We start from the raw sequence: 110,467 nt of genomic DNA, 5'->3' as shown, positions 1-110,467 counted from the left end.
TGCAGCCATTCTGTTCAGCGACATCCTGACCGTGCCCGATGCCATGGGCCTGGGTCTCTCCTTTGCCATCGGCGAGGGGCCGAAGTTCGCCCAGGTCGTGCGTGACGAGGCCGCCGTGGCCGCCCTGGCCGTGCCCGACATGGACAAGCTGCGCTATGTCTTCGACGCGGTCAGCTCCATCCGCAAGGCCTTGAACGGCCGCGTGCCCCTGATCGGCTTCTCCGGCAGCCCCTGGACCCTGGCCTGCTATATGGTCGAAGGCGGCGGTTCGGACGACTACCGCCAGGTCAAGAGCCTGATGTACGCCCGCCCCGACCTGATGCACCGCATCCTGCAGGTCAATGCCGACGCCGTGGCTCAGTACCTGAACGCCCAGATCGAAGCCGGCGCCCAGGCCGTGATGCTGTTCGACAGCTGGGGCGGCGTGCTGGCCGACGGCATGTTCCAGCGCTTCAGCCTGGAGTACTCGCGCCGGGTGCTGGCCCAGGTCAAGACCGAGCATGAAGGCCAGCGCATCCCGCGCATCCTGTTCACCAAGGGCGGCGCGCTCTGGCTGGACGAAATCGCCGATGCCGGCGCCGATGTGGTGGGCCTGGACTGGACGGCCAACCTCGGCCGTGCTCGCGCCCAGGTCGGTGGCCGGGTTGCCCTGCAGGGCAATCTGGACCCGAACGTGCTGTTCGCGCCGCCGGACGCTATCCGCGAGCAGGTCCGTTCGGTGCTGGACAGCTTCGGCAATCCGCTGCGTGCCGATGGCGGCTGGGACGGCCATGTGTTCAATCTGGGACATGGCATCAGCCAGCACACCCCCCCCGAGCATGTCACCGCCCTGGTGGACGAGGTGCATGCCCATTCGCGTCGCCTGCGCCAAGGCGCCTGAGTGACCGCAAGGCCCGGCCGCCCTGCGTGCCGGGCCAAAAAACACGGCCACAAAACGTGAAGTAAGCACTCAGGGTAGAGACTTATCCCCACAAATCCCGAAGCGGGACAAGCCTAGCTTTCATGCTGCGCTGCAGCTCCGTGTTTTCCCGGTTGAAGGCTAAGTGCTTGATTCATAACAAGTCCGGGACCCAAGCACGAGAATGGTCTGTGATCGGTACGCTGGGTGACAAAGCGGCTGCGGCCGGCTTCTTCGAACGTTCCCCACAAAGTTATCCACAGTTTTGGTGCATTGTTTTCCGAGCCCTTTCAAATCATGCACTTAGGCCCCAAAGCTCATTCAAACTCGCAGGAGCAACCGCTTCGGCACCGGCGCCATGGCTGAATTGCCGGCGCAGCGCATTCGCGTCGCCGTGGAGGCGCCGCAGCACAGCGGCCTCAGCGGCCCGCTGGACTATCTGAGTGAGCGTGTGCTCGCACCGGGCAGCCTGGTGCGGGTGCCGCTGGGGCGGCGCGAGCTCATGGGCATCGTCTGGCCCGGTGAGCCCGACGGGGGCGCCGAGGCGGCCGCCCTGCGCCCCATCCTGGCCGAGCTGGACGGCGTGCCGCCGCTGAGCGCCAGCTGGTGCCAGCTGGTCGAGTTTGCCGCCAGCTATTACCAGCGCAGCATCGGTGAGCTGGCCCTGGCCGTGCTGCCGCCCCAGCTGCGCGAGCTGGACAACACCCAGCTGCGGGCGCGGCTGAAGAAGCTGGGCAAGTTCCTTGCAACCCCTGCCGAGGCGCAGGGCAGCGCGCCGGAGGCGGGCGAAACCCCGGCCGGCCGACCGACCCTGAGCCCGGCCCAGCAGCAGGTGCTGGATGAACTCGACGCGCTGCTCGATGCCGCGCGCAACAGCGCCCCTGCGCCCGTGCTGCTCTACGGCATCACCGGCAGCGGCAAGACCGAGGTGTACCTGCGCGCCGCCGAGCATGCGCTGGCGCAAGGTCGCCAGGTGCTGGTGCTGGTGCCCGAGATCAATCTGACGCCTCAGCTGGAAGCCCGCTTTACCGAGCGTTTTGGCGGCTCACCTGCCAGCGGCGGCACGGCGCATCGCATCGTCTCCCTGCACAGCGCTCTGACCCCGGCCCAGCGCCTGCGCAACTGGCTGGCCGCTCATCTGGGTGAAGCCGATCTGGTGCTGGGCACGCGCTTGGCGGTGTTCGCCTCCATGCCGCGCCTGGGCCTGATCGTGGTGGACGAGGAGCATGACCCGTCCTACAAACAGCAGGACGGCGCGCGCTACTCGGCCCGTGACCTGGCCATCTACCGCGCCCATCAGGAAAAGATCCCGGTCATCCTGGGCTCGGCCACGCCCTCGCTGGAGAGCTGGCAACGCGCCAACGAAGGGCGCTACAAGCGACTCCTGTTGCCAGGCCGCATCGGCGGCGGCGCCTTGCCGCGCGTGCGCCTCTTTGACATGAAGCGCATGCCGCTGAGCAAGGGCGTCACGACGGCGCTGACCACGCCCCTGCTGGACGCTCTGCGCCTGCGCCTGGAGCGCGGCGAGCAAAGCCTGATCTTCCTGAACCGGCGCGGCTACGCCCCGGTGCTGCACTGCGCCGAATGCAATTGGAAAAGCGATTGCCCGCACTGCAGCGCCTGGCGCGTGTTCCACAAGGGCGACCGCACCCTGCGCTGCCACCACTGCGGCTTCACCGAGCGGGTGCCCAGCGCCTGCCCGAGCTGCGGCAACCAGGACATTGCCCCGCTGGGCCGCGGCACCGAGCGACTGGAAGAGCAGTTGCAGGAACAGCTGCCCGGCGCCCGCGTGCTGCGCATCGATGCCGACAGCACCAAGCACAAGGGCGAGCTGGAGGCGCAGCTGGCCGCCGTGCACAGCGGCGAGGTGGACATCTTGGTCGGCACACAGATGGTGACCAAGGGGCATGACTTCCGCCGCATCACCCTGGTGGCCGCGGTCAACCCCGATGGCGCCTTGTTCAGCAGCGATTTCCGCGCGCCCGAGCGCCTGTTCGCCCTGCTGATGCAGGCCGGCGGCCGGGCCGGGCGTGATGCCGAGGCGGCCGCGCGCAGCGAGATGTGGGTGCAGACCTGGCACCCCGAGCATGCGCTCTACCAGGCGCTCAAGCAGCATGACTTTGAAGCCTTCGCCAAGAGCCAGCTGGCCGAGCGCGAATCGGCCGGCCTGCCGCCCTTTGCCCACCTGGCCCTGCTGCGCGCCGAGGGGCGCACGGTCGAGGCCGCGCAAGGCTTTTTGAAGGCCGCCGCAGCCTTTGCCCAGGCCATGCCCGAGGCGCAGGGCTGCCTGGTCTATCCGGCCATTCCCATGAGCGTGGCTCGGGTGGCCAATGTCGAGCGCATGCAGATGCTGGTCGAGGCCGGCAGCCGTGGCGCCTTGCAGCGCCTGCTCTGGCACTGGATGCCCGAGCTGCACGCCCTCAAGCGCGAGCACAAAGGCTTGCTGCGCTGGGCGCTGGACGTGGACCCGCTGGCGATCTGAGCCGCACCCCCGTGCGGCCTCAGAAGCTCTCCCACTGTTCGTCGTGGGTGCCGGTGGCGGCCGATTTGCTGGCCTGAGCCCGGGGCGCTGCCATCGGGGCAGCCGAGGAGGCCTTGAACTCGGGCCGGACCACGTTCTGCGCGCGCTCGGCGCTGCGGCGCTCCTGGCCGGCCCAGCCGGCGTTGGCGGCCGCCGCGGGCTGGAAGGTGCGCTTGTGGGCCACGGCTTTGAATTCGGCCGCCGCAGGCTGTTGCGCCTGCTCGCTCAGGCGGAACACCGCCACCGATTGCACCAGACCGGCCGCTTGCGAGCGCAGGCTGTCGGCCGCGGCCGCACTTTCCTCCACCAGGGCGGCGTTCTGCTGGGTGGTGTGGTCCATCTGGGTGACCGCGTCGCTGATCTGGCTCATGCCGGCGTTCTGCTCAACGCTGGCGGCGCTGATCTCGCCCATGATGTCGGTGACACGCTGGATGGCGCGCACCACCTCGTCCATCGTGGCGCCGGCCTCGTCCACCAGCAGCGTGCCTTTTTCCACCCGCTCGACGCTGGCGGTGATCAGGCTTTTGATCTCCTTGGCCGCCTCGGCGCTGCGCTGCGCCAGATGACGCACCTCGCTGGCCACCACGGCGAAGCCGCGGCCCTGCTCGCCAGCCCGGGCCGATTCGACGGCGGCGTTCAGCGCCAGGATGTTGGTCTGGAAGGCAATGCCGTCGATCACGCTGATGATGTCGGCGATGCGCTGTGAGGCCTCGTTGATCTCCTTCATGGTGCTGACCACCTGGCCGACGACGTGGCCGCCCTTGGTCGCCACCAGGCTGGCGCCCTGGGCCAGCTGATTGGCCTGCTGGGCGTTCTCGCTGTTCTGGCGCACGGTGGCGCCCAGCTGTTCCATCGAGGCCGCGGTTTGCTGCAGGGCGCTGGCTTGCTCCTCGGTGCGGCTGGACAGTTCCAGATTGCCTTGCGCAATCTCGTTGCTGGCCGTGGCCACGCTCTCCGAGCTGCCGCGCACCTGCGTGACCAGCTCGGACAGGCCGGATTGCATCTGCTGCAGCGCTTGCAACAAGGGGCTGAACTCATCGCGCCGTTCGTCGGTTGGAACGGGGTTCAGGTCACCGTCGCGCACACGCTCGGCCACCTGGCGGGCCAGGCCCACGCGCTGGCGCAAGCCCCGGCCGATCAGAAAGGTGGAGCTCAGCAGCAGGACGATGCAGCCGATGACCAGGGCTTCCAGTCCGCGCTCAATCTGGGCGGTGCGGGTCTCGACGTTTTGCAGGTCATGGACCAGCAGCTCGGTCTGGTACTCAACCAAGGGTTCCAGCACGGCCAACACCTCGTTGCGTTTGGGCACGGTCTGCTCTGCCAGATGGGCGAAGGCCTCGGCCTTCTGGCCCGCTTCGAGCAGGCGGATGTCCTGCTCCGCGGTTTGCCAGAAGCTCTGCAGCTTGGCGGGCAGGCTGGCGAACATCTGCCGACCCTGGTTGGTACTCAGGTGTTTTTCAAAGCCATCGAGCTCTTCCTGGATCAGTTGGCGGCGGGTGCTGATGTCGGCCAGGGCCTTGGCCTGCTCCTCGGGGCTGCGCGCCAGGATGGCATGGCGCAGCTGCAAGGAGGCGCGCGTCATATTGAGCTCCATCTGGCTCATGCGCGAGAGTTGCGGAACGCGCACGGTTTCGGTCTGCCGGGCAGTGGCAGTGACCGAGCCCAGATTGGACCAGGCATAGACCGTCACGGCAGCCAGGCTGCTGCACACCAGCGCGGAGACGAGGTAGAGGCGCTGGGTGATGCCCAGCGAGGCGATCAGCTTCATTGCGGGACTCCGGTGTGAAAAGGCGAACTCAGGGCGTGTTGTGGAGCACGGTGCACATCAGTTCAAGACCAGCATTTCGGCCGGCAGCAGGCCCATGGCCGCACCGCCAAGCAGGCGCTCGATGTCGAGCAGGATCAGCATGCGCCGGGTGTCCTCGGCATCTGGTGTGCCGATGCCGGCGATGTAGCCGGCATCCAGCGCTTGGCTGAAGCTCGGTGCGGGCTTGATCTGGGGGCCGCTCAGGGCCAGCACATCGCTGACCGAATCGACCACCACGCCGATCACGCGCTCCCGCAAGTGCAGCACCACAGTCACGGTCAGCGCGTCATAGTTCACCTGGGGCAGGCCGAAGCTCATGCGCAGGTCGACGATGGGCACGATCACGCCGCGCAGATCGACGATGCCCTTGACCCAGGCGGGCGCGTTGGCGATCTGGGTGGGCGCTTCGTAGGAACGGATCTCCTGCACGCAGCGCAGCGGAATGCCGTAGGACACGCCACCCAGCTGGCAGCTCAAGAACTCCTGGCTGCGACCACGGTCCAGATGCTCTTGCATCACGGACAGCGTGTGGCTGCTGGTCTCAGGGATCACTTGAAGCGCGCTCATGTCGGAGTCCTCGGTGGGTCGGTACAGGCCTCCACTTTAAATAATCAAAATGATAAAAACCAGCTTTGCCAAATGATAAGACCGCCTGCCGTGCGCTTGTTCACGCAGGTTCAGGCGGCCTTCAAGCGCCGCGGTTTGGCGGGCCGGCGCTGGCCCGGCCGCTTGGGCGGGCTTGTCAGATTTGCGGTGTTCTCGGCGTGCAGCCGGGCTGCGTGCGACGCCGGAGCCCCCAGCCCAACAGGCCCAAGCCTCCCAGCAGCAGGGCCGCGCTGCTCGGCTCGGGCACGGCAGCCACCTGGCCCAAGACCAGGTCATTGGCCGCCACCCAGGTCAGGCCATCGCTGGGCTGCACGGCGCTGATCTCGAAGTAGCGGATCTGGCTGGTCGAGGCAAAGCCGTAGAACGTGCCCGGTTGGGCGTTCTCGATGATCACCACCTGCTCGATGCCGTCGGCATCGAGGGCATTGAGCTTGATGCTCTGGCCCGGCAGAAAGGCGCCGAGTGCATCGGTGCCGAAGAAGAAGCCGCCAACGCCGTAGACCTTGTCCGTGTAGTTGAAGTCGAAGCTGATGACATCGGTGGCCTGGTCGGTGGACAGCCAGACATCGCTGTCGCTGCCGGCGTTGTAGAAGCTCGAGTAGTCGCTGCCGTCGAATTTCAGCGCATTGACCACATAGCTGTAGCCGCCACCGGGTTCGCGGTACAGCGAGCTCGGGCCCTGGGCCCAGAAGAGGTCGTTGAAGCTGTCCGTGACCGGCGCCGAGATGGCGGCGTTGAAGGCGGCTTGGGAGCTGTAGAAGCGCATGTCCGCCTGGGCGGGTAGGGCGCTGCCCAGCAGGGCGGCGCAGGCCAGGGCCGGAACGGCGAGGCGTGTGGAAGCAAAGAGATTCATGCGTAGATCTGCCTGTTTGGTTTCATGTGAAGAGGGAAGGGCGGCGTGCGGGATCCAAGCGGCTCACAGCTTGTCGCAGCGGCCCATGCGGGCGCCGGCCTTGACCTGGTCGCGGAACTCATCGGGGAAGCGGGTCGGCAGTGACTGGCCGGCGCGGCAGACGTAGGCCGTGCTCAGGTCGATGCGCCAGGTGGCTTGCACGCCGGTCATGCCGCCCATCAAGACCTGACCCTTGCCGCTCAGGGCGATGGGGTTCTCCAGGCCGTACTTCTCGGCCTCGACCACGCCCTGCTTCTTGAGGAAGTCGTTCAGGCCGATCCAGCCGATGTCTTCCACCCACATGAAGCCGGCGAACATGGTGAAGAAATCCCCGGCCCGGGCCAGCACCACGCGGCCGTCATCGCTGATGGCGCTGATGTTGATGGGCGGGCGGCCGGCATTGGCTTCCACCCAGTCGGCGCCTTCCACGGCGCAGTGGTCGATGCCGTCCCAGCTGATGAAGGGCATGTCGATGCAGTAGCGCGGGCTGCTGCGCGGGGTGAAGGCGTCGGGTCCGGTGCCCTTGAGGGCATTCCACATCACCATGCCTTGCGCGGTGGCCAGGGGCACGCGGCTGCCGTCGTAGTTCACCACCTCGGCGCTGGCTGCGCCGGTCAGGGCGGTCAGGTCCACGGGATTGGCGTCACCGACCCAGGCGATGGCGCGGTCGAAATTGGCCGTGCCCACCACCACGCGGCCGTCACCGGAGATGCCATCGGCACGCATCCAGGGCAGGCCGCGCAGGTCCAGGCCGTCGAGCTTGAGGGCCTGGCCGCCGCCTTCGGCGGTCCAGCGGTAGGGCACGACTTGCAGGCCGAGGTCGGTGCTCCAGTCGTGCACGACGCAGCTGCCATCGGGGTTCTGGTGGCCGCTGTAGCCCACGGCGGCCGTGCCGGTGGCATTCATGCTGAAGCCGTAGCTGCTGGTCACGCCGGCCGCGCCGCCCAGGCCGCATTCATCGCTGAGCGCGCCCATGGGGCTGGCCTGGCCGGTGTCGAAGTCCCACAGCGCCATCTGCTTGATGGTGTAGCTGTAGCCATCGGGGTCGGTGTGGACGATGCCGTCGAAATTGGCTTCCACCAGCATCTTGCGGCCATCGGCCGTCAGGTTGCTGCGCGAGGAGGCAAGCAGGTCCAGGCTGTCGGGGAAGAGCTGGATGCCGTCCTTGGCGTCCCAGTACAGCGGGTAGCCGAAGCCATAGCCGCCGCCGGCGCGCTGGCCGTCCAGCGACAGGCTGCTCAGGAACACGCCGCCGATGAAGTCGTACTGCACGCCGTCGCGATGGCCGTTGAAGATGATGTCGGCCTGGGCCACCTGGCCGGCCTGCACCTCGATGGCGCTGGCCTTGCAGGGCGAATCCAGCGTCGGGTCGTGGCTTTCGCCGGCGTTCCAGTACTCGGCCTGCGAGAGCAGCATGGCCGGCCGGGTCGGGTAGCCGCCGCCGCTGATTTCCTCGATGTAGAGCTGGTAGCGCTCGCCCGGCTTTAGGTTGTTGATGCGGAAGCGCCCGTCCGGGCCCAGCTTGCCCTGGCTCTGGTCACCCGACATGGCCGAGACCGCGTCGCCCAGCGGGTCGCGCACATTGCGCGCCACCACATTGATGCCGCTGTAGCCGGTCTTGCCGTCCTTGAGCAGCAGGCTGCCGGCAATGGAAGCGCTGCGTGCCAGGTAGTCGGCCGTGGGGTAGAGGTTGGAGATGCCGGCGATGTCGTCGGGCCGGTCCACCGTGCTCATCTCCTGGCCGATCGAGCGGCCCTTGGCCACGTTCTGCGGGTCGATGAAGGGGAACATGGTCTCGACCTGCTTGGGGTCGATGTGGCTGGCGGCCGGGCCGTAGAGCCAGTGGTGCACCGGCGCCACGCAGCCGGGCACGCCGGGGTAGAGGTCGCGGTTGTAGGTCGGCTGGCTCATGAAGGCGAGCTGGCCATTGACCTGCGAATGCGAGAGGTTGATGGCGTGGCCGAACTCGTGGGTGAAGACGCCGGCATAACGCGTGCCCTTGACGTCGGCCGGCGGCGCCGAGCGCTGACCGATGGGCGGGTTCTCGTGGCTGACCATCCAGCCGTTCATCAAGGCCGTGGCCTTGACGATGGTCTCGGGGTAGCCGTCGCCGTCGCGGTCTTCGGCGATCTCGGGCAGGGCGATGCCCAGCACCTGGTCGCGCGGCACGCCGAAGAAGTCTTCCAGCACCCGGCCGTCTTCGTCGTAGATGACGTAGAAGCCGCCCTGGTTGTACTGGCCATAGACCAACTGGGCGCTGGCCGCGTCATTGACATCGCGGCCGATGCTGGGCACGGCGGTGAAGGGGGTGAACTGGGCCGGGTCGGTCTGGGCGCGCCAGGTCGAGGTGGCCACCGAACTCCACTGTTGCAGCGCAAAGGCGGTGATGGCATTGGCCTGCTCGGCGCTCAGGAAGACGCTGCCGTCGTTCTTGCGCGTGAACACGCCGACATCGGTGTAGACCTTGATCGGGACCTGCGTCGTGTCCCAGCGCAGGGGCTGCGGGTCACCAGGTTTGTCGGTCAGGTAGAGCGGGCCGGCGGCCTGGCTGCCGGCAGCCAGCAGCATCAGGGCCGCGAGCACCGTGCGGCGCAGGGGTTTGCGAATCGGGTGGGTGAAGAAGGTGTTCATCAGCGCATCGCTCCCGTGGCCAGCCAGTTGTTCTTGACGGTGCGTTGCACCAGACCTTGCAAGGTGTTCAGGTCCACGCCGCCGGCGCGGTTTTCCAGCATGCGGGCCTCGTTGCGGCGCAGCAGACCCGGCGTCACTTCCAGGCCCTCGAACAGGCCGACGTTGTTGAAGCCGTTGGTGGCCTTGTTGCCGGTGATGGTCAGCTTGCCCTGGGCCAGGCCCACGGGGGTGCTGAAGCCCGAGCGGGCGGCCGGCTTGTTCATGAAGGCCATGACCTTCTCGCCCACCTGCCAGTTCGGCATGCCTTCGATCTTGGCCGGCAGCAGGTAGCGGCCATCGTCCATCTTGCGGGCGCGCAGCAGGCCGTACTGGCGGAAGGTGTAGGCGCTTTGCGGCGCCAGGGTCTTCTTGGCGCTGCTGCTGACCTTGAGCGTGATCTCGGTGTAGGGCAGGCCGTCCTGGATGCCGTCCTTCACGGCCGTGACCTGGCCGTTGACGATCAGGTCGGCACGGCCGATCAGCTGGGCCAGGTTCTGATTCGGCAGCTGGGTGGCCTGGGCTACTTGCGGCTGCAGCAGGGTCAGGCCTGCAATCAGGGCCAGGCCGGCGCCAAGGCGCGCGCTCCCGGCCAGGGGGCTGTGGTTCATGGGGGATTCCTCCGTTGCGGTTCGGTGCTTGCGAGGGTGGGCCGGGCCGGCCCAGTGCAAGCCCGCACCTTAGCCAGCCGGGTCGGGCACCACCCCCCCCGCCGCGGGTGGTGGGGTGGCCGCGGCCCACCCGGGAAAACCTGAGCCCTCGTGGGCGTGCCGGGCACCGGCCTGGTGCAAAGTGGTGCAACCCGGTGCGGACTGGGGTGGACCCCAAGGGTTTTGGAGGCCCGGCCGGACCCCATGGGTGGGGGCTTTGCCTGAGGCGGTGGCCCCGGGGCTGCCCCTAGACTTTGGCCATGAAGTTCGAGCTGTGCGATGAGGAGTTGGCCGGGCTGGAGCAGGAGCTGGAGGACGCCGGCGGCCTGGCCCGTTTGCAAGCCTTGGCCGAGATGGCCTGGCATCTGCGCCAGCGCGACAGCCTGCGCGCCCTCAAGCTGATCGCCGAGAGCGAGCGCCGCCTGGCCATTGCCCAGGCCGCCGGCAAGCCCCTGCCGCCGCCCTTGGCCGCGCGCCTGGGCCTGCGTCTGGCCCTGGCGGCCAGCGAGATCGCCGTGCATTTCTGTCGTTTGGACGAGGCCCACACCCAGCTGCGCCGGGCGCGCGCCTGCCTGCTCGGGCTGAGCGAGGTCGATTACGCCTGGGCCGTGGGTGATTGCTGGCTGGTCGAGGCGGCCCTGGCCAAGGCGAGCGGCGAGCGCAGCCGCGAGCTGCAGGCCTTGCGCCAGGCCGAGGCGGTCTGTGTCGCCAGCGGCGATGCCCAGCGCGCCGGCATTGCCCGCGGCGTGGCCTGCAGCGAGTTCAGCATCAGCCAGTCGGCCGATGAACACGCGCCCGCCGCCAGCGGTGCCTCGGTCGCCGGTGGCCCGGCGGCCGAAGCCTGGCAGCTGGCGGCCCAGGCCTTCCCCTTGTGCCTGCGTGAGCCGGCCACGGCGGCCGGTCTGTTCCTGCGCGCGGCCGAGCTGGCGCGCGGCATGGGCATGCGCCGCTTTGTCTGCATCGTCACCATGAATGCCGGCAATGCCTGGCTGGAGCTCGGTGACCTGAACAATGCCGCCAGCTGCTTCGAGCAGGCGGCCGAGCTGGCTGCGCGCACCGGCTGGCCGGTGCTGATGGGCACCAGCCAGACGCAGATCGGCCGGGTGCTGCGCCATCTGGGCCGCTTCGAGGAAAGCCAGACCGTGCTGCACGAAGCCCTGGCCCTGCTGCGGGTGGCGCCGCCCGGTACCATCAAGGCCTTTGCCTGCAGCGAGCTGGCCCTGACCCTGCTGGCTCTGGGCCAGGCGCCGGCCTCGGTGGCGGTGATGGACGAGGCCATCGCCCTCTACCGCGCCGCCCAGTCGAATGTGAACCTGGCGCTGAACCTGGTGCGCCAGGCCCGCGCCCAGGCCCAGCTGGGCGCCACCGAGGCGGCCCTGGCCGCGGCTGGCGAGGCGCAGGCGCTGATCGAACGCTTTGGCTACACGGCCCTGGCCGTCGAGCTGGACGAGGCCCTGGCCGAGGTGCACCGCCACGGCGGCGCCAAGCTGCCGCCGCCGCCCGGCATGACCGCGCCCAGCGCCACCATCCATTTCGCCCAGACCGCCTTGCACCGCGGCATGAGCATCCCGGGCTGGAAGCCGCCGCCGGCCCTGCTGGCCTATCTGGCCGATGCCTGGGCCGAGGCCGACGAGATGGCCCAGGCCTACTCCTACGCCCGCCTGGCCCGTCTGGCTCACGAGCAGGGCGACGCCCTCAAGCTCAAGGACCCGCGCACCATGCTGCACCTGCTGGGTTACCGCAGCCTGCTGGCCGCGCGGGCCAGCGAGCCGGTGGCGCCCTCGCCCTTGCGGCCCGCCGCGGAACCCACCCTGCCGGCGCCGGGGCCGCTCAGCGCCGGCGCCGAGTCCCTCACTCCCAAGGAGGGCGAGATCTTGCAACTGCTGGCGCGCAACTACTCCAACAAGGAAATTGCGCAGGCCCTGGGCGTCAGCGCCGAGACGGTGAAGTGGCACCTCAAAGGCCTGTACGGCAAGCTGGCCGCGGGCTCGCGCCGCCATGCGGTGACCAAAGCCCGCACGCTGGGCATGTTGCACAGCAGCGCCTGATCGCCCCCCCTAATTCATGGACGCCGGCATGTCCGGTTCGGCCGCTGTGCTGCCGTTGGCTTTCCCTGAGTGCGCAAGGTGCGCCCTTCAAGACTCAAGGAGCCATGACCATGAAAAACCGCCTGTCCAGCCTCGGGCTGAGCATTGTCCTTGCCAGCACCCTTGTGCTGGCTGCGCCCGCCCGGGCGCAGAACTACCAGATCACCGGCAACGTCAACACCCTCGCCGCCTTGTTCTCGCCCGGCCCGCGTGAGGACCAGCAGCATGCCGCTGATTTCAACTGGTACGACCGGCCAGAGGCACGGGTGCTGCAGACCCTGGACCAGTTCTCCCAGGTCAGCAACGGCGGCTTTGGCCGGGCCACGCTCTCGGCCGGCATGGGTGAGCTGCGCGCCTTTGCGCATGCGGCCTACCCGAGCGGCATCCCGGAGCCGCACTACTACGGCTACTCCTTCGGCACCGCCCAGGCGAGCTTTGCCGACACGGTGCGCGTGCAGGGCGCGGGTCTGGCCGTGGGCACGCCGGTGCGCTACGAGCTGAGCCTGTGGATCGACGGCCAGCTGAGCAGCCCGAACTTCGAGATCGGCGGCGTCCTCAATGCCAACGGCCTGGCCCAGATGCAGCTGATCGACCGCAGCAGCAATCTGCGCGAGAGCTTGAGTTGGGACGCCAAACGCGACGCCACCGGCTGGTATCGCATCGGCCTCAACACCGTGGTCGGGCATGAGCTGATGATCACCGGCATGCTCTACGCCGGGGCCGACATCTCTTCCAGCGCCACCCTGGCGCGCGAGGTCGTGGCCGACTTTGGTCACACCGCGCGCTACTACCTGCAGACCTCGGAGCCCGGTCTCAACACCACCGGGATGAGCGGCCATGACTTCAACATCAGCGCCGTGCCCGAGCCGGGCTCGGGCCTGCTGCTGGGCGCCGGGCTGCTGAGCTTGCTGGGCTGGCTGCAAGGGCGTCGCCGCTGAGCAAGGATCAGCGAAAGAAGGGCGGCAGGCCCGGCCCTGGCATGATGGCCCGCCATGACACGCCTGCCCTGCGCGCCCGAGCACTGGACCGAGTTCTCGGCCCTGCTCGATGCCGCCCTGGAGCTGCCGGCCGGCGAGCGGGCCGCCTGGCTGCAGGGCTTGCCGCCGGAGTCCGCGCACCTGCGGTCGGCGCTGAGCCGGGTGCTGCGTCAGGACGAGCCGGGTGCGCCGCAGCTGGAGCTGCCGCATCTGGCCGGGATGGGGGAAGACAAGGGGCGTGGCTTCGAATTGCAGCCCCAGCAGGTTCTCGGCCCCTGGCGCCTTCTGCGCCGGCTGGGCCTGGGCGGCATGGGCGAGGTCTGGCTGGCCGAGCGCTGCGACGGCGCCTACCAGCGCCAGGTGGCGCTCAAGCTGCCCCATGCCCAGGCCCTGGCCGGCCCCGGGCGGCAACGCTTTGCCCGCGAGCGCGACATCCTGGCCGCGCTCCAGCACCCCCACATCGCCCAGTTCTTCGATGCCGGCACGGCTGAGGACGCCGCGGGCCAGGACCAGCCCTGGCTGGCGCTGGAGTATGTCGAGGGCCAGTCCATCGCCGAGGATTGCAAGGCCCGACGCCTGCCGCTGCGCGAGCGCCTGCTGCTGATGCTGCAGGTGATGGAGGCGGTGCAGCATGCCCATGGCCGGCTGCTGGTTCACCGCGATCTGAAGCCGTCGAACGTGATGGTCACGGCCCAGGGCCAGGTCAAGCTGCTGGACTTCGGCATCGCCAAGCTGCTCGGTGCCGAGGGCGAGGCGTCGGGCGGTGCCGAGGCCACCCGCCTGCTGATGGCCACGCCCGCCTATGCCGCCCCCGAGCAGCTGAACGGCAGCCCCATCACCGTGGCCACCGATGTTTTTGCCCTCGGCGCCTTGTCGCACACCCTGCTGTGCGGCCAGCCGCCAGTGCGCGGCGGCGACGATCGTTTGGCCTCGCAGAGCGTGAGCGAGGGGCAGGCCGAAGGCTGCGGCCTGAGCCGGCGCCGGCTGCAGCGGGCTTTGCGCGGTGATCTCGATGCCTGGCTGGCCAAGGCTCTGGCCGAGAACCCCTCAGACCGCTACGGCAGCGTGCAAGCCATGAGCGAGGATCTGCGCCGCCACCTTGCCGGGCGGCCGCTGCAGGCGCGCCGCATCGGCGCCTGGTCGCGGCTGCGCCTGGCCTGGCGGCGCCACTGGCTGATGGCCACCCTGCTCACTGCCCTGATCCTGAGCCTGGCGCTGGGTCTGGCGGGCACGGCCTGGCAGGCCCAGCAAGCGCAGCGGCAGGCCCAGCGTGCCGAGGCGATTCAGGGATATTTGCTGGGTCTTTTCCGCACCCTGGACCCGCGTGAGAGCGATGCCCAGGATCCGGCCGCCGCCATGCGCCGCCTTCTGCAGCAGCAGATGGCGCAGATCGAGCAGCAGCTGCCGCAGGACCCCGAAACGGCCGATGCCTTGCTGCGCCTGAGCAGCACGGTGGCCACCTACCTCAGTGACGAGGCCCGCAGCCTGGAACTGGCCGGCCTGCGCTGGCGCCTGTTGCAGCAAAGGCTGGGACCCGGCCACCCACGCAGCGGCGAAGCCGGCCTCAGCTGGTTCTGGGCCCTGTGGTCGGGCGGGCAGCGCGCGCAGGCCGCCGAGGTCTTGGCACTGCTCGACACGCAGCTGCCGGTGCACGGCCTGTTGCGCGCGGAATGGTGGCTGGCGCGGCGCGATGTGCTGGACGAACAGGGTGCCGCGCCGGCTGCGCGTCACGATGCCCTGCTGCAGGCACTGCAGCGCTACCAGGGCGAGGCGCCGCAGGACAGTGGCCATGTGGTGGTGCTGGGGCATCTGGCGCGCTGGCATCTGGCGCAGGGTGAGCGTGCCGAGGCCAAGGCCTGGTTGGACCGGGCCCTGGCCCTGGCGCCACGTGCCGAGCCGCCGATAGCCCTCGACCAAGCGCGGCTGCTGGGCTTGCGCGCCGAGCTCTGGGCGGCCGAGGGCCAGCCTGAGGCACAGGCACGCGATCTGGCCGAGGCCGTGCGCTTGCTGCGCGGCAGCCTGGGGCTGGCCAATCCGCTGGGCTGGGCCTTGCTTGGGCAGCAGCTGGGGTTTTTCTGCAAGGGCGGGGCGGCGATGCAGGCCCAGGCCGAGGCCTTGTGGCAGGAGTTGCAGCCCCTGGTCGTGGCCAGCCGTGATGCGCGCGCTCGCCCGCTGCTGGCCCAGGCCGAAGCCTGCGGGCTCAAGCGCTGAGCATGCTCAGCAGCAGGGCGCGGGCCTTGAGCCAGTCGCGCCGCACTGTGCGTTCGGTCAGGCCCAGGGCTGCGGCGATCTCGCTTTCGCTGAGGCCGCCGAAGTAACGCATCTCCACCACCTGGGCCAGGCGCGGCTCGACCGCCTGCAGGGCGAGCAAGGCCTCGTGCACGGCCAGGGCCTCGGGTTCGGGCGCGGGGCCGGGCAGGGCGGCCAGGCTCTCGGTGTCGAGGCTGAGTGCGCCCTGGCCACCGCCGCGGCGTTCGGCAGCCTGCTCGCGCGCCAGGTCCACCACCACCGAGCGCATCACCCGCGCGGCATAGGCGAGGAAATGGCCGGGGCTGGCGAACTCGGGCGCCGCGGATGCCGGGGCGGCCTCGCTGCGCAGCAGGCGCAGATAGCTCTCGTGCACCAGGGCCGTGGTGTTGAGTTGCAGCTGGGCGGCGCCGGCCCGGCGCAGGCGGGCTCGGGCGATCAGCTTGAGTTCGCTGTACAGCGCGGCGAAGCGTTGCGAGCTCGGGAGCTCGTCGTCGCGCGTGGCGGGCGCCTCGCCGGCGCTCATGGCGTGGCGGTTTCCGCGCTCAAGGTTTGCAACTGGGCGCTCAGCTCGGCCCACAGGCTTTCTGCCCCGGCAGGCCAGGGCTGGCCGGCGGCCAGGGCGGCTTCCAGCTGGCGCTCCAGGCGGCCGGCCAGATCGCTGCTGGCCTCCAGGCCCAGGATCAGCAGCACGCTCTTGAGGCTGTGGGCCAGGCGGCGCACCGTGGCCAGCTCGCGGGCGGCACAGGCGCGCTCGCCCTCGGCGCGGTCCATGGCGAACTGCTGCAGGCTGGCGGTGCGAAAGCCGCGGTAGAGCGTCATATCGCCGCCGAAATTGCGTTGGATGGCTTCCAGGTCGGGCGTGGGGGCGGCGCCAAGCTCGGGCGCAGCTGTCGGCAAGGTCTGTGCGGCCGCCGCGGGCGGCTGGTCCAAGGGCACCGGGCCCAGGGCTTCTTCCACGCAGGCTTCCAGCTCGCTGACCGAGCAGGGCTTGAACAGCATGCGCTCCACGCCCAGGGTCTGAAGCTGGCTGCGCACCTGGGGTTGCAGGCCGGCGCTGAAGGCCACCAGATGGGCCTGGCCGCGCAGGGCGGGGCGGGCCTGCAGCTCGGCCAGCAGCTCCTGGCCCGAGCGGTCGGGCAGCATCAGGTCGGTGATCAGGAGATCCACCGGCTGCTCGGCCAGGGCTTGCAGGGCGCTGCCGACATTGCCGCAGACCCGCAATTGCACCGCCAGGTCTTCCAGCACCATGGCGACAAAGCGCTGCAGCGAGGGGTCGTCTTCGACCAGCAGGACCCGGCGCGAACTCATGCCGCCTGCTCCGGCGCGCCCAGGGCCTCGCGCAGAGCCTGGGGCAGGTCCAGCACCAGGCGCGGCTTGTGCACCAGGGGCACGCCGGCCAGGGCGAAGGCATAGGGCTGGCGCTGGTCTTCATCCAGCGAGGTGACGACAACCAAGCGGCTGTGCGCGAACTGCACATGCGAGCGCAGGCTGGTGATCAGGGTGGCGCCGTCGATGCCGGGCAGCAGGATGTCGACGATCAGCACCTCGGGCTGCAACTGGCCCACCATGGCCAGGCCGACGATGCCGTCGTGCGCGGTGTGCAGCTCCACATCGGGGAACTGCTGCTTGAGCAGCATGGCGATCAGGTTCTGGTAGTGCACCGAGTCTTCGATCACCAGCACGCGCCGCGGCCGGCCGGCGTTGCTCTCCGGCGCGGCCGTGGCCTGCAGGCGACCGGCGGCCCGGGCCAGGGCGCCCGGCCCCTGGCGTTGCAGCTGCCAGGCCTCGACCGATTCACGCGAGATGCGCCGGTGGCCGCCGGGGGTTTTCCAGGCGGTCAGTTCGCCGCGGTCCACCATCAGCTGCACCGAGCGCACCGCCAGGCCCAGCATGCGGGCCACCTCCATGGTGCTGTAGTCGGGGCTGTCCATGTCTTTGCTGTGTTTGGATTCAGGCATTGTGTGATTTTGCCGAATTTGCCCGACGGGCATGCGTTTTTTTATCGCACTTCAATTGATACAAATGATAAATTGAACGCACTGAAGTTCAGTTTGCAGGAGCCCGCCATGAAAAAGATCTTGATCGTCGATGACCACGCGGACATTCGCCGCCTGATCCGCATGACGCTGGAGTTCGAGGACTACGAGATCCACGAGGCCGCCAACGGTGACAGCGCCTTGGAGCGAGCCCTGATCCTGCAGCCGGATTTTGTACTGATGGATGTGATGATGCCTGGCGGCATGGATGGCCTCGAAGCCTGCCGCCGCATCCGCGCCGAGCCCAGCCTGCGCAACACCCATGTGATCCTGCTCAGCGCCCGCGGCCAGGCGCAGGACAAGGAGGCCGGTCTCAAGGCCGGCGCGCATGACTATCTGGTCAAGCCCTTCAGCCCGCTGCGTCTGATCGACGCGCTGGCCTCGCTCTGGTTGGTGGACTGAAGCCATGGCAACTCTGGACCGGTCTGGCTTCCACCAGAATTCCAACTTCGCGGATCTGATGGCCATGAAACCCAACGACACTCCTGTCGATCTGCTGGCCGAGCCCGAGCGTCTGGCCGCCGGCGCGCGCCAGTTCGATGCCATGGCCTCGGCGCAAATGGAATGCATTCTTTCCGACCTGGGGCGCATGTACCAGGAGCGCAACGAGGCCTTGCGCGAGGTGGCGCAAGCCCATCACGAGGCCTTGCTGCGTCTGGCCCGGGCCGCCGATTTCCGCGATGACGACACCGGTGTGCACATCGTGCGCATCGGCTTCCTGGCCGAGGCCCTGGCCCTGCTGGCCGGGCAGACGCCTCAGGCCGCCCAGATGCTGCGCTGGGCCGCGCCCATGCACGACATCGGCAAGATCGGTGTGCCCGACCATGTGCTGAAGAAACCGGGTGCCTACACGCCCGAAGAGCGCCAGATCATGAACCGCCATCCGCTGATCGGCGCGCAGATCCTGGGTCGCTCGCGCATCCCTTTGTTCCAGCTGGCGGCCGAGGTGGCCATGAACCACCACGAGCGTTGGGACGGCAGCGGCTACCCCATGGGCCTGGCTGGTGCGGCGATTCCGCTGTCGGGGCGTATCGTGGCGGTTGTGGATTTCTTCGACGCCCTGACCATGGACCGCTGTTACCGCCCGGCGCTGGACGACGCCACAGCCCTCGAGATGCTGACCGCGCAGCGCGGCCTGGCCTTTGACCCGCATCTGGTGGATTTGGTGCTGGCCCATGCCGGCGAGTTGATCGAACTGCGCGAGCGCATCAACAGCGACCCGCCCAGCTTCGAGTCCATGATCGACGCGAGCTGAGGCCATGAAGCTCGACGCCCTTGTGCTCCAGGAACACCGGCCCACCGTGGATCGGCAGCGCCTGGCGGTCTATCTGGCGGCGGTGTTGCTGAGCTTGGCCTTGCTGGTGTCCCTGGCCGGCCTGGCCTGGTACGAGCGCGGCGAGGCGGTGGATGCGGCCCAGGACCGCAGCCGGCTGATGAGTCGGGTGTTGGAAGACCAGATCACCCGCGCGGTGGAGAGTGCCGCGCAAGGCCTGCGCAGCCTGGGTGACAGCCCGGCCCTGGCGGCCGCCCTGGCCGGCGGCGAGGGCCACGCGGCCGGTGAAGCGCTGAGCCAGCAACTGAGCCAGACCCTGCAAGGCCAGCCGGTCTTGCGCAATGTGGCGGTGCTCAGTCTGCAAGGCCAGGTGCTGGCCAGCTCGGAAGCGGGCGAAGCCGGCCTGCAGCTGAGCCTGCCTTTGCTGGGCGCCCTGCCGCCAGAGGGAGGCGACCGTCTGGCTGCCTTGTTGCCGGGACGAGGCTTGCGCGATCTGCGCCTCGGAGCTCCGGCCTCGCCGGTGTTCATGCTGCCCCTGCTGCGCCAGCATCGACTGCCAGGAGGTCGCCATGTGCTCTTGCTGGCCTTGATCAACCCGGATGCACTGGCCAACTACCAAAGCCAGGCCTTTGCGGACGCCAAAGGCTCGGCCCTGCTGAGCAGCTTCGATGGCCAGCTGCTGGCCGCCAGTGAGTCGGTCAGCCAGGACCCCGGCACGCGCCTCAGCCACCATCCGGTGTTTGCCCAGTGGCTGCCGTCCCGTGAGCACGGCAGCTATGTCGGCGTGGGCGCCCAGCCGGGCACCCAGGTTGTGGCCTTCCGCGTTTCCCGCACCCGACCCCTGGTGGTGCTGGTGGAGGAGCGCCTGGACCTGGCCCTGCAGGGCTGGCGCGAGCTGATGCATGTGCTGCTGGCGGTGGCTGGCGCCGGCCTGGTGCTGGTGTCGGGCGCGGCCTGGGTGGCCTTGCGCAGCCTCAGCAACGGGGCGCGCGCCCGCGCGGCGCTGGACCGCGCCCACCAGCGCGTGGCCGCCCGTGAGCATGATTTGCGCGTGTTGCTCAAGAGCCTGCAGGAGTTTGTCTTCCGCACCGATGCACAGGGCGGCATCACCTTCGTCAATGCGCGCTGGTCCGCCCTCAGTGCCTTGCCCATCCGTGAGGCCCAGGGATTGCGCCTGCCCGATCTGGTAGCGCCACAGCACCGCCAGCGCATGGAGGCCTTGTTTGCGCCCGAAGGTCAGCCAGGCGAGTCGCGCAGCACGCAGTTCGCCTTGCAGGCGCCCGATGGGCAGATGCGTCGATTTGAAATCTCGGTGCTGCCCCTTCGCGACGAACAGACCCAGGCCCTGAGCGGCTTTGCCGGCAGCGCGGTCGATGTGACCGAGCGCTGGGTGGCCCAGCAAAGCCTGCAGCACCAGCTCGCCTTCAGCGCCTTGCTCCAGGAGATGAGTCCGCTGCCGGTGTCCATGTTCGATGCCGAGGGCCGCTACGTCACCGTCAACCAGGCCTGGGAAGAGTTCACCGGGCGCAGCCGGCAGGTGACGCTGGGTCAGCCGGTCGGCAATTTCATGCCCAAGGCCGAGCGCCTGGTGCACGACGAGCAGGATGCGCGTCTGTTGCGCGAGGGTGGCCGCATCCGCTACGAGACTCAGATCCAGCACCGCGACGGCAGCCTGCGCGACATGCTGATCACCAAGGTGCGCGTGCCCGACCAGAACGGCGGTGTGGCCGGCATCTTGTGCACGCTGGAGGATGTCAGTGAGTTCCGCGCCGCCGAGCGCGCCACCCGCGAGGCGCGCGATGTGGCCCAGGAGGCCTCGCGCGCCAAGAGCGAGTTCGTGGCCAATATCAGCCATGAGCTGCGCACGCCGCTGCAGTCCATCCTGGGCTTCTCCGAGCTGGGCATGGCACGCGGCCGTGATGCGCCCAAGCTGGCCAGCATGTTCAGTGACATCCAGCAGGCCGGTCAGCGCATGCTGGCCTTGGTCAACGATCTGCTTGATGTCTCGAAGATCGAAAGCTCGGTCGGCACCTTCGACCTGGAGCGCTGCGATTTGCGCGGCTTGATCCAGGGCGTGATGCGCGAGCTGGAGCCGCTGATGGCGCGCCGCCATCTGCGTTTGTCGCTGCGCCAGCCGGCCACGCCGCTGGCGGCCAAGGTCGACCCGCTGCGCTTCCAGCAGGTGGTGCGCAATGTCATGGCCAATGCCATCAAGTTCTCGCCCGAGGGCGGGGCGCTCGATGTGCGGGCTCAGCTGTCGCCGCAAGGCGAGGTCCACATCCGTGTGGCCGATCAGGGGCCGGGCATCCCGCCGGCGGAGCTGGAGAAGATCTTCGATGCCTTTGTTCAATCGAGCCAGACCAAGGATGGCTCCGGCGGCACCGGCCTGGGTCTGGCCATCTGCCGCAAGATCATCGAGATCCACGGTGGCCGCATCTATGCCGAGAACCTGGGCGAACCCGGCAGCGAGGGCTCGGGCGCGGCCTTCCACATCCTGCTGCCGCTGCGCCAGCAGGGCGATTCGCAGGTCATGAGCACCTTGGACTGAGGCCTTGCGCCCGATGCGCCGGGCATACTGCGCCGGTCCTTGGCTCTCGCACATGGCTTGATGCACGCTCCAACCCTAGCCCCACCGCAGTTTCCGCCCACGGATGCCGCCACCGTGTGCGCGGTCAGCCTCAGCGCGGTGCATGGCTTTTCCAAACAGACCGCGCCGGCCATCGAGCTGGAAGCCGGTTTGGGTGTGCGCGGTGATGCCCACCGCGGCGTGACCGTGCAGCACCGTTCGCGCGTGGCCCAGGACCCCAGCCAGCCGAATCTGCGCCAGGTCCATCTGATCCAGCGCGAGCTGTTCGAGGCGCTGGCGCCGCGTGGCCTGGTGCTGGCGCCCGGGCAGCTGGGCGAAAACATCTGCACGGCCGGCCTGGACCTGCTGGCCCTGCCCACCGACACGGAGCTGCAGATCGGCGAGCAGGTTCGCTTGCGCATCACCGGCCTGCGCAACCCCTGCGCCCAGATCGAGAACTTCATGCCGGGCCTGTTGGCCGCCGTGCTGGACCGCGGACCCGAGGGGCAGCTGATCCGCAAGGCCGGCATCATGGCCGTGGTGCTGCAGGGTGGCTGGGTGCGCCCCGGCGATGCCATCCGGGTGCAACTGCCGGCGCCGCCGCACCGGCCCTTGGAGCGGGTGTGAGCTTGGTGCTTCAGCCGCTGCGGCCTTCGCCGCGTTCGTAGACCACATTGGCCCGGCCCACCAGCAGCGGGTCCAGCGGGCCGATCTTGCTGACATCCTTGTTGGTGTAGGGCAGCTGGTGCAGCACATGGCGCAGGGCGTTGAGGCGCGCGCGCTTCTTGCAGTCGGACTTGACCACGGTCCAGGGCGCCTCGGCGATGTCGGTGTGGAAGAACATCGCCTCCTTGGCCTTGGTGTAGCTGTCCCATTTGTCCAGCGAGGCCAGATCGATGGGCGAGAGCTTCCACTGCTTGAGCGGGTGGGCCTCGCGCTCCTTGAAGCGGCGGCGCTGTTCCTCGCGGCTGACCGAGAACCAGAGCTTGACCAGATGGGTGCCGCTGCGCACCAGATTGCGCTCGAACTCGGGCGCCTGGCGCATGAACTCCGTGTACTCGTCCTGGCTGCAAAAGCCCATCACCCGTTCGACACCGGCGCGGTTGTACCAGCTGCGGTCGAAGAGCACGATCTCGCCCGCCGTGGGCAGGTGCTGGACATAGCGCTGGAAGTACCACTGGCCGCGCTCGACCTCGCTGGGTTTTTCCAGCGCCACGACGCGCGCGCCGCGCGGGTTCACATGCTCCATGAAACGCTTGATGGTGCCGCCCTTGCCGGCCGCATCGCGGCCTTCGAACAGGATCACCAGGCGCTGACCGCTGGATTTGACCCAGGCCTGCAGCTTGAGCAGCTCCACCTGCAGCGCGTACTTCTGCTTTTCGTAGCTCTTGCGCGAGAGCAGGTTCTTGTAGGGGTAGGCGCCGCTGCGCCAGTGGCTGGACAGCACCTGGTCGGGGTCGGGGCCTGCTGCGCCATCCTCGGGCGCTTGCAGCTCTTGCAGCAGGGCCTGGCGCAGCGCTTGCGCATCGTCCGGCGCGCAGCCGGCGACGATGGCCCGCACCGAGGACGCCAGGGCCGCCGGACCCTGGGTGGCGACGATATCCTTCAGCGCCTCCAGCTCGCGGGCCTGGGCGGCATCCACGGCTTTCTGGACCACCTGGCGGGCGATGCCCTGGCTGCTGTGGCCACTGGTGGTGTCGCCGCTGCGGCTGGGGCGGGGCGCGCTTTTCTTGCGCGCGACGCGTGGGGCCGGGGTGTTCGAAGTCTTGGCTGCGCTGGTGCTCATGGCGGGTGGGGGTGCTGTCATGAATCCGTCACATTCTCATCCCTGTGGCTGCTTTGTCTTGATGCAACTCAAGAAGCGGTGCTTGTGGGGGCGCAGCCGGCGACCGGCTGCGCAGTGCGTCACGCCGCCGGGCCCAGCGGATGGGTCTGCAGCCACCAGGCCAGGCTGCTGAAGCTGAGGAAGGCCAGGCTGGTGCTGGCCAGGATGATGCGAGCGATGCGGCCGTTGTCGGCGCCATAACGCTCGGCCAGCAGGGAGACATTGCTGGCGCTGGGCAGGGCGGCGGCCAGGGTCAGCACCGTCAGTTCGAAGGAACCCAGCCCCGCCCCGAGGCGCTGCGCGGCGAGGCCCAGGCCCAGCACCAGGGCCGGATGCAGCAGCAGCTTGAGCGCAGCCACCGGCAGGTAAAGCGCCGGCGGCGTGCGGCTGTGGGCATGCTGCCCAGCGCGCCAGAGCACGGCGCCGATGGTGAAGAGTGCCACCGGCGAGGCCGCATCGGCCAGCATCTGGATGACGCGGTCCAGCGGTCCGGGCGGCCGCAAGCCCGTGGCGCTGGCCAGCGCGCCCAGCGCAATCGCCCAGGGCAGGGGGTTGGAGAGGGCGCCGCGCAAGGCCTGCGCCGCGGCCAGGCGAGCGGCGCTGCGGCCGGTGGCGCCGGCCACCGCGTCGTGGGCGCGCGCCAGTGCAATGCACAGCGAGCTGGTCACAAACAGATCGGCCAGGATGGTGCAGATCACCGGCCCGGCCGCCGCCGGCCCGAGCAGGGCCACCAGCAGGGGCACGCCCATGAAGCCGGTGTTGGGAAAGGCGGCGACCAGGGCGCCGAAGGCTGCATCTTTGAGTTGCACCCGCGGCGACAGGGTCCAGGCGATGCACAGGCCGACGATCAGCAAGGCCGCGGCCAGGTAGACCCCCAGCACGGTCGGGTTCAGCAGCTGCAGCACCGGCGTGTTCATGCCGAAGCGGAACAGCAGGCAGGGCAGGGCGAAGAAAAGCACAAAGCCATTCAGCCCTGGAATCGCCGTCTCGGCCAGCAGGCCTTGCCGGGCAGCGACATAACCGCACAGGACCAGGGCGAAAAAGGGCAGCGTGACGGCGAGAATGGCGCTCATATGAGGCTTCAGTATCGCAAGGGTCAGGTTCTCACTTCGCAGCGCGTTTGGCCCGCTGGGCAGGCTGGTGGGCGCCTGGCGTGGGCCGACCACCGCTTTGGGGGGCGTGAATAAGCCCTAAATCGCGTGAGCAAATGCGCATCGCCCCCCGGTTCAAGGGCTGATGCGCTTCCCCAAGCGGGGCGCTATCCCCTAGCATGTCAGCACAAACCCTATGCGAATGCCCGAACTTGCCCTTCCCCCCCCGGCAGCTCCGACCACGTTGAGCGAAGGCACTGCCCTGGGCGTCTGGCGCCTGACCACCGCGCTGCATGGCGCCGATGGCGGCCCCAGCGGCCAGTGGTACCGCGCCCAGCATGCCTTGGCCGCTGACCAGGCTGCGGCCGTGCTGGTGCTGCCGCGCAGCGAGCGCGCCGCCGGCGTGATGCTGCGCTTCGCCGACCAGGCGCTGGACATGGGCCAGCTTTCGCACCCCAGCATTTCCGTGCCCAGCGACAGCGGCGTCACGCCCCTGGGTCAGCCCTACATGATCCTGCGCTGGGCCGAAGGCCAGCCCATCGTGCGGGCTTGCTCTCACCTGCCGCTGCGCGCGCGCCTGAACCTGATCGTCAAGCTCTGCGAGGTGCTGCGCTACGCCCACCAGCAAAGCTGGCTGCTGGCCGAGGTGGATCCCGGCATGATCTGGGTGACGCCCGACCAGCGCCTGACCCTGATGGGCATGGGCCTGATGCGCATGCCCGACCCGGAGGATCCGTTCGAGCGCGGCATGGGCCTGGGCTCGGTGCCTGGCTACGCCAGCCCGGAAGCCCTGGCCGGCGAGCCACCGAGCCTGGGCAGCGAAGTCTTCGGCCTCGGCGCCTTGCTCTACATGCTGGTCGATGGCCGCCTGCCCTCGGCTTTTGGCGGCGATGTGGACGAGGCCTCGCCCTCGGCCAGCTGGTCCAACCTCAGCGGCGCCGAGCAGTTCAGCCTGGATGCCTTGTTGCACAAGGCCGTGGCGCCGCGCGCCGACCGCCGCCATGTCAGCGCCGAAGCGCTGGCCGATGATTTGCGCGCCTGGCTGGCCGGTGAAAACCACTCGGCCCTGACCCTGAACCCCATGCCGGTCGCCGGAATCGGTGCTGACGCGGTGGACGGGCCCGACACCCTGTCGGCCTTGCCCGAGACGGCCACGGCCGGCAGCGAGCCGCGCTGGAGCCGCCGCCTGGCCCTGGCCAGTGTGATCACCGCCACCTTGCTGGTGGGCGGTTGGTTGGGCAAGCAGTACCTGCAGGGCCCGGCCACGGCGCAGGGCGCGCCGACCAACACCTCGCTGGCGCGCACCTGAGCGCGGCGCCTGCGCAGGCGGCTCAACTGCCCTGAATCGCCCCGACCCGCCCGCTTTCCACCGTGAAACGGGCCGAGGTTTCGAGCGGGCTGTCGGCCTTCCACAGCTCCTGCACCGAGCGCAGCTCGGCCTCCAGGCGGTCCGGGCGCAGCAGGAATTGCACATAGCCATGCTGATCGGCGTGCCCGTAGCGCAGATGCGGGTTGTGCGGCAGGGCGCGCTCGATGCGGCTCTGGTCCAGGCCCTGGCTGCTGATCGAGGTGCCGCAGAACTCGGTGGCCAGCAGCGGGTTGGCGGCGCTCACCGGCGCATCGAAATCGGCGCGCAGATCGGCCACATAGTTGGCGTGCACATCCCCGCCCAGCACGACGGTGTTGCGCAGCTTGCGCGCCGCCATATCGCGCAGCAGGCGCTGGCGCGCCAGCGGATAGCCATCCCAGCCATCAGTCCAGTAGACACCCGGCTCGCCGGCCTGGGTCTGCCAGTTCATGCGAGCCATCAGGGTCTGCTGGGCCAGCAGGTTCCAGGGCCGTGAGGCGTCCCAGCTTTGCGCCAGCCATTGCTCCTGGGCGGCGCCCAGCAGGCTGCGGCGCGGGTCGAGAAAGTCCGGGCAGTCTTTGAGCGACAAGGTGTTGGAGCCGCCGCGACCGGGTTTGGGGCAGACCTGCGGATCGCGCCATTGCCGGCCGTCCACGCTGATCAGCCGCGCCAGCTGGCCCCAGTCGTAGTGCTCGTGGATGCGGATGTCCTTGCCGCTCGGGCGCAGGGCCTTGGGGAAGGGCATGTGCTCCCAGTAGGCCTTGGCGGCGGCGATGCGGCGCTGCGGGAAGTCAGCCTCCAGGCCTTGTGAGTGGTCGCCGGCCCAGTCGTTGTCGACCTCGTGGTCGTCCCAGGTGACGATCCAGGGCGCGCGCGCATGCATGGCCTGCAAGGACGGGTCGCTTTTGTACTGGGTGTAGCGCTGGCGGTAGTCGTCCAGGCTGCGGCACAGGCCGCCTACATGCACGCGCGGCGCCGGGCCGCTGGCCGAGGCGTTGGAGATGGCCGCGCTCTCGTAGATGTAGTCGCCAAGGAAGAGCACCAGATCGAGGTCCTGGCGCGCCATATCGGCCCAGGCGGCGTAGCGGCCATGGTCCCAGCGTTGGCAGGAGGCGATGGCGAAGCGCAGCGAGTTGACCTTGGCATCAGGCGCTGGCGCCGTGCGCGTGCGCCCGACTGGGCTGCGCGCGCCCAGGGCGGTGAAGCGGTACCAGTACCAGCGGTCGGGCTTGAGCCCGGCTGGCTCGGCATGCACGCTGTGCGCATCGGCCGCCAGCGCCATCTCCTGGCCCTTGGCCACCACGGTCTTGAAGGCCTCGTCCTCGGCCAGTTCCCAGTCCACCGCCACCTGGGCCGGCAGCGCCGGCCCGCTCAGCCGGGTCCACAGCACCAGGCTGCTGGGCCTCGGGCAGCCCGAGGCGATGCCGAGGGCGAAGCGCTCGACCGTGTCCGCCGCATGGACGTGGCGGATCCACAGCGGGGCGCTGCCGGCGGCCAGGGCCGCTTGCAGCAGTTGACGTCGTTGCAGGGCAGGGTGGGGCGGTCTCGTGCTCATTGCGAGCAGGATAGCGAAAGAAAATGGCGCAAACTGCCTTCACAAGCAGTGCCTCAATCCGTCAATCCGGAATCCGCACAGCCCATTGCCGCGCGAGCTCGCGCAGCGTGCCGTTGCTGCGCAGCGCCTCCAGGCTGCGATCGAGGTTGACGCGGAGCTCCTCGCCACTGGCGTTGCGGCTGTAGGCGAAGTGGCCGGCCTGGACCGCGATCGGCGGCTTCAGCACCAGAAACTGGGTGCTCAGGCCCATGGCCTCGAGCACCGGCGTGGTGTTGCGTTCATTGCTGGCGAGCAGGTCGATGCGGCCGCGCTGCAGCATGCGCAGGCCGGTGGCCACATCGCCAGGGTGGCTGATCAGCAAGCTGCTGCGCGCCTGCTCCATCGCGTCGCCGTAGGCCCAACCCAGAACCAGGCCGACCGAGCGTCCGCTCAAGCGGCTCCAGTCGCCCTGCCACAGCTCCGCCTTGGCGGGGCTGGCGTAGAACACCAGGGCGTCCTCGTAGAACGCCAGCTGTGAAAACAAGAAGCGTTGCAAACGCTCAGGGCTGCGGTAGGGGCCCACCAGCACATCGGCCAGCCCCTGCTCCACCACCAGCTGGGCCCGCGCCCAGGGCAGGCTTTCGAAACGAACCGTGTGGCCCTGTTGGGCAGCCGCGCGGGTCAAGAGGTCCACGGCCAGACCGCGGGCGATGCCCTTGGCATCAAATTCCAGGATGCGCGGGAACTGCGTGCCCACGGCCAGCAGTTCTCTCGCCTGCGCCGCGCCGCCGAACAGCAGGGCGCACAGCAGCATCAGGGCCCAGCTTGGAGTCAAGGCGTTGTTCCGCATGCGGGGCCGATTATGCGGGGCGAAGCCCGCGCCGCGGGTGATTGGCTATCATCGCCCGTTCTCCCTCGCGCCCATCATGTCTGACACCCTCAATCCCGCCCAGCTCGAAGCCGTTCACCACCTGAATGGCCCCTGTCTGGTGATCGCCGGGGCGGGCTCGGGCAAGACGCGGGTGATCACCATGAAGATCGCGCGCCTGTTGCAGGCCGGCTATGCGCCTAAGCAGATTGGCGCCATCACCTTCACCAACAAGGCCTCGCAGGAAATGCGCGAGCGCGCCCGCCATCTGGTGGGGGCGCGGGCGGCCAAGGATCTGGTGATCTCGACCTTTCACAGCCTGGGCGTGCGCATCTTGCGCCAGGAGGGCACGCGGGTCGGTTTGAAGGAGCAGTTCTCCATCCTCGACAGCGACGATGTGCTGGGCCTGCTGCGCGATGCCGGCGGCACGGCCGATGCCAACCAGGCCAAGTCCTGGCAATGGACCATCTCGATGTGGAAGAACCAGGGGCTGACCGCCAAGCAAGCCCTGGCCATGGCGCGAGACGACAACGAGCGCGCCGCCGCCATCGTCATGGAGCGCTACCAGGATCGCCTGGCGGCCTACCAGGCGGTGGACTTCGATGACCTGATCAGCCTGCCTTTGCGCCTGCTGACCGAGGACGCCGAGGCGCGTGGCCGCTGGCAAGACCAGCTGCGCTATGTGCTGGTCGACGAGTACCAGGACACCAATGCGGTGCAGTACGACCTGCTCAAGGCCCTGGTCGGGCCGCGGGCCATGTTCACCGCCGTGGGTGATGACGACCAGAGCATTTACGGCTGGCGCGGCGCCACCATCGAGAACCTCAAGCGCCTGCCAGTCGACTTCCCTCACCTCAAGGTGATCCCGCTGGAGCAGAACTACCGCTCCACCGGCGCGATCTTGCGGGCGGCCAACAATGTGATCGCCACCAACCCCAAGCTGTTCGAGAAAAAGCTCTGGAGCGATTTTGGTGACGGCGACCCGGTCGTGCTGGTCGAGGCCGATGGCGAGGACCACGAGGCCGAGCGCGCGGTCGCGCGCATCCAGGCCTTGCGTGGTGACGGCAAGGCCAAGGATTTCAAGGAATTCGCCATCCTCTACCGCGCCAACCACCAAGCGCGGGTGTTCGAGCAGGCCTTGCGCCGCGCCAACATTCCCTACAAGGTCTCGGGCGGCCAGAGCTTCTTCGACAAAAGCGAGATCAAGGACTTGTGCGCCTGGCTGCGCCTTCTGGTCAACCAGGACGACGACCCGGCCTTTCTGCGCGCCATCACCACGCCCAAGCGCGGCATCGGCCACCAAACCCTGGGTGCGCTGAGCCAGTTTGCCGGGCAGTGGAAGTGCAGCATGTACGAGGCCTTGTTCGCCGAGAGCCTGGGCACGGTGCTGAGCAAGAAGGCTATCGGCTCGCTCCACGAGTTTGGCCGTTATGTCAACGAGCTGGAGTACCGCGCCCGTCACACCGAGGGCGCCGAGCCGGCCAAGGCCTTGCTGCTGGAATGGCTCAAGGACATCGGCTACGAGCAGCACCTGATCGAGAGCGAAGAGAACGAAAAAGTGGGCATGGCCCGCTGGAACAATGTGCTCGATTTCGTCGACTGGGTGGCCAAACGCTGCGGCGGCCAGGTCACCAACGATGGCGGAGTCACCATGGAGGCGCAGAAGGAATCGGTGCTGCAGGTGGCGCAGACCATCAGCGTCATCATCTCGCTGTCCGAGCGCAATGAAGAGCAGGACCAGGTCACCCTGACCACGCTCCATGCCTCCAAAGGCCTGGAGTGGCCGCATGTCTTTCTTGCCAGTGTCAACGAGGGCTTGCTGCCCTTCAAGGCCGACGACGAGGAGATGACGGCCCAGCGCCTCGAGGAAGAGCGGCGCCTGATGTATGTGGGCATCACCCGCGCGCGCAAGACCCTGGCCGTGAGCACCCTGCGCCGTCGCAAGAAGAGCCGCGAGCTGGTGATGGGCATCCCCAGCCGCTTCATCACCGAGATGCGCTTGAACGAGAGCGAGGTCAAGGAAGACCCGCGTGAAAAGCTCAAGCGCCTGCGCGAGACCTTTGCGGCCAAGGGCGCCGCTTCGGCGGCCGCTCAGGCTCAGGCGCAAAAAGACCAGGGTTGAGGACGTTTGCCTGCTGAGGCAGGCTCAGCCCTCGCTGGATTCCGCTGCCTCGCTACCCGGCTCAGCGCCGCTGCCTTCCTTGGGTGGCCGGCCGCGCGGGCTGCGGTTCACGGCGGGCTTGATGCCGCGCCGCGCCAGGGCTTCGCGCAGCAGGTATTCGATCTGGGCATTGGCCGAGCGCAGCTCCTGCGCAGCCAGGCGCTCAACCTCGGCCCAGAGCGCCGGGTCCAGGCGCAGGGCGAAGCTTTTTTTGTCGGGGCTGGCCATGGTGGATCAGGGCTGCGGCTGGGCGGGCCTCAGTTGTACAGCGTGCCGGTGTTGACGATGGGCTGCGTCTCCTTGTCCGAGCACAGCACCACCAGCAGGTTGGACACCATGGCGGCCTTGCGTTCGTCGTCCAGCTCGACGATGGAGCGCTCGCTCAGACCCTTGAGCGCTTCTTCCACCATGCTGACCGCACCGAGCACGATCTTCTTGCGGGCGCTGATGATGGCCTCGGCCTGCTGGCGGCGCAGCATCACCTGAGCGATCTCGGGCGCATAGGCCAGGTGGGTGATCTTGGCGTCCTGCACTTCCACGCCGGCGTCACCGAAACGCTCCTGCAACTGCTTGACCAGGGCCGCGGCCACTTCGTCCTGGCCGGCGCGCAGGGTGATTTCGCCCGAATGGATGTCGTCACCCTCGTCGTAGGCGAATTGCGCCGCCAGATGGCGGATGGCCGCCTCGGCCTGGATGCGCACATAGACCTCGAAATCGTCGACCTCGAACACCGCACGCGCCGTGTCCTGCACCCGCCAGACCACGGCGGCGCTGATCTCCACCGGGTTGCCGCGCTTGTCGTTGACCTTGAGCGTGGGCGCATTGAAGTTGCGCGAGCGCAGCGAGATCTTGCGCTTGAGCATCAGCGGGTTGGCCCAGCGCAGGCCTTCGCGCCGATCACTGCCGCAATAGCGCCCGAACAGGGTCAGGATGCGCGCCTCATTGGGCTGCTGCATGTACAGCCCGGCCAGGGCCAGGATGCCGACCAGCACCAGGCCCAAGCCCGGCAGCAAAGCCCAGGGGCCCAGGGCCACGGTGCTGATCACCAAGGCCGTTCCTCCGGCCAGGCCGATCAGGGCCAGGCCCACGGCCAGGGCGCCGCTGTGGGTGCTGGCGGCAGTTTCGGTGCGAAATTCTTGCTGGGTTCTCATCGCGTCCTCCGATTAAAGGTGATATCACTTTAATCTCAATTTGCGCGCTGTCAACTGGGCTGGGATGAACTGCGGAAATCGGCGGTGAATGGTGGTGAATCGCGGCTGGCGGCACGAATCAGCCTGTGGTTTTGCTCGTGAGGCCCTGTAGCCCGTGCCGCTACCGGGCTCATGGTTCCGGGGTCGGCCCTGACGGGCCGACTTCCCTGCGCTGCTCGCGCCTCGGGGCTGGCGCATAACTCACTTCGCTCCCTGCGTTCGCTTCGTTCAAACAGAAGCGCCAAGTCAGAACTTGAAGCGCGCGGGTACGCGCGCGCCCCGAGGCGCTGTGCTGCTCGGCCCTGCACAAATCGCCCGGCAGCGGCACAGGCTGCAGGGCGCTTGCATCGCGATCGATCTGCCCCGCGACGGTGGAGAACGCGCAATTCGAAGGTGGCTCGGCCCGCCGACGGGCGATTTGTGCGCGGCCGAGGGCGCAGCGGAGCGGCTCAGGCGCGCGTACCCGCGCGCTTCAAGCTCTGACTCGGCGCCACTGTTTGACCACAGTGAGCGCAGCGAACGGAGGGAGTTTGGCGCCGCTGAGCCGCGCAGTGAGCACCGAGGGAAGTCGGCTCGCAGAGCCGACCCGCGAACCATGAGCCCGGCGGCGGGACGAGACACCGTAGCGAGGAGAACCAGCATTACAGCGGTCCGCAGCCCCTGCTCGGGGCCTACAGACTCACATGCCCTTGAACAGATGCGTGTAGCTGCGGCTGACTTCAAGCTTTTCGCTCAGGCCTTTGACGCCCACCATCTGGCGGCCGCGGAAATCGCGGGTGATGCCGTCGATGGCGCGGGCATTGACCAGGGTGGAGCGGTGGATCTGCCAGAACAGGCTGGGGTCGAGCTCGTCCACCAGTTCCTTGATCGGCTTGCGAATCAGGGCTTCGATGCGGGCGGTCTGCACGCGGGTGTACTTTTCATCGCTGATGAAGAACAGCACGTCCTCGACCGGGATCATCTGGATGGCCTGGCCGACCGTGGCCTGGATCCATTGCAGGTAGTTGGGCTTGGCGCCCGGGTTGAGCTGGCTGGAGAGCTTGTGCAAGAGCTGCTGCAACGGCGCGCCCGCGGGCTCGGCCGCATCGGGCACGCTGGCTCCGTCCTGGCGCTGGGCCAGGCGCTTCTTGATGCGCTGCACCGTCACCAGCAGGCGCTCGCGCTCGGCGGGCTTGAGCACATAGTCGGCCACGCCCTGCTCGAAGGCTTCGACCGCGTACTGGTCGTAGGCGGTGATGAAGACGATCTCGGGCACCAGCCAGGAGTCATCCTCGGGCAGCTGGGCGATCTGGCGGGCGGCATCGACACCGGTCAGGCCCGGCATGCGGATGTCCAGAAACACCAGGTCGGGCCGGTGCTCGCGCACCAGCTCCACCGCCTCCAGGCCGTTCTTGGCCTCGGCGACGATGTCGAGATCGGGCCAGACCTCGGTCAGGCGGCTGCGCAGCTGTTCGCGCATCAGGCGTTCGTCGTCGGCCAGGACGGCGCGCACGCGGGTGGGGGCGGGGGTGTTTGGCTGGTTCATGCGCGGATGTTAAGTCGGCTTCGGAGGTGGTCAGGCTTGCGCGCTGCGCTTGGGGCGGCGGTCGCGCAGCAGCAGCCAGAGCACCAGGCCCAGCAGGATCAGCGGTGAACCCAGCACCGCGCCGACGCTGAACAGCGCCGCCAGTACCGTGGCCACCACGCAGACCAGCACGCCGCCGACGATCAGCAGGGGCAGGCCCACACCCAGCAGCAAGACCAGGGGCAGCACAAACAGCAGCACCACGCCCGTGATCAGTCCGCCGACCAGCAGCTCGGCCCACTGGCCTGAGGCCATCTCACCGAGGTACAGGTCTTCGCCATTGATGCTGATGCTGACGCCCGGGTGGCTGAGCATTTCCTGCCAGAGCCAGACGCCGGACACGGCGGCCACCAGGGCCAAAACCAGGCTCAGGGCCAGGGTGAACTTGGCAAAGCTTTTCATGCGGAGGCTCCTTCGTGCTCGTCGGCGCGGCTGCGGTAAGGCACGGTGATGGTCACCACGGTGCCGCTGGGTTGGTTCTCGGTGACGGTGACGCTGGCGCGTGAGCCATAGAGGATCATCAAGCGCTCGCGGATATTGGCCAGTCCCACGCCGGTTCCGGCGGTGGCGGCGCGGCCGAAGCCCAGGCCGGTGTCGGCCACGGTCACGGCCAGCTTGCCGTGCAGCACCTCGGCCTTGACGCGCAGCAGGCCGCCTTCGGCCTTGGGCTCCAGGCCATGCTTGATGGCGTTCTCGACCAGGCTCTGGATCATCATGGGCGGGAATTCGGCCGAGAGCAGGCCCTCGGGCACATCGATCTCGGTCTGCAGCCGCTCTTCCATGCGCATCTGCAGGATTTCGAGGTAAGGCTTGATGACCGCCAGCTCGCGGCCCAGGTCACGCACGCCGCTGGCATTGGCCTCGCGCATGGTGGGCATGGAGGCGCGCAGCAGGGCAATCAGGTTCTTCTGCATCTGCGAGGCACGCGGCGGGTCGGTTTCGATCAGGTGGTCGATGGAGGCCAAGGTGTTGAACAGGAAATGCGGCTCCACCTGGGCCTGCATGGCGGCCATGCGGGCTTCGATGACCTGGCGTTTGAGCGATTCGGCCTCTGCCGTCTCGGTCGCCTTGGCGGCTTTCACCTCGGCCTGGATGCGACCTTTGTAGGTGATCTTGATCAAAAGGGAGGCCGCAACCCAGAACACCGCCCATTCAACCAAGAAGTCTCCGGCATGGATGACGCGCACGCGGGATCTCGGCCCGCCGCTTCGGGCCTCTTCGATCAGTCGCTCGGTCTCGGCGCGTGCTTCTTCGATGGCCTGCTTGGTTTCCTCGGCCTGCTGAGCGTCTTGTTCGGCCTTCTCCTGGGCTTCGCGCGCTTCCTCGGCGATTTTTTCCAGGGCTGTCCGCGCGTCTTCGACGGCGCGCCGGATGTCCTCGCGCTCGGCCGACTCAGGGAAGCGGATGTTCACGCCCGGCCCTGCGCCCTCGCTGCCGGCTTCCGACGCGGCCTTGTCGCCCGAGGCCGCGCGCGGCTGCACGCGCACGCCACGCTCGTCGATGCTGATCTCGTAGTGGATGCCCTTGCCGCTCTTGTCGGTCTTCTCGGCTTTCTCGGCCCTCTCTCGCTTCTCCGGCTTCTCAGCCGGCGGCAGACGCGGCAGCTTGTTGTAGGGCACCGATCCGCTTTCGACTTCCTCGGTGATGCGCCAGGTGAAGAAGGGCAGATTGGAAATCAGATTGGCGCCGATGATCAGCGCTGCCGAGAAGATGATGAAGTTCTTCCAGCTGATGCTGACCAGCCAACCCGCGTAGATATGGAACCAACGCAGCAGCTGGGCGTAGAAATGCTGCAGGCGCTGCAACAAGGTAGGAGGGAGCGAGGGCGAGGGGGGCATGGCGGAGGAAACCTTGGGTCTTTGCACGCACTGTACGCAAGCTGCACGAGCCGAGCGACGGCAGCGCGACGCGCCGTGCTGGCAAGGGGCTGAATTGCAGGAACGAGCGACAGTCCGGCGGCCGGGTTACAGCCGGGCTCGCCACGAGGGCGCGGCGGTTGCATGGCGGGCGTGAACTGCATCACGAAGCGCCCGTGCCCATGAAAAAGCCCGCGGGCCTGGTGAGGCCTGGCGGGCGGGTGATCAGCCCGGCCGGAGGCAGGGCAGGTGCAGGGCCGAGGGGGCTTACTGCTTGACGGCTTCGACCTGGATCACCAGCTTCACTGCCTTGGGGAAGCCCCAGGCCAGGCCGTAGTCCACGCCCCACTGGGTGCGGTCGAGGGTGGCTTCGAAGTCGCCGCCGCAGACTTCGCGCTTGAGCATGGGGCTTTGGTAGCAGCCGAAGTTGACGGCCTTGAGCGTGACCGGGGCGGTCTTGCCCTTGAGGGTCAGCTCGCCGGCCACTTCGGTGACCTTGTCACCGCTGAAGCTGAACTTGTCGCCCACGAACTTGGCGGTGGCGAACTTGCCGGCGTCGAAGATGTCTTCACTTTGCAGATGCTTGTCGAAGGCGGCCGAACCGGTGTTGATGCTGGCCATCTGCAGGGTCAGCTCGACGCGGCCGGTCTTGGCGGCGCGGTCCAGGGTGACCGTGCCTTCCTTCTTGTCGAAGCGGCCGCGGTTGGTGGACACGCCGAAGTGCGAGATCTCGAAGGTGGCGTAGGTGTGGGTCGGCTCGATGGCGTAGGTGGCCGATTCCGCTTGCGCGAAGCTGGAGGCGGCCAGGGCCAGGGCTGCGATCAGGGTCTTGTTCATCTCAGGGCTTCCTTGCTGGGTCAAAAAAAGTTGGAAAAAGGGTCGGGGGAAATCGGGGGCGGGCAGCGATCTGCTTTGCCGCAAAGGCTCAGAGTGGGGCCACGCCGCTGAACAGCAGCTTGAACTTCACTTGCACTTCGTTGGCGACCATGGAGGTGTCGGCCCACTCGCCGTCACCGATCTTGAACTCCAGGCGCTTGAGCACAAAGCTGCCGTTCGCGGTGGTGATGCCGCCGGCCTGGCTCAGGCTGATGGGCACGCTCAGGTCGCGGGTCTGGCCCTTCAGGCTCAGCTTGCCGCTGACTTCGAACTTGCCGCCGCCCAAGGCCTTGATGGCGCTGCTCTGAAAACTGGCCTGCGGCAGGCGCTTGCTGTCGAACCAGGCGGCCTTGCCCAGCTCGGCGTCGAACTCGGGGGCACCCAGGCTGGCGCTGGCCAGGTCGATGGTGAAGGCGACACGGCCGGCCTCGGGCTTCTTGGGGTCAAAGCTCAGCTGGGCGTCGAATTTCTTGAAGCGGCCTTCCACCGGCACGCCCATCTGGCGGCTGACGAAAAGCAGCTCGCTGCCAGCCGCCTGCAACTGCGGCGCGGCGGCGGGCGCCGGTGCGGCCGCTGCGGGCTTGGCTGCAGCGCTGGGTTTGGTTTGCGCCCAGCTGGTGCTCAAGCTGGCCAGCAGGGCGGTCATCACCATCAAACGGATCGGTTTCATCGCAAAGCCTTTCGCTTCGGTTTCGAAAAAGGGGTGGGGCAGGCAGGGGCCGAGGGCTTCAGCGCCGTGCCGGCATCATGCGCAGCAGCAGGCCGTCACGGTCCAGCAGCTGGTGCTTCAGCGCAGCGGCGATGTGCATCAGCACCAGGCCGGCCATGGCAAAGGCCAGCAGCTTGTGGGCTTCCTTGAGGGTGTCGGCCAGGGCCTTGTCCACCGGCACGAAGTCGGGCAGCGGCAGCACGCCAAACCAGACGATGGGGAAGCCGGCCGCCGAGCTGTAGGCCCAGCCGGCCAGGGGCACGGCGAAGAACAGCACGTAGAGCAGCAGATGGGTGGCGTGGGCCGCACGGGCCTGCCAGGCGGGCATGGGGGCATCGGCCGGCGGGCGGTGGCCCAGGCGCCAGAGCAGGCGCAGGGTGGACAGCAGCAGGATGGTCACGCCCGCCCATTTGTGCCAGCTGTAGAGCTTGATGCGGCTGGGCGAGAAGGGCAGGTCGGCCATGTACACGCCGAAGGCAAAGGTGGCGATGATCAGCAGGGCCAGCAGCCAGTGCAGCGCCATGGCCACCGGGCTGTAGCGCGGCACGGCGGCGCTGGGTGCGGGCTCAGGTGTGGACTCGGGGGCGGAGGCTGGGGCTGAAACGGTCATGGCGGTCTGGCGCGGGGCGCCGGTGTGTCGCAATGTCGGCAGTGTGCGCCGTCGCCGCGGTGTGGCGGTTCATGGCGCTTGATGCCTGGGTTCAGGGAATTTGAATGGCTGCCCGGGGCATTCTTCACCTTCACGGGGTGCACATGCGGGCGTCATGTGCGGGTCACGGTCGCCAGCACAAGATGCCGGGGGCGATGGATCGCATCGTCCGTTTCTCTGGAGCCCCGCCATGGATATCGTCAGCAAGATCGAAGCTCTGTTTCAGCGCCGCGGCGCCCTGGTCTACACCGGCCAGCGCCTGGAGCGGCGCGAGGCCGTCAGCGCGCTCGAGCATGCCTTGCAATGCGCCCAGCTGGCCGAATGGGCCCATGCCGACAACGCCCTGGTGGCGGCCGCCTTTCTGCACGACCTGGGACAACTGATGGATGCGCCGGCCGAGGCCGAGCTGCAGGACGACCAGCACGAGACCCGCGCCCTGGTCTTTCTGGCCAGCGGTGGCTTCGCGGCCGATGTGCTGGAGCCCATCCGTCTGCATGTGCAGGCCAAGCGTTTTCTGGTCGGCAGCGACCCGGCTTATGCCGAGAGCCTGTCGGCAGCCTCCCTGCATTCCCTGTCCCTGCAAGGCGGCCGCATGAATGCCGAAGAGCGCCTGCTCTTCCTGGCCCAACCGCAGGCCGCGCGGGCGCTGCAGCTGCGTCGCTGGGATGACCTGGCCAAGCACCCGGGCAAGCGCACGCCGCCGCTGGGCTACTACCTGGACTTGCTGGACGGCGTCTTGCAGGACGCGCGCCAGCCCAGCCGGGTGGCCCTGGCCTGAAGCGCCCAGCACACATCGACCGGGGCGAAACGCGCGACAAGTGCACAGCGGGGCGGGCCTCGCCTGCCTCGGCATGGGCTAGCATCGCAGCATGATCGAACACCATCGCGGCCCACGTGTGGCCCTGTGCATCTTGGCCAGCCTGGCGGTCCTGAGCGGCTGCGCCAGCATGAGCGAATCGCAATGCCGTCAGGCCGACTGGCAGGCCCGTGGCCTGGCTGACGGCCGCGAGGGTCGCAGCGCCCAGCGCATCGAAGACCATGTCGAAGCCTGCGGCAAGATCGGCATCAGCCCCGACAGCAAGGCCTGGACCGAGGGTTGGGAGCGCGGCATCCGCAGCTATTGCACCGCCAGCAATGGTTGGCGAGAGGGCATGCGCAACCAAATCTACTGGGAAGGTTGCCGCGGCCAGGCAGGTGAGGACGAGTTCCTGCGTTACTACCAGATCGGCCAGCAGCTCTATGGCTTGCAGCAGCAAATCATTCGCAACGATGCCGAGCTGCAGCGCCTCGAGCGCCTTCTGCGCGACTCCAAGAACGATGAAGAGCGGGCGCGCCTGCGCGAGCAGATGCGCCGCCTTGACATGGATCAGCTGCGATTGCGTGCGCTGATCGCGGGCTTGCATCTGGCCGCGCCGCGCTGACACAGGGCATCCGGCCGGGGGATACTGGCCCCGGTTCTTCACCCACCTCCATGACACGAGCGATCTCGGCCGAACAGGCCAGTGTTGACGAAGAGCTGCTGCGCCTGCTGGCCCAGCAGGGCCGGCGCATGCCGTACCCGGTCGGATTCAGCGCCGCCGTGATCGCCATCATGGCTTGGCAGGGCACCCAGCACTGGCTCGCCATGCTCTGGTTGGCCCTGGTGGTGGGCGTGCTGGCGCTGCGCTGGTGGGGCTTGGGCAAGTTGGCCGTCTGGCGCCATCTCTCGTTGCGCCGACGCCTGCGCGCGGCCACCGGCTTGAGCCTGCTCAATGGCCTGGTGTTCAGCGCCTCGCTGATGTTTGTGCCCTATTTCGACGACTACCAGCGCATGGTGCAGACCATGCTGCTGCTGGGTTTGTGTGCTGGTTCGGTGGCCACCACGGCCGGCTCGGCGCCGGTGCTGCTGAGTTTCTTGCTGCCGGTCAGCCTCAGCAACAGCCTGGCCTGGCTGGGTTGGCATGCCGGCGGTCGCGAAAGCACCTGGCTGGAGGTGGCCCTGGGGGCCTTGATCCTGGGCTTTGCCTGGATTCTGGCCAGCCTCGGGCGCGATGCCTACCGTGTGTTTGTGGAGTCGGTGCTGATCCGCCAGCAACAGACCCAGACCAACCAGCAACTGCGCCTGGCCCTGCAGAAGGCCGAGCAGGCCATGGAGGCCAAGACGCGCTTTCTGGCGTCCGCCAGCCACGATCTGCGTCAGCCCATGCACACGCTGTCCTTGCTCGGTTCAGCCCTGGTGCGGCGGCCTCTGGATCCTGAGAGCGCCGAGATCGGCCGCCACATGAATCTGGCCCTGCAGTCCCTGGCCTCGCAGATGGACGGGCTGCTGGACATCTCCAAGCTCGATGCCCAGGTGGTGCCGGTGGCCAACCAGGTGTTCTGCCTGAGCAGCTGGCTGCGCCGCATCTGCCTCGAGATGCAGGCCACGGCCCAGGGCAAGGGTCTGAGCCTGGTCTTCGAGTGCCCGGATTCGGTGTTCGTGGAGAGCGACCCGCTGCTGCTCGAACGGGTGATGCGCAATCTGATCGACAACGCCATCAAATACACCGAGCGTGGCGGCGTGCGGGTCGTCGTGTCGCCGGAATTCGGCGATGACGATGAGGACGGTGATGACGAGCCCATGTGGACCATCCGCGTCATCGACACCGGCCGCGGCATCGCGCCGGCCGAACAGGCCCGCATCTTTGAAGAGTTCTACCAGATCGGCAATGCCGAGCGCGACCGGGCCAAGGGCCTGGGCCTGGGCCTGTCCATCGTCAGCCGCATGGTCGACCTGCTGGACCTGCCGCTGCAGCTGCAATCCGAGCTGGGCCAGGGCAGCACCTTCAGCCTGAGCATCGCCGGCGCCCCGGCCTCGGCCGCGCCGGTGAGTGATGGTGCGGCAGCCTCAGCCGCCGCCCAGCCGCGCCTGCCCCGCCTGCATGTGCTGGTGCTGGACGACGAGGCGCCGGTGCGCGAGGCCATGCGTGCCCTGCTGAGCAGCCATGGCTGCGAGGTCACCACCACCGGCAGCACGCGCGAAGCCTTGCTCAAGTGCATGATGCGCCGCCCCGACATCGTGCTGACCGACTTCCGCCTGCGCGATGGCGACGACGGCATCTCCGCGCTCCACACCTTGCGCAATGCCCTGCCGGGCCTGCCCGCGGTACTGATCACCGGCGACACGGCGCCCGAGCGCCTGCGCGAAGCCCATGCCGCCGGTCTGGTGCTGCTGCACAAGCCCGTGTTGGAGGAGCAGCTGATCGCGGCCATCCACCAGGCCCTGGTCGAGGCTGGCGGCATCAGCCCGATCAGCCGGGTGCTGGCCGGTACGGCCTGACCGCTCAACTGGCGTGCGCATGGCGGATGCCATGCGCTGAATCTCGGCGTTTGCACCGGCGCGGGGCCTGGGCTTCGACGATTCCTGTGGTGACACTGGCTGCCGAGAGCTGGCACTACGCTCCAGCGTTTTCTTGGAATCGCGCGGCGGTGGTGGCTGGCTCTGCCCTGGCGTGATCGATCCCTCATCGCTGCCACCCTATGCCGATCCCCTCAACTTTGACTGCAGCTTCGCCCCCTTCGACCGCTTTGACCGCTTCGGCCCCGCCGGCCGTGCGCCTGACCGCGCTGGATGGCCTGCGCGGGCTCAGCATGCTGGGCATGGTGTTGGTGAACTTTCGCCTGGCCATGGGCGTCGAGGCCTCGGCCGACGCGGGCTTGGGCTCGCTGTTCCTGGCCCTGGAGGGTCGCACGGCCGCCATTTTTGTCACCCTGGCCGGCATGGGCCCGGTGATGGGGGCGGCCCGCCAGCCCTTGGCCCAGGCGCGTTCGCAAGCGTTGCGCCGTGCTTTCTGGCTGGCTGTGATGGGCCTGTTGAATCTGCTGATCTTCCCGGCCGACATCCTGCATTTCTACGCCTGCTACTTCGCCCTGGGTGTCCTTTTCCTGGGGCGCTCGGGTCGCTTGTGCATGGCACTGGCCCTGCTCTTGCCGCTGTTGTATGTGGCGGCCTTGTTCCGCTGGAGTTATGACAGCGGCTGGGACTGGCAGACGCTCAGCTACATCGATCTGTGGCAGCCCCAGGGCTTTGTCCGTCACCTGCTGTTCAACGGCTTCCATCCGGTGCTGCCCTGGATGGCGTTTTTCCTCTGGGGCATGGGCCTGGCCCGCTTGCCTTTGCAGCAGCGGCCCGTGCAGTGGCGACTGATGCTGGGCGGTGCGTCGGTGTTTCTGGTCTGCTTGGGCGTGCGTGAGGGTGTGGCCCTGTGGCTGCCCGCTTGGGCCCCACTGTGGGGCACGACGCCCTTACCGCCGGGGCCTTTGTACATGTTCAGCGCCGGGGCGCTGGCCACGGCGCTGGTCGGGGCGGCCTTGCTGGCCTTGCCCGACTGGGCGGCCCTGCGGGCCCTGGGCCGCAGCACCCTGTCGGTCTATCTGGCCCACATTCTGCTCGGCATGGGCTTGCTGGAATCAGCCGGGCTCTTGTCCGGGCGCAGCCTGGCCGAGGTGCTGGCCTTGGGCCTGGGCTTCGGTGTGTTGGCCTTGCTGGGCTGTTGGGTCTGGCTTCGCCGCTTTCCACAGGGTCCGGTTGAAATGTTGATGCGACGACTGATCCGAAAACCCGGGCAGTTCTCGCGCCTTGAAGCCGGGGGCAGCCCGTAAGATGCGACCACGTTGACCAAGGCCTGATCCAGGCCCCGCACGCGCATGTGGAATCGTCGCAGCCTGCGTTTGAAGACTCTGGGCATTCTGGGCCTCTTGCTGTGCGCCGTCGGGGCGCTCAGTTTCGCGGCCAGCGCCTGGATGCTGGACAGCAGTCTCGGTGATTTCGAGCAAAGAGTGGCTCAGGAGCGCGTGGCGCGCGTGGCCGCAGCCATCCAGCAAGACGTCAGCGCACGCATCCGTGTGGCCAGCGATTACGGATTCTGGGACGATGCCGCCGCTTTCATGAGCGAGCCGGACGAGAAGTTCCTGACGGTCAACTTCACCGCCGAGTCCCTGCGCAATGCCCAGGTCAGCGCGGTTGCCTTCTTTGCCCTGGACGGCCATTTCCACGCCGGTGTGGAGATGCGCGATGGCCAGCGTGAAACCCTCGATGAAACCCGTCCTCTGGTGCAGCGCATGCGCGCCCTGGCCATGGACCAGGCCCTGGTGAGCCGCAGCATTGGTGGCGATGTCAAGCGCTGGGTCGATGGGCGGCCCATGCTGATGGTGTTCAGCCCGGTGCGGCGCACCGAGCGCCTGTCGCCGCAGCTAGGCTGGCTGGTCATGGTGCAGGTGATGGACGAAGCCAATTTGCGCGAGCTGTCGCTGAGCACAGGGTCAACGTTTCGTATGTTGCCGGCGGCCGTCGGCGAGTTGACGCCTGCTTCCCCGGCCATGACCACGGCTGCGGCCCAGATCACCCAGCCCCTGCGCGATGCCCTGGGCGAAAGCGAGCTGCTGCTGCAAGTGGACCTGCCCCCGGCCCTGGAGCGGCAGCGCCAGACCGGCTTGCTGGTGCTGCTGCTGAACAGCTTTGTGCTGGTGCTGCTCGCCGGTGCGGCGGCGGTCCTGCTGCTCGACCGGCTGATCCTGCGTCGCCTGGCCGAGTTCGCCCGCCTGGCCCGGCGCCACCGCGGCGCGGGCCGCGCTCGCCCCGGGCAGGCCCAGGCTCAGCGCTGGCCGGTGCAAGGGCAGGATGAGCTGGATGAACTGGCCCTGGCCCTGAACGGCATGGTGGGCAGCCTGGACCAGGCGCGCGCCGAGCTGGAGCGGGATGTCCGCACCGATGCCCTGACCGGCCTGGGCAACCGCCGCCAGCTCTACGAGCAGATCGACCAGCTGCTGGGTCAGAAGGCCCGCCACCGCGAGCTGACCCTGGCCCTGCTCTTGATCGACCTCGATGATTTCAAGCTGCTCAACGACTCGCTCGGCCACGAGCTGGGCAACCACCTGCTGGTGCAGACCGGGCAGACGCTGAAGAAGCTGGTGCGCGCCTCCGATGTCGTGACCCGGCTCGGTGGCGACGAGTTCGCCCTGATCTATGTGGCCGAGAAGGGCGAGCTGGGCGTGCTGAGCTTTGTGCGCCGGCTCCAGCAGGCCCTGGCCCAGCCGGTCAGCTACCAGGACATGGAGGTCACGGTCACCGGCTCCATCGGCATCGCCTACCTCCATGCCAAGCCCGGCCAGACGATCAACAAGGACGATCTGCTGCGCAATGCCGAGCTGGCCATGTATGCCGCCAAGCGTGCCGGCAAGGGCCGCTACAGCCTCTTCAACGATGCCCTGCTCGGCGATGTGCAAGAGCGCATGCTGCTGGAGCAGCAGCTGCGCGAGTGCCTGCGTCAGGATCAGCTCGAGGTCTGGTTCCAGCCCATCCTCGATGTGCGCACCGGCGAGGTGGCCTTGTTCGAGGCGCTGGCCCGCTGGCCGCTGGAGGGCGGCTACTGCTCACCGGCCCGCTTCATCCCAGTGGCCGAGGAGACCGGCCTGATCAACGAACTGGGCGCAGCGGTGGCGCGCAAGGTGATCGCTGCCTTGCCTGCCTTGCTGGCCCTCGATGCCCGGCATGTGGTCAACGTCAACCTGTCGCCGCGTCAGCTGATGAGCCGGCATCTGGTCGAGCAGATGTGCAGTCTGGTCGACGGCGCCGGCCTGTCGCGCGACAGCATCCACTTCGAGCTGACCGAATCAGCCCTGGCCAGCAATGCCGACTTTGCCAAGCAACAGCTCGACGCCCTGGCCGCCGCCGGCTTCCACCTGCATCTCGACGATTTCGGCACCGGCTACTCCTCGCTGCACCGCCTGCAGAGCCTGCCCTTCTCGACCCTCAAGCTGGACCGCTCCTTCGTCGTCATGCTGGGCCAGGGCGATGCCCGCATCGCCCGATCCATCATCTCCCTGGCCGAGCAGCTGGGCCTGCAGGTGATCGCCGAAGGCATCGAAACCCTCGAGCAGCAAGAGCGCCTGCTCGACCTCGGCTGCCACCTGATCCAGGGCTATCTGCACGCCAAGCCCATGCCGCTGCCGGATTTGTTGGCGTGGTTGGCCCGGCGCGGTTGAAGGGCTGCTTGGCCCGCGCGGCCCCGCTCAGTTGGCGAGTTGGGTCGGCGTGGTCGATCCGGGCTGCAGCAGGCCAGCCAGATTGTGGGCAATGCCGGTGATGCCCTCGTTGCTGAGGCCGGCGTCCTTCATCACCGCGTCGACGATGGGCTTGGCGATCTGGTACTGCAGGGCCGAGTTCATCACCTGCTCGGGGAAGGTGCCGTTCGTCTGCGTGCCGCCGGTGGCGCCACCAATCGTGCTGCCCGTGTCCCCGGCCGCACCGGGCATGCCATTGACCTGGAAGATGCGGATCGAATCGATCTTCTCCATCGGTCGCACCGCCTGCTCGATGATCTGCGGCAGTTGCTGCAGCAGCAGGGTGCGCACCTGCAGGTCGATCTGCGCAGCCGACAAGGTGTTCAGCGCTTCGTTGATGGCGCGTTTACCTTCGGCTTCGGCCAGGGCGGCGGCCTGCTTGGCGCGTGCTTCGATGGTGATGGCCTCGGCGCGGTCCAGCGCGGCTTCTTTCTCAGCCGAGGCTGAGACTTTGACCGCAATCGCCAGCTGTTCGGCTTCCTTGCTGGCTTCGATCAGCTGGATGTTTTTCTCCCGCTCGGCCACCGCCACCTGACGGGCGGTGTTCACACCTTCCTCGGCCTTGACAGCATCGGCACGCGCCTGGTTGGCCAGGGCATCGGCCACTGATTGTTCCTTGCTCTTGTTGGCAATCGCGATCTGCATGTCCTGGCGCGCGATTTCCACCTGCTTGCGCTGCTCGGCGCGTTGCATCTCGGTCTTGCGCTCGAGCTCGATCTCGCGGGTCTGCACGACCAGGTTCTTGTCGATCTCGGCCGACTTGATCTCGCGCTCGGCCTCGATCTTCTTCTGGCTGACCTGGCGCTCGGCCTCGATCTTGGCGGCCTCGGCTTCGCGGCTGCGCTCGGCTTGCTGGGTGGCGATCTGCGCGGCCTGTTCGGCGCGCGCGGTTTCCACCTGGCGCTGTTGGGCCAGGGTGGCGAATTCCTGATCCTGCTCGATGGTCAGCTTCTGGCGCTGCGCTTCCAGGTTCTTGGTGCGCACCTGCATCTCGGTTTCCTGCTCGACATCGTTGCGCTGCTTGCGGCGCGCCTCGGTCTGTTCGGTCAAGCGGGTCAGGCCCTCGGCGTCGAAGGCGTTGTTGGGGTTGAAGAACTGCTTGTCGGTCTGGTCCAGGCTGGTCAGCGAGACCGACTCCAGCTCCAGGCCGTTCTTCTCCAGGTCTTCGGCCACCGCGTTCTGCACCGCTTGCACGAAATCACGGCGCTTGTCTTGCAGCTCCTGGATGGTCATGGTGGCGGCGGTGGCGCGCAGGGCGTCAACGAACTTGTCTTCCACCAGGGTTTTCAGCGCTTCCGGTGCCAGGGTGCGCGTGCCCAGGGTCTGGGCCGCGGTGCTGACGGCCTCGGCCGTTTGCTGCACGCGCACGAAGAATGCGGCGGTCACGTCCACGCGCATTCGGTCCTTGGTGATCAGGCTTTCGCGCTCGCGGCGCATGACCTCGAGCTTCAGCGTGTTCATATTGACCAACACGCGCTCATGAAACACCGGCAGCACGATGGCGCCGCCGTCCATGATGACCTTTTGCCCGCCCAGGCCGGTGCGCACGAATGCGGTTTCCTTGGTCGAGCGCTTGTACAGGCGCGCGAACACCAGGCCGATGGCCAGAAGGCCCAGCAGGGCGATGCCGGCGATGCTGCCGAGTTCAATCAGATTGTTGTCCATGGCTTTCCTCTTCCTCCTTGAATCAGTGGGGCGCCTCAGCGCTCGACCAGGCCCGGGTGCGGGTTGCGGATGGCGCGGTAGATGGCGCCGTTCTTGCGCACCAGCAGCAGCTCGCTGCCCTCTTCGAAGACCTCGTCCGCCAGGTCGGGCTCGACCAGCAGGTGGTGCACGCGGCCATGCTCGTCGCGCACCCGCGCCTGGGCGGCCAGGCCCTGGCGGGCGTGGCCGGCATAGACCGTGGCAACCCGACCCAGCAGGGTTTGGGCGCTGACCGCAGAGCTTTCATCGCGCGGCACGATATGGGCCACCAGGGCGCCGAGCGCGCGCACCGTGGTCAGGCCTGCGGGCACGGCCACCAGGCCGGCGATCCATGCCGGCAGGTAGTGGCCGACCAGACCTCGGCTGACCAATTGCAGGCTGTAGCCAAACAAGGCGTAGCCGGTCAGGAACAGCAGCAGCAAGACCAGGGCCGGCACCCGGCCCAGATGCAGCCAGCCCAGCACCCGGTCGAGCGCGCCGTCGTGGCCGGCTTCGGGCAGCCAGTCGTCCAGCCAGTTGCTGGGGCTCATCGAGATCATCATGCCCAGGCCTTCCAGCAGGGCGATGCCGACGATCAGGGCGAAGGCGATGCCGAAGGGCAGGTTCTCCGGGGTGGTGAACAGGCTCATGCTTGACCGTCAGCGCCGGACTGTTTCAGCTGGGCCAGGCGCGCGTCGATCTGCGTCTGCCGCACCAGCTCCTCCAGGGTCTGCAGCTTGCTGGCGTCGTCCAGTTGGCCGGCGCGGGCCACGCCCGAGAGGCCGGTCTGGCGCTCGTAGATGCGGTCAAAGGCGCCGGTGGCGCCCGCCATGCGCTGTTCAATCTGGGCCGCGCTGCTGCCGGGGTGGGCCGCTGTGCCGGCGCTGCTGGCCCGGCTTTGCCGGAACTGGCTTAGCGCCGCTTCCATCTCGCGCCGCTTGGCCAGCAAGGCATCGACGTAGCCGCGGTGCTCGCCTTCCTGCTGGGCCAGCTCGGCCAGGCTGGCCTCCAGCAAGGGCAGCTGGGTTTCGATGTCCAGTTGGCGGCCCACGGCGGCGCGCGCCAGGTCTTCGCGGCCCTGGCCCAGGGCGGTGTCGATTTGCGCTTTCAGCGTGTCGTGCTGGCGGTTCAGCTCGGCATGGCGCTGCTGGGCCAGATGGCGGTTGGCGGTGACCGTGCCCAGCTCATGGCGCACCTCGTCCACCACCTGGTCGAGTTCGCGCAAGGCTTGCTCCATCATGGCCTCGGGCGCACGGTCTTCGATGCGGTCCAGCAAGGCGTGCACGCCGCCAGCCATGGCACGGGTGACGCGGGATCTCAGGGTTTCGGCCATTTCACGCTCCTTGTTGACGGGCTTGTTGCAGACATTGGATGGCTTGCGCCAGTTGCAGCGTGGCGCCGATATGGCGTTGCACGCCGTCGGGGTCGAAGGCCGCAGCTTGCGGGATGGTGGCCTGGCGCAGCAAGGATTCGGTGTGGGCAAAGCTGCGCCGCAGCAGCTTGTCTTCCAGCTGCTTGGCCTGTTCCAGATTGCCAACCTCGGCGCTGATCAGCAGCGCCATGGCATGGCTGATGTGCTCCAGCGCCTGGCTGAGCACCTCGGAATGTTGGCCGGTGCTGGCCTCCAGCTGGGCCAGGGCGGCACGCGGCCGGGCGGCCAGATCGCGGCACCAGGCCAGAGCGGTGACGAAGTCAAAAGCGCCGTCATGCTGGCGCTTGAGCTGCCCGAGCAGCACGCGCAGCTTGTCGCTGTTGGTGCTGGCGCCCTCGACCTTCAGCTGCGCCAGCCAAAGGTAGAGGTCGCTAGGGATGCGCGCCGACAGCGGCTCCATCGTCGTGCTCGTCGCTTGCGTCATGGTCCTGCTCCTGCGGGCCTGAAACGACCCGATGCGAGGCAGTGTATGCGTTTGAATTCAAACGACAACACCCCCAGAAGGGGGTGAAAGGACCGAGGCCTACAGATAGCGCGCCCAGAGCTGGTTGCTCAGCTTGCCGGCCGGATCGTGCGCTTGCTTCAGCCGGCGCAGCTCGCTCACCTCCGGGTAGGCGCGCTCGAACTGCGCGCGGCTGGCGTGCAGTTGGTAGGGCAGGTAGTAGCGCCCCTCGTGTTCCAGGGCCAGGGCGATCAGTTCGCGCGTCCAGCCGGCCACCAGGGCTTGGGCGTTTTCGTCCGTGCCTTGCTTGTAGTACAGCACGAAGCAGAAGACCTCCTCTTTGGCCCAGGGCAGAAGGCTGTCGGTGTCGGGCGGGGCGTGGCGGATGGACACATTCAGCGCCATCACCTGGCGTTGGCGCAGCAGGGCCGCCATGGCTCGGGTGAAGCTCAGGAAATGGCGTGGCGGAATGAAGTACTCCTGCAGCACATAGCTGGAGTGCGTGCGCTGGCGCGGCTCCAGCTGGGCCACATCAAGGCTGGCCTCGTGGTTCAGCCATTGCACCGCCTTGCCAGCGCTGAGCAAGGGGTGCACGACCTGGCTGCGCAACAGCGCCCCACCCGGCAACTCGCTCATGGCCCAGATCAGGCTCTGCTCCAGCCGGTAGCTGGCGCCGCGGGGCACCAGGCGGGCGGTCTCGGTCAGCGCCGTGCCATCCGGGCAGCGGCGCCAGCTCACAGCGACCGGCTGGTCGAAGCGTGGCGGCAGCAGATCGGCGTTGTGCAGCACGCAGTCCCCGCGGGCCAGCACTTCGCGCTGGAAGTAGGCCGGGTAGTCGGCCAGCGCCAGGCTTTTCACCTCGCGGCGGATTTTGCAGTTGCGCGCGAGATCCAGCTCCACCTCGCTGATCACCGCCAGCGCCCCGTAGCCACCCAGCGCAGCGCGAAACAGCTCGGCGTTCTCGCTGCGGCTGGCTTCGACGATGCGGCCATCGGCCAGCACCAGCTGCAGTGCCTGCACGGTGCGGCCCACAGGCCCATGGCCGACATAACGGCCATGGCAGTTGACCGAGACCGAACCGCCGATGCTGAAATTGGAATAGCTCTGCATGGTCTTGACGGCCAGGCCCAGCGGGTCGAGATGGTCTTGCAGATCCCGCCAGCTCATGCCCGCCTGCACCCGCACCCGCATCTGCTCCGGCCGCAGCCAGACCAGGGCCCTCATGCCGCGCAAATCCAGCTGCAGGCCGCCGGCAATCGCCACCTGCCCGCCCATGCTGAAATGCCCGCCGCCCACAGCGACTTGCCCGGGCCAGGCGCGCAAAGCGGCCGCGATCTCGGCGGCCGAGCGCGGGTGCTCGATCCCGGCGACCGGCACGCTGTACAGACGGGTGACGTTGTGCACCCACAGCTCCGGCGCGCAATGCACCGCCGTGGGCAGCAGGCTGAGCAGACCGGCTTGGGCCAGGCCCAGAACCAGGCGGCGCCGGCCCAGCGCCGGCAGCGCGGCAAGATCGCTTAATCTCTGATCGCTGCTAACTTTTGGAGTCCCTGCCATGTTTTGCATCTTTTCGCGCTCCCTGGTTTTCGCGCAGCGTAGCGCAATCCGCATGCGGCCCGGCCTGTTCGGCCTGCTCTTGGCCCTGCTCGGCGGCGCCGCACCCGCGCTGCAGGCGGCGCCTGGTCCGGCCTTCGACTGCGCCAAGGTCCAGCCCGGCAGCATCGCCGCCTTGGTCTGCGCGGATGCGGGCCTCGTGCAGCTGGACCGCCAGCTGGCCCAGGTCTACGGCCAGGCTCTGAAGAAGGCCGCCAAGGAGCGCCCGCCCCTGCTCAAGGCCGAGCAGCGCGGCTGGGTCAAGGGCCGGGACGAGTGCTGGAAGAGCGAGGACAAACCGGCCTGCGTGAAAGACAGTTATGTCCGCCGCATCGCCGAGCTGCAGGCTCGCTACCGACTGCTGCCGGCGCAGGGCCCGATACGCTGGGCCTGTGATGGCAATGCCGCCAAGGAGGTGGTGGTGAACTTCTTCGCCACCGAGCCGCCGACCCTGGTGGCCGAGTTCGGCGACAGCAGCTCGCTGATGTTTGCCGAGCGCAGCGCCAGCGGCAGCCGCTATGTCGGCCGCAATCAGAGCTTTTGGGAGCACCAGGGCGAAGCCCGCATCGTCTGGGGCTACCAGGCGCCGGAGATGGTCTGCCGCCAGTCCCGGTGAAGAGGTGCGCCGTGCCCTGCCGCATGTGGCCGGGCGCCTGGGGCTTGGGCGTTAGAGCGGCGATGGCGCGCTGCTTGGCCTGGCTGGTCGCTCGCTCGCCCGCCCGCCGGTGCTGGCGCCCGAGTTACACGGTATCCATGCGGCCTGCACGAGTGGGCCTCAGCAGCTAAAGCTGCGGCGCGCTTGGCGGGCTTCGCGGCAAACTGTCGCCAATCTTTACAACTTGTTTCGTGAGCCGCCGCCGATGTGGCCATACCGCCTGGCCTTGCAAGGTTCCCCGCGTTTCGGGGGGGGGCGGCCCTGACCGTGAAGCAAGACACGCCTGCTCGTTCTCAAATCCGGCCATCTGCTCGGAAACAGGGCTGCCTTGACCCGTCTTGTGCCTGACTCCACTTGGCGCAGCACTCGCGCTGGCATGTCATTTGCGTGGTGACGTTTGCTCTCCACTTGGGGGAGCCCGTCCATGCGATAGGGGGGCGGAACACCATGAATTCGAAAGAGCGACAGAAAGATGATGAAAAACGCAATCCATTCCTTTGCCATCGCAACCCTTGGCTTGGCCCTCGCAGGCGCCGCCCACGCTGGACCCGTCCATGTTGGCGTGATGAACGGCGGCGGCTTCGGTGGCGTCAATGGCAATGCCAACACCGCGCAGCAAGGCATCCTGTCTTCGACCCTGGGCTTCGTCAACAGCGGGTTTCAAGTCCAGGCCGGCGACAAAGTGCAGGTCACTGCAAGCGGCACCCTGTGCCTGAGCGGCAATATGGGCTGTGGCGACGCGAACGGGCAAGTGATGCAGGGTCTTGGCAACGGGACTTCGCACTTCACGGGGCTGAACAATCTCTTCGGCGCCTTGGTCGGCAGCATTGTTGGCGACGACAGTGGCAACTTCCAGGCCTTTGATGCCGCCGACGTGGCAAACGGTATCTCGCAAAGCTCCTTGTTCGCTCTCGGTACGAACGTGCAGTTCACAGCAACCCGCAGCGGCCGCCTCTACCTGGGTGTGAGCGATTCGGCCTTCTGGGACAACGCGGGTGCTGGCTTCGAAGTGACGCTGTCGCGCATCCCTTCGGGCAATCAAGTGCCCGAGCCCTCGTCCTGGGCACTGGCCGGGCTGGCTCTGTTCGCAGCCTTCGCTGCACGTCGCCGCAGCGCCTGAGCTTGACGCTTGAGCTCGACGTTCGCGCTCGGCGTGAGCCGGCTGAACACGGCCCCCGGCATCGGCCGCCCTTGAAGGGTGAGCGCGGGTGCGATTGAAGCGCTTCGAAGAAAAGTAGCCGCTGCAAGCCAGCGTTAGCTAGCTAGTTAGCCGCAAACCCGCGCCCATCTTTTGGGGGCTGACCTCAGTAGCCGCTGGCCGGCAGGCGCGGGGCCACCAGGCGCCGGCCTTCATCGCCCTGCACCCGGCCGAAGCGCGGGCCGCCCGCTTCGCGCTGCGCATCCCAATCGGCCTGCGCCCGGGCCACCGCCGCACGGCTGAGGCCGACGAAGTTCCACCACATTTCGATCTCGGCCGGGAAGGGCTCGCCGCCCAGCAGCAGCAGGCGGCCGCCGGCACTGAGGTGGAGGGACGCAGGCGCCTGCCCCGGCGCCAGATAGGCCAGCTCGCCCGTGCCCAGGGTCTCGCCGGCCAGGCCCAGTTCGCCTTCCAGCGGCAGCAGGCCATGCTCGAAATCGCCGCGCAGCTCCAGCTGCAGCTCGACGGCTTGGCTCGGTGCATGGATCTCCAGGCCCAGCAGCGGGGTGTAGACCCGCGGCGGCGCCGTGCGGCCGGCGTGGCTGCCGGCCAGCAGGGTCCAATGCGCTCCTTGCTCCTGCCAGCGCGGCAGGCTGGCATGGTGCTCGAAGGCCGGCGGCCGGTCTTCCTCGCCCGGGGGCAGGGCGATCCAGAGCTGGGCCGCGTGGATGCGCGCGGTGCCGGCGGGTGCGTCCTCGGTGTGGACGATGCCGTGGCCGGCCGTCATCAAGTTCACCTCGCCAGGCCGGATCAGCTGCTCGCTGCCCAGGCTGTCGCGGTGCAGGATCTCGCCCTCGATCATCCAGGTGACGGTCTGCAGGCCGATGTGCGGATGGCCGCCGACATGCAGACCGCCATTCGCCAGCGCCTGACCCTCAAACTGCACGGGCCCGATGTGGTCGAGAAAACACCAGGCACCCACGCGGCGCCGCTGCGCCGTCGGTAGCGCGCGGCGAATGGTCAGGCCTTCGCCGAGCTCGGTGCGGCGGGCGCTGATTCGGTCGAAGGGGGCGGCGGGGGCGCTGTTGGCGTCGTTGCTCAGGCTCATGCGAGGGCTCCGGGGTGGCTGGGCGACATCATCGCCCGAAAAAGACCGACCCAGACCCGCGGCGTGGGTCCACGTGGCGGGCCTAGTTTCGGCATGCCGAAGGCTGAGGTGCCAGCTCGCCATGAGGCAGCTTCTTTTACTGCTGCGCAGCAGCGTTGTGGAATTCCTGGCGGCGCGTCTTGATGCGGAGCTGCCTCATTGGGCTCGTGGTTTGTGAAAGCCGGCGCTGTTCGAGCACCTTGCATCGAGAAGGGCGAGATGCTTCGAGTCGTGGTGATGTCTGATGCCTATCAATCGGCACGCCTATCCCTGTGCCGGAGCAACGTTCTGCAACACCAAAGCCAGCTGTGCTGTCAGCACAAGCCTTCAAATTCAAGGCCTGACCCCGGCCGTGGGTGACCCCGGCCGTGGGTTGAGCGGCGACGTCAACCACCTGCGGCACGTCCTCGTGCTCGGCATCGCCGCCTACGACGCGGACGACAAGCGCTTGATCGCTGGCACGCAGCTGTTCGACGTCAGTTCCAGCTTCGCGCTGGAAGAACTGAGGTTCACGACGGCGCTGCCGTTGGCTTATGAGCGGTGAGCGGGCAAGAGGCGGCAGCAGCCGAGCAGCCGAGATCAGGCCTTCAATTTCAAGGTGCCGCATGCCCATCGGCCATTGCGCGACTATTCAACTAGGGCACCTTGCGCTTCTAGCTGCGCGCCTTCAAATTCAAGGCTTGGCCCAAGCTGTACGTCGGGCGCGTTGGTGGGCGTCCGTCTACGAGTGTGGGGAATTAACATTTAAGACTTGGCCCCGAATATTGCCCCCGATTTTCTAGCGCCAAGCTGGTTCAACGTCTCAATAGCTACCTCGGCCATTGGCCTACCAGCCAAAAACTCGTCTGCCGCCGCTGACAGATTATTGAACGAGTTTAAGCCAGGCCGCGGTATCGTCAAAACCTTGCAGCGGTTTGCTCAGTTTTTCCAATTCTTCGGTGTAATGTTTTCGGTCATTGTCCGGAAGGGCAGTGGTTAGGATGCCCGCGAGTGCATCACGCTTCATCGGTGCATACACGGTTGACGACGTATCTTCGATTCTCGAAAAGACGGTCAGCGCTTGAGAATATCGCTTCCTACTTATCTCCAAGCGACATTCGAGGCCAAGTCGTATGTCCTTCCTTTGGCTACCAAACACCCGGTTTAGGCGTTGAAGAGTAGCGTCTGCATCCGCATGCAGCCCTTCCCTGATTTGGCAAGTACAGAGTTGCGCGAGCATTCCGAAGGTCGGCCTGCCCTCCACTGTCTTCACGGCCTTCTCTGCCGCTTGCAAGGCTTCCCTCGCGCTGCCGAATCTAAGTTCGACGGTGGACAGTCGATGCCAGATGAACGAAGGGGAATCAATAGGTTCCAGTCGGAGTAAGCTCTGTCTCGCATCCGTTTCCGAACCGTCAGCAATGGCGATCTGGATTTTCAAATCAACCAGGAATCGATTTTCCCTTTGGCTGAGGCCTTCCTCAACATAGCGCTTAGCATTCACCAAGTTGCCTAGAAGAAAATAGCAACTTGCTATTTCACGATAAAGCGCAGTGCCTCGCCGCCCATGTTTCTCGGCAAGTGTGAATTCTTCCAATGCTTGAGTGAGTTTTCCAGCTTTGCGATGAAAGAAGCCGTTCAGAAAATGGTAATCCCTTACGGGTGCATAGGTGTTGAATAGTTGCAGTTCCTGAGCCGCTTCCGGCCACAAATCTTCTTGAATAAGCGCTCGAATTAAGAAGTCCCTTCCTGTCACTGATTTTGGAAGTTCTTCCACTGCCAAACGCGCGGCTTCAATGCACGTTCGATATTCTCGACGATGATAAGCGTCTTCTGCAAACGATATCAAATCACTGGTTAGATGGAATATGTCGTCTCTTTGCCCGCCGGTGCGTAGCGCTGCCTTGAATAGTTGACGATGCAGTTGCAATCTGGGTAGTTCTTCGTCGTCGGCATTTAAAATATCTCGTAGCGAGGAAAAGACGCGCCCATGATCTATCTCTGCATCATCACGGAACTGCTCCAGTACAGCGTCCGATACTGGAGATGCAATGCCATAGAGGCCGCTTTCGTCCGGCACAACGAGCGAATGATCGACAAGACCAATTAGACTGCTAATTAGCAGTGCGTCATCAAGTTGAAGGCTCTTTGCCAAAACCTGTGCGGGAAGAGGGCTATATCTGGCCAGGATTAGTAATATCGAATGCTGCTCTTTTGTGAGCCTGCTATCCCGTAGGAATTTGACGAATGCATATTTTCTAAATTTGATAAGTCGATTCTTGTCCATTATTATCGACTGCACGCCATACGCTTTTGCCTGATCTATTGCGTAGTAGGCGCTCGGCGGGTGCCCTCCCAAGTACTCTGAGACTTCGCGAATCTGTGCCGCGGTCATCGCCACCTTTTCGGATTCCGCGATCTTTGAAATCAATCGTTGGCTATCCTCATCTGCCAGCGGGCGGAGGTTTAGCGATGGAATTTCTGAAGGAGGCTTCCGTGTTGAGACCAAGAAAAGGTAAACATCATCTTGGCCCTCTGCCTTGGATACAAGCTTGCGCACAGGGTCGGTCAGCAGGCCGTCAGGCGTAAGTAAGCCGCCCTCGTCCACGAGAATCGGTAACTCTTTATGATGGGTAGCGGCCTGAAGGTTCTCCAGATTCCTCGTGAGGATATCTTCCTCGCTTTGCCTTTGGATTGACGCTACTATGGAATCAAAGCCGTCCTTGGTGGAGAACGGCTCCAACAAGTTTGCGAGTTTTATGGTAATCGCTTGTAGCGTATCCCCGTCGGCAACCGGTATCTCCAACACCTTTGGGTAAGAGAGGCTTAGTTGTGCCGCCTTTCCAATAAATGTTCGCCTTCCCACGCTCGGCAAGCCATACACACCAAGGACTCGTGGAGGACGTTGCCCGAGTGGCGTCAGGAGTTTCTGGAGATTTGAAATGTCGAGGCTGCGGCCTTCAAAGTGACTCTGTTGCTGCGAGCGCAGAAGCCCATCCAGATGGTGTCTTATCTCTCTCGCCGCAACTTTAGGTGCGGTAGTCGGGGAGATCTTTGCTCGTGAAAGCCATCGTGGCAATTCTGAGAATTGGATCGATGGATCGAGCAAAAACACTAAGGATTTGGATATCTTGGATTCGAGTATTTTGTACCAAGCCTCCGTAATCTCGAAATTCACCCAAATGCTTTCCAGCGCAGCTTGGCTGACGAATAGAACGAAGACATCGCTTTCGTCGAGCATCTTCTCAATGGCGTATTTGAACTGCTCGCCGTCTTCAAAAACCTGCTCATCAAATAGGCAGTACTGCCTACCGAGTTCATTCGCTACGGCGCGGATAAACTCTTTGTCCTTCGAGGAATGTGACAGAAAAGCTCGTCGCAGCACTTTGCTCCCTTTGTCTTTTTGAGGATTGACAGACCAATTGAATTTGGACTTTGATTTTGCAGATGGTGCGGTCACGCATTGATCCCGTGCGTAGAGATTTCCGCTTGGTCTGACCGCGGCGTCGTCGAACCTGTCAATGGGTCTCACCTGTACATGGCGGGACGGTCAGGAATGGCGACGTGGAACACGTGGTTCACCTTCGCACTACTGTTGGGCCCGTCAGCCCCGCGAGTCTAGCCTCCTTGGCTGCCGCGCGCGGCTCTACCTATGCTGGGCGAGGGCCGGACGGGGCGGCGCTGGGTCTGAATTCGGCGTCTCTTCGATTTGTTGGGTGTCGTGCCAGCGGGCTTGTTCCGGAGTAGCTGGGCATCGACGCATTTTCAGGTCGGAAGTGGGCTTGGAGAGCGACTCGCTCGCAACGGCTAGGGCAGAGGGGGGGCTTACGTCATCTTGCCGTCATGGCCTACACCGATCGCCAATGTGCCGCCGTGACATCGATGCCCGTAATGATGCGCCAGCCTTCGGATTTGCCCACAATCGATAACACGCACTTGTCGATAGCCAGGTTCTGCAGCGCGTACACAGCATGCTGCCAGGCTGACGTTTGTAAGCGTCCGCCGTGGCCGAATGCGAGCGTGGATTGGGCGGCGGCAGATCGGTAGTGGACGCTGCATAGCGGCCGTTGGCGCGCAATCTCGCTCAGCAGCTTGCTCAACGCCAACAGGCACTGCGATCAATTCAGCTCAGCCCCCCCGCGCAGCGATACACAAGTCGACCTCCCACCCCGCCCCTGAGTTCCTCCGTGTCCCCATGACTCCGTAGTCAGTTCCAGCTGATCAAACACAATCGCTTGATAGCCCAAAGAAAAAGCCCGCCGTATCCGGGCGGGCTTTTGTGTGCAGCTGAGTGCCTAACGATCAGGCCTGTTGCTTCCACTGATGCATCAGCGATTCCCACTTGGCCTTGGCCGCGTGGACATGGCGCTCCTTGACATGGCCATAACCGCGAATTTCTTCGGGGATGCGGGCGATCTCGGTGGCCAGCTTGAGGCGATCGGCGCTCAGGCCCTTGGCCAGGATGCCTTCGATGCTGGCGCGGTACTCGCCGATCAGGGCGCGTTCCATCTTGCGCTCGGCCGTGTAGCCGAAGATGTCCAGCGCGGTGCCGCGCAGACCCTTGAGCTTGGCCAGCAGGCCGAAGGCCGGGCGGACCCAGGCGCCCATCTGCTGCTTGACCAGCTCGCCCTTGTCGTTCTTCTTGGCCAGCAGCGGCGGGGCCAGATGGTGCACCAGCTTGTAATTGCCTTCGAACTGGCTGGCCACCTTCTCGACAAAGCTCTTGTCGGTGTGCAGGCGGGCGACTTCGTACTCGTCCTTGTAGGCCATGAGCTTGAACAGGTACTTGGCCACGGCCTCGGTGAGCGCCGTGCTGTTCAGGCTGCCCTCGGCCGCGCGCACCTTCTCGACGAAGGCCTTGTACTGCGCGGCATAGGCCGCGTTCTGGTAGCCGGTCAGGAAGTCCACGCGCTTGGCCACCAGCTCGTCCACGCCCGGGCGCTTGACGATCTGGATCACCTGCTGCGCAGCGAACAGCGATTGCACGCCGGCCAGATCATGGGCGCAGCGGCGGCCCCATTCGAAGGCGGCCTTGTTGTTGTCGATCTGCACGCCGTTCAACTCGATGGCGCGCATCAGCGCGGCGTGGGACAGCGGGATGCGACCCTGCTGCCAGGCATAGCCCAGCATCAGCGGGTTGGTGTAGAGCGAGTCGCCCAGCAGCTTGACGGCCACGTCCTCGGCGTCGAAGGCGCGGAAGTGATCGGCGCCCACGGCCTTGGCCACGGCGGCCTCGCAAGAGGCGCCGGGGAAGGACCAGTCGGCGTTGTTCACCAGGGCCGCGGTCGGCGAGCCGTGGGTGTTCAAGGCCACAAAGGTGCGGCCCTCGCGCATCACGGCCAGGGTGGCCTTGTTGGCGGCGACGATGGAATCGCAGGCGATCACCAGTTGCGCCTCGGCCGTGCCGACTTTGGTGCAGTGGATGTCTTCGGCACGGTTGGCGATCTGGATGTGGCTCCAGGTGGCGCCGCCCTTTTGCGCGAGGCCGGCCGCATCCTGCGTGATCACGCCCTTGCCTTCCAGATGGGCGGCCATGCCCAGCAGCTGGCCGATGGTGATGACGCCGGTGCCGCCGACGCCGGCGACGACGATGCCCCAGGCTTCCTGCGCGTTGGGAATGCTGGGCTCGGGCAGGGCGCCCAGCTTGGCATCAAAGGGCGAGATGCGCTTGTCCTTTTTGGGCTTCTTCAGCTCGCCACCCTCGATGGTGACGAAGCTGGGGCAGAAGCCCTTGACGCAGCTGAAGTCCTTGTTGCAGGTGTTCTGGTTGACCTGGCGCTTGCGGCCGAAATCGGTCTCCAGCGGCTCGATGGAGAGGCAGTTGGACTGGATGCTGCAGTCGCCGCAGCCTTCGCAGACCAGCTCGTTGATGACGGTGCGCTTGGCCGGATCGGCCAGCTTGCCGCGCTTGCGGCGGCGGCGCTTTTCGGTGGCGCAGGTCTGGTCGTAGATGATGGCCGTGGTGCCGGGGATCTCGCGGAACTGGCGCTGGATGGCGTCAAGCTCGTCGCGGTGGTGCACGGTCACGCCGCTGGCCAGGGCCACGCCCATGTACTTGTCCGGCTCGTCGGTGACGATGACCAGCTTGGCCACGCCCTCCGAGACCAGGCTGTTCATGATCTGCAGCACCGTGTGGCCCTCGGCGCGCTCGCCCACCTGCTGGCCGCCGGTCATGGCGACGGCGTCGTTGTAGAGCACCTTGTAGGTGATGTTCACACCGGCGGCGATGCTTTGGCGGATCGCCAGGATGCCGCTGTGGAAGTAGGTGCCGTCACCGAGGTTGGAGAAGATGTGCTTCTCGTTGGTGAAGGCGGCCTGGCCGACCCAGGGCACGCCCTCGCCGCCCATCTGGGTGAAGGTGGCGGTGTTGCGGCCCGGCATCCAGGTGACCATGTAGTGGCAGCCGATGCCGCCCACGGCGCGCGAGCCCTCGGGCACGCGGGTGCTGGTGTTGTGCGGGCAGCCCGAGCAGAACCAGGGCGTGCGGTCGGCGCCACCGGCGGCTTTCTCTTCCTGCTTGAGGGCGTTTTCCTTGCCGTCGATCAGGGCCACGCGGGCGTCCAGGCGGGCGGCCACATCGGCGTCCACGCCCAGCTTCTTCAGGCGCTTGGCGATCGCGCGGGCGATGATGGCCGGGGTCAGGTCGGCCTGCGGGCGCAGCAGCCAGTTCTTGCTGGGGTTGGGCAGGCCCCACTCGCCACCCATGCCGCCTTCGGCGTCATCGTCGAACTTGCCCAGCACATGCGGGCGCACGTCGGAGCGCCAGTTGTAGAGCTGTTCCTTGATCTGGTACTCGATGACCTGGCGCTTTTCTTCGATGACCAGGATCTCCTGCAGGCCGGTCGCGAAATCGCGCGTGATATTGGCCTCCAGCGGCCAGACCACATTGACCTTGTGCAGGCGGATGCCGAGGCGGCGGCAGGTGTCGTCATCGAGGCCGAGGTCGTGCAGGGCCTGGCGGGTGTCGTTCCAGGCCTTGCCCGAGGCGATCAGGCCCAGGCGGTCGTTCGGCGTGGCGATGACGTTGTAGTTGAGCTTGTTGGCGCGGACATAGGCCAGGGCCGCGTACCACTTGTGGTCGAGCATGCGCGCTTCCTGGTCCAGCGGCGGGTCGGGCCAGCGGATGTGCAGGCCGCCCGGGGGCATGGGGAAGTCGTCCGGCGTGATGATGTTGACGCGGTCCGGATCGACGCTGACGCTGGCGCCCGACTCGACGATTTCCTGAATCGTCTTCATGCCCGACCACAGGCCCGAGAAGCGGCTCATGGCAAAGGCGTGCAAGCCCATGTCCAGGATGTCCTGCACGCTGCTGGGGAAGAAGACCGGGAAGCCGGCGGCCTTGAAGACGTGGTCGCTCTGGTGGGCGGCGGTGGAGCTCTTGGCGATGTGGTCATCGCCGGCGATGGCGATCACGCCGCCATGCTTGGAGGTGCCGGCCATGTTTGCGTGCTTGAACACATCGATGCAGCGGTCCACGCCCGGGCCCTTGCCGTACCAGATGCCGAACACGCCGTCGAACTTGGCTTTTTCCTTGAACAGCTCGAGCTGCTGCGTGCCCCAGACCGCGGTGGCGCCGAGTTCCTCGTTGACGCCGGGCTGGAAGACGATGTTCTGCTTGGCCAGATGCTTCTTGGCCGCCATCAGCGCCTGGTCGTAGCCACCCAGCGGCGAACCGCGGTAGCCCGACACGAAGCCGGCGGTGTTCAGCCCGGCGATGGCATCGCGCGTGCGCTGCAGCATGGGCAGGCGCACCAGGGCTTGCACCCCGCTCATGAAGGCGCGGCCGTTGTCCAGCGCGTATTTGTCGTCCAGCGTGACCTTTTCGAGCGCGCGCAGGACGTGATCGGGCAGGGGAGCATTCATGGTGGGGATCTCGGCTTGTCTCGGGGTGGAACCGGGCTGGCTGCTGCCGCTTGTGGCGGCCATGCTCCCGTGTGCATTGGATGCCGGCACTGGGTGCGGCACAGTATGTCCGGCCTGCAGGCCCTGTGTACAGGGCCGCAGCACGGTATTTGCCCTTCAAAAGGCAGGCGCCAGTGTAGGGAAAGGGTCGCGAGCGGTGCTTTCTATTTGGTCTTGGAAACCCGGGCGCTGAGCAATAATCTTTCCAGCAATCTGTTTTGGGGCAAGAAATGGCATCGAGAAAGCCCGGACCTAGTAAAAACCCGCAGTCTTTTGCCGGCGTCGCGGACCCGGCCACGGACGCGGGCGCCGATGCCGCTGCGGCCGCGGATCTGCTGCCCCAGGGCGACACCCTCGACCGCTATCACATCGCCATCCTGGCCGAGCTGCAGCGCGACGCGCGGCTCTCCAATGCCGAGCTCTCGGCCCGCATCGGCCTGTCCACCGCGCCCACCTGGCGGCGCGTGCGCTGGCTGGAGGAGCAGGGCTTCATCACCGGCTACCGCGCCGAGATCGACCGCCGCAAGATCGGCCTGGGCGTGCTCGCCTTTGTGCGCGTGGACGCCGACCGCAACACCGGCACCTCGACCAAGCCGCTGGAAGACGCACTGCGCCAGTTGCCCGAGGTGATCTCCTGCCACTACATCTCGGGGGCCGGCACCTTCGAGCTGCAGGTGCTGGCCACCGACCTCGACGCCTTCAGCCGCTTCACCATCGACACGCTGCTGCACCTGCCCAATGTCAAGGATGTGCACACCAGCTTCTCGCTCGGTGAGGTGAAGGCCGGCGGCGGTGTGCCGCTGCGGCATTTGCGCGGCGGCTGAGGGGCGGCTGAAGGGCGCCACTGTCATGGCCTGGGCCGATCTGGACGCCATCGCCGCCCGCCAAAGCCAGGCGCTGCGGCGGGCCATGCGCGCGGCGGTGCGCCGCAGCAATGGCGAACAGTCGGGCCTGCGCCTGCTCGGCCAGGGCGTGTTCGGCCTGCTGCTGTGCTTGCTGCCGCTCTGGGGTCTGGGCTTCTGGGGCCTGATCTTCTGCGCGCCGGGGCTGTGGTTCTTTTTGCTGCCGGCCCTGGCGGAAGGGCTGCCCGAGCTTTGGGCCTGGGCCGCGCCGGCGCGCTGGGCCGATGTGCAGGGCCAGCGCTACAGCTTTATGGGCGCTTACCTGCACATCGAGCGTGACGCCGAGGGCCAGCCCTGGCTCAGCTGCGACGAGGTGCGCGCCGCGGGTGTGGACCTGCCGCAAGCCTGGATCGTGCAAGCCCGGCTGGACCCGGCCCGCTGCCGCCTCGATGCGCGCGGCCGGCGCCTGCAGCTGCGTGCCGATGCCTTGCTGGCCGGCCTGCAGGGCACGGCCCAGCCGCGCGGCCACAAGTTCGCGCTCTGGCTGCAGCGGGTGGTGATCTTTCCGGCCGATCGGGCGGCGCGGCGGCGCTGAGTGGCTGAAGCGTGGTCGCCCGGGCGCACCCTGCGATCGACTTTGATCGCTGCCAGGGCGGTGTTCGCCACACACTTTCGGCAGGACCGCACGCAGCCTACAGAATGGGGTCATGAGCACCAGCGCCCGACTGCCCTTCCGTCATTTCCTGCTCGCCCTGGCCGTGGTGGCCATCTGGGGCAGCAATTTCGTGGTCATCCGCCTCGGGCTCAACGCCCTGCCGCCCTTGCTGTTCGCCACCCTGCGTTTCAGCCTGGCGGTGCTGCCGGCGGTGTTCTTCATCCAACGGCCTGATCTGCCCTGGCGCAATCTGGCCAGCTATGGGCTCTTGATCGGCGTCGGCCAGTTCGGCCTGCTCTTTCTGGCCATGCGCGGGCCGCAGCCGGCCATCTCGCCAGGCCTGGCCTCGCTGGTGATTCAAACGCAGGTCTTTTTCACCCTGATGCTGTCCATGCGCCTGACGCGCGAGCCGGTCAAGGGCTACCAATGGCTGGCCCTGGGCCTGGCCGCCTCCGGCATCGCCCTGATCGCCAGCCACACCGACGGCAGCGCCACGCCGCTGGGCCTGGCCATGGTGCTGGCCGCGGCCTTCAGCTGGGCCTGCGCCAATATGGTGGGCAAGCAAGCCGGGCGCGTGAACATGCTGGCCTATATGGTCTGGACCAGCGTCTTCGCCGTGCCGCCGCTCCTGCTGCTGTCCCTGCTGGTCGAGGGGCCGCAGGCCATGGCCGCGGGCTTGCACAAGGCGGATCTCGGCACCTGGGCCGCGGTGCTCTGGCAGGCCCTGGGCAACACCTTGTTCGGCTACGCCGCCTGGGGCTGGCTGCTGGCCCGCCATGCGCCGGCCACCGTCGTGCCCATGGCCTTGCTGGTGCCCGTCTTCGGCATGAGCACCGCGGCCCTGGTGCTGGGCGAAGGCCTGCCGGCCTGGAAGCTGATCGCCGCCGGCCTGGTGCTGGCCGGTCTGGCGCTGAATCTGTTGTGGCCGCTGCGCAAAGCCAGAACGCAGGCGGCATGACCCAGCGCAGAGTCAAGGCCTTGATGCTGCGTTAGGCTGAGCCCATGGACATCTCGACTACCCCGCGCTTCCAGTTCTTCACCGGCAAGGGCGGTGTCGGCAAGACCTCCTGCTCCACCGCCACCGCCCTGGCCCTGGCTGATGCTGGTCGGCGCGTGCTGCTGGTCAGCACCGACGCGGCATCCAACCTCGACGAGATGCTGGCCATCCCCTTGCGCCAGCAGCCGGTTTCGGTGCCAGGAGCGCCGGGCCTGTCGGTCATGAACATCGACCCCAACCAGGCCGCCGAGGACTACCGCCAGCGCGTGCTGGCCCAGTTGGGCGCGGGCGCCAGCGCCGCCGAGCGCGACACCGTGCGTGAGCAGCTCAGCGGCGCCTGCACCACCGAGATCGCGGCCTTTGACGAGTTCGCCAGCCTGCTGGCCGAAGGCGCGCCGGGCTTTGACCACATCGTCTTCGACACCGCGCCCACCGGCCACACCCTGCGCCTGCTCAGCCTGCCCAAGGCCTGGAGCGGCTTTCTGGCCGACAACGACCGCGGCGCCTCCTGCCTGGGCCCGCACTCGGGCTTGAAGATGCAGGAGGCACGCTTCCAGGCCGCGCTGGCGGCCTTGTGCGACCCGGCGCTGACCGAGGTGGTGCTGGTGGCCCGGCCCGAGCGCGGCGCGCTGGACGAGGCCGCGCGCAGTGCCGTCGAGCTGCAGGGTTTGGGCTTGAAGCGCCAGCGCCTGTTGGTCAACGGCGTCTTCCATGCCAGCGTGGCGGATGACCCGGTGGCCGCCGCGCTCGAGGCCCAGGGCCAGGCGGCGCTGGCCGCCATGCCGGCGGCCTTGGCCGCACTGCCGCGCCGCGAGTTGCCGCTGCGGCCGGTGGACATGGTGGGCCTGGCCGCGCTGCGCGCCTTGTTCCAAGCGCCCGGCGCGCCGCTCGCGACGCAGCCGAGCGAAGCTGTGAGCTTGGCAGCGCCCGGTGAATCCGCCCGCCTGTCGGCCCTGTGCGATGAGCTGGCCGCCGCCGGCCGGGGCCTGATCCTGGTCATGGGCAAGGGCGGCGTGGGCAAGACCACCATCGCCGCGGCCCTGGCCATCGGCCTGGTGCAGCGCGGCCATGCGGTGCACCTGAGCACCACCGACCCGGCCGCCCATGTGCTGCCCACGCTGCAGGGCGAGCTGCCCGGTTTGCGCGTTGATGCCATCGATCCCAAGCGCGAGACCGAGGCCTACATCGCCAAGGTCATGGCCCACAAGGGCCGCGATCTGGATGAGGCCGGCCGCGCCCTGCTGCTGGAGGATCTGCAATCGCCCTGCACCGAAGAGGTGGCGGTGTTCCACGCCTTTTCGCGCGTGGTCAGCGAGGCGCGCAGCGCCTTTGTCGTGCTGGACACCGCGCCCACCGGCCATTCCCTGCTGTTGATGGACGCCACCGGCGCCTACGACCGCCAGATGCGCCGCGAGCTGCAGGGTGGTGGTGGCAGTGGGGGTGGTGCGAGCGCACGACTGATCACACCGCTGATGCGCTTGCAAGACCCGGCCTACACCCGCATCCTCTTGGTGACCCTGGCCGAGCAGACGCCGGTCTCGCAAGCAGCCGCGCTGCAAAGCGATCTGCGCCGCGCCGGCATCGAGCCCTTTGCCTGGATCATGAACCGCAGCCTGCTGGCCGCCGGCGCGCACGACCCGCTCTTGAGCGCCCGCTTGGCCGGCGAGCAGCGGCAGATGCAGCGCATCGCGGACGAGCATCTGGCCCAGCGCCTCTTCTGGCTGCCCTGGTGCGCGCAGCCGCCGGTCGGCATTCCGGCTCTGGCCGCGCTGGCGCGCTAGGTCGCGGCGGCCTATGCTGGGCGCATGAACGCACTCCACTTGCTTCCCCGCCGTGCCTGCTTGCTTCTGAGTGCACTCGGCCTGATGCCCTTGCTCGCGGCCGCTCAGCCCGCGGCCAAGCTGCCCCCGCGCAACCTCTGGGTCGAGATGCGCTGGGTGGAAAGCCGCATGGACGGCGCCAGCCTGGCCGGCGTGCGTGAGGGCGCGGTGGTGGTGGGCACGGGCGGCAGTGTTTCGCCCACGCCCGGTGTGAGCCTGAGCACGAGCAGCCACAGCCAGAGCGGCCAGCAGACCCAGCGTGTGCTGGTGCTGAACGGCCGCCAGGCGCAGTTCCAGCTCAACGAGAAAGTGCCGGTGCAGTGGGTCGATGTTTCGGTGCAGATGGACGGCGCCGCAGCGGCGGGCGGCGGCGTGCCCGGCATGGCGGATGCGCGCGTGCGCGCCGTGCCACGCAGCGGCTTTGTCGAGCAGACGCGCGGCTTCACCGTGGCCGTGTTCTGGCCCGGCGGCCAGCAGCCGGCGCGCCTGGACATCAAGGTGCAAACCCCCTCGGGCGAGCCCGGCCCGAACGGTGTGCCCGCAGGCCAAACCCAGCTCGACAGCAGCGTGCAGCTGCGCCTGGGCGAGTGGCTGACAGTGGCGCGCACCGGCGCGGCCGTGCAGGCGCAGGAGCGCGGCGTGCTCAGCACCCGGGCGGCCGAGTCCCAGACCCAGCGCGAGCTGCAGCTGCGTGTCGATCTGGCGCCGTGAGTGATGGCTGCCGTGCGCGGCCTGCGCCCTCATTCGTGCCGCGCTTAAGCCAATCTTGAGACGGCCGCGGGGCGGGCCCTGCTAGTCTCCAGCGTCCTTGTTTGGAGCTTGCTGTTCGATGATGTGCTTGTCGCTGTCCACTTCCCGTCTGGCCTTGGCCGCCTCCGCCCTGTGTGCCTCTTTGCTGTCGCTGCCCGCCAAGGCGGCTGAGGCCACGCCCTATCCCCTGTTCGGCGGCAAGCCTTTGCCGGTCGAGCGCACCAGCGCCAAGGTCGTGGGGGTCTACGTGCCCATGTGGGAGAGCGCTGCCCATGTCGACCGCATCCCGGCCGGCAGCGTGACGCACTTGCTGTATGCCTTTCTGCGCCTGTGCGGCCCGGGTCAGATCGCCAAGGACGCGGCGCGCTGCGAGGGCAAGAAGGACTTCCAGCTCAGCACCGGCGGCGCCGAGAAAACCTTTGACGCCGCCTTTGCGCGTTTGAAGGCGCGCGAGCCCCAGGTCAAGGTGCTGGCCTCGGTCGGGGGCTGGGGCGGCTCGGACGGCTTCTTCCACATGGCGCCCGACGCCGCCAAACGGGCCGTCTTTGTCGAGTCCTCCCTGCAGTTCCTGCGCGATCACCCGAGCTTCGACGGCATCGACATCGACTGGGAGCACCCCGGCGACAACGGCGCCGCCAACGGCGTGCCTCTGGGCAGCCCGGCCGATGGCCAGGCCTATGCCGACCTGATGGTGGACCTGCGCCGCGGCCTGCAGCGCCTGGAGGCCGAGACCGGGCGGCCCTATCTGCTGAGCACGGCCATCAACAGCGGCGAGACCGTGGTCAAGCGCATCAACTTCAAGCAGGCCGCACCCGCGCTCGATCTCATCTTCATGATGACCTACGACTTCTACGGCAACTGGTCAGCCGCAGCGGGCAATCACACGACGCTGATGAGCAGCCGCAACGCCGCCGGGACCGAGGCCGACGACAGCCTCGACCGCTCGGTGCGCAACCTCGAGGCCGCCGGTGTGCCGCGCGCCAAGCTGGTGGGCGGCGTGGCCATGTACGGCCGCGGCTTTGCCGGCGTCGAGCGCGCGCAGACCGGGGCCAGCAAGACCGGCGGCTATCCCGGCGCCGATGGCTCGGCCGGCTACCGCGAAATCGCCGCCCGCTACCTCGGGCCCAAGGGCCAGGGCCTGAACGGCTATCTGGCCCAGTTCGACGCCCAGACCCAGGCCTGGAACCTGTTCCACCCCAAGCACAAGCTCTGGATGGGTTACGACGACCCGCGCGCCGTCATCGCCAAGGGCCGGTACGCCGTCAAGCAGGGCCTGGCCGGCCTGTTCGCCTGGGAGCTGACCCAGGACAATGGCGACTTGCTCAATGCCATGAACCACGGCGTGGGCAACCGAGTCCTTCCGTGAGGAGCCCAGGGCGGGTGGCTTTTCAATACTGCACGCCGTAGCGCGCCCGAATGGCGCGCAGCACACCGCGCGCCTCCAGCCGCTCCTGCGCGGCATTGAGGCGCTGCACCTCGTCCTCGCTGACGGTTTTCTTGCTGAACATCAGGTGTACCGGCGCGTTCGAGGGGTGGTAGGGCAGGGGCGCCAGCTCCATCTTCAGCCGCCCGGCTTCGAAGAGCAGGGTGGCGTGGTCGGCCATGATCAGCTCGCCGCGCTCGCGGGCCAGCATCAGCAGGCCTTTCTCGAAGGTCTCGAAGGTGGAGCTCAGCCGCGCTTCCTGCAGGCGGCCGATGTAGGCCTCGTAGTCGGCGCCGAACCAACCGGCGTTCAGGCTCAGCAGTGGAATGCGCCGGGCCAGCACATCCTGAAAACCGCTGACATCGCGGTACAGCCCCAGCTTGGCGGGCAGGGTGAAGAGGCTGACCGTCTCCATGCGGTAGGCGCGGCCGAACCAGGCGAACTCGCGCCGTTCGGCTGTGTCTGAGGCGCCGGGGATGATGTCGAGCTCGCCGGCCTTGAACATGGCATAGCGGCGGTTGCGCGGCACGGCTTCGCCCAGCTCCAGGCTGCAGCCGGCTTCCTTGAATACCGCGCGGATCAGCTCGATGTCGGCGCCCACGGACTCGCCCTTGTCGTTGGGGAAGAAGTAGGGCGGCCATTCCATCATGGCGATGCGCAGCGGGCGGCTGCAGGGCGCTGCCTGGGCCGGGCCGTTCAGCAGCAGCAACAGCCACAGGCCCCCCAGGCCCAGCGCCAACGCGGCGGTTCGCGATCTCCAGCTCTTCGTCAAACCGGGCATGTATCGGCTCCTGATCGGCGTGCTCCGTGGAGCGCCCAGCATAGCCACGATTGCCCGGGCGCGGCATCCCTTGCCCAGGCGACAGCCGGTCCGGCTGCGTTCACCAGGGCAGGCGCTCGCCCTGGTAGCTCAGAAAGCTGCCGCTGTCTTCGGCCTGCACGCGGTCCAGCACGGCCAGCATTTCCTGTGCGGCCAGGGCCGGCGGCCGGCCGATCTGCTCGCCCCGAAAAGGCCGCGACAGGGCCGAGTTGACGGTGCCCGGGTGCAGAGCGATCAGGGCCGCGCCGGGCAGCTGGCGTTTGGTTTCGATCGCCGCGGTCTTGATCAGCATGTTCAGCGCCGCCTTGGAGGCCCGGTAGCTGTACCAGCCGCCCAGGCGGTTGTCCTCGATGCTGCCCACCTTGGCCGAGAGCAGGGCCAGCACGCTGCGCTGCCTGTCCATCAGCGGCACCAGGTGGCGCAGCAGCAGGGCCGGGCCGAAGGTGTTGACCAGAAAGGTGGCTTGCAGCTGGGCATAGCTGAGCTCGCCGAGCTTTTTCTCGGGCATGAAGTCGGCGCTGTGCAGCAGGCCCGCGGCGTTGATGAGCAAGTGGAAGGGCGCTTGCTCGCGCAGGGCTTGTGCGGCCGCGGCGATGCTGGCTTCGTCGGCAAAGTCCAGGGCGGGGTCGGAGTGCCGGTGCAGGCCTGTCACGCCCGCACAGCGCGGGTCGGCCTGCAGCTGCTCCACAAAGGCCGCGCCCAGGGCGCCCGAAGCGCCGATCACCAGGGCGCGATAGCCCTCGGGCAAGCTGGCCATGCCCTGGAATGGGGTGGCCTCACTCATGCCAGCCACCCCTGGCGCCAACGCTCGCTGTCGCGCAACTCGCGCCAGGCCAGGCGCTGCACCCGCTTGGACAGCACCGACTCCAGCTCGATCCACTCGATCGGGCCCGGCTGCCCGCTGGGGCCGATCTCGGGCGCGATCACCCGGCTGACCAGGAAATGCCGCTCGCGCTGCTGCGGCTGCAAAGCGGTCCATTTGCTGTGCAGCAGTTTCTTGGGGTGCAGGGGCGGGGCTGGGTGTGAGGAACTCATGGGGCGCAGCCTAGCCCAAGCCCGCGGGCCGCGCAGCGCCGGCCGGCAATGCCCGAGCCCGGCCGCGGCGCTTGTGGCGAGCGACTCACCCCCAGGCCTGCGGGCCCGCACAATCGGTAATCTGTTCGATCCCGATGCCCCAGCCCATGTCTGTTTCTTCCGCCGCCCCCGTGGCCATCGTCGGCGCCGGCCTGGCCGGCCTGTCCTGTGCCCAGGCTCTGCAGGCAGCTGGCGTGCCGGTGCAGCTGTTCGAGAAGAGTCGCGGCCCGGCCGGCCGCATGAGCACACGCCGCGGCGAGGGCTGGCAATGCGACCACGGCGCCCAGTACTTCACCGCCCGCGACCCCGAGTTCCGCGCCGAGCTGGCGCGTTGGCAGGCGGCCGGCGTGGCCGCGCCCTGGCAGCCGCGCCTGCGTGTCTTTGGGCCGCAGCCCGAGGCGCGCGGCGCCGGTGAGACCGAGCGCTTTGTCGGCCTGCCCCAGATGACGGCGCCGGCGCGCTGGCTGGCCCAGTCGTTGCCGGTGCAGCTGCAGGCCACGGTGCAAGGCCTGCAGCGCCGTGCCGATGGGGCCTGGCAACTGCAGCTGGCTGAAGCCGAGCATCAGGCGCAGGCGACCCAAGCGTTTGCCGCGGTGCTGCTGGCCGTGCCCGCACCGCAGGCCGTGCCCCTGCTGGCGGGCCACAGCGAAGCCCTGCGTGCCCGCGCTGCCGCCGCCCGCATGCGCGGCAGCTGGGCGCTGATGCTGCACTACGAGCAGGCGCTGGGCCTGGATTTCGATGCCGCCTTCGTCAACCAGGGCCCGCTGCGCTGGGTCGCACGCGACAGCAGCAAGCCCAGTCGCGCCCCGGCCGGCGTGGCTGAGACCTGGCTGCTGCACGCCGAGGCCGAGTGGAGCGAGGCGAATCTGGAGCTGACGCCCGAGCAGGCCAGCGAACCTTTGCTGGCTGCCTTTGCCGCGCTGGGCGGCCGTGCGCCCGATCAACTGGCGGTGCACCGCTGGCGCTATGCCGACAGCGCGCCGCCGCTGGACCTGGGCTGCGACTGGGATGCCGCCGCCGGCCTTGGCCTGTGTGGCGACTGGCTGATGGGCGGCAAGGTCGAAGGCGCCTGGCGCAGCGGCCGGGCTCTGGCGCAAGCCTTCTTGCAATCGCGCGGCTGAGCTGGCCCGCGGCGGGCTCACGGATCAGGGCGAACCCGGGTGCGGTGCCGGCGGCGGCGCCGCACAATCGATTGCAAGAATCGCAGCGCGCCGCCCGGATGGCTGGGCAGGCGCACAGCAGGAGGGGCCCATGTCGCAGATGTTGCCGCCTTCGGTGGAAACCGAGCGCCTGGCTGCCTTGCTCGCGCTGGAGGTGCTGGACAGCGAGCCAGAGGCCGAGTTCGATGCCCTGGTGCAGGCGGCCGCCCTGGCCTGTGAAGCGCCCGTGGCCCGCCTGGCCTTGGTGGATGCGCGGAGGGTCTGGTTCAAAGCAGGGGTGGGCTGCAGCGAGGTCAAATCCCTGCCGCGTGAGCTGACCTGCTGCGACAGCGCCATCCAGGGAACGGATCTTTTTGAGGTGCCCGACGCGGCGCTCGATGCCCGGTTTTCGGCCAGCCCGCTGGTGCGCGGCCGGGCCGGTCAGCCCGGTCTGCGCTTTTATGCCGGCATGCCACTGCGCCTGCGTGAAGGGCAGGCGGTGGGGACGCTGTGTGTGCTGGACCATGTGCCGCGCCGGCTCACGGCCAGCCAGGCCGGGGTTTTGCGCCAGCTGGCGCAGGCGGCCGCCCTGGCCTTGCAAGGCCGGCGCGCCGAGCTGGAGGCTCAGCGCATGGCGCGCGAGCTGGCGGCCCGCGAGGCCTGGCTGCGCACCCTCAGCGAATCCTCGCCCCTGGGCATCTTTGCCACCGATGCCGAGGGCGAATGCACCTACACCAACCCGCGCTGGCAGGCGATCTACGGGCTCAGCCATGCGCAAAGCCTGGGCCGCGGCTGGCCGGCCACCCTGCACCCCGACGATGCCGGGCGGGTCCTGGCCGAGTGGCAGCGCTGTGCCGCCCTGCGCAGCGAGTTCGACCAGCAGTTCCGTCTGCGCCGGCCCGACCGCAGCGAGCGCCATGTCCATTCGCGTGCCCGCCCGGTGCTGGGGCCGCAGCAGCAGGTGCTGGGCTTTGTCGGCACGGTCGAGGATGTCAGCGAACAGGTGCAGATGCAGGCCCGGCTGCGTGCCAGCGAAGAGCGGCTCTCGGTGGCGGCCGACAGCGGCCAGATCGGCATCTGGGAGTGGGACCTGGGCAGCGGCGAGATGCACTGGGACAGCTGGATGTACCGGCTCTACGGCCTCATCCCGCCGGCACCCGGCCTGGGTGCGCGCTCGCCGGCCAGCGCCTACGAACTCTGGTCGCGCCATGTCCACCCGCAGGATCTGGCGGCCTCGCACCAGGCCATGCTGCAGGCCATCGACAGCGGCCAGCCCTTTCTGACCGAGTTCCGGGTGGTCTGGCCGGACGGCAGCACCCATCACCTGCGCGCCTCGGGCCGCGTCATCCGCGACGAGCAGGGCCGGGCCTTGCGCCTGGTCGGCAGCAACTGGGATCTGACCGAGATGCGCCGCCTGGCGGCCGAACTGGCCGAGCAGCTGGCGGCCGAACTGGCCGAGCAGCATGAGCTGCTGCGCGTGACCCTGCGCTCGATCGGCGATGCCGTCATCACCACCGATGCCCGCGGCCAGGTGCGTTGGCTCAACCCCGCGGCCGAGCGCATGAGCGGCTGGCCCGCCGCCAGCGCCGCCGGGCGGCCGCTGGAGCAGGTCTTCCATGTCGTGCACGAGACCAGCGGCGAAACCCTGGAGAACCCGGTCGCGCGCTGCCTGGCCACGGGCCGGCCGGCAGGGCTGGCCAGCCAGGCCCTGCTGCTGACGCCCGATGGCCGGCGCCTGGGCGTGGAGGATTCGGCCGCGCCCATCCGCAACGAGCGCGGCGAGCTGCTCGGCGCCGTGTTGGTGTTCCACGATGTGACCGAACAGCGCCGCCTGGCCGGCGAAATGAGCTTCCGCGCCAGCCACGATCCGCTGACCGGCCTGTTCAACCGCAGCGAATTCGAGAGCCGGCTGCGGGGCTTGCTGGAGCGCATGGCGGCCGAGGGCGTGCCCGAAGATGTCACCGAGGATCAGGCCCAATCCACCCCGGCCCGCCATGCCTTGCTCTACATCGACCTGGATCAGTTCAAGGCCGTCAACGATGCTTGTGGCCATGCCGTCGGCGATGTCTTGCTGCAGCAGGTGGCCCGTCTGCTGGCCGGGGTGGTGCGCGGCCATGACACTCTGGCGCGCCTGGGCGGCGACGAGTTCGCCCTGCTGCTGGAGCATTGCCCGCCGGCCCAGGCCGAGCGCGTGGCGCGCCAGATCTGCGAGCGCATGGAGGCGTTCCAGTTCAGCCACGACGGCCGGCGCTTCCCGATCGGCGCCAGCATCGGCCTGCTGCCGCTCGATGGGCGCTGGCACCATCTGGAGCTGGCGCTGCAGGCCGCCGATGGCGCTTGCTACGCCGCCAAGCAGGCCGGGCGCAACCGGGTGCAGGTCTGGCAGGACAGCCCGGCCCACCGTGCCACGCGCAGCGCCGAGCAGCAGTGGCAGGCGCGCATCGCCCGGGCCCTCCGCGAGGGGCGCTTTGTCCTGCACGGCCAGCGCATCGAGGCCTTGGCGGGCCCGGCCCATTCGGCCCGCCCGGCTGAGGATGGCAAGGCCGGCGAAACCAGTGTCGGCCAGGCCTGGCGCCGCTCGCTGCGCGGCCAGCGCACCGCCCTGGCGCCGGGGGCCTTGCGCGCCGAGGTGCTGCTGCGCATGCGTGAGGAGGCGCCCGCGGGCAGCGGCCAGGCCGAGGCAGCGGCGACGGCTGCTGCTGCGCCGGGCCTGGTGCTGCCCGCCGCCTTCTTGCCGGCGGCCGCCCGCTTTCAGATGGCGGCCCAGATCGACCGCTGGGTGCTGGCCGAGGTGGTGCAGTGCCTGCAGGCGCGGCTGCCGCGCCAGGTGGGGCTGCTGAGCCTCAATCTGTCCGAGCAGGCCATCGGCGACCGGGCGTTTCACCGCTGGGCCCTGGACCTGCTGCGCGCGGCCGGCCCCGAGGTCTGCGCCCAGCTCTGCTTCGAGATCAGCGAGCACACGGCCCTGGCCGGCTTGGCCGATGCGGCCCTGTTTCTGGAACAAGTGCGGGCCCTGGGCGCCAGTGCCGCGCTGGATGAGTTCGGCGCCGGAGCATCGAGCTTCGGCTATCTCAAGAGCCTGCCGCTCGATTACCTCAAGATCGCCGGCCAGTTCGTGCGCGATCTGGCCGAGGATCCGCTCGACGAGGCCGCGGTGCGCGCCTTTGTGGATGTGGCCCAGGTGGTGGGCCTGCGCACGGTGGCCGGCTGTGTCGACAGCGAGGCCGCCCAGGCCCGCTTGGGCCGCTTGGGGGTGGATTTCAGCCAGGGCTTTCTGCTGCATCGGCCGGTGGCCCTGGAGCAGCTCTTGCCGCCCGGCGCAGGGGGCTGAGCGGGTGGCCGGTCCAGGCTGGCCGAGAACACAGTAAAATCCCAGGTCCGATCCATGACCCACCCTGCCGCAGCCGCTCCAAGCCGGTGCGGGCGGCGGCAGTGGATTGGTTCGCAGGACCCCAGGTTTTGCAGTTTTTTTCCGACTTCTTTTTCCGTACCGGAGCCATCATGGGCAACAAGATCATCACCGAAGCCGCTGCACGCGCCACCCCCCGTCCCGTCGCCCCCAAGGGCGTGACCTTCACGGCTCCCCGCGGCCAAAAGATCAGCCTGGAGCGCGGCTCGCACACCCGCAGCAAGAAGAACCCGGGCAAGCGCGCCAGCAGCGGCGGCTGATCCCTCCCAGCCTTCTGTGCCCGGGCCTGCGACGCAAGGACACCCGGCACAGCCTGAGCTGATCACAGGCCCTTCCTCGCGGTAGGGCCTGTGCTTTTTTGGGGGCCGGCCGCTCGCAGCGGCCATGCGCAGCCCCACCTCGCGTCCTTTGTTCGCTCACCCTGAACCACTCCGACACGCCATGCTCCGCATCACCGAACTCCGTTTGCCGCTGGACCACGCCGAGGAGGCCTTGCGCCCCGCGGTTTTGCAGCGCCTGGGGCTGAAAGACGATGCGGCGCTGCTGGGTTTCACCGTCTTCAAGCGCAGCTACGACGCACGCAAGAAGACCGCCATCCAGCTGATCTACACGGTGGACTGCGAGCTCAGCGACGAGGCGGCGCTGCTGCAGCAGTTTGCCGGCGACCCGCACATCAAGCCCTCGCCGGACACGCAGTACAAATTCGTCGGCCATGCGCCGGTGGATTTCTTCAAGGGTGGCGAGCGCCCCCGGCCGGTGGTCATCGGCTTCGGCCCCTGCGGCATCTTTGCTGCCCTGATCCTGGCCCAGATGGGCTTGCGCCCCATCGTGCTGGAGCGCGGCAAGCAGGTGCGCGAGCGCACCAAGGACACCTGGGGCCTGTGGCGCGAGCAGCGCCTGAACCCCGAATCGAATGTGCAGTTCGGCGAGGGCGGGGCCGGCACCTTCTCCGACGGCAAGCTCTGGAGCCAGATCTCCGACCCGCGCCACCTGACCCGCAAGGTGCTGACCGAATTCGTCAAGGCCGGCGCGCCGGAGGAGATCCTGTTCGTCAGCAAGCCGCACATCGGCACCTTCCGCCTGGTCAGCATGGTGATCAAGATGCGCGCCGAGATCGAGGCCCTGGGCGGCGAGATCCGCTTCGAGCAAAAGGTCAGCGATGTGCTGATCGAAAAGAGCGCCGATGGCAGCCAGCACATCCGCGGCGTGACGCTGGAGTCGGGCGAGCAGATCCGCTCCGACCATGTGGTGCTGGCCCTGGGCCACAGCGCCCGCGACACCTTCACCATGCTGCATCAGCGCGGCGTGTTCATGGAGGCGAAACCCTTCTCCATCGGCTACCGCATCGAGCATCCGCAAAGCGTGATCGACGCGGCCCGCTTCGGGCCGAACGCCGGCAACCCCATCCTCGGCGCGGCCGATTACAAGCTGGTGCACCACGCCAAGAACGGCCGCTCGGTCTACAGCTTCTGCATGTGCCCCGGCGGCACCGTGGTGGCCGCGACCAGCGAGCCCGATCGCGTGGTCACCAACGGCATGAGCCAGTACTCGCGCAATGAGCGCAATGCCAATGCCGGCATCGTCGTCGGCATCAGCCCGCAGGACTACCGCCAGGACGGCAAGCACGAAGGCCCGGTCAGCCCGCTCGACGGCATGGCCTTCCAGCGCATCTGGGAAAGCCGCGCCTACGAGCTGGGCGAGGGCGGCTACCTGGCGCCGGGCGCACTGGTCGGTGATTTCATCAAGCGCCAGCGCTCCAAGGTGCTGGGCAATGTCGAGCCCAGCTACAAGCCCGGCGTGACCCTGACCGATCTGCAGCAAAAAGGCCGTGGCAGCCTGCCCGACTACTGCCTGGACGCGATCCGCGAGGCCTTGCCGGCCTTTGAGCGCCAGATCAAGGGCTTCTCGCGCCCCGACGCTGTGCTCACCGGCGTCGAGACCCGCACCTCCTCGCCCCTGCGCATCACCCGCGGCCGCGATTACCAAAGCCTCAACATCAAGGGCCTCTACCCCGCCGGTGAAGGTGCTGGTTATGCCGGCGGCATCATGTCGGCCGGCGTCGATGGCATCGAGGTCGCCGAGGCGCTGGGCGCGGCTTTGTTGGGCCAGGGCTGAGCGCGGATCATTCCGGGTTCATCGGCTTGCTGCGGCGCTGAAAGAACTGCTCGATCTGCGGCGCGTAGCGCTCGCGGGCCTCGGCGCTGAGCCAGTCTTTGCCGATCTCGCGCAGGCGGGCGGCGCCAGCCGGTGTGCCCAGGGCCTGGTCGATGGCCCGGATGGCCGCGCGACCCCAGGCGTTGCGTGGGCAGGCGATGCCCAGCACCAGGGGTTCGGTGGCGCCGTGGATGGGCAGGGCGATGTAGTCCTCGGCCGCCAGGCCCAGCTTTTGCAGCTGGAGCAGCGCTCCGGGCGCGTCGATCAGGTAGTCGGTGCGGTCCCGGGCCAGCATGTCACGCATGCGGTCGCCCCAGGCGGCGGTGGCGTAGTCGGCCAGCATGGGGTTCTTGCTCTGCTGCTCGGCGACCAGCAGTGCGTCCACCGCGTCACCAAAGCTGCGCCCGCGCGCGAAGGCGCCGCGCAGACGCTTCTGGGCCAGCAGCGCCCGCAGATCGGCCGCGCCCTCGGCGTCGCGCGGCAGCAGATGCAGCTTGTCGCGCCGCAGCACCAGCTCGGGCGGCGGCGCCAGCAAGGTGTCGGCGAAATAGGCCTCGGCCGCGCGCGTCCGGGTGTGCACCGTGCTCGGCCGGCAGGCCGGCTCGCCGCGCTGGACCATCTGCCAGCTGCGCACTGCATTGACTTCCAGGGCCTCGTGGCGGACGGCCGGGAGTTGTTCCTTCAAGTACGCCACGATGGGGTTGAGACGCGCGCTGCTGCCTTGCAGCCAGAGGATGTGCGTCACGTGCGGCGCGCTTGCCGGGCTGCGGTCGGTGCCTGCGTGCGCCGGGGTCAGCTCGATAGCGGCCCCGCAGATGGCCCACCAGATGGCCAGCGCGAGCGCGTGCTGGCACGCGGTCTTCGGTGCCTTCATGGTGATGCTCCTGGCTGGGCTCGCTTTCGGTAAAACTGATCGAGCTGGTTGGCGTAACGGCGCCGGACCTCCGCAGGATAGCGGTCCTCATGTGCCTGCTTGAGCGCTTCGACGGCCTCGGGCGTGCTCAGGATGCGATCGATGCGTGCAATCGCGGCCCGGCCCCAGTCGGTGCGTGGGCAGGCGATGCCGCTGCGCGTGAGCTGGTTGGCGCCCTGGATGGGCACGGCCACCAGGCCGTCGGCGGCGCGGTCGCCGGTGCCGGGGGCACGCAGGATCCACTCGTACTCGATGGTGTAGTCGGCACGGCCCCGATGCAACATGGCCAGCAGGGGCGATCCGAAGTCTCTCGGTGAGTAGAAGCTCAAGCCCGGGGTCTTGTTTTCGGGGCCGAGGGCACGCAGCAGTCCATCCACCACCGGGCCGTAGCTGCGGCCGCTGACCAGGGCGCCACGCCAGTGACCCTGGTGCACCAGCGTCACCAGATCGACCTCGCCGGCCACGTTGCGCGGCAAGGCGGCCAACCGATGGCGCGCCACGATCAGACTGGGCGGTGGAGTCATGGCCGTGGTGCTGAACAGCAGCAGGGCTTCGCGTTCAGGGCTGCGGATCATGGCCCCGTGGCAATAGGGCTCGCCGGCGCGCAGCATCTGCATGCTGCGCGAGCCGTTGGCGCGCAGGATCTCGTGCTCCTGGTCACGCCAGTGGGCTTGCAGGTAACGAACCACCTGCTCGGGAGGCGGTGCATCCACCACCTTGCCTTGCGCGTCCTTCAGCTCCGGCGAAAGCAGCCAGCGCATCGGCGGCGCGCTGGTGTTGGCGTGCGGGCCGGAGTCCGAGGGCGCTGCAAGCGCCGCGCTGCCGATGAGCGCATGCACGAGCGTCCCCAAGAAGCGCAAGCGCCGCAACCCGCCCGCTGAGCGACGAATTTGAATCTTCAGGGGCAGGGCGCGCGAGCACGGCGAGTCGGAGCGAGACACGGCAAGTCAAAGCGGGCAGCGGATCAGGCCCTCAGCATAGCCCGCCCAGCCTGGCCTGGGTGTGCCGGAAAGGGCTGCTTTCTCTGCCGCGTGCGGACTGGCCGGGCGGGCCTCAGCCCGGCTTGGAGGGCCGCGCGCGTTCGCGGTAGAAAGCGTCGATCTTGGGGCCGTAGTGGCGCCGGATGTCGGGGCTCAGCAGCCCCTCCACGGCTTCGCGCAGAAAGCGTGCACCGGCAGGTGTGCCCAGCACACGGTCCACCTGGCGCAATGCGCCCATGCCCCAGGCATTGCGCGGGCAGGCCATGGCGCCAATCATGCCTTCGTCGGCGCCCTGCACCGGCAGGGTCAGCAGATCGGCATCGCCGCCCGGGCCGCTGGCTGGCGGCGGGCTGCGCTGGATGGCCTCGTGGTCCGGCGCGCGAAGACGCAGCATGAAGTTGTAGTCCAGGGTGAAGTCGGCGCGATCCGCCAGCACCATGTTCAGCAGCTTGTCGGAAGCGCCCGCGTGGGCGTAGAGCGCAATCGCGCTGCTGCCTTGGGCTTGCTTGAGCAGATTGTCGAGGTGGGGGCCGTAGCTCCGCCCTTCGAACAAGGCGCCGCGCAGCTTGCTGTCGCTCAGCAAGCGGGCCAGATCCACCTCGCCGGCGCTGTTGCGCGGCACCCGTTCGACCCGGTCACGCCGAACGATCAGCTGGGGCGGGGGCACCCACTGTGCGTCGATGAAGTAGGCCAGCGCTTCGCGCTCGGGGGTGCGCAGCGCGGCGGGAATGCACACGGGCTCGCCACGCGCCAGCAGTTGCCAGCTGCGCTTGCTGTTGGCGACCAGGCTGCGGTGTTGGATGTGGGGCAGGTGTTCGCTCAGATAGCCGACCAGCCGATCGGAGAACCCCAGGCTGCGCCCGGTGCCGAGGCCGGCCACCTTGCTGTCGGGCATCAGCCAGGTGATCTGATGGACTTCGGCATCCGTCGCGCGAACTGCGGCTGCGGGTTCAGCCGCCAGCGCCGGGAGGCCGAGGCCGAAGTTCGCCAGAGCCAGCAAGGAGGCGGCGAGCCGCACGAAGTTGAAGGGCGCAGAGGCCGGAGCAGGGCAGGAGACAGGATTCACACGAGACAGTCGGGACCGGAAGGCTGAAGCGGGGGAGGCGTCAGGCCTGAAAAAACCAGCGAAGTTGCAATACCGGGGGGGCAAGCGTCCTGCCAAGCGACGGCCGCCCCCTCCAAGGCGGGCCGAGCATAGCGGGCGCTCCGCGCTGTCTGGCTCAGGGTTTTGCCGCGCCGCCGCGCATTTGTGCGCAAGGCGGCAAGGGCGTACCGAGCCGGGTGGCCGAGCGCTGAGTTCAGGCCGTGCCCACCATCAGGTCGATCAGCTCCTTGACGAAGTCCAGGGCTTCTTCCGGTGTGGCGAAGTAGTACTCGCCGCCGAGGTCGGCGACATCACCGTCCGGGCCGATATGGACGACGGACCAGCCCTCCGCGCCGCCGCCGATGGCGCAGACCCCGAAGCTGCCCGGGGCCAAAGTCTTGGCCGAGCCGGCCGTGACGAAGATGTCTTTGTTGTGGTGGGAGTGGTAGCGCTTCACGGCGCCATTGTCGCCGCCGCGAGCCCGGGCCCGGGCTCTGTGCCGCGCTCGCTCGCCGCTTCGGCGAACAGCCAGTCGCGGAAGGCCTGCAACTGCGGCAGCTCGCGACCCGCCTCGCGGTAGACCACGTGATAGGCCAGGGGCGAGGCCCAGCGCAGGGCCGGAAACAGGCGCTGCAGTCGCCCGGCGGCCAGGTCCTCGCGCGCCATCACGCTGCGTGCCAGGGCCACGCCCTGGCCTTCGCTGGCGGCTTGCAGCACGGCGGCCGAGTTGTTGATGTGCAGCAGGCCGCGCAACTCAGCTGCCACGCGCAAGCCGGCAACCTCGCGCAGCCAGCGGGGCCAGTCGGGGAAATCGGCATGGCCATCCATCGAGTGGTCGTGGATCAGCACTTCTCGCAGCAGATCGGCCGGCTCGCGCAGGCGATCGCCGTTCTGCAGCAGACGGGGGGCGCAGACCGGGAACAGCTCCTCCTGCAGCAGTGGTTCGGCCAGCAGGCCAGGCCAATGGCCGCTGCCATAACGGATGCCCAGATCGATGTTCTGGGCCACGAAGTCGGCCGGTTTGAGGCTGGTGTCCAAACGCAGCTCGGTGCCGGGCCAGGCGGCCTGGAAGCGCTCAATGCGGGGCAGCAACCATTTGGCGGCAAAGGCGGGGCTGCAGGTCACGGTCAGGGTCGGGCACTGGCGGGCTTGCTGCAGCTGGGTCAGGCCGGCGGCCAGGCGCTCGAAGCCGGCGCGGATGTCAGGCAGCGCCTGCACCGCCGCAGCGCTGGGCAGCAGGCGCTGACGCCCGCTGCTGCTGCGGTGGAACAAGGGCAGACCCAGGCTGTCTTCCAGGGAGCGTACCAACTGGCCTACGGCGGCGGCGCTCACATGCAGCTCGGCCGCCGCGCCGGCAAAGCTCTGGTGCCGGGCGCTGGCCTCGAAGGCGCGCAGGGCGTTCAGGTGGATGGGCAACTTCATGAGCTTGAGAAAGTTTTTCTTTGTGGATGGGCAACTTTAAATGCTTTGCCGCAGCCTCGTAAATTAGAAAAAATTTGGATGCGGCACGGCGAAACGCGGTTTGAAAAAGGAAAGTTTTTCTTCTCATTTCGGCGTCCCGCGACCGCATTCTTCTACGCATTTCCAAACACAAGGACACACCCACATGAACACCCATCCCACCGAATTCGAAGGCAAGACGCTGCTGGTGCTCGGGGGCAGCAGCGGCATGGGGCTGGAAAGCGCCCGCCGGGTGCTGGCCGGCGGCGGCGCGGCCGTGATCGTCGGCCAGCGAGCCGAGAAGCTGGAGGCCGCGCGCCAGGATCTGGCCCGGCTGGGCCCGGTCACGGCGCTGCAGGCCGATCTCGCCAGCACGGCCGGCACCGAGGCCTTGATCGCCACCTTGCGTGCCGAACACGGCGATGTGGACCTGCTGCTCAATGCCGCCGGCGTGTTCTTCCCCAAGCCCTTCCTGGCCCACGAACTGGCCGACTACCAGCAGTACATGGCCCTGAACCAGGCCAGCTTCTTCATCACCCAGGCGGTGGCGGCGCGCTGGGTCGAGACGCAGCGGCCGGGCGTCATCGTCAACATCGGTTCCATGTGGGCGCAGCAGGCGATTGCGGCCACGCCGTCCTCGGCCTACTCCATGGCCAAGGCCGGCCTGCATGCCCTGACCCAGCATCTGGCCATGGAGCTGGCGCCGCACCGCATCCGCGTCAACGCGGTCTCGCCCGCGGTGGTGCAGACGCCGATCTACGAAGGTTTCATCCCCCAGGCTGAGCTGGCGAGCACCTTGCAGGGCTTCAACAGCTTCCACCCCATCGGCCGCGTCGGCCTGCCGCAGGATGTGGCCGAGGTGATTGCCTTCCTGCTCTCCGAGCGCGCAGCCTGGGTCACCGGCGCGATCTGGGATGTCGACGGTGGCGTGATGGCCGGCCGCAACTGAGGCCGTTGCCACCGGCCTCCTAGAATCGGCGTTCGATGAATGGAACGAACCCAATCGGGGAGGCCGCAGGCATGACCAAAGCAATCTGGAACGGCGTCGTGATCGCCGAAAGCGATGACACGGTGCTGATGGACGGCAACCACTACTTCCCCGCCGAGGCGCTGAAGCGCGAGTACACCAGCTTCAGCAACCACCGCAGCAGCAGCGACAAGGGCCAGGCCCAGTACCTGAGCCTGTTCGTCAACGGCGAGTTCAACCCCGATGCGGTCTGGTTCTATGCCGAGCCGACCGAATCGGCTGCCGCCATTCGCGGGCGTTATGCCTTTTGGAAGGGCGTGCAGATCAGCGACTGAGCGCCGCTGACGCGGCGCGAAGTTCTGCCATCAGGGCCGCGTGCTCAGCACCTGCCCGCCCGCGCCCAGGCTCTTGCGCGGCCACAGCGCCCACAGGCGCAGCGGCTGCTTCATGCGGCCGGCTTGCGCTTCGGCGTCGCGGCCCCAGCCCCAGAAGAAGTCGGCGCGCACGGCGCCGGTGATGGCGCTGCCGGTGTCCTGGGCCATGACCAGGCGGCGCAGCGGCGAGTTGCCGCTTTGCAATGGGTCGCCGGCTTCCAGCCAGAGGGCGGTGCCGTAGGGGATGCTGCCGCGGTCCACCGCGACCGAGCGGCCGGGTGTCAGCGGCACGCCTTGGGCGCCGCGCGGGCCGATGTTGGGGTCGGCCAGGGGCTCCTCACGGAAGAAGACATAGCGCGGGTTGCTCCACAGCACCTCGCGGGCCTGCTGCGGGTTGCGCCGCAGCCAGTCGCGGATGGCCGGCCAGGACGCCTCGCCGGGGCGCAGCTCGCCGCGCTCGATCAAAAGCTTGCCGATGGACTGGTAGGGGTGGTCGTTGTGGCCGGCAAAGGCCAGGCGCACCCAGCTGCCGGTCTCGTCGCTGGGGTGGCTCTTCACCCGCAGCCGGCCCGAGCCCTGGATCTGCAGGACCAGCAGGTCCAGCGGGTCGTCCAGATAGGCCAGCTCCAGGCCTCGCAGGCGCTGGCGCTGCTCGCCTTCCAGCTGCTGGCGGCTGAAGTAGGGGCGGCGCTGCTGCAGATCGGGCGGTGCGGCATGCACGGGCACCTGGTAGCCGCCCAGCGGCTTGCGCGTGGCGTCCAGCATGGGTTCAAAGTAGCCGGTCAGCAGGCCTTGCGTCTCGCCCTCGGGCGATTCGACGCGAAAGGCTTGCAGGTGCTGCATCAGCCACAGCGTGACCTCGTGGTCGTCGCCCGGCGAAGCCAGTGCGGCGCGGGCGCAGAGCTCGGCCCAGCCGGCCGCCGGCCGCGCGCAGCCTTGCAGCAGCGCCGGCCAGAGCTCGGCGGCGCGGTCTTCGCCCCAGCCGGGCAGCTCGCTCCAGTCCACCGCCACCCAGCGCGAGCGTTCGCGCTGCAGCACCAGGCGCGCGCGCTCGGGGCTGCTGGCGCTGCTGGCTCCGCTCGGGTCGCTGGGGGCGGAGGTTTTGCTGCCGGGGACGGGCGGTGTGGCCGGTGGCAGCGGCGTGCTCGAGCAGGCCGCCAGCAGCCCTAGAATCGCGGCGGCTGTGCCCTGCCGCAGCCGCTCACACCACGCATTCGAGGCCGACGCCATGGGATTGATCTTGCTGGAGGCCTTGGGGGCCTTGGCGCTGTTCGTGTTCATCATCTGGTGGACCATGTTTTCCGGTCGCAAGGGCGGCGAGCGTCGCCTGCCGGAGCAGGACGAGCAGGAAAAATAAGTCGGCGGCGCTCAGTCCTTGGGCGGCAGGAAGAAGCTGCGCGGCTGCGCCCGGAAGCGCTGCCAGATCGAGCGGCGCAGCAAGGCCTGGTCGGCCAGCTGAATGCCGCGTGAGCGCAGCGCCACTCGAAGGGCCAGGTAGAAGCTGACGCCCAGGTTCAGCACACCGGTCAGCGCAATGCCGGCCACGCACCACCAGAACGCCGGCTGCTGCAGCACCTCAAATCCCAGTGCACCCACGGCCGCGGCCAGCTGGCCGGTGGACAGGGTCACGTGGCGCACCTCGATGGGCAGGCCGATGAAGGACAGCAGGGCCGGCACCAGGCCCAGCATCAGGCCCAGCGAGATGTTGGCCGCCAGGCCCGAGACATTGCCGCGCCACCAGGCTGCCCAGCGCTGCGCGCGCGCCTGGCCCAGGCGGGCGATCAGACCGGGGTTCCAGGCGATGGCCGCGTCCACGCGGTGCAGCACAAACCAGTTCTCCACCCAGCCGGCGATCAGGCTGCTGGCGAACAGCAGCACGCCGGTGAAGGCCGCGAACAGGGGCGAGGGGCCGAGCAGGCTGAGCGAATGCAGCACGTAGTGCGCATTCTTCTCGCCCACCAGGGGCGCGCCCATCACGAGGCCGCTGAGCAGCTGCACGCCCAGCACCACCGGCGCCACCACGGCCAGATTGCCCAGGATGCCGGCGATCTGCGAGCGCAGCAGATGCGCCACCTCATCGACAAAGCTGCTCAGGCCCTCCGGCGTGTTGATGTGCTGCAGCTTGGCGGCCATGGCCGGCGCCGTCATGGCCGGCTGCTTGGTGGCCACCGTCCAGTGCAGCAGGTGGATGATGACGAAGCTGGCGGCGTAGTTCACGCCCGACCAGAAGCCGGCCCAGAACGCGGTCAGTCCCAGGGCCATGACCATGAATTTGGCGAAGGTGGTGCCGGCGATGATGGCGCCGCCGCCTGCCGCGTGGCGCAGCATCTGGCGGTAATCCTCGCGGCTGCGGGTGATGTAGTGCTCGCCGGTCTCGGCGCTGCGCTCGGCCACCTTGCGGGCCAGCAGCGAGTAGTGGTGCGAGAACAGGGTGCGGATGCTGCGCCGCTCATGGCCCACGCGCACCAGGCCGGCCAGCAGCCGGGCCAGCTCGCGCGGGCTTTGTTCGGCGCCCAGGCAATCCAGCAAGGCCTCGATGCGCTGCACGCGCGCCAGCATCTGCTCCACGGCAAAGACGATGTCCACCGACACGCCGTAGGCCTCCAGATGCTCAGGCACGCTGGCCGCAGCGCGCTGGCACACATCGAGCAGGGCGCGCAGCAGCTGCAGGGCCTGGCCGCTGCGCGCCGCGTCGCCGCTGCGCAGGGCCTGGATCAGCTGGTCGCAGGCGCCGGCCAGTTGTTCAAACGGTTGATCAGCCAGCAGCTCGGGGCTCATGCGCTTGCGCAAGGGGCCCGAGAGGCCGGCCGCGCGCACGCTGCTGACCAGCACGGTCAGGCCGCGCAGCATGGCTTCGCGCCACTGCGGCTTGGTGTCGGGCGCGGCGCTGGTCTCGCTGGCGGCGGGCAGGGCCGGGTTCAGCAGGGCGGCCAGGCGCTGCAGCAGGGGCTCGTCCAGGGCCAGCAGCCATTGCTCATCGCTGTCTTCGGGGAAGAGCAGGCCGAACAGCTCGGCCAGATCGCGGGTGTCGGCCGTGCGCGGCAGCAGGCGCTGCTGCAGGCGGTGCTGGAACTCGGCCCAGAGCGCCACACGCGGCGCAAAGCCGACATCGGCGAACAGGCCGCTGGCGTCGATGTCGCGCCAGATCGAGTTGAGCAGCAGGCGCACCGCCTGAGCATGCTCGGGGTTGCGCTCCAGCACATTGAGCAGGTGCTTGAGCCGCAGCACGGGCAGCAGGCTGCTGCCGCTGCGCTCGCGTTCTTCTTCGCGGCTGGGCGGGTGGCGCAGCCATTCGAGCAGCCGGGCCAGCCAGAGATTGCGTGCGGCCAGTTCGGCGCGCGGATCGGCGGCGTTGAGCAGGGCGGTCAGGTCCCAGCTCGGCGCGCGGCGCAGCGAGCCCCCCATCATCAATGCAGGGCGCCGCTGTCGGCGAGCAGGAACTCGGGCACCTCGGCGTAGAACACTTCGGCGTTCTCGGTGGCGCAGAGGAAGCGGCCGCGCATGCTGCCTTGCGGCGTGGCGATCTGCGCCCAGGAGCTGTACTGGAAGCTCTGGCCCGGTGCCAGCAGGGGCTGGTGGCCCACCACCGCCAGGCCATGGACTTCCTGCTCATGGCCGCGCGCATCGACGATATGCCAATGCCGGCCGATCAGCTGGGCGCTGATGTCGCCGGTGTTCTCGATCGTGATCGTGTAGCTGAAGGCGTACAGGTCTTGCGCGACATCGGTCTGTTCGGGCAGGACTTGCACGAGCGCGGAGCATTTGAACTGAGGCTTGGGCATGCGGCCGATTCTAGGTTGTCCCTCTGGCCGGGGCGCTATGCTGCGACCCAAGCCCTTGTGTTCGGGCGGCCTTGGTCCTTTTGCCTCTTCTTCGCCACCGTCATGACCCCGCAACAAACCCTGTATCTGCCGGCCGATGGCTGGCCCCGCTGCCGCTGGTGCGCCGCCGCGCCCGGTGATGCCGTCTATCTGGAGTACCACGACAGCGAGTGGGGCTTTCCTGTGGCCGATGACCGCCGCCTGTTCGAGAAGCTCTGCCTGGAGGGCTTTCAGTCGGGCCTGTCCTGGCGCACCATCCTCAACAAGCGTGAGGCCTTTCGCGCCGCCTTTGCCAACTTCGAGATCGAGCGCATGGCCCGTTTCGGCCCGGCCGATGTCGAGCGTCTGTTGCAGGACGCCGGCATCGTGCGCCACCGCGGCAAGATCGAGGCGGTGATTCATAACGCCGTCCGCGCACGGGAGCTGGTGGCCGAGCAGGGCTCGCTCGCGCGCTACATCTGGGGCTTCGAACCCAGCCACCATGCCGAGCCCGTGCCGGGCGAAATCGCCACCGAGTCCGACGCCTCGCGCGCCTTGTCCAAGGACTTGAAGAAACGGGGCTGGAAGTTTGTCGGCCCGACCACCATGTACGCCTTTCTGCAATCCATGGGTCTGATCAACGACCATGCGCCGGGATGCATCACGCGCGAGAAGGTGGCGGCGGCGAGGGCGAAGTTTCGCTCGCCGGCGAGTGGATGAAAGCGGCACGAAGCAGCCTTTGGTGTTGCTCGTGAGGCCCTGCAGCCCGTGCCGCTACCGGGCTCATGGTTCCGGGGTCAGCCCTGATGGGCCGACTTCCCTGCGCTGCTCGCACCTCGGGGCTGGCGCATAACTCACTTCGCTCCCTGCGTTCGCTTCGTTCAGACAGAAGCGCCAAGTCAGAACTTGAAGCGCGCGAGTACGCGCGCGCCCCGAGGCGCTGTGCTGCTCGGCCCTTCGCAAATCGCCCGGCAGCGGCACGGGCTGCAGGGCGCTTGCATCGCGGTCGATGTGCCCCTTCGACGGTGGAGCCCGCCGAATCCGGCGGCGGGCCGAGACACCGCAGCGTGAGAGATCGGCACAACGAAGGTCCGAAGGTCCGCAATGTGCCGCAACCAGCCTCACGTCAAAGCACAGCGCGCGAGCCAAGAAAACAAGAAGCCGCCAGGGTGCTCTCGCACCGCTGGCGGCTGGGCGGGCGAATTGCCCGCTTACTTGGGCATGATCACGCTGTCGATGACGTGGATCACGCCGTTGTCAGCGGCGATGTCGGTGGCGGTGACCTTGGCCTTGTCGACCGTGACGCCGCCCGTGGTGCCGATGGTCAGCTCACTGCCTTGCACGGTCTTGACCTTGCCGGCCTTGACGTCCTTGGCCATGACCTTGCCCGGCACGACGTGGTAGGTCAGCACGGCGGTCAGCTTGGCCTTGTCCTTCAGCAGCGCTTCCAGATCGGCCTTGGGCACCTTGGCGAACGCTTCGTCGGTCGGGGCGAAGACTGTGAAGGGGCCCTTGCCCTTGAGGGTGTCGACCAGACCGGCCGCTTGCAGGGCGGTGGCCAGGGTCTTGAAGTTGCCGGCGGCGACCGCGGTGTCGACGATGTCCTTGGCTTGGGCAGACAGGGCGCTCAGGCTCAGGGCGGTGATGGCGATGAAGTGCTTCATGGTGTTGCCTTTGGTGGTGGGTGGGTTGGTGAACGAAAAAGTGGAGAGCTGGGTGATCACTGCTTGGGCAGGATGACCTTGTCGATCAGGTGAACGACGCCATTGCTGGTCATCACGTCGGTGGCGGTGATGCGGGCTTTGCGGCCGTTGCGGTCGGTGATGTCGAGGTTGGCGTCCACCGTCAGGCTCTCACCTTGCACGGTGTTGACGGCGGTACCGATCGGCACATCGGCCTTGAGCACGCGGCCCGAGAGCACGTGGTAGGTCAGCACTTTGGTGAGCAGCGGCTTGTTGGCCAGCAGTTCGGCCTTGGTGACGCCCAGCTCGGTCAGCAGCGCAGCGAAGGCCGCGTTGGTCGGCGCGAAGACGGTGAAGGGGCCGGTGCCGCTGAGGGTCGCGCCCAGGTCGGCGGCCACCACGGCTTCGACCAGGATGCTCAGATCGGGCGTGGCGATCGCCGTTTCCACCAGGTTCTTGTTGGCGGGCAGGATCACTTTGTCGATCACGTGGATCAGGCCGTTGCTGCCAGCCACGTCGGTGGCGGTGATCTTGGCCTTGCGGTTGCGGCCGTCGGTGATCACCAGGTCACTGGCCACGGCATCGACCTTGAAGATGCCGCCCTGCACGGTGGTGATCGCCTTGCCGGCCGGCACCGCGGCCTTGGCAACGCGGGCGGGCAGCACGTGGTAGGTCAGCACCGTCTTGAGCAGTTCCTTGTTGGCCAGCAACTGTTCCTTGGTCACGCCCAGCTCGGTCAGCAGGGCGGCGAAGGCGTCGTTGGTTGGCGCAAAGACGGTGAAGGGGCCGGCGCCCGACAGGGTGGTGGCCAGGTCGGCAGCGACCACCGCTTCGACCAGGATGCTGAAGCGCGCATCGGCCTTGGCCACGTCGACCAGGGTCGGTTCCGGCTTGGGTGGCGGTGCAGGGTCATCGCCGCCGCCGCAGGCGCTCAGCATCAGGGCGGCAGAGCCCAGCAGGATCCAAGGTTTCAGCCAATTGATGAGGGACATCGTCGTGCTCCTTGCTTCAGTTGAACGAGAGAGTGAGAAAGAGACCAAAGGTTTGAAAGACCAAGGCAAAGCCCGTGCGAGAGACAAGCAACAAGACAGGCAGGCTCGCGCCCACCCGGCCGCGCCTGGAGGGCGTGGCTGGAGAGAAAGAAGGAAAAGGAAAGAAATGAACCGAGGGGCGCTGCCGGCCTCAGTGCGCGTGGCTGCGCGGCGCGCAGGGCGGCGCTCGCCAGAGCGGCAGCGGGATCGCCGTCAGCTCGTCGGCGGCAGGGCTGGCTTCGTGTTCGTCCTGCAGCGAGGGTGGGATCAGCAGCTGCTCCACCTGATGCACGCGGCCGTTGCGGGCGATCTGGTCACTGCCGGGCAGCAGGGGCTGGAGCTGTTCGCCTTCGCCCAGCAGACCCAGGGCACTGAAACTCAAGGCCTCGCCGGCCGCGGTGCGCAACTGGCCGCCCCAGGGCAGATCGTTCACGGGGTAGTCACCCGGCAGCAGGTGTTGCAGCAAGACCTGGCGCAGCAGCGCCGGCTGGCGCGCCAGCTCCCGCTCGCGCAGGCCCAGCCGCGGGGCCAGGCGGGCCATGCCGGCATTGCTGGGCGCCAGCATCGTGAAGGGGCCACTGCCGGCCAGCAGCGCGTCCAGGCCAGTGCTGCGCAGGGCGGCCAGGAAATCGCGGTGCTCGGGGTTCTGGGCGAGCAGATCCAGCAGGCCCTGCGTCGCCGGCTGCAACACCCGGTCGATCACATGCAGATGGCGCTGCGGCCCGGTTTGGCGGCTGCTCAGCAGTTGGGCGCGGCGGCCGCGGGCGTCGAGCAGGGCGGGCGCTGCCAGGCTGTCGGAGGCGGGGGCCAGGCGCAGGGCGTGGGCGCCCAGGGTGTCCAGCGCCGCGCCGCGGTGGCTGCGCAGTGCTTGCGCTGTGCAGGGCTGGGGCAGCACATGACCGAGCAGCCAGCGGCGCAGGGCCGCGCGGTCTTCGCAGAACGCGGCCCAGCTGCTGCCGCTTTGCTGCAGCTCGGCCTCGAAGGCGGCAAAGGCGGCGTCTTCGGGCACCAGCAGGCTGAGCTGTCCCTGGCTGGCGGTCGGGTCCAGCGCGCGTTCCATGCCGGCCAGATGCACCGCAGCGCGCCAGCGATCGAGGCGCGGTGCCTCGACCGGGGCCGACGGGCGCGGCGACACACAGGCGCTGTCGCGGGGCAGCAGCTCGCTGCGTGCCATGCGTGCCAGGCGGGTGGGATCGATGAGCCAGTTCAACATGGGTGGATCTCCGTGGGCTGTCTTGGGCTCTTGGGCGGCCTTGACGATGGAATGGGCGAAGGTCTTGGCGAATGCGCTCGGTGCGAGCCCCGTGTTGCCAGGGAGCGCTGCACCGCTTGGGATGAAATGTGAACTGATTAGTTCACAAAGTCAACCGTGGCGTTTAAAAAGTTACGAATTCGGGTGTTTGGAAACGGCGCTGTCGTTTCCGCGGCCGATGGCGCCTAGAATCGCGCCATGGCAAAAGTCTCTTTTCGCGAACAAGTGTTGCAAGTGCGTGAGGACGCCATCGTGGCCTCCGTCAATCGCTTGCTGGCCGAAAAAGGCTTTGACCTGATGACGGTGGACGAGGTGGTGGCCGATGTCGGCATCGCCAAAGCCAGCCTCTACAAGCACTTCTCGTCCAAGGAAGAACTGGCCGCCGCCGCCATGGTGCGCGTGCTGGATCTGGCCCTGGCCGAGGTGGAGCGCCTGCGCCAGCAGCCTGCGGCGCCGTTGGAACAGCTGCGCGCCGTGGCCCGCTGGACCATGCAAGTGCAGCTGGCGGGCGAGATGCCCTCGCTGCCCTCGCAGAACTCGACGTTGCGCGCCGCCCTGGTGGCGCACAAGGGCTATATGGATCGGCTGCTGCGCCTGTCCGACCTGCTGGGCGAGTGGATCGAAGCCGGCCAGGCCGACGGCAGCCTGCGCGCCGAGCTGCCGCCCGAGGTGCTGCTCTACACCTTGTTTGCCCGCGCCTGCGACCCGGTGCTGGGCCTGCTCAAGGCCGCCGGCCAGTACAGCGATGCGCAGATCATCGACATCCTGCTGCTCAGCTGCTTCGGCGGCCTGTCCACCGGGCAGGAAGCGCGGGCGGCTGCCGCCACCAAGCGGGTGCGCAAGGCCTGAGCGGTTGCAGGGGGGAGCCCGGCTCGCCGGCCCCGTGACCGGGGCGGCAATCGCCCTGGAGTCCATGGCACGGGCCGTTAGGCCTATTGTTGGGTTGGCTGTATGAATATACAGTGACAAGTGCCCGGCTGATGCGCAGCCAGGCCCCCCAAACCCTTTGCCAGGAGCCAAGCCATGCTGGACCACATGACCTTCCGCGTGCGTGACATCGCCCAAGCCAAAGCCTTCTACGCCGCCGCGCTGGCGCCGCTGGGCTACACCCTGGCGCTGGAGGGCAATTTCGGCGCCAACATCGTCGGCTTCGGTCATCCGGATGCCAGCGAGCCCGAGGGCAAGCGCACCGATGTCTGGTTCATCGACGGCCCTTCGCCCTACGGCGGCCCGGAGGCGACCATGGGCTGCCACCTTTGCTGGCGCGCCGCCAGCCGTGCCGAGGTCGATGCCTTCTACGCCGCCGCCATCGCCGCCGGTGGCCGCGACAACGGCGCGCCGGGCCTGCGCCCGCATTACCACCCGAACTACTACGGGGCCTTCGTCATCGACCCCGAGGGCAACAATATCGAGGCGGTCTGCCACCGCCCCGAGTGAGGCGGCGGGCCAGGCGCGTCAGCGTGCTTTCCGGGGCTGAAACCGGCCCAGGCGCCGGGGGCTTCTAAAATCCCTGCTCATCCGCCCCACCGAGCGCCCGCGCGCCAGCAGCCAGCCATGAGCACCCCCCAATACCGCATCGCCCCGAGCATCCTGTCCGCCGATTTCGCCCGCCTTGGCGAGGAGGTCCGCCATGTGCTGGCCGCGGGCGCCGACTGGATCCACTTCGACGTGATGGACAACCATTACGTGCCCAATCTGACCTTCGGGCCCATGGTCTGCGAGGCGCTTCGCAAGCATTCGGTCAAGCCCGATGGCACGCCCGCGCCTATCGATGTGCACCTGATGGTCGAGCCGGTCGATGCCCTGGCCGTGGCCTTTGCCAAGGCCGGCGCCGATCTGGTGAGCTTCCACCCCGATGCCTCCAAGCATGTGGACCGCACCCTGCAGCTGATCAAGGCCGAGGGCAAGCAGGCGGGCCTGGTCTTCAACCCGGCCGAGCCGCTGGATGTGCTGGAGTGGGTGATCGACAAGGTCGACCTGATCCTGATCATGAGCGTCAACCCCGGCTTCGGTGGCCAGAGCTTCATCCCCAGCGCGCTCAAGAAGCTGGAGGCCGCGCGCAAGATCATCGACAAGAGCGGCCGTGACATCCGCCTGGAGATCGATGGCGGCGTCAAGGTCGACAACATCCGCCAAATCGCCGATGCCGGGGCCGACACCTTTGTCGCCGGCTCGGCCATCTTCGGCAAGCCCGACTACAAGGCCGTGATCGACGCCATGCGCGCCGAACTCGCGCGCTGATCGCCGTGCCCGCCGTTCTCTTCGTCTGCACAGCCAATCTGTGCCGCTCGCCCATGGCCGAGGCGCTTCTGAAGGCCCGCCGGGCCGGCTTTGGCCCGGGCGGCGAGGCGGCGTTTGCCGATGTGGCCTCGGCCGGCGTGCATGCTGGCTCGCGCGGCGAGCCGGCCGACAAGCGGGCGATCGCGGCGCTGGAACGCGTGCGCCTGGGGATCGACAAGAAGTGGCGCACGCGCCGGATTCGGGCCGAGGATTTCCAGCGTTATGAGCTGATCCTGGCGATGGAGAACGACCACCTGGTGGCCCTGCGCAAGCAATGTCCGCCCGAGCTGCAGCACCGTTTACATCTGTTCATGGACCTGGTGCCCGGCATGGCCGGCCAGGACGTGCCCGACCCTTACTTCGGCCCGGCCAGCGGTTTTGATCAGGTGCTGATGCTGCTGGAGCGCGGCTTGGTGACGCTGGGTCAGGCTTGGCGCAAAGGGGCGCTGCCTCGGTCGTGAAGTCGCGCAAGCAGGAGTTCGTAGTGCCGGCTGAGAGCTTGTGAGTTTTCGTAGCGAGCAGCTGCCAGGCTAGGCTGAGTCCGGACTGATCCAGTCCTGAGGACTGGATCAGCCTGACGAAGGACTCGGCCTATGGTCGAGGCGGACGGAGCGGAGGAACCGGAACGTACTTCCTGTACGTGAGGATTCCGACAACGAAGTTGCGGCGAGACTCATATTCGCGAAGCGAATGTGATGTCGGAGCCAACACCGGTCCAACGACGCATGGCAGTTGCGCAGTAGAAAAATCGCAAGTTCTTACTCGACCATGACGTGGCGGTTCTTCAGGACCAGATGGATCTTGTCGCCGATGGTGTCCTTATTGAAAGGCTTGACCACATAGCCGCTGGCGCCCAGCTGGGCGGCGCGGATGATGTCTTCCTTGCGGCCCTCGGCCGTGACCAGCAGCACCGGCACCTGGCGCAGCACGGAACCTTCGGGCTTCTGGCGCAGGGCTTCCAGCAGCTGGAAGCCGTTCATCACCGGCATATTGATGTCGCTGAGCACAAAGTGCACCGGCTCGCCCGATTCGGCCGCCAGCTCCAGGGTGCGCAGCGCGCCCTGGCCGTCCTCGGCCTCCAGGATCTTGCGAAAGCCCAGCTCGCGCAGCAGGCCCGAGATGATGCGGCGCATGGTCGAGAAATCGTCCACCACCAGAAAACAGAAATCGTCGCGTTTGATCGTCGTGACCATGCCGGGGCATCCTTCATCGTGTCTCCTCATCCTACCCAGTGACACGCAGGCGCGCCCCCAAACACAGCGGGCAGCCCGAAGGCTGCCCGCAAATGTGTGGAGTTTGGCTCAGCTCAGCGCGAGCGCCGGAGCCTCACTCAGAGCGTCGGGTAGTCCGTGTAGCCCTTGGCGCCCGGGGTGTAGAAGGTGCTGGGGTCCGGTGCATTGAGCGCGGCGCCGGCCTTGAGGCGAGCCGGCAGATCCGGGTTGGCCAGGAAGCTGGTGCCGAAGGCCACCGCATCCAGTTGGCCGGCCTCGATGGCCTGGCTGGCTTCTTCGCCGCTGTAGCCCATATTGCCGATCAACACGCCCTGGTACTTGGCGCGGGCCACGGGCATCACATCGGCTCTCTGCACCTGGAAGAAGTCGGCGCGCATGACGTGCAGGTATGCCAGCTTGTAGGCGCTGACCTTCTCGGCCAGGAAGCCGATCCAGCCTACGGGATCGCTGTCGACCATGCTGTTGTAGCTGTTCAGCGGCGACAGGCGCAGGCCCACGCGATCAGCGCCGATGGCGGCCGTCACGGCATCCAGCACCTCGAACAGGAAGCGGGCGCGGTTCTCCAGCGAGCCGCCGTAGGCGTCGCTGCGCTTGTTGACGCCATCGCGCAAGAACTGGTCGATCAGATAGCCGTTGGCACCGTGCACCTCGACGCCGTCAAAGCCGGCGGCGATGGCATTGCGTGCGCCCTGGGCATAGGCCTCGACCAGGGCCGGGATCTCGTCGGCGCGCAGCTCGCGTGGCTGGGCGTTGGGCTCCTTGCCATTGGGGGTGTGCACCTCGCCGTCGATGGCGACCGAGCCGGAGGACACCGGCGTGGTGCCCTCGTTCATGGCCGGGTGGGCGGCGCGGCCGGCGTGCCAGATCTGCATGAAGATGCGGCCGCCCTTGGCGTGCACGGCGGCGGTGACCTGCTTCCAGGCTTCGATCTGCTCGGCGTTGTAGATGCCGGGCTCATTGATGAAGGCCGAGGTGTTGGGCGCCACCATGGTGCATTCGGTGATCAGGAGGCCACCGCTGGCGCGCTGGGCGTAGTACTCGGCCATCAGCGCATTGGGCATGTGGCCGGCGTCCGCGCGGGTGCGCGTCAGCGGAGCCAGCAGGATGCGGTTGGGCAGGGTCAGGGCGCCGACTTGGAGGGGAGAGAAAAGCATGGCTGTGTTCAGTGGGTTGGCGCTGCGCCGGGCAGCAAGTGCGAGAAGTTAGCACCGCAGCAAAAAACTTGCAGCAGCGCGCGCGCCGAATTTGCGCTAGCGCAAACGGCTTCAGCTCGGCTGGGCATGGGGGGCTGCAGCGCTGTCCTCGATGACCCGGGTGTCCGGGCCCTTGCCGCTGAAACGGTCCAGGGCCAGGTAGATCACCGGCGTGATGTAGAGCGTCACCGCCTGCGACAGGATCAGGCCGCCGACCACGGCCAGGCCCAGGGGCTGGCGCAGCTCGGCGCCGGCGCCCAGGCCCAGGGCGATGGGCAGGGCGCCCATCAAGGCGGCCAGGGTGGTCATCATGATGGGGCGGAAACGCAGGATGCAGGCCTCGCGGATGGCCAGTGCCGGGCTCATGCCGCCATGGCGCTGCGCCTCTAGCGCGAAGTCGATCATCATGATGGCGTTCTTCTTGACGATGCCGATCAGCATCAGGATGCCGATGGTGGCGATCAGCGTCAGGTCCATGCCGAACAGCTCCAGCGTGATCAGCGCGCCCACGGCCGCCGAGGGCAGGCCGGCCAGGATGGTGATGGGGTGGATGTAGCTCTCGTAGAGCACGCCCAGCAGCACATAGATCACCGCAATCGCCAGGCCGATCAGCAGCAGCTGGCCGCCTTGCGAATCCTGGAACACCGCGGCATCACCGCCGTAGCTGGTGATGATGCTGGCCGGCAGCTGGATCTCCTTGACGTAGCCATCCAGCTTGGCCGTGGCATTGCCCAGGGGCACATCGGGCGCCAGATTGAAGGACAGGGTGATGGCTTGCAGCTGCCCCTGGTGGTTGACCGAGGTGGGCCCCAGGCCGCGCTGCACGCTGGCAAAGGCAGTCAGCGGCACCAAGGCGCCGCCCTTGGCGCGCAGATAGATCTTGCCAAAGGCCTCTTCGTTCAGGCGCTCGCTGTCGGCTGCCTCCATGATGACCTGGAAGGTGTTGCTCTCGGCATAGATGCTGCTGACCTGGCGCTCGCCGAAGGCGGCGTAGAGCGCGCTGCGCAGGTCCTGCATCTGCACGCCCAGCAGGGCGGCGCGTTCGCGGTCGATGATGAGATTGGCCTGCAGGCCGCGCAGCTGGGAATCGCTGGTCACATCGCGGAACATGGGGTCGCCGCGCAGCTTCTCCTGCAGCTTGCTGGCCCAGCTGTTCAGCTCGCCCGCCGCCACCGATTGCAAGCTGAACTGGTAGCGGCTCTTGCTCTGCCGCCCGCCCAGCTGCAGGTTCTGCACCGGGCGCAGGTAGACGGCCAGGCCGGGCACGGCGCGCAGCTTCTTGCGCAGGCCCTCGACCACCTCTTTCATCGGCGGGCGCTCGCCGCGTGCTTTCAAGTTGATGAACATGCGGCCGGTGTTGACCGCATTGCCGCCGCCACCGCCGGCGCCCAGCGCCGCCGAGACGCTGGCCACGGCCGGGTCCTTGCGCACGATCTCGGCGGCCTGCTCCTGCAGCACCTGCATGGCGTTGAAGGAGATGTCCTCGGAGGCCTCGGTGCTGGCCTGGATCTGGCCGATGTCTTCCTCGGGGAAAAAGCCCTTGGGAATGCGGTCGTAGAGCCAGGCGCTGGCGGCAAAGCTCAGCAGGGCCACGCCCAGCACCCAGCGGCGGTGGCGCAGGGCCGCGTCCAGGCTGTGGGTGTAGGCGCCCAGCACGGCGTTGAAGCCGCGCTCGAACAGGCGGCCGAAGCGACCTTCCTCCTGCGGCTCGTGGTGGCGCAGAAAGCGGCTGCAGAGCATGGGCACCAGGCTCAGCGAGACCACGGCCGAGACCAGGATGGACAGGCTGACCACCACCGCGAACTCGTGGAAGAGCAGGCCGATCACGCCGGGCATGAAGAAGATGGGGATCAGCACCGCCACCAGCGATATCGAGATCGAGACGATGGTGAAGGCCATCTCGCGCGCGCCGCGCACGGCGGCGGCAAACGGCTCCATGCCGTCCTCGACATGGCGGACGATGTTCTCCAGCATGACGATGGCGTCGTCCACCACCAGACCCACGGCCAGGGTGATGCCCAGCAACGAGATGTTGTTCAGGCTGTAGCCCAGGGCGTAGAGCAGGGTCAGGGCGCCGATCAGCGAGATCGGCAGCGACAGGGTCGGGATCAGCGTCGCCACCGCCTTGCGCAGGAAGATGAAGATCACCATCACCACCAGGGCCACGGTCAGGGCCAGGGTGAAATAGACATCGTGTAGCGATTCGCGCACCGAGAGCGAGCGGTCGTTCAGCGTGCTCATCTGCACCGAGGCCGGCAGCTGGGCCTGGAAGCGCGGCAGCATGGCCTTGACCGCATCGACCACCTTGACCGTGTTGGCATCGGGCTGGCGCTGCACGGCCAGGGTGATGGAGCGCTCGCCGTTGAAGCTGGCGAAGGATTTGACCGTTTCGAAGCTGTCCTGCACCTCGGCCACATCACGCAGAAAGATCGGTGCGCCGTTGCGGCTGGCGACGACGATGGCGCCGAACTCGCGCGCATTCTTGAGCTGCTTGTTGGCCTGGATGGTCAGGGTCTGGCGCGTGCCGTCGAGCACGCCCACCGGGGTGTTGGCATTGGCGCCGCGGATGGCGGTCTGCAGCTCTTCCAGCGTCAAGTTGCGCTGCTGCAGCAGCTCGGGGTTGACCTTGATGCGCACCGCATAGCGCTTCTGGCCAAAGATGGAGACTTGCGCCACGCCGTCCAGCGTGGACAGGGCCGGGGTGATCAGGTTCTCGGCGAAGTCGTTCAGCTCGGACAGATTGATCGAGGGCGAGGTCAGCGCCACCAGCAGCACCGGCGCATCGGCCGGGTTGACCTTGCGGTAGCTGGGCGGCGAGGTCATCTCGGTGGGCAGGGCGCGCAGCGAGCGGAACAGCGCCGCCTGCACGTCCACCGCAGCCGCATCGATATTGCGCGAGGGGTCGAATTCCAGGGTCAGCGAGGTCGAGCCCAGGATGCTGCTGGAGGAAATCGCGCTCAGGCCCGCGATGGTGGAGAACTGCTTTTCCAGCGGCAGGGCCACCGAGGAGGCCATGGTCTCGGGCGAGGCGCCGGGCAGGCTGGCCTGCACATTGATGACCGGCGTGTTGTAGGAGGGCAGGGCGGCCACCGGGATCTTGCTCCAGGCCGCCAGACCGGCGATCACCAGGGCGAGATTGAGCAGCACGGTCATGACCGGCCGGCGGATGAAGGCTTCCGTCAGGCGCATGCTCAGGCTCCGGCGGCGGATGCGCCGGAAGCAGCGGAGGCCGCAGAAGCCGCAGAAGCAGCCGCCGCACGTTTGCCACCGCCCCCCTGGGCCGGGTTCAGCTGGGCCGGTTGAGGCTTGAGCGGCGTGCCGGGGCGCAGGTTTTGCTTGCCTTCCACCACCACGCTGTCGCCGGCCTTCAGGCCTTCGACCACCACCCAGTCACCAAAGGGGTAGCGGGTCTGCACCGGGCGCATCTCGGCGCTCTTGTCGGCGCCCACCACGTAGACGGAGCGCTCGTTGCCGCGCTGGATGATGGCCGCCTGCGGCACCACCACCGCGTCTTTGATCGTGCGCAGCGTCATGCGGACTCGCACGTACTGGCCGGGCCAGAGCGTCTGCTGGCTGTTGTCGAACTCGGCCCGCACCTTGATCGTGCCGGTGCTGCTGTCGACGAGGTTGTCGACAAAGCCGAGCTTGCCTTTCAGGGGCTGCTCCTTGGCCGCTTGCTCACTGCCCCCGCGCGCGCCGGGCATCAGCAGCTGGGCATCGAGCGCGGGCGGGTTCTTCTCGCCTGGCGCGGCGCGCGTGGCCGCCAGCAGGGGGGCCAGCTGGCTTTCCGGCAGGTTGAAGCTCACGCCGATGGGGTTCATCTGCACGATGCTGAGCAGGGGCGTGGCCGCCGCGCTGCCGCCTTGCACCAGGCTGCCGGGGTTGACGCTGATCAGGCCGACGCGGCCGTCCATGGGCGCGCGCAGCTCGTTGTAGCCCAGGCTCAATTCAGCCGTTCTCAGCGCGGCCTCGTCGGCCTGCACGGCGGCGCGCTGCGCTTCCACCGCGGCCTGGCTGCTGTCCAGGGCGCTGGGAGCAATGAAGTTCTGGGCGCGCAGCTCTTGCGCGCGCTTGTACTGGCGCTCGGAATCGGCCAGGCTGGCGCGGTCGCGGGCCAGCTGGGCGCGGGCGCGCTCGACATTGGCACGGTCCGGCCGGTCGTCGAAGCGGAACAAGACCTGACCCCGGCGCACGGTGTCGCCGTCCTTGATCAGCACCTCGCGCACCACGCTGCTGGTCTGGGCACGCAGGTCCACGGTCTTGAGCGAGGCCACGGTGCCGCTGGCTTCCACCGTTACCGGCACGTCCTGCAGCCGGGCGGCCATGACGCCCACGGTTTGCGGCGGGCTCTTGCTGCTGGCATTGCTGGCCGCGCCACTGGCCGCGAAAGCGGGGCTGGCAGGCGCCGCGCTGTCGGCGCCCAGGCTTGGTTTCTTGTGCTGCAGCAGGTACCAGCCGCCGCCGGCCAGGCTCAGCAGGACGATGGTGCTCAGGGCGATGGGCTTGAGGCGCATTTCTTGTTCGCTTTCGGCGCAGGCACCCAGGCAGGGTGCGCTGTGGGATGGGGTTCCCGAGCTTAAGCGATCAAGAAATGGCCTGTATTGCTGCTCCGTGAACGGGCCTGGGCTTCAGGCCAGGGCTTGCATGGCGCGGGCGAGCTGCGCACCGACACGGGCGTTGTTCTTCACCAGGGCGATGTTGGTGGCCAGGCTGCGGCCTTCGGTCAGGGCTTTGATGCGCGCCAGCAGGAAGGGCGTGACGGCCTTGCCGCTGATGCCTTGCGCCTCGGCCTCCTGCAGGGCTTGGGCGGTGATGGCGTCGATTTCCTCGCGCGGCATGGCTTCGGCCGCCGGCACCGGGTTGCTCACGACCACGCCGCCGCGCAGGCCCAGGTCCCATTTGCAGCGCAGGAAGCGGGCCTGTTCGGCCGCCGTGTCGAGGCGGAAGTCGGCCTTGAAGCCGCTGTCTGGCGTGTAGAAGGCGGCGAAGTGGTCCTGGCCCACGCTGAGCACGGGCACGCCGTGGGTTTCCAGGTATTCCAGGGTCAGGCCGATGTCCAGAATGCTCTTGGCGCCGGCGCAGACCACGGCCACCGAGGTCTGGGCCAGCTCCTGCAGATCGGCCGAGATGTCGAAGCTGGTCTCGGCGCCGCGGTGCACGCCGCCGATGCCGCCGGTCACGAAGACCTCGATGCCGGCCAGCTCGGCGCAGATCATGGTGGCCGCCACGGTGGTGGCGCCGATGCGGCCGCTGGCCAGCACAAAGGGCAGGTCACGGCGGCTGACCTTCATCGCCTCGGGCGAGCGGCCCAGCAGCTCCAGCTCGGCGTCCGACAGGCCGATGCGGATCTTGCCGTCCAGGATGGCGATGGTGGCCGGCACGGCGCCCTCGGCGCGGATGAGGGTCTCCACCTCGCGCGCGGTCTGCACGTTCTGCGGGTAGGGCATGCCGTGCGAAATGATGGTGGACTCCAGGGCCACCACGGGCTGGCCGGCGGCGCGCGCGGCGGCCACTTCGGCGGAGAAGACCAGGAAATCGGCGGAGGGGGTGGTGCGGGCGGTACGGGAGGAGGGGGTCATGCGTGTGGCTTCGTGAAGTCTTCTGGCTCTTGCAGCAGCGCGGGGCTGAGCTCGGGGTGAACGGTGTGGGGGCTTTGCACGGTCAGGGCGGCCAGGCGCAGGCCCAGGCGGCAGGCGCTGGCCAGGCTGGCTTCGGCCTGCAGCAGGCCGGCGCAGACGCCAGCGGCCAGGGCATCACCGGCGCCGGTGACATCGCAGACCGGCACGGCCGGGGCGCGCAGATGCTGCGGGGCCTGGCCGGCCTCGCTGCAGATCAAGCCGGCTTCGCCCAGGCTCAGCACCAGCTGGGGCAGGCCACGGGCATGGAGCTCGGCCAGGGCAGGGGCCAGGGCGGGCAGGGGCTGCTGAGGGTCGTGGGCAGGCAGGGCGTGACCGAGCAGGGCGGCCAGCTCGCCGCGGTTCAGCAGCAAGGTCGTCAAGCCCTGCAACTGGGCCGGCAGGTGGCGCATCTTGGCCTCGGAGACTGCCACGGCCAGCAGGCGCCGGCCCGGGTTCTCTTGCGCTTCGCGCAGCAGCAGGGCGACGCTCTCTGCCGGCAGATTGAGGTCCAGCACGATCAGGCGCGCCTGTTGGCGCTGGGCACAGCTGCGGCGCAGAAACGCCGGGTCCAGGCGCTCGGCCAGGGGCATGGCGGCCAGGGCCAGCTGCATCTCGCCGGCTGCATCGAGCACGGCGGTGTAGCTGCCCGTCGGCGCGTCCGCCGCGCGCAGCGTGCCCTGGGTGGACAGGCCCACGGCCGCCGCTTGCGCCAGCAAGGCCTGGCCAGCGGCGTCCTCACCCACGGCGGTGATCAGCTGGGTGGGCAGGCCCAGGCGGGCCAGGTTTTCGGCCACATTGCGCGCCACGCCGCCCAGGCTTTCGCTCATCACCGCCGGGTTGGAGCTGCCCATCTGCAGCGCGCCCAGGGTGCGCAGCTTGCGGTCGATGTTGGCGCCACCGATGCACAGCACCGGCGCCTGCTGCGGCAGCACATAGGCCCGGCCGAGGATGCGGCCCTCGCGCGTCAGCGCCGCGATATGCCCGGCCACGGCCGAGCGCGACAGGCCCAGGCGCTCGGCCAGCGCCTGCTGGCCGATGAAGGGGTCTTGCTGCAGCAATGCCAGCAGCAGCTCTTTTTTGCTGTCCATGCGAGCATTCTAGACAATTGTCAAGAATGCAAACTATTGTCTTGATGGCGGCAGGGTGGGCCTCAGGCCCATCGAACCACGCGGCACTCTGCCCAGCTTGAGCCGGGCCGGCCGTCGCTCAGTTGGAGCACACCCGTTCGCCGTTGCTGCGGGTGATGCAGATTTCACCCGGGCGCTTTTTCTCCTGGCCGCGGTCGCGGTCTTCGTTCTGCTGGCGCACCTGCTGGGCCTGCCGCTCGGTGGACCGCACACGTTCCAGGCAGGCGCCGCGCTCGCTGCTGGGCAGCAGGCTCTGGCAGCGCTCCCGCTCCTGTTCCAGCCGGGTGTCGTAGGCCAGTTCACCGATGGCCACACAGGCGCTAAGCGGCAAGAGGCACAGGGCCAGGATCAGGCGCGGCAGCGCGGACGGGGGCGTGAGGCGGGGCGCAGTTGTGGGTGCGGGTGTGAACATGGCAGGCGTGTCAGGGCAGGGCAGCGTCGGGTCAGCAAACAGGATGTCGGCCAGTCTGCCAGCGATGCGGCATCGGACCCTGGGTTACGTAAGGAGTGCCGCGGGATGCACCTGCGGGTGCGTCATGCCAGCGAGTGTGCTCCCGCCATCGCGCAGCGAGGGGCGGGTGTGCCGCCGGGCGATATGCTTGGCGCCCAACTCGATGCCCGCCTGAACCTCGGTTCGCCCAACACCTGCCCGACACCATGAGCCTGATGCCCGATGCCTTCATCCTCGACCTGGACGGCACCCTGGTTGACACCCTCGGTGATTTCGTCGCGGTCTTGAACCGGGTCTTGAACGAGCTGGGGCTGCCCGAGGTGCGGCGCGCTTTTGTCGAGCGCACGGTCGGACAGGGCAGCGAGCATTTGATCCGCAGCACCCTGGACCATGTCGGCGCCGACCCGGCCCAGCTCTACGAGCCGGCCTGGGCGCTGTACCAGGCGCATTACCGCGAGCTCAACGGGCAGTTTTCCGAGGTCTACCCTGGCGTGCGTGAGGGTCTGGTGCAGTTGCGTGCGACCGGGCGGCCCATGGCCTGCCTGACCAACAAGCCGGCGGCCTTTGCGCGCGAACTGTTGGCGCGCAAGCAGCTGTCAGGCTTCTTTGATTTCGTGTTCGGAGGCGATGACTTCGAGCGTAAAAAGCCCGACCCCTTGCCCCTGCTCAAAACCTGCGAAGCCCTGGGCACGGCACCGGCCCGAACCTGGATGATCGGCGACAGCAGCAACGATGCGCGCGCCGCGGCGGCGGCCGGCTGCCCGGTGCTGCTGCTCAGCTATGGCTACAACCATGGCGAGCCGGTCACAGCACTGCCCGCGCTGCAGCACCTGGACCGGCTCGATCAGATCAGCCTCGCTCCCGCAGCGAGCGCTTGACGCCCAGCAGGGCGTCTTTCAGCTGATCGTCGGCGGGCGATTTGCCCAGCCAGATGCGCAGCAGGGCGCTGAAGAACTCGGGTTCCTTGATCGGTGCGCCGATGGGTTTGCCGTTCAGGAAGACGGTGGAGCCGGTGCCGGGCACGTAGTCGATCCAGAAGTATTCGCCCGAGGTCAGGCTCTTGCGGGTGGAGAAGATCTCGGCCACGCGCAGCACGCCGTTGATGGCCTTGCCGAATTCCTCGCGCGAGGCGTTCTGCTCCATGCCCTTGGTGAAGAGCTTGCCGAGTTCGTTGCCATCCACCTCGCGCAGCATGACCAGGTGGATGCGCTTGGCGCCGGGGGCGGCCAGGGCGGCCTCGGCATTGCTGGTCTTCTCGGCCAGATACAGGCCTGCGGTGTAGACCTTGAATACGGCCTTGTAGCGGATGCCCGCACCGTTCAGTTGCAGCTTCTGCCCGCCGATGTCGGCCTGTCCCTCGTACTTCACTCCGGCCAGCTCCACGGTCTGCGCCTGGGCGCTGCCGCCCATGGCGAACAAGAACAGGCCGGCCAGGGCGCTCAAGCCCAGGGCTCGCCGGGAGCGAAGTGAAAATCCTGCTGCGTCACGCATGCGTGTTGTCTCCGTCGTCTTTGTTGTGGTGTCATGCTTTTGCGCTGGAACATGCGCCAGGTAAGCAAAAGTAAGCGGCAGTATGGCTGCAAGCTCAAGACTCTGCCAACGCCTGTTTGAATGGGGCTGCTACACTCGCCCGCACTATGTTCATCACGCGCAAGCACATCAAGGGGTCGCACGACCGGGGAGCCTGGCCCTGGCGTCGCCCGTTCGCCTTCCTTCGCTGAAGAAGACGCCGCTTGGCCTGCTGCTTGCCGCAGGCGTGATGTCCGGGCCGCCATGCGCGCCGCCCGCCACACCATTCCTGACCATGGCCTCCTGAATCGACACCGCCCCACCTGCGCCCACACCTGGGTGTTGCCGCTGTGTGTCGTCGATCCGGTCCCAGCGTTCGTCGTCTCTTCTTGGTTGATTGATGCGCCGCGCCACCGCCACCCCCTGATTCCCGGTGCGCGTCGCCTGCCTGCAAGGGTTTGACGTGATGATCACTGAACTTGAATTCCAAAGCTTGGCCAGCCTGGGCTACAACCGCATCCCGCTGATCAGCGAGGCCTTCGCGGACCTGGAGACCCCGCTGTCTCTGTACCTGAAACTCTGCTCCGGCGCTGGCGCCTACGGCGGCAATTCGGGCAAGCACAGCTTTCTGCTCGAATCCGTGGTCGGTGGCGAGCGCTTCGGGCGTTACTCCTTCATCGGCCTGCCGGCCCGCACCGTGCTCAAGAGCCATGGGCGCAAGACCGAGGTGATCCGCGACGGCGCCGTGGTCGAGACGCATGAAGGCGATCCGCTGGCCTTCATCGAGGCCTATCAACAGCGCTTCAAAGTGGCCCTGCGCCCCGGCATGCCGCGCTTCTGCGGCGGCCTGGCGGGCTACTTCGGCTACGACGCGGTCCGCTACATCGAGCCCAAGCTGGCCAAGACCGAAAAGGCCGGTGGCCTGGACACGCCCGATGTGATGCTCCTGCAATGCGAGGAGCTGGCCGTCATCGACAATCTCTCGGGTCGGCTCTACCTGATCGTCTATGCCGACCCGGCCCAGCCCGAAGCCTTCCACAAGGCCAAGAAGCGCCTGACCGAGCTGCGCGACAAGCTCAGCTACAGCGTCAGCGCGCCCCAGGTCAAGCGCGGCCAGGCGCACCCGGTGCAGCGCGAGTTTGCACGCGCTGATTTCGAAGCGGCCGTGCTCAAGGCCAAGGACTACATCGCCGCCGGCGACTGCATGCAGATCGTCTTCGGCCAGCGTCTGTCCAAGCGCTACACCGAGTCACCGCTGAGCCTGTACCGCGCCCTGCGCTCGCTCAACCCCAGCCCTTACATGTATTTCTACGACATGGGCGACTTCCAGATCGTTGGCGCCTCGCCCGAGATCCTGGTGCGGCATGAGCGCACGGCCGAGGGCCAGCAGGTCACCATCCGCCCCTTGGCAGGCACCCGGCCGCGCGGCGGCACGCCAGAGCAAGACCTGGCCCTGGAAGCCGAGCTCAAGGCCGACCCCAAGGAGCGCGCCGAGCATCTGATGCTGATCGACCTGGCCCGCAACGACCTGGGCCGCATCGCCGAGATCGGCTCGGTCAAGGTGACCGATGCCTACGCGGTGGAGCGCTACTCGCATGTGATGCACATCGTCAGCAATGTCGAGGGCCGGCTGCGCGAGGGCTTGTCGAATATGGATGTGTTCCGTGCCGCCTTCCCGGCCGGCACGCTCTCGGGCGCGCCCAAGATTCGCGCCATGGAAATCGTCGATGAGCTGGAGCCGGTCAAGCGCGGCATCTACGGCGGCGCCTGCGGCTACCTGAGCTTTGCCGGCGATATGGACCTGGCCATCGCCATCCGCACCGGCATCGTGCAGGATCAGACCCTGTACGTCTCGGCGGCGGCCGGCATCGTGGCTGACTCGGTGCCCGAGCTGGAGTGGAAAGAAACGGAAGCGAAAGCCCGCGCCCTGCTGCGCGCCGCTGAACTGGTGGAAGAGGGGTTCTGAGCCATGCTGCTGATGATCGACAACTACGACAGCTTCACCTTCAACCTGGTGCAGTACTTTGGCGAACTCGGCGCTGAGGTCAAAGTCGTGCGCAATGACGAGATCACCCTGAACGAAATCGAGGCCTTGCGGCCCGATCACCTGGTGTTCTCGCCCGGGCCGTGCTCGCCGGCAGAGGCCGGCATTTGCGTGCCGGCCATCCAGCATTTCGCGGGCAAGCTGCCCATCCTGGGCGTCTGCCTGGGCCACCAGAGCATGGGGGCGGCCATGGGCGGCAAGATCATCCGCGCCAAGACCCAGATGCATGGCAAGGCCAGCACCATCAGCACCGATCAGAAGGGCGTGTTCCATGGCCTGCCGCGTGATTTCAGCGTCATTCGTTATCACTCGCTGGTGATCGAGGAGGCCTCGCTGCCCGCGGTCTTCGACATCACCGCGCGCAGCGAGGACGGCGAGATCATGGGTGTGCGCCATCGCGAACTGGCCGGCACGGCCACGCCGATGGAAGGCGTGCAGTTCCACCCCGAGTCCATCCTCAGCGAGCATGGCCACGCCATGCTCAAGAACTTTCTCCAACTGGCCCTTTGAGCACCATGAGCACTGTTGTCGATCTTCGCAGTGATACGGTGACTCAGCCGACGGTCGCGATGCGGGCTGCCATGATGGCCGCGCCATTGGGCGACGATGTGTTTGGCGATGACCCCTCGGTCAATGCCCTGCAACAGGCCCTGGCCGAGCGCCTCGGCTTTGAGGCGGCACTCTTCATGCCCACCGGCACGCAGAGCAATCTGGCGGCGCTGATGGCGCATTGCCAGCGCGGCGAAGAGTACATCGTCGGCCAGTTCGCCCACACCTACCGCTGGGAAGGTGGCGGTGCGGCCGTGCTCGGCTCCATCCAGCCCCAGCCACTGCCGCATCAGGCCGACGGCTCGCTGTCCTTGGCCGATATCGAGGCCAATATCAAGCCCGATGACGCCCATTTCGCGCGCACCCGCTTGCTGACGCTGGAGAACACCATCGGCGGCAAGGTGTTGCCCATGGACTATCTGGCTGCCGCCTCGGCCCTGGCGCAGAAACATGGCCTGACGCGCCATCTGGACGGTGCGCGCCTGTTCAATGCAGCGGTGGCGGTGGATGCCGCGGACCCGTACGCCGCGGCGCGGCGCATCTGCAGCCATTTCGACAGCGTTTCGGTCTGCTTTTCTAAAGGCCTGGGCGCCCCGGTCGGTTCGGTGCTCTGCGGCTCGGCGGCGCTGATCCAGCGCGCCCACCGCTGGCGCAAGATGCTGGGCGGTGGCATGCGTCAGGCCGGTGTGCTGGCGGCAGCGGCCCACCATGCGCTGGATCATCACGTCCATCGCCTGGCCGAGGACCACGCCCTGGCCCAGCGCCTGGCCCAGGGCTTGCAAGGCATTGCGGGCCTGAGCGTGGAAGCGCCGCAGACCAATATCGTGTTTGTGGATGTGGCTCAGGGTGAGCGTGCTGCAGGCTTGCTGCCTTTTCTGAAATCGCGCGGCGTGCTGGCCACGGGCCTGTATCGGCTGCGCTTTGTGACCCATCTGGATGTGGATGCGGCCGGTGTGGACCACGCTGTGGCGACCGTGCGCGAGTACTTCGCTTGAGAGGAAATTGAGATGCCGATCACCGACACCGAAGCCCTGACCCGCGTCATCGAACACCGGGAAATCTTCCACGACGAAATGCTGACCCTGATGCGCCGCATCATGGCCGGCGAGATGTCGCCTGTGATGGCCGCCGCCCTGCTGGCCGGTCTGCGGGTGAAAAAGGAAACCATCGGCGAGATCACCGCCGCCGCGCAGGTGATGCGCGAGCTGTCCAACAAGGTGCCGCTGGAGCCGGCCCTGCACCCGCATCTGGTCGATGTGGTGGGCACGGGCGGCGATGGTGCCCACACCTTCAATATCTCGACCTGCTCGATGTTTGTGGCGGCGGCCGCCGGCGCGCAGGTGGCCAAGCATGGCAACCGCAGTGTCTCCAGCAAGACCGGCAGCGCCGATGTGCTGGAGCAGCTGGGCGCCAACATCATGCTCAGCCCGGCCCAGGTGGCCGAGAGCGTGGCGCAGACCGGCATCGGGTTCATGTTCGCGCCCAACCACCATCCGGCGATGAAGAACATCGCCCCGGTGCGCAAGGAGATGGGCGTGCGCACCATCTTCAACATCCTGGGCCCGCTGACCAACCCGGCCGGCGCGCCCAACATCCTGATGGGCGTGTTCCACCCCGATCTGGTCGGCATCCAGGTGCGTGTGATGCAGCGCCTGGGCGCCGAGCATGCCCTGGTGGTCTACGGCAAGGACGGCATGGACGAGATCTCGCTGGGCGCCGCCACCCTGGTGGGTGAGCTGAAGAACGGCGAGGTGCGCGAGTACGAGATCCACCCCGAGGACTTCGGCCTGGCCATGGTGTCCAACCGCAGCCTGCGCGTGGCCGGCCCTGAGGAGTCGCGCGTGATGCTGCTCGGCGCCCTGGCCAATGAGGACGGCGCGGCGCGCGACATCGTGCTGCTCAATGCCGGCGCCACCCTGTATGCCGCCAATGTGGCCAGCTCGATCGCCGACGGCATCGCCCGCGCTCGCGCGGCCATTGCCAGCGGCGCGGCCCGCGCCAAGCTCGACCAGTTCGTGGCCGCCACACAGGCCTTAGCCCGGGGCTGAGCGCCCTCGCATCTCCCTCTGCCGATTCCCACCATGTCCGACATCCTCCGCCGCATCGTTGCGGTCAAACATGAAGAGCTGGCCGTGCTGCGCCGCCAGCGCTCGCTGGCCAGCCTGCGCGAGGAGGCCGAAAGCGCCGAGCGCCGCGCCGACCTGCGCGATTTCGAAGCGGCGCTGCGCGCCCAGATCGCCGCCGGCAATCCCTTGAAGGGAAGTGCCGTGATCGCCGAGATCAAGAAGGCCAGCCCCAGCAAGGGCGTGCTGCGCGCGAACTTCGAGCCTGCCGCCATCGCGCAGAGTTATGCCCGCCACGGCGCCGCCTGCCTGAGTGTGCTGACCGATGCGCAGTTCTTTCAGGGCTCGGTCGCCTATCTGCAGCAGGCCCGCGCGGCCTGCGCGCTGCCGGTGCTTCGCAAGGACTTCATGGTCGACGAGTACCAGGTCTTTGAAGCGCGGGCCATGGGGGCCGACTGCATCCTGCTGATCGCCGCCTGCCTCGATGACGCGCAGATGGCCGATCTCGAGGCCGTGGCGCAGAGCCTGGGCCTGGCCGTGCTGGTCGAGGTGCACGACGGTGCCGAGCTGGACCGTGCCCTGCGCCTCAAGACCCCGCTGGTCGGCATCAACAACCGCAATCTGCGCACGTTCGAAGTCACGCTGGACACCACCCTGGGCCTGCTGGACCGCGTGCCGGCCGAGCGCCTGCTGGTGACCGAGTCCGGCATCCTGGCTGCGGCCGATGTGCAGACCATGCGCGCCGCGAACGTGCATGCCTTCCTGGTTGGCGAGGCCTTCATGCGTGCGCCCGATCCGGGTGAGGCGCTGGCCGCCTTGTTCGCCTGAGGCCTTGCCGGGCGAGCCTGTGAATCTGGACCTGCTGGCCCCCGTGGACCCCGGCTGGCAGCCGGTGCTCGATGCCTGGGCGGCCAGCAGCGAGGGCCAGCGCCTGCTGACTTTCTTGCAGCGCCGCCGCGAGGCCGGCGCACGGATCTACCCGCCCGAGCCGCTGCGTGCCCTGCGCCTCACGCCCCTGGCCGAGACCCGTGTGCTCATCCTCGGTCAGGACCCCTACCACGGGCCAGGGCAGGCCGAGGGCCTGGCCTTCTCGGTGCCCGAGGGGGTGACGCCGCCGCCCAGCCTGCGCAATCTGTTCAAGGAACTGCAGCGCGATCTGGGCCAGCAGCCGCCCATGTCGCCGCATCTGGGCGCCTGGGCGCGGCGCGGCGTATTGCTGCTCAACAGCTGTTTCACGGTGGAAGATGGCGCGCCCGCCAGCCACGCCAAGCAGGGCTGGGAAGCCCTGAGCGACGCCCTGATCGCCGCGGCCGCGCGCGACCCCGCGCCCAAGGTCTTCATGCTCTGGGGCGCCTACGCGCAGGCCAAGGCGCCGCTGATCGCGGCCGCCCAAGCCCCGGGCGCCGCGTCGCACTGCGTCTTGCAGGCCAACCACCCCTCGCCGCTCTCGGCCCTGCGGCCGCCCCTGCCTTTCATCGGCTGCGGGCATTTCAGCGCCGCGGCGGCCTTTTTGGCGCAGCACGGCCGCGCGCTGGACTGGTCGCTGGACTGAGGGTTGCCGCGGCCCGACTCAGGGCTATCCCCGAGGCATCACGCCCGGAAACGAAAGAGCCGTCAACGACAATCTGTCGTTTTGCCGGTCGATGGAGCTTTGCTCTAAAGACCTCTTCAAGACCTGCTCAAGGTTTGCTCAAGATTCACATGCACTCCGGGCTGCTACCAGTCGTCAGCTTGGTTCTAAACTGGTATGGTGTTTGCCCAGGGTGCTGTGCAGTTCTGTACCTCTGACTCGGCACTGACAAGGCGCCCATGTGGCGTTTCTGCACGGCTGCAACCAGGGTAGACCAGCCATTGACGGGTCTTCATTTTTGGTACTAAACTGGTATTAATATGAAAACGGTCATCCTTCGTTCACAAGCCCTGCAGGGCGCCACGGCTTCCGATCTTTCGGCGGCGGTGCAGTACCTGATCGGGGTGGACGGTGGCGGCACCGGCACCCGCGTGCGCTTGAGCGACCGGGACGGCGTGCTGCTGGGGCAGGGCGAGTCCGGCCCTTCGGCCCTGGGTCAAGGCGCCGAGCAAGCCTGGCGCCACATCCAGCAGGCCGTGCAGGCCGCGGCTGCGCAAGCAGGCCTGGGTGAGCTGGATCTGTCGCGCTGTGCGATCGGCCTGGGCTTGTCGGGCACCGGCGTCGAGGCGCAGGTCGAGGCCTTCTCGGCCCTGCAGCCTGGCTACGCCCTGGTGGCCCTGGACAACGACGGTTTCACCACCTTGCTGGGCGCCCATGGCGGTGAGCCCGGCGCGGTGGTCGCGGCGGGCACCGGCACCATCGGTGAAGGCCTGCGCCGCAATGGCGAGCGCGCCTACATCAGCGGTTGGGGCTGGGTCTGCGGCGATGAGGGCAGCGGCGCCTGGCTGGGCCTGAAGGCCATGCGCCATGCCCAGCAGGCCCTGGACGGCCGCGCTGAAGCCGGCGCGCTGGCCCGCGCTGTCTGGGCCGTGGCCGGCCAGGACCGCGCCACCATCCTGGCCTGGTGCGCTGCCGCCGGTCAGCATGGTTATGCCAGCCTGGCGCCCTTGGTCTTCGACCACGCGCCGAACGATCCGGTGGCGGCCGGCTTTGTCGCCGATGCCGTGAGCGAGCTGGAACGCCTCGCCCACGCCCTGGATCCCCAGGCTGAACTGCCTCTGGCGCTGTGCGGAAGCATCGCTTTGCGTTTGAGTTCCGAATTCTCAGGCACCATTCGTGCCCGCTGCGTGTCACCTCGGGGTGATTCCGCCGAAGGTGCGCTGCACCTGGTGCGCAGCGCACTGCAACGCTGAGGATTTCGTGATGAGCATCGCATTTCAATTCAAGCCCGATCCGGACGCCGCCTCGCCGCTGTACATGCAGCTGGCCCACAAGCTGGCCCAGGCCATCCGTGAGGGCGTGTACCACGCCGACGAGGCCCTGCCTTCGGAGCGGGTGCTGTCGGAATCGCTGGACCTGTCGCGCGTGACCGCGCGCAAGGCCATCGATCGCCTGGTCGAGCAAGGCCTGATCATCCGCAAGCGCGGTTCGGGCAACTACATCGCGCCCAAGCTGGAGCAGCCGCTGTCGCGCCTGACCAGCTTCTCGGAAGAGCTGCAGCAGCGCGGCTTCAAGCCCAGCTCGCGCTGGCTGACCCGCAGCTTCACGCCGGCCGCGCCGGACGAGCAGCTGAGCCTGGGCCTGTCCACCGGCGAGCGCGTGGCGCGCCTGGAGCGCCTGCGCCTGGCCGACACCGTGGTCATGGCCTACGAAGTGAGCGTGCTCCCCGAGGCCGTGCTGCCCGATCCGGCCAGTGTGCAGGCCTCTTTGTACGAACACCTGGCCAAGCTCGGCGGTGCCCCGGTGCGCGCGCTGCAGCACATCCGGGCCATCAATGCCGACACCAAGCTCGCCAGCCTGCTGGAAGTGCCGGTGGGCCAGGCCGTTTTGTTCATCACCCGTGTGGGCTATCTGGAATCGGGTCATGCCGTCGAGCTGACGCATTCCTACTGCCGCAGCGATTACTACGACTTTGTCGCCGAGATGCGGCGCGAGGGATAGGCGAAGGATGACCTCAGTACAGCACATCGACGCAGACATCCTCACGCCGCAAGGCTTTGTACGGGGTCGACTGGACTATGTTGAAGGGCGCGTGAGCGCCATCCACGGCAGCCCGGTCACGGAAAGCCAGGTCCGGCACGATGCCGGCGAGCGCCAAATCGTGCTGCCTGGTTTCATCGATGTGCATGTGCACGGCGGCGGTGGCCGCGACACCATGGAAGGCGGCGACGCCGCGGGCCAGATCGGGCGATTGCATGTGCGCCACGGCACCACCT

At 67.8% G+C, this 110,467-nt stretch carries 98 protein-coding genes (2 of these 98 only partly in view); 47 read left to right on the top strand and 51 right to left on the bottom strand.

The genetic code is table 11. The annotated features are described in order from the left end of the window. Positions 1-880: the 3' portion of a uroporphyrinogen decarboxylase gene (gene hemE / locus AC1Q6P_RS11050; RefSeq protein WP_492663974.1), read on the top strand. The gene continues 212 nt to the left of window position 1, outside the view; 880 of the gene's 1,092 nt are visible here — the last part of the coding sequence; its start codon lies beyond the left edge, outside the window; its stop codon occupies positions 878-880. Between the two features lie 376 nt (positions 881-1,256). Beyond that, a complete protein-coding gene (locus tag AC1Q6P_RS11045) occupies positions 1,257-3,380 on the top strand; it encodes a primosomal protein N' (protein WP_492663973.1) in 2,124 nt (707 codons plus the stop codon). Positions 3,381-3,399: 19 nt separating this feature from the next. On the opposite strand, the gene AC1Q6P_RS11040 is transcribed toward AC1Q6P_RS11045, so the two are convergent. From AC1Q6P_RS11040 to AC1Q6P_RS11020, 5 genes are all read right to left on the bottom strand, one after another. Beyond that, positions 3,400-5,187 carry a methyl-accepting chemotaxis protein gene (locus AC1Q6P_RS11040; RefSeq protein WP_492663972.1) on the bottom strand — a complete coding sequence of 596 codons (1,788 nt, stop codon included), beginning with the start codon at positions 5,185-5,187 and terminating at the stop codon, positions 3,400-3,402. A gap of 57 nt (positions 5,188-5,244) precedes the next feature. Continuing rightward, complete coding sequence (locus AC1Q6P_RS11035; RefSeq protein ID WP_492663971.1) at positions 5,245-5,793, bottom strand: chemotaxis protein CheW; 549 nt, start codon at positions 5,791-5,793, stop codon at positions 5,245-5,247. Between the two features lie 175 nt (positions 5,794-5,968). Beyond that, entirely contained in the window at positions 5,969-6,685 is a 717-nt protein-coding gene (locus AC1Q6P_RS11030) for a PEP-CTERM sorting domain-containing protein (protein WP_492663970.1), read from the bottom strand. 63 nt (positions 6,686-6,748) lie between these two features. Then, a complete protein-coding gene (locus AC1Q6P_RS11025; RefSeq protein ID WP_492663969.1) occupies positions 6,749-9,355 on the bottom strand; it encodes a hypothetical protein in 2,607 nt (868 codons plus the stop codon). Continuing rightward, the gene (locus AC1Q6P_RS11020; protein WP_492663968.1) at positions 9,355-10,002 is read right to left on the bottom strand and encodes a hypothetical protein; all 648 of its coding nucleotides are present in this window, start codon (positions 10,000-10,002) and stop codon (positions 9,355-9,357) included. Before AC1Q6P_RS11020 ends, AC1Q6P_RS11025 begins: the two co-directional genes overlap by 1 nt. Before the next feature lie 299 nt (positions 10,003-10,301). Here AC1Q6P_RS11020 and AC1Q6P_RS11015 point away from each other — a divergent pair, with 299 nt between their 5' ends. The 3 genes from AC1Q6P_RS11015 to AC1Q6P_RS11005 all read left to right on the top strand — a co-directional run bounded on the left by AC1Q6P_RS11015 (position 10,302) and on the right by AC1Q6P_RS11005 (position 15,316). Further along, a complete protein-coding gene (locus AC1Q6P_RS11015; protein WP_492663967.1) occupies positions 10,302-12,089 on the top strand; it encodes a helix-turn-helix transcriptional regulator in 1,788 nt (595 codons plus the stop codon). A 110-nt stretch (positions 12,090-12,199) separates the two neighbouring features. After that, a complete protein-coding gene (locus AC1Q6P_RS11010; RefSeq protein WP_492663966.1) occupies positions 12,200-13,066 on the top strand; it encodes a PEP-CTERM sorting domain-containing protein in 867 nt (288 codons plus the stop codon). A gap of 54 nt (positions 13,067-13,120) precedes the next feature. Beyond that, on the top strand, positions 13,121-15,316 hold the full coding sequence (locus AC1Q6P_RS11005) for a protein kinase domain-containing protein (protein ID WP_492663965.1): 2,196 nt from the start codon (positions 13,121-13,123) through the stop codon (positions 15,314-15,316). Here the strand turns inward: AC1Q6P_RS11005 and AC1Q6P_RS11000 are convergent. From AC1Q6P_RS11000 to AC1Q6P_RS10990, 3 genes are read right to left on the bottom strand one after another with little or no spacing between them, the layout of a single operon-like run. Then, positions 15,306-15,878 (bottom strand): ECF-type sigma factor, encoded by a 573-nt coding sequence (locus AC1Q6P_RS11000; RefSeq protein WP_492663964.1) that lies wholly within the window; start codon positions 15,876-15,878, stop codon positions 15,306-15,308. The genes AC1Q6P_RS11005 and AC1Q6P_RS11000 overlap by 11 nt on opposite strands. Continuing rightward, positions 15,875-16,663 carry a response regulator gene (locus tag AC1Q6P_RS10995; protein ID WP_492663963.1) on the bottom strand — a complete coding sequence of 263 codons (789 nt, stop codon included), beginning with the start codon at positions 16,661-16,663 and terminating at the stop codon, positions 15,875-15,877. Before AC1Q6P_RS10995 ends, AC1Q6P_RS11000 begins: the two co-directional genes overlap by 4 nt. Beyond that, the gene (locus tag AC1Q6P_RS10990; protein WP_171828665.1) at positions 16,660-17,313 is read right to left on the bottom strand and encodes a helix-turn-helix domain-containing protein; all 654 of its coding nucleotides are present in this window, start codon (positions 17,311-17,313) and stop codon (positions 16,660-16,662) included. Before AC1Q6P_RS10990 ends, AC1Q6P_RS10995 begins: the two co-directional genes overlap by 4 nt. Before the next feature lie 108 nt (positions 17,314-17,421). Between AC1Q6P_RS10990 and AC1Q6P_RS10985 the strand changes: the two genes are divergently transcribed. The 4 genes from AC1Q6P_RS10985 to AC1Q6P_RS10970 all read left to right on the top strand — a co-directional run bounded on the left by AC1Q6P_RS10985 (position 17,422) and on the right by AC1Q6P_RS10970 (position 21,857). Continuing rightward, the gene (locus AC1Q6P_RS10985; protein ID WP_102769741.1) at positions 17,422-17,793 is read left to right on the top strand and encodes a response regulator transcription factor; all 372 of its coding nucleotides are present in this window, start codon (positions 17,422-17,424) and stop codon (positions 17,791-17,793) included. A 157-nt stretch (positions 17,794-17,950) separates the two neighbouring features. Beyond that, on the top strand, positions 17,951-18,646 hold the full coding sequence (locus AC1Q6P_RS10980) for an HD-GYP domain-containing protein (RefSeq protein WP_102769742.1): 696 nt from the start codon (positions 17,951-17,953) through the stop codon (positions 18,644-18,646). Positions 18,647-18,650: 4 nt separating this feature from the next. Further along, positions 18,651-21,212: a PAS domain S-box protein gene (locus AC1Q6P_RS10975; RefSeq protein WP_492663962.1), complete on the top strand. Its 2,562-nt coding sequence runs from the start codon at positions 18,651-18,653 to the stop codon at positions 21,210-21,212. 60 nt (positions 21,213-21,272) lie between these two features. Next, complete coding sequence (locus AC1Q6P_RS10970; protein ID WP_492663961.1) at positions 21,273-21,857, top strand: MOSC domain-containing protein; 585 nt, start codon at positions 21,273-21,275, stop codon at positions 21,855-21,857. A gap of 10 nt (positions 21,858-21,867) precedes the next feature. On the opposite strand, the gene ppk2 is transcribed toward AC1Q6P_RS10970, so the two are convergent. After that, positions 21,868-23,016 (bottom strand): polyphosphate kinase 2, encoded by a 1,149-nt coding sequence (gene ppk2, locus AC1Q6P_RS10965; RefSeq protein WP_492663960.1) that lies wholly within the window; start codon positions 23,014-23,016, stop codon positions 21,868-21,870. A 119-nt stretch (positions 23,017-23,135) separates the two neighbouring features. Further along, positions 23,136-24,128 (bottom strand): AEC family transporter, encoded by a 993-nt coding sequence (locus tag AC1Q6P_RS10960; RefSeq protein WP_492663959.1) that lies wholly within the window; start codon positions 24,126-24,128, stop codon positions 23,136-23,138. 262 nt (positions 24,129-24,390) lie between these two features. On the opposite strand from AC1Q6P_RS10960, the gene AC1Q6P_RS10955 reads away from it, so the two are divergent. Then, the gene (locus AC1Q6P_RS10955) at positions 24,391-25,455 is read left to right on the top strand and encodes a serine/threonine protein kinase (protein WP_492663958.1); all 1,065 of its coding nucleotides are present in this window, start codon (positions 24,391-24,393) and stop codon (positions 25,453-25,455) included. A gap of 22 nt (positions 25,456-25,477) precedes the next feature. Here the strand turns inward: AC1Q6P_RS10955 and AC1Q6P_RS10950 are convergent, their stop codons facing one another. Together AC1Q6P_RS10950 and AC1Q6P_RS10945 are read right to left on the bottom strand one after the other, a co-directional pair. Continuing rightward, positions 25,478-27,049, bottom strand: a complete 1,572-nt coding sequence (locus AC1Q6P_RS10950; protein ID WP_492663957.1) for an alkaline phosphatase D family protein — start codon at positions 27,047-27,049, stop codon at positions 25,478-25,480. Positions 27,050-27,110: 61 nt separating this feature from the next. Then, entirely contained in the window at positions 27,111-27,863 is a 753-nt protein-coding gene (locus AC1Q6P_RS10945; protein WP_492663956.1) for a substrate-binding periplasmic protein, read from the bottom strand. 91 nt (positions 27,864-27,954) lie between these two features. Between AC1Q6P_RS10945 and AC1Q6P_RS10940 the strand changes: the two genes are divergently transcribed. Further along, positions 27,955-30,018: an ATP-dependent helicase gene (locus tag AC1Q6P_RS10940; RefSeq protein ID WP_102769324.1), complete on the top strand. Its 2,064-nt coding sequence runs from the start codon at positions 27,955-27,957 to the stop codon at positions 30,016-30,018. Between the two features lie 24 nt (positions 30,019-30,042). Here AC1Q6P_RS10940 and AC1Q6P_RS10935 read toward each other — a convergent pair whose 3' ends face one another. From AC1Q6P_RS10935 to AC1Q6P_RS10900, 8 genes are all read right to left on the bottom strand, one after another. After that, complete coding sequence (locus AC1Q6P_RS10935) at positions 30,043-30,285, bottom strand: type II toxin-antitoxin system antitoxin (protein WP_492663955.1); 243 nt, start codon at positions 30,283-30,285, stop codon at positions 30,043-30,045. Positions 30,286-30,314: 29 nt separating this feature from the next. Further along, entirely contained in the window at positions 30,315-31,208 is an 894-nt protein-coding gene (locus AC1Q6P_RS10930; protein WP_492663954.1) for an SPFH domain-containing protein, read from the bottom strand. A gap of 718 nt (positions 31,209-31,926) precedes the next feature. Beyond that, complete coding sequence (locus AC1Q6P_RS10925; protein WP_492665223.1) at positions 31,927-32,772, bottom strand: LytR/AlgR family response regulator transcription factor; 846 nt, start codon at positions 32,770-32,772, stop codon at positions 31,927-31,929. Between the two features lie 30 nt (positions 32,773-32,802). After that, on the bottom strand, positions 32,803-33,213 hold the full coding sequence (locus tag AC1Q6P_RS10920) for a hypothetical protein (RefSeq protein ID WP_492665222.1): 411 nt from the start codon (positions 33,211-33,213) through the stop codon (positions 32,803-32,805). Continuing rightward, the gene (locus AC1Q6P_RS10915) at positions 33,210-34,649 is read right to left on the bottom strand and encodes a sensor histidine kinase (RefSeq protein WP_492665221.1); all 1,440 of its coding nucleotides are present in this window, start codon (positions 34,647-34,649) and stop codon (positions 33,210-33,212) included. Before AC1Q6P_RS10915 ends, AC1Q6P_RS10920 begins: the two co-directional genes overlap by 4 nt. A 285-nt stretch (positions 34,650-34,934) precedes the next feature. After that, positions 34,935-35,504 (bottom strand): YceI family protein, encoded by a 570-nt coding sequence (locus AC1Q6P_RS10910; RefSeq protein ID WP_102769334.1) that lies wholly within the window; start codon positions 35,502-35,504, stop codon positions 34,935-34,937. An 88-nt stretch (positions 35,505-35,592) separates the two neighbouring features. Further along, the gene (locus AC1Q6P_RS10905) at positions 35,593-36,189 is read right to left on the bottom strand and encodes a YceI family protein (protein ID WP_171828716.1); all 597 of its coding nucleotides are present in this window, start codon (positions 36,187-36,189) and stop codon (positions 35,593-35,595) included. A gap of 82 nt (positions 36,190-36,271) precedes the next feature. Next, positions 36,272-36,862: a cytochrome b gene (locus tag AC1Q6P_RS10900; RefSeq protein WP_492665220.1), complete on the bottom strand. Its 591-nt coding sequence runs from the start codon at positions 36,860-36,862 to the stop codon at positions 36,272-36,274. Positions 36,863-37,091: 229 nt separating this feature from the next. Between AC1Q6P_RS10900 and AC1Q6P_RS10895 the strand changes: the two genes are divergently transcribed. The 5 genes from AC1Q6P_RS10895 to AC1Q6P_RS10875 all read left to right on the top strand — a co-directional run bounded on the left by AC1Q6P_RS10895 (position 37,092) and on the right by AC1Q6P_RS10875 (position 43,903). Then, a complete protein-coding gene (locus AC1Q6P_RS10895) occupies positions 37,092-37,679 on the top strand; it encodes an HD domain-containing protein (protein WP_492665219.1) in 588 nt (195 codons plus the stop codon). A 91-nt stretch (positions 37,680-37,770) separates the two neighbouring features. Continuing rightward, positions 37,771-38,322 carry a DUF2799 domain-containing protein gene (locus tag AC1Q6P_RS10890; RefSeq protein ID WP_492665218.1) on the top strand — a complete coding sequence of 184 codons (552 nt, stop codon included), beginning with the start codon at positions 37,771-37,773 and terminating at the stop codon, positions 38,320-38,322. A gap of 50 nt (positions 38,323-38,372) precedes the next feature. Next, the gene (locus tag AC1Q6P_RS10885; protein ID WP_492665217.1) at positions 38,373-40,199 is read left to right on the top strand and encodes an ATP-binding response regulator; all 1,827 of its coding nucleotides are present in this window, start codon (positions 38,373-38,375) and stop codon (positions 40,197-40,199) included. 248 nt (positions 40,200-40,447) lie between these two features. After that, a complete protein-coding gene (locus AC1Q6P_RS10880) occupies positions 40,448-41,521 on the top strand; it encodes a DUF418 domain-containing protein (RefSeq protein WP_492665216.1) in 1,074 nt (357 codons plus the stop codon). A 45-nt stretch (positions 41,522-41,566) separates the two neighbouring features. Continuing rightward, on the top strand, positions 41,567-43,903 hold the full coding sequence (locus AC1Q6P_RS10875; protein ID WP_492665215.1) for a putative bifunctional diguanylate cyclase/phosphodiesterase: 2,337 nt from the start codon (positions 41,567-41,569) through the stop codon (positions 43,901-43,903). A 27-nt stretch (positions 43,904-43,930) separates the two neighbouring features. On the opposite strand, the gene AC1Q6P_RS10870 is transcribed toward AC1Q6P_RS10875, so the two are convergent. The 5 genes from AC1Q6P_RS10870 to AC1Q6P_RS10850 form a co-directional block, all read right to left on the bottom strand. Beyond that, positions 43,931-45,646, bottom strand: a complete 1,716-nt coding sequence (locus AC1Q6P_RS10870) for a flotillin family protein (RefSeq protein WP_492665214.1) — start codon at positions 45,644-45,646, stop codon at positions 43,931-43,933. Positions 45,647-45,681: 35 nt separating this feature from the next. After that, positions 45,682-46,314, bottom strand: coding sequence for a YqiJ family protein (locus AC1Q6P_RS10865; RefSeq protein WP_492665213.1), 633 nt, complete (start codon positions 46,312-46,314; stop codon positions 45,682-45,684). Further along, entirely contained in the window at positions 46,311-46,997 is a 687-nt protein-coding gene (locus AC1Q6P_RS10860) for a PspA/IM30 family protein (RefSeq protein WP_492665212.1), read from the bottom strand. The genes AC1Q6P_RS10865 and AC1Q6P_RS10860 overlap by 4 nt, the downstream gene beginning before the upstream one ends. A 1-nt stretch (position 46,998) precedes the next feature. Then, positions 46,999-47,520: a hypothetical protein gene (locus AC1Q6P_RS10855; protein ID WP_492665211.1), complete on the bottom strand. Its 522-nt coding sequence runs from the start codon at positions 47,518-47,520 to the stop codon at positions 46,999-47,001. A 99-nt stretch (positions 47,521-47,619) separates the two neighbouring features. After that, the gene (locus AC1Q6P_RS10850) at positions 47,620-49,095 is read right to left on the bottom strand and encodes an FAD-binding oxidoreductase (protein ID WP_492665210.1); all 1,476 of its coding nucleotides are present in this window, start codon (positions 49,093-49,095) and stop codon (positions 47,620-47,622) included. Here AC1Q6P_RS10850 and AC1Q6P_RS10845 point away from each other — a divergent pair. Both AC1Q6P_RS10845 and AC1Q6P_RS10840 read left to right on the top strand, forming a co-directional pair. Next, positions 49,094-49,747: an MliC family protein gene (locus AC1Q6P_RS10845; protein WP_492665209.1), complete on the top strand. Its 654-nt coding sequence runs from the start codon at positions 49,094-49,096 to the stop codon at positions 49,745-49,747. The genes AC1Q6P_RS10850 and AC1Q6P_RS10845 overlap by 2 nt on opposite strands. Before the next feature lie 514 nt (positions 49,748-50,261). Next, the gene (locus tag AC1Q6P_RS10840) at positions 50,262-50,906 is read left to right on the top strand and encodes a PEP-CTERM sorting domain-containing protein (protein WP_492665208.1); all 645 of its coding nucleotides are present in this window, start codon (positions 50,262-50,264) and stop codon (positions 50,904-50,906) included. A 184-nt stretch (positions 50,907-51,090) separates the two neighbouring features. Here the strand turns inward: AC1Q6P_RS10840 and AC1Q6P_RS10835 are convergent, their stop codons facing one another. Then, positions 51,091-52,032, bottom strand: a complete 942-nt coding sequence (locus AC1Q6P_RS10835) for a pirin family protein (RefSeq protein WP_492665207.1) — start codon at positions 52,030-52,032, stop codon at positions 51,091-51,093. Positions 52,033-52,423: 391 nt separating this feature from the next. Between AC1Q6P_RS10835 and AC1Q6P_RS10830 the strand changes: the two genes are divergently transcribed. Further along, positions 52,424-52,615: a hypothetical protein gene (locus tag AC1Q6P_RS10830; RefSeq protein WP_492665206.1), complete on the top strand. Its 192-nt coding sequence runs from the start codon at positions 52,424-52,426 to the stop codon at positions 52,613-52,615. A 318-nt stretch (positions 52,616-52,933) separates the two neighbouring features. Here the strand turns inward: AC1Q6P_RS10830 and AC1Q6P_RS10825 are convergent, their stop codons facing one another. From AC1Q6P_RS10825 to AC1Q6P_RS10815, 3 genes are all read right to left on the bottom strand, one after another. Beyond that, positions 52,934-55,507, bottom strand: a complete 2,574-nt coding sequence (locus AC1Q6P_RS10825; RefSeq protein WP_492665205.1) for a TIR domain-containing protein — start codon at positions 55,505-55,507, stop codon at positions 52,934-52,936. 388 nt (positions 55,508-55,895) lie between these two features. Further along, complete coding sequence (locus AC1Q6P_RS10820; RefSeq protein ID WP_492665204.1) at positions 55,896-56,147, bottom strand: hypothetical protein; 252 nt, start codon at positions 56,145-56,147, stop codon at positions 55,896-55,898. Positions 56,148-56,349: 202 nt separating this feature from the next. Beyond that, positions 56,350-59,910: an indolepyruvate ferredoxin oxidoreductase family protein gene (locus tag AC1Q6P_RS10815; protein ID WP_492665203.1), complete on the bottom strand. Its 3,561-nt coding sequence runs from the start codon at positions 59,908-59,910 to the stop codon at positions 56,350-56,352. 269 nt (positions 59,911-60,179) lie between these two features. On the opposite strand from AC1Q6P_RS10815, the gene AC1Q6P_RS10810 reads away from it, so the two are divergent. From AC1Q6P_RS10810 to AC1Q6P_RS10785, 6 genes are all read left to right on the top strand, one after another. After that, positions 60,180-60,773 carry an Lrp/AsnC family transcriptional regulator gene (locus AC1Q6P_RS10810; protein WP_171828689.1) on the top strand — a complete coding sequence of 198 codons (594 nt, stop codon included), beginning with the start codon at positions 60,180-60,182 and terminating at the stop codon, positions 60,771-60,773. A 25-nt stretch (positions 60,774-60,798) separates the two neighbouring features. Further along, positions 60,799-61,386 (top strand): hypothetical protein, encoded by a 588-nt coding sequence (locus tag AC1Q6P_RS10805; protein ID WP_492665202.1) that lies wholly within the window; start codon positions 60,799-60,801, stop codon positions 61,384-61,386. 130 nt (positions 61,387-61,516) lie between these two features. Further along, complete coding sequence (locus tag AC1Q6P_RS10800) at positions 61,517-62,404, top strand: EamA family transporter (RefSeq protein WP_223696889.1); 888 nt, start codon at positions 61,517-61,519, stop codon at positions 62,402-62,404. Positions 62,405-62,448: 44 nt separating this feature from the next. Beyond that, positions 62,449-64,224 (top strand): arsenical pump-driving ATPase, encoded by a 1,776-nt coding sequence (gene arsA, locus AC1Q6P_RS10795; RefSeq protein WP_492665201.1) that lies wholly within the window; start codon positions 62,449-62,451, stop codon positions 64,222-64,224. 24 nt (positions 64,225-64,248) lie between these two features. After that, positions 64,249-64,974 (top strand): hypothetical protein, encoded by a 726-nt coding sequence (locus AC1Q6P_RS10790; RefSeq protein ID WP_171828693.1) that lies wholly within the window; start codon positions 64,249-64,251, stop codon positions 64,972-64,974. 118 nt (positions 64,975-65,092) lie between these two features. Continuing rightward, a complete protein-coding gene (locus tag AC1Q6P_RS10785; protein ID WP_492665200.1) occupies positions 65,093-66,379 on the top strand; it encodes a glycoside hydrolase family 18 protein in 1,287 nt (428 codons plus the stop codon). A 22-nt stretch (positions 66,380-66,401) separates the two neighbouring features. Here the strand turns inward: AC1Q6P_RS10785 and AC1Q6P_RS10780 are convergent, their stop codons facing one another. From AC1Q6P_RS10780 to AC1Q6P_RS10770, 3 genes are all read right to left on the bottom strand, one after another. After that, a complete protein-coding gene (locus AC1Q6P_RS10780) occupies positions 66,402-67,217 on the bottom strand; it encodes a substrate-binding periplasmic protein (protein ID WP_492665199.1) in 816 nt (271 codons plus the stop codon). Positions 67,218-67,317: 100 nt separating this feature from the next. Next, entirely contained in the window at positions 67,318-68,040 is a 723-nt protein-coding gene (locus tag AC1Q6P_RS10775; RefSeq protein ID WP_492665198.1) for an SDR family NAD(P)-dependent oxidoreductase, read from the bottom strand. Then, entirely contained in the window at positions 68,037-68,291 is a 255-nt protein-coding gene (locus AC1Q6P_RS10770; RefSeq protein ID WP_492665197.1) for a TIGR02450 family Trp-rich protein, read from the bottom strand. Before AC1Q6P_RS10770 ends, AC1Q6P_RS10775 begins: the two co-directional genes overlap by 4 nt. A 146-nt stretch (positions 68,292-68,437) precedes the next feature. Between AC1Q6P_RS10770 and AC1Q6P_RS10765 the strand changes: the two genes are divergently transcribed. The 4 genes from AC1Q6P_RS10765 to AC1Q6P_RS10750 all read left to right on the top strand — a co-directional run bounded on the left by AC1Q6P_RS10765 (position 68,438) and on the right by AC1Q6P_RS10750 (position 74,993). Then, positions 68,438-69,451 (top strand): NAD(P)/FAD-dependent oxidoreductase, encoded by a 1,014-nt coding sequence (locus AC1Q6P_RS10765; protein WP_492665196.1) that lies wholly within the window; start codon positions 68,438-68,440, stop codon positions 69,449-69,451. 130 nt (positions 69,452-69,581) lie between these two features. Beyond that, entirely contained in the window at positions 69,582-72,800 is a 3,219-nt protein-coding gene (locus AC1Q6P_RS10760; protein WP_492665195.1) for an EAL domain-containing protein, read from the top strand. A 170-nt stretch (positions 72,801-72,970) separates the two neighbouring features. Further along, a complete protein-coding gene (locus tag AC1Q6P_RS10755; RefSeq protein ID WP_165794692.1) occupies positions 72,971-73,138 on the top strand; it encodes a hypothetical protein in 168 nt (55 codons plus the stop codon). Positions 73,139-73,319: 181 nt separating this feature from the next. Beyond that, positions 73,320-74,993: an NAD(P)/FAD-dependent oxidoreductase gene (locus tag AC1Q6P_RS10750; protein ID WP_492665194.1), complete on the top strand. Its 1,674-nt coding sequence runs from the start codon at positions 73,320-73,322 to the stop codon at positions 74,991-74,993. 7 nt (positions 74,994-75,000) lie between these two features. On the opposite strand, the gene AC1Q6P_RS10745 is transcribed toward AC1Q6P_RS10750, so the two are convergent. The 5 genes from AC1Q6P_RS10745 to gcvA all read right to left on the bottom strand — a co-directional run bounded on the left by AC1Q6P_RS10745 (position 75,001) and on the right by gcvA (position 79,431). Continuing rightward, positions 75,001-75,906 (bottom strand): hypothetical protein, encoded by a 906-nt coding sequence (locus AC1Q6P_RS10745; protein ID WP_271007236.1) that lies wholly within the window; start codon positions 75,904-75,906, stop codon positions 75,001-75,003. Beyond that, positions 75,903-76,784, bottom strand: a complete 882-nt coding sequence (locus AC1Q6P_RS10740; protein ID WP_492665193.1) for a hypothetical protein — start codon at positions 76,782-76,784, stop codon at positions 75,903-75,905. The genes AC1Q6P_RS10745 and AC1Q6P_RS10740 overlap by 4 nt, the downstream gene beginning before the upstream one ends. 214 nt (positions 76,785-76,998) lie before the next feature. Continuing rightward, entirely contained in the window at positions 76,999-77,991 is a 993-nt protein-coding gene (locus AC1Q6P_RS10735; RefSeq protein WP_492665192.1) for a hypothetical protein, read from the bottom strand. Between the two features lie 232 nt (positions 77,992-78,223). After that, entirely contained in the window at positions 78,224-78,466 is a 243-nt protein-coding gene (locus AC1Q6P_RS10730) for a hypothetical protein (RefSeq protein ID WP_171828703.1), read from the bottom strand. Beyond that, complete coding sequence (gene gcvA, locus AC1Q6P_RS10725) at positions 78,463-79,431, bottom strand: transcriptional regulator GcvA (RefSeq protein ID WP_492665191.1); 969 nt, start codon at positions 79,429-79,431, stop codon at positions 78,463-78,465. The genes AC1Q6P_RS10730 and gcvA overlap by 4 nt, the downstream gene beginning before the upstream one ends. Before the next feature lie 184 nt (positions 79,432-79,615). Here gcvA and AC1Q6P_RS10720 point away from each other — a divergent pair, with 184 nt between their 5' ends. Further along, positions 79,616-80,398, top strand: coding sequence for an SDR family NAD(P)-dependent oxidoreductase (locus AC1Q6P_RS10720; protein ID WP_492665190.1), 783 nt, complete (start codon positions 79,616-79,618; stop codon positions 80,396-80,398). Positions 80,399-80,469: 71 nt separating this feature from the next. Next, positions 80,470-80,751, top strand: a complete 282-nt coding sequence (locus AC1Q6P_RS10715; RefSeq protein ID WP_492665189.1) for a DUF427 domain-containing protein — start codon at positions 80,470-80,472, stop codon at positions 80,749-80,751. Positions 80,752-80,781: 30 nt separating this feature from the next. On the opposite strand, the gene mltA is transcribed toward AC1Q6P_RS10715, so the two are convergent. Next, positions 80,782-82,020 carry a murein transglycosylase A gene (mltA, locus tag AC1Q6P_RS10710; RefSeq protein WP_492665188.1) on the bottom strand — a complete coding sequence of 413 codons (1,239 nt, stop codon included), beginning with the start codon at positions 82,018-82,020 and terminating at the stop codon, positions 80,782-80,784. On the opposite strand from mltA, the gene AC1Q6P_RS10705 reads away from it, so the two are divergent. Beyond that, complete coding sequence (locus AC1Q6P_RS10705) at positions 82,019-82,147, top strand: hypothetical protein (protein WP_263300076.1); 129 nt, start codon at positions 82,019-82,021, stop codon at positions 82,145-82,147. The two genes, mltA and AC1Q6P_RS10705, sit on opposite strands and share 2 nt — an antisense overlap. A gap of 11 nt (positions 82,148-82,158) precedes the next feature. Here the strand turns inward: AC1Q6P_RS10705 and AC1Q6P_RS10700 are convergent, their stop codons facing one another. Both AC1Q6P_RS10700 and apaG read right to left on the bottom strand, forming a co-directional pair. Further along, positions 82,159-84,198: a site-specific recombinase gene (locus tag AC1Q6P_RS10700; RefSeq protein ID WP_333780307.1), complete on the bottom strand. Its 2,040-nt coding sequence runs from the start codon at positions 84,196-84,198 to the stop codon at positions 82,159-82,161. Beyond that, positions 84,198-84,572 carry a Co2+/Mg2+ efflux protein ApaG gene (gene apaG / locus AC1Q6P_RS10695; RefSeq protein WP_171829069.1) on the bottom strand — a complete coding sequence of 125 codons (375 nt, stop codon included), beginning with the start codon at positions 84,570-84,572 and terminating at the stop codon, positions 84,198-84,200. Before apaG ends, AC1Q6P_RS10700 begins: the two co-directional genes overlap by 1 nt. 102 nt (positions 84,573-84,674) lie before the next feature. Between apaG and AC1Q6P_RS10690 the strand changes: the two genes are divergently transcribed. Continuing rightward, positions 84,675-85,310 (top strand): DNA-3-methyladenine glycosylase I, encoded by a 636-nt coding sequence (locus tag AC1Q6P_RS10690; RefSeq protein ID WP_492665187.1) that lies wholly within the window; start codon positions 84,675-84,677, stop codon positions 85,308-85,310. A 491-nt stretch (positions 85,311-85,801) separates the two neighbouring features. On the opposite strand, the gene AC1Q6P_RS10685 is transcribed toward AC1Q6P_RS10690, so the two are convergent. The 3 genes from AC1Q6P_RS10685 to AC1Q6P_RS10675 form a co-directional block, all read right to left on the bottom strand. Then, positions 85,802-86,254, bottom strand: a complete 453-nt coding sequence (locus AC1Q6P_RS10685) for a fasciclin domain-containing protein (protein WP_102769373.1) — start codon at positions 86,252-86,254, stop codon at positions 85,802-85,804. A gap of 56 nt (positions 86,255-86,310) precedes the next feature. Continuing rightward, complete coding sequence (locus tag AC1Q6P_RS10680; RefSeq protein WP_492665186.1) at positions 86,311-87,264, bottom strand: fasciclin domain-containing protein; 954 nt, start codon at positions 87,262-87,264, stop codon at positions 86,311-86,313. A gap of 190 nt (positions 87,265-87,454) precedes the next feature. Further along, positions 87,455-88,516: a fasciclin domain-containing protein gene (locus tag AC1Q6P_RS10675; protein WP_492665185.1), complete on the bottom strand. Its 1,062-nt coding sequence runs from the start codon at positions 88,514-88,516 to the stop codon at positions 87,455-87,457. 237 nt (positions 88,517-88,753) lie between these two features. Here AC1Q6P_RS10675 and AC1Q6P_RS10670 point away from each other — a divergent pair, with 237 nt between their 5' ends. The 4 genes from AC1Q6P_RS10670 (at position 88,754) to AC1Q6P_RS10655 (ending at position 91,296) form a co-directional block, all read left to right on the top strand. Continuing rightward, entirely contained in the window at positions 88,754-89,404 is a 651-nt protein-coding gene (locus AC1Q6P_RS10670) for a TetR/AcrR family transcriptional regulator (RefSeq protein ID WP_492665184.1), read from the top strand. Between the two features lie 174 nt (positions 89,405-89,578). Further along, entirely contained in the window at positions 89,579-89,992 is a 414-nt protein-coding gene (locus tag AC1Q6P_RS10665) for a VOC family protein (protein WP_492665183.1), read from the top strand. A 117-nt stretch (positions 89,993-90,109) separates the two neighbouring features. Beyond that, entirely contained in the window at positions 90,110-90,796 is a 687-nt protein-coding gene (gene rpe / locus AC1Q6P_RS10660; RefSeq protein ID WP_171829064.1) for a ribulose-phosphate 3-epimerase, read from the top strand. A gap of 5 nt (positions 90,797-90,801) precedes the next feature. Then, positions 90,802-91,296, top strand: coding sequence for a low molecular weight protein-tyrosine-phosphatase (locus tag AC1Q6P_RS10655; RefSeq protein ID WP_492665182.1), 495 nt, complete (start codon positions 90,802-90,804; stop codon positions 91,294-91,296). A 297-nt stretch (positions 91,297-91,593) separates the two neighbouring features. Here AC1Q6P_RS10655 and AC1Q6P_RS10650 read toward each other — a convergent pair whose 3' ends face one another. From AC1Q6P_RS10650 to AC1Q6P_RS10620, 7 genes are all read right to left on the bottom strand, one after another. After that, positions 91,594-92,028, bottom strand: a complete 435-nt coding sequence (locus AC1Q6P_RS10650; protein ID WP_492665181.1) for a response regulator — start codon at positions 92,026-92,028, stop codon at positions 91,594-91,596. 137 nt (positions 92,029-92,165) lie between these two features. Continuing rightward, positions 92,166-93,221, bottom strand: a complete 1,056-nt coding sequence (locus AC1Q6P_RS10645; protein ID WP_492665180.1) for an alkene reductase — start codon at positions 93,219-93,221, stop codon at positions 92,166-92,168. A 111-nt stretch (positions 93,222-93,332) separates the two neighbouring features. Further along, positions 93,333-96,449: an efflux RND transporter permease subunit gene (locus AC1Q6P_RS10640; protein WP_492665179.1), complete on the bottom strand. Its 3,117-nt coding sequence runs from the start codon at positions 96,447-96,449 to the stop codon at positions 93,333-93,335. A 2-nt stretch (positions 96,450-96,451) separates the two neighbouring features. Further along, entirely contained in the window at positions 96,452-97,774 is a 1,323-nt protein-coding gene (locus AC1Q6P_RS10635; RefSeq protein WP_492665178.1) for an efflux RND transporter periplasmic adaptor subunit, read from the bottom strand. 114 nt (positions 97,775-97,888) lie between these two features. After that, on the bottom strand, positions 97,889-98,839 hold the full coding sequence (locus AC1Q6P_RS10630; protein WP_492665177.1) for a pseudouridine-5'-phosphate glycosidase: 951 nt from the start codon (positions 98,837-98,839) through the stop codon (positions 97,889-97,891). Continuing rightward, entirely contained in the window at positions 98,836-99,966 is a 1,131-nt protein-coding gene (locus AC1Q6P_RS10625) for a PfkB family carbohydrate kinase (protein ID WP_492665176.1), read from the bottom strand. Before AC1Q6P_RS10625 ends, AC1Q6P_RS10630 begins: the two co-directional genes overlap by 4 nt. A 118-nt stretch (positions 99,967-100,084) precedes the next feature. Then, positions 100,085-100,417, bottom strand: a complete 333-nt coding sequence (locus AC1Q6P_RS10620) for a hypothetical protein (protein ID WP_492665175.1) — start codon at positions 100,415-100,417, stop codon at positions 100,085-100,087. Between the two features lie 245 nt (positions 100,418-100,662). On the opposite strand from AC1Q6P_RS10620, the gene gph reads away from it, so the two are divergent. Next, the gene (gene gph / locus AC1Q6P_RS10615; RefSeq protein WP_492665174.1) at positions 100,663-101,334 is read left to right on the top strand and encodes a phosphoglycolate phosphatase; all 672 of its coding nucleotides are present in this window, start codon (positions 100,663-100,665) and stop codon (positions 101,332-101,334) included. Here the strand turns inward: gph and AC1Q6P_RS10610 are convergent. Next, positions 101,306-101,947 (bottom strand): chalcone isomerase family protein, encoded by a 642-nt coding sequence (locus AC1Q6P_RS10610; protein ID WP_102769388.1) that lies wholly within the window; start codon positions 101,945-101,947, stop codon positions 101,306-101,308. The genes gph and AC1Q6P_RS10610 overlap by 29 nt on opposite strands. A 484-nt stretch (positions 101,948-102,431) precedes the next feature. Here AC1Q6P_RS10610 and trpE point away from each other — a divergent pair, with 484 nt between their 5' ends. The 9 genes from trpE to nagA all read left to right on the top strand — a co-directional run. Continuing rightward, a complete protein-coding gene (trpE, locus tag AC1Q6P_RS10605) occupies positions 102,432-103,931 on the top strand; it encodes an anthranilate synthase component I (protein ID WP_492665173.1) in 1,500 nt (499 codons plus the stop codon). 3 nt (positions 103,932-103,934) lie between these two features. Continuing rightward, positions 103,935-104,519: an anthranilate synthase component II gene (locus AC1Q6P_RS10600; protein WP_171829054.1), complete on the top strand. Its 585-nt coding sequence runs from the start codon at positions 103,935-103,937 to the stop codon at positions 104,517-104,519. A 5-nt stretch (positions 104,520-104,524) separates the two neighbouring features. Continuing rightward, positions 104,525-105,553 carry a low-specificity L-threonine aldolase gene (gene ltaE / locus AC1Q6P_RS10595; RefSeq protein ID WP_492665172.1) on the top strand — a complete coding sequence of 343 codons (1,029 nt, stop codon included), beginning with the start codon at positions 104,525-104,527 and terminating at the stop codon, positions 105,551-105,553. Positions 105,554-105,565: 12 nt separating this feature from the next. Then, on the top strand, positions 105,566-106,606 hold the full coding sequence (gene trpD, locus AC1Q6P_RS10590; RefSeq protein ID WP_271007217.1) for an anthranilate phosphoribosyltransferase: 1,041 nt from the start codon (positions 105,566-105,568) through the stop codon (positions 106,604-106,606). Positions 106,607-106,639: 33 nt separating this feature from the next. Continuing rightward, positions 106,640-107,449: an indole-3-glycerol phosphate synthase TrpC gene (gene trpC / locus AC1Q6P_RS10585; protein WP_492665171.1), complete on the top strand. Its 810-nt coding sequence runs from the start codon at positions 106,640-106,642 to the stop codon at positions 107,447-107,449. Positions 107,450-107,453: 4 nt separating this feature from the next. After that, entirely contained in the window at positions 107,454-108,173 is a 720-nt protein-coding gene (locus tag AC1Q6P_RS10580; protein ID WP_492665170.1) for a uracil-DNA glycosylase, read from the top strand. A 338-nt stretch (positions 108,174-108,511) separates the two neighbouring features. Beyond that, complete coding sequence (locus tag AC1Q6P_RS10575) at positions 108,512-109,444, top strand: glucosamine kinase nucleotide-binding domain-containing protein (protein ID WP_102769395.1); 933 nt, start codon at positions 108,512-108,514, stop codon at positions 109,442-109,444. A gap of 10 nt (positions 109,445-109,454) precedes the next feature. Next, positions 109,455-110,192, top strand: a complete 738-nt coding sequence (locus AC1Q6P_RS10570; RefSeq protein WP_171829049.1) for a GntR family transcriptional regulator — start codon at positions 109,455-109,457, stop codon at positions 110,190-110,192. Positions 110,193-110,199: 7 nt separating this feature from the next. Continuing rightward, positions 110,200-110,467 carry the 5' portion of an N-acetylglucosamine-6-phosphate deacetylase gene (nagA, locus tag AC1Q6P_RS10565; RefSeq protein WP_492665169.1) on the top strand. The gene runs 863 nt beyond the window's last position, so only the first 268 of its 1,131 coding nucleotides appear in the window; the start codon lies at positions 110,200-110,202; its stop codon lies off the right edge, out of view.

The sequence above is a fragment of the Roseateles sp. GW835-FHT13E02 genome (assembly GCF_058794035.1).
The sequence above is the reverse complement of the archived record's forward strand: the minus strand, read 5'-3'. Positions and strand labels throughout refer to the sequence as shown.

What these genes read in the sequence shown, in the direction of transcription:
- AC1Q6P_RS10870 (WP_492665214.1), bottom strand. Translation starts at nt 45,646, where the DNA reads ATGGACAACAATCTGATTGAACTCGGCAGCATCGCCGGCATCGCCCTG.
- AC1Q6P_RS10645 (WP_492665180.1), bottom strand. Translation starts at nt 93,221, where the DNA reads ATGCTTTTCTCTCCCCTCCAAGTCGGCGCCCTGACCCTGCCCAACCGC.
- AC1Q6P_RS10855 (WP_492665211.1), bottom strand. Translation starts at nt 47,520, where the DNA reads ATGACGCAAGCGACGAGCACGACGATGGAGCCGCTGTCGGCGCGCATC.
- AC1Q6P_RS10985 (WP_102769741.1), top strand. Translation starts at nt 17,422, where the DNA reads ATGAAAAAGATCTTGATCGTCGATGACCACGCGGACATTCGCCGCCTG.
- AC1Q6P_RS10845 (WP_492665209.1), top strand. Translation starts at nt 49,094, where the DNA reads ATGTTTTGCATCTTTTCGCGCTCCCTGGTTTTCGCGCAGCGTAGCGCA.
- trpC (WP_492665171.1), top strand. Translation starts at nt 106,640, where the DNA reads ATGTCCGACATCCTCCGCCGCATCGTTGCGGTCAAACATGAAGAGCTG.
- rpe (WP_171829064.1), top strand. Translation starts at nt 90,110, where the DNA reads ATGAGCACCCCCCAATACCGCATCGCCCCGAGCATCCTGTCCGCCGAT.
- AC1Q6P_RS10700 (WP_333780307.1), bottom strand. Translation starts at nt 84,198, where the DNA reads ATGATGGGGGGCTCGCTGCGCCGCGCGCCGAGCTGGGACCTGACCGCC.
- AC1Q6P_RS10850 (WP_492665210.1), bottom strand. Translation starts at nt 49,095, where the DNA reads ATGGCAGGGACTCCAAAAGTTAGCAGCGATCAGAGATTAAGCGATCTT.
- AC1Q6P_RS10745 (WP_271007236.1), bottom strand. Translation starts at nt 75,906, where the DNA reads ATGAAGGCACCGAAGACCGCGTGCCAGCACGCGCTCGCGCTGGCCATC.
- ppk2 (WP_492663960.1), bottom strand. Translation starts at nt 23,016, where the DNA reads ATGAGCACCAGCGCAGCCAAGACTTCGAACACCCCGGCCCCACGCGTC.
- AC1Q6P_RS10960 (WP_492663959.1), bottom strand. Translation starts at nt 24,128, where the DNA reads ATGAGCGCCATTCTCGCCGTCACGCTGCCCTTTTTCGCCCTGGTCCTG.
- trpD (WP_271007217.1), top strand. Translation starts at nt 105,566, where the DNA reads ATGCCGATCACCGACACCGAAGCCCTGACCCGCGTCATCGAACACCGG.
- AC1Q6P_RS10805 (WP_492665202.1), top strand. Translation starts at nt 60,799, where the DNA reads ATGGCCTGGGCCGATCTGGACGCCATCGCCGCCCGCCAAAGCCAGGCG.
- AC1Q6P_RS10915 (WP_492665221.1), bottom strand. Translation starts at nt 34,649, where the DNA reads ATGCCCCCCTCGCCCTCGCTCCCTCCTACCTTGTTGCAGCGCCTGCAG.
- AC1Q6P_RS10865 (WP_492665213.1), bottom strand. Translation starts at nt 46,314, where the DNA reads ATGAGCCTGTTCACCACCCCGGAGAACCTGCCCTTCGGCATCGCCTTC.
- AC1Q6P_RS10860 (WP_492665212.1), bottom strand. Translation starts at nt 46,997, where the DNA reads ATGGCCGAAACCCTGAGATCCCGCGTCACCCGTGCCATGGCTGGCGGC.
- AC1Q6P_RS10785 (WP_492665200.1), top strand. Translation starts at nt 65,093, where the DNA reads ATGATGTGCTTGTCGCTGTCCACTTCCCGTCTGGCCTTGGCCGCCTCC.
- AC1Q6P_RS10765 (WP_492665196.1), top strand. Translation starts at nt 68,438, where the DNA reads ATGTCTGTTTCTTCCGCCGCCCCCGTGGCCATCGTCGGCGCCGGCCTG.
- AC1Q6P_RS10775 (WP_492665198.1), bottom strand. Translation starts at nt 68,040, where the DNA reads ATGAGTGAGGCCACCCCATTCCAGGGCATGGCCAGCTTGCCCGAGGGC.
- AC1Q6P_RS10625 (WP_492665176.1), bottom strand. Translation starts at nt 99,966, where the DNA reads ATGGACAGCAAAAAAGAGCTGCTGCTGGCATTGCTGCAGCAAGACCCC.
- AC1Q6P_RS10895 (WP_492665219.1), top strand. Translation starts at nt 37,092, where the DNA reads ATGGATATCGTCAGCAAGATCGAAGCTCTGTTTCAGCGCCGCGGCGCC.
- AC1Q6P_RS10610 (WP_102769388.1), bottom strand. Translation starts at nt 101,947, where the DNA reads ATGCGTGACGCAGCAGGATTTTCACTTCGCTCCCGGCGAGCCCTGGGC.
- gcvA (WP_492665191.1), bottom strand. Translation starts at nt 79,431, where the DNA reads ATGAAGTTGCCCATCCACCTGAACGCCCTGCGCGCCTTCGAGGCCAGC.
- AC1Q6P_RS10755 (WP_165794692.1), top strand. Translation starts at nt 72,971, where the DNA reads ATGGGCAACAAGATCATCACCGAAGCCGCTGCACGCGCCACCCCCCGT.
- AC1Q6P_RS10815 (WP_492665203.1), bottom strand. Translation starts at nt 59,910, where the DNA reads ATGAATGCTCCCCTGCCCGATCACGTCCTGCGCGCGCTCGAAAAGGTC.
- AC1Q6P_RS10630 (WP_492665177.1), bottom strand. Translation starts at nt 98,839, where the DNA reads ATGACCCCCTCCTCCCGTACCGCCCGCACCACCCCCTCCGCCGATTTC.
- AC1Q6P_RS10935 (WP_492663955.1), bottom strand. Translation starts at nt 30,285, where the DNA reads ATGGCCAGCCCCGACAAAAAAAGCTTCGCCCTGCGCCTGGACCCGGCG.
- AC1Q6P_RS10620 (WP_492665175.1), bottom strand. Translation starts at nt 100,417, where the DNA reads ATGTTCACACCCGCACCCACAACTGCGCCCCGCCTCACGCCCCCGTCC.
- AC1Q6P_RS10810 (WP_171828689.1), top strand. Translation starts at nt 60,180, where the DNA reads ATGGCATCGAGAAAGCCCGGACCTAGTAAAAACCCGCAGTCTTTTGCC.
- AC1Q6P_RS10650 (WP_492665181.1), bottom strand. Translation starts at nt 92,028, where the DNA reads ATGGTCACGACGATCAAACGCGACGATTTCTGTTTTCTGGTGGTGGAC.
- ltaE (WP_492665172.1), top strand. Translation starts at nt 104,525, where the DNA reads ATGAGCACTGTTGTCGATCTTCGCAGTGATACGGTGACTCAGCCGACG.
- AC1Q6P_RS11015 (WP_492663967.1), top strand. Translation starts at nt 10,302, where the DNA reads ATGAAGTTCGAGCTGTGCGATGAGGAGTTGGCCGGGCTGGAGCAGGAG.
- AC1Q6P_RS10685 (WP_102769373.1), bottom strand. Translation starts at nt 86,254, where the DNA reads ATGAAGCACTTCATCGCCATCACCGCCCTGAGCCTGAGCGCCCTGTCT.
- AC1Q6P_RS10910 (WP_102769334.1), bottom strand. Translation starts at nt 35,504, where the DNA reads ATGAACAAGACCCTGATCGCAGCCCTGGCCCTGGCCGCCTCCAGCTTC.
- AC1Q6P_RS10670 (WP_492665184.1), top strand. Translation starts at nt 88,754, where the DNA reads ATGGCAAAAGTCTCTTTTCGCGAACAAGTGTTGCAAGTGCGTGAGGAC.
- AC1Q6P_RS10690 (WP_492665187.1), top strand. Translation starts at nt 84,675, where the DNA reads ATGACCCCGCAACAAACCCTGTATCTGCCGGCCGATGGCTGGCCCCGC.
- AC1Q6P_RS10575 (WP_102769395.1), top strand. Translation starts at nt 108,512, where the DNA reads ATGAAAACGGTCATCCTTCGTTCACAAGCCCTGCAGGGCGCCACGGCT.
- AC1Q6P_RS10665 (WP_492665183.1), top strand. Translation starts at nt 89,579, where the DNA reads ATGCTGGACCACATGACCTTCCGCGTGCGTGACATCGCCCAAGCCAAA.
- AC1Q6P_RS10705 (WP_263300076.1), top strand. Translation starts at nt 82,019, where the DNA reads ATGGGATTGATCTTGCTGGAGGCCTTGGGGGCCTTGGCGCTGTTCGTG.
- AC1Q6P_RS10570 (WP_171829049.1), top strand. Translation starts at nt 109,455, where the DNA reads ATGAGCATCGCATTTCAATTCAAGCCCGATCCGGACGCCGCCTCGCCG.
- AC1Q6P_RS10675 (WP_492665185.1), bottom strand. Translation starts at nt 88,516, where the DNA reads ATGTTGAACTGGCTCATCGATCCCACCCGCCTGGCACGCATGGCACGC.
- AC1Q6P_RS11030 (WP_492663970.1), bottom strand. Translation starts at nt 6,685, where the DNA reads ATGAATCTCTTTGCTTCCACACGCCTCGCCGTTCCGGCCCTGGCCTGC.
- AC1Q6P_RS10900 (WP_492665220.1), bottom strand. Translation starts at nt 36,862, where the DNA reads ATGACCGTTTCAGCCCCAGCCTCCGCCCCCGAGTCCACACCTGAGCCC.
- AC1Q6P_RS10980 (WP_102769742.1), top strand. Translation starts at nt 17,951, where the DNA reads ATGGAATGCATTCTTTCCGACCTGGGGCGCATGTACCAGGAGCGCAAC.
- AC1Q6P_RS10635 (WP_492665178.1), bottom strand. Translation starts at nt 97,774, where the DNA reads ATGCGCCTCAAGCCCATCGCCCTGAGCACCATCGTCCTGCTGAGCCTG.
- AC1Q6P_RS10885 (WP_492665217.1), top strand. Translation starts at nt 38,373, where the DNA reads ATGACACGAGCGATCTCGGCCGAACAGGCCAGTGTTGACGAAGAGCTG.
- AC1Q6P_RS10840 (WP_492665208.1), top strand. Translation starts at nt 50,262, where the DNA reads ATGAAAAACGCAATCCATTCCTTTGCCATCGCAACCCTTGGCTTGGCC.
- AC1Q6P_RS10780 (WP_492665199.1), bottom strand. Translation starts at nt 67,217, where the DNA reads ATGCCCGGTTTGACGAAGAGCTGGAGATCGCGAACCGCCGCGTTGGCG.
- AC1Q6P_RS11020 (WP_492663968.1), bottom strand. Translation starts at nt 10,002, where the DNA reads ATGAACCACAGCCCCCTGGCCGGGAGCGCGCGCCTTGGCGCCGGCCTG.
- AC1Q6P_RS10950 (WP_492663957.1), bottom strand. Translation starts at nt 27,049, where the DNA reads ATGAGCACGAGACCGCCCCACCCTGCCCTGCAACGACGTCAACTGCTG.
- AC1Q6P_RS10940 (WP_102769324.1), top strand. Translation starts at nt 27,955, where the DNA reads ATGTCTGACACCCTCAATCCCGCCCAGCTCGAAGCCGTTCACCACCTG.
- apaG (WP_171829069.1), bottom strand. Translation starts at nt 84,572, where the DNA reads ATGCCCAAGCCTCAGTTCAAATGCTCCGCGCTCGTGCAAGTCCTGCCC.
- AC1Q6P_RS10600 (WP_171829054.1), top strand. Translation starts at nt 103,935, where the DNA reads ATGCTGCTGATGATCGACAACTACGACAGCTTCACCTTCAACCTGGTG.
- AC1Q6P_RS10640 (WP_492665179.1), bottom strand. Translation starts at nt 96,449, where the DNA reads ATGCGCCTGACGGAAGCCTTCATCCGCCGGCCGGTCATGACCGTGCTG.
- AC1Q6P_RS10975 (WP_492663962.1), top strand. Translation starts at nt 18,651, where the DNA reads ATGAAGCTCGACGCCCTTGTGCTCCAGGAACACCGGCCCACCGTGGAT.
- AC1Q6P_RS11025 (WP_492663969.1), bottom strand. Translation starts at nt 9,355, where the DNA reads ATGAACACCTTCTTCACCCACCCGATTCGCAAACCCCTGCGCCGCACG.
- mltA (WP_492665188.1), bottom strand. Translation starts at nt 82,020, where the DNA reads ATGGCGTCGGCCTCGAATGCGTGGTGTGAGCGGCTGCGGCAGGGCACA.
- AC1Q6P_RS10990 (WP_171828665.1), bottom strand. Translation starts at nt 17,313, where the DNA reads ATGCCTGAATCCAAACACAGCAAAGACATGGACAGCCCCGACTACAGC.
- AC1Q6P_RS11005 (WP_492663965.1), top strand. Translation starts at nt 13,121, where the DNA reads ATGACACGCCTGCCCTGCGCGCCCGAGCACTGGACCGAGTTCTCGGCC.
- trpE (WP_492665173.1), top strand. Translation starts at nt 102,432, where the DNA reads ATGATCACTGAACTTGAATTCCAAAGCTTGGCCAGCCTGGGCTACAAC.
- AC1Q6P_RS10875 (WP_492665215.1), top strand. Translation starts at nt 41,567, where the DNA reads ATGTGGAATCGTCGCAGCCTGCGTTTGAAGACTCTGGGCATTCTGGGC.
- AC1Q6P_RS11045 (WP_492663973.1), top strand. Translation starts at nt 1,257, where the DNA reads ATGGCTGAATTGCCGGCGCAGCGCATTCGCGTCGCCGTGGAGGCGCCG.
- AC1Q6P_RS10905 (WP_171828716.1), bottom strand. Translation starts at nt 36,189, where the DNA reads ATGACCGCCCTGCTGGCCAGCTTGAGCACCAGCTGGGCGCAAACCAAA.
- AC1Q6P_RS10750 (WP_492665194.1), top strand. Translation starts at nt 73,320, where the DNA reads ATGCTCCGCATCACCGAACTCCGTTTGCCGCTGGACCACGCCGAGGAG.
- AC1Q6P_RS10790 (WP_171828693.1), top strand. Translation starts at nt 64,249, where the DNA reads ATGAACGCACTCCACTTGCTTCCCCGCCGTGCCTGCTTGCTTCTGAGT.
- AC1Q6P_RS10995 (WP_492663963.1), bottom strand. Translation starts at nt 16,663, where the DNA reads ATGAGTTCGCGCCGGGTCCTGCTGGTCGAAGACGACCCCTCGCTGCAG.
- AC1Q6P_RS10890 (WP_492665218.1), top strand. Translation starts at nt 37,771, where the DNA reads ATGATCGAACACCATCGCGGCCCACGTGTGGCCCTGTGCATCTTGGCC.
- AC1Q6P_RS10930 (WP_492663954.1), bottom strand. Translation starts at nt 31,208, where the DNA reads ATGAGAACCCAGCAAGAATTTCGCACCGAAACTGCCGCCAGCACCCAC.
- AC1Q6P_RS10720 (WP_492665190.1), top strand. Translation starts at nt 79,616, where the DNA reads ATGAACACCCATCCCACCGAATTCGAAGGCAAGACGCTGCTGGTGCTC.
- AC1Q6P_RS10680 (WP_492665186.1), bottom strand. Translation starts at nt 87,264, where the DNA reads ATGTCCCTCATCAATTGGCTGAAACCTTGGATCCTGCTGGGCTCTGCC.
- AC1Q6P_RS10920 (WP_492665222.1), bottom strand. Translation starts at nt 33,213, where the DNA reads ATGAAAAGCTTTGCCAAGTTCACCCTGGCCCTGAGCCTGGTTTTGGCC.
- arsA (WP_492665201.1), top strand. Translation starts at nt 62,449, where the DNA reads ATGGACATCTCGACTACCCCGCGCTTCCAGTTCTTCACCGGCAAGGGC.
- gph (WP_492665174.1), top strand. Translation starts at nt 100,663, where the DNA reads ATGAGCCTGATGCCCGATGCCTTCATCCTCGACCTGGACGGCACCCTG.
- AC1Q6P_RS10970 (WP_492663961.1), top strand. Translation starts at nt 21,273, where the DNA reads ATGCACGCTCCAACCCTAGCCCCACCGCAGTTTCCGCCCACGGATGCC.
- AC1Q6P_RS10770 (WP_492665197.1), bottom strand. Translation starts at nt 68,291, where the DNA reads ATGAGTTCCTCACACCCAGCCCCGCCCCTGCACCCCAAGAAACTGCTG.
- AC1Q6P_RS10835 (WP_492665207.1), bottom strand. Translation starts at nt 52,032, where the DNA reads ATGAGCCTGAGCAACGACGCCAACAGCGCCCCCGCCGCCCCCTTCGAC.
- AC1Q6P_RS11000 (WP_492663964.1), bottom strand. Translation starts at nt 15,878, where the DNA reads ATGAGCGCCGGCGAGGCGCCCGCCACGCGCGACGACGAGCTCCCGAGC.
- AC1Q6P_RS10715 (WP_492665189.1), top strand. Translation starts at nt 80,470, where the DNA reads ATGACCAAAGCAATCTGGAACGGCGTCGTGATCGCCGAAAGCGATGAC.
- AC1Q6P_RS10925 (WP_492665223.1), bottom strand. Translation starts at nt 32,772, where the DNA reads ATGAACCAGCCAAACACCCCCGCCCCCACCCGCGTGCGCGCCGTCCTG.
- AC1Q6P_RS11040 (WP_492663972.1), bottom strand. Translation starts at nt 5,187, where the DNA reads ATGAAGCTGATCGCCTCGCTGGGCATCACCCAGCGCCTCTACCTCGTC.
- AC1Q6P_RS10760 (WP_492665195.1), top strand. Translation starts at nt 69,582, where the DNA reads ATGTCGCAGATGTTGCCGCCTTCGGTGGAAACCGAGCGCCTGGCTGCC.
- AC1Q6P_RS11035 (WP_492663971.1), bottom strand. Translation starts at nt 5,793, where the DNA reads ATGAGCGCGCTTCAAGTGATCCCTGAGACCAGCAGCCACACGCTGTCC.
- AC1Q6P_RS11010 (WP_492663966.1), top strand. Translation starts at nt 12,200, where the DNA reads ATGAAAAACCGCCTGTCCAGCCTCGGGCTGAGCATTGTCCTTGCCAGC.